Source organism: Flavobacteriaceae bacterium GSB9 (assembly GCA_022749295.1).
GTDB lineage: Bacteria > Bacteroidota > Bacteroidia > Flavobacteriales > Flavobacteriaceae > Flavisericum.
In genome coordinates this window covers 2,249,189-2,364,531 of the sequence record CP062007.1, presented here as the reverse complement: position 1 = coordinate 2,364,531, position 115,343 = coordinate 2,249,189, and the positions used below count along the sequence as shown (strand labels likewise).

Sequence of the window (115,343 nt, the reverse complement as noted above, 5' to 3'; positions counted from 1 at the left end):
AACAACATGGAATCGGTATTTTATCGTGGCTAAAATAGGAGGTAATTTTTAAATTTATAATTTTGAAAAGTTTTTGGTTGAACTTACCCATTTCCATTCCGATTTTCCAAAATTGCCAGAATCTGCAATCACTTTCATACTAGTTTCATTCAGAATTTCAATGGTTATTTTACCATACAATTGGTCTTTGCCAACGGGAATATCAGACCATGACAGTTCTATTTTGTTTCCTTGTATTTTTCCAAAGCCTACATGACACCAGTTTTCTCCTAGTTTTGTTTCGTCATTTTGCTTATTCATTCCCATCCAATAAACAGTATCATCAACAACGTTTATCCAAAAGGGATTCTTGCCACTCGATTCCCAAAATCCTGATTTTATCATAGTTTTATTTATTGTTTTCAAATATATTTTGTTAACGGTTTTCTGTTAGTAGTTGCGTGGTTTAGCGTCAAACAAAGTTTTATTAATTCAATCGAGATTCTAATTCCATTCTAACTTCTTTTGCGGTTGGGTCTTTTGCTAATATTATTCCATTTTGGTCAATTAGGAATATTCCACCGCCACCACCGTCAACTCCATATTTTTGCCAAATATTATTTTGTCTGTCCAGTTCAACTAGATTTATCCATTCCCATTTTTCTTTTTCAAGGAATTTCACAAGTCTATCGGTGTTTTTAAATTCTCCAGCAACACCAATAATTGTAAATCCTTTGTTTTTGTATTCGTTGTAGAGAGGAACCATTGTTCTACTTTTGGCTATACAAGGTCCACACCAAGTAGCCCATAAATCTAATAATGCTACTTTTCCATTAATTTTTTCAGAAAGTTTGATTTCATTTCCATTTAAATCAGGAGCGGAAAAGTCTGCGTATTTTTTTCCAACTTTTATGTTTTCAATAGCTTTTATTAAATTGGTTGCTAGATCATTATAAAGGTGATTTGGATAAATTTTTGAGAGCTTTTTATAGTTGTTTTTGGCTAAATCTAAATTAATATATTCTTTGAAGTATATTAACTGTTCTAAAAAAAGGTAATACGATACTAAATTTGGATTTTGACCAATATAATCTTCTTGCTCCCATTTTAATTGTTTTTCCCAATCTCTAGAATTAAATAAAGACTCCGCTTCTTTTTTATAGTTTTTATATTCAGAGTTTAAATCCCCACCCTTGACTATATTTTTATCAAATTCATCTTCTGGAAAAATGGTCAAATCAATTTTTTCATTTTCAAGAAACAGAGGCATAGGTCTATATATACCTTTTTTTACTGATTGGGTAAATGCTAGGTTCACTACTTCAGGGTTTTTAAGTTCTTTTTTGTAGTAAAATTTACCATTAACAATAGGAATCTCTATGATTGAATCAAACCTAGTGTCTTGGTTAGGCTTTATTAGCATAATCGATTTAGTGTCTGTTCCAATAACCTCCCCGTTCAATTCGAGAATATTCCTTTTGTCAGACGAACAGTTAAATAAAAATATTGTCGATAGGCACACTATTAGTTTGGTAATAAATTTCATTTGAAAATTATTCTTTATTTATTGGGATTGGGCAGGAAATGTTATTGTAGAAACCCTCTCCTAAAATACTTTTCGCTCTTTCTGCACTAATTCTCTCAGCAAAGAAAAGGATTAACATGTCATAACTATTTATGAGCTTATCGTTAGATTTTCCTGTAGGACAAGATAACCACCCTCCATTTTCCTTCAATTTGGCACTATTGTTATACAAAGCATAATAAAAAAGAATCTCTCTTTTGTTTGTAAGAGAGACATCAACATTAGTTCTTGCAGCAAAATCTGAAATTGCAACTTTTGAAATATCTATTTTTTGAAACGTTGTAAATCCAGGAAGAACTTGTTTCATTTTTAAAGAGTCTCTTTCTTTAATAAAGTACAATCTATGGAATGTCGTAGAATCTTTTCTACTATGATGGTGATTAAATTGTAAATCATTCTCTTTTTGAAAATCTTCAATAACATTTCTTTGCTCAATTAACTTTCCATATTCATATATTTTGTAGCTTATGGAAATGTACTCTCCTTTTTCAAGTTCAAAGGGAAACTTAAAAAAGTTAATTCCTTGTTCTTTAAAGATATTTATTAAATCTTCTGAATCAATGTTATGGTCGTTACTAAATTCTTGGCCGAATGTTAACAAAGATGAAAGCATTAACAAAAAAATAATTTTTAGCTGGTTCATTATTTGATAATTTTAGTTAACCTAAACTTTCCTCTTTAAATATAATACACTTGAAACTAAAGGTCTAAAAAAGTAATAATAAAACGTCATTACGAGAAATATATATATCGAAGTAATCTCAAAATCAGCAAATTAATTTTTAAAGATTCCTTCACGTTATTCGGAATAACGGTTTTTTAGACAGCCTATTTACATATGTTGAATATTGAAGGTTAAGCCATTATCTATAAACTCGATAATTTGAGTTAATGATATATATACACAGAATTTTTATTTTGTTGCGTTGGTTCAATATTAAATTCTTGTCTTAAAAAATGCTCAACATTGTGAGCTTCAAAATTGTTATACACCGTTTCACCATCTTTTTTTACTAAAACATCATGTGCTGAAGCGTTAAACTTGAATAACTGTCTCATGTAGTTGTAATCATCTTGTGGTATTCTAAGAGAGTTTTTAAAGCCGTTTTTTTCAACAGCAGATTTATAGTATTCTGGGGTTGAACGGGATTCGTTAGTTATGTTTAAAAACACAACATCTTTGTTATTCTCGTATAGTTTGCGTCTTTTTTTAATGTCTTCTAAGTCTTTTCCTTGGTAGTATGAATGTGGATTCCAAAATTCAATCACAACAATTTTACCTTTATAAGGCGCAATAAGTTTATTAAAAATGGCTGTGCCTGGTTCGTGTTCAGGTAAAGGATAGGTTTCTGGTTCGGATACTTTATCGTTAAATAAATTATCACAAACTTGAATTAAATACGGACTTGTAATACCTTTTTTTAATTCAGACCAATACCATGCTTTGTCTTTGTACATGCCATCAGATTCCATCATAAATTTTAATGTTCTGGTTTTTATAATCTCGTAAACTAAATTGTTTTTTATACCCAAACTGCTAGCTATTGAGTCTTGTTCTTGCCACTTTTTTATAAAGTATTTCTTCCAAGCATTCTCTCTTCTTTCTTCAATAAAATTATAATATTCTTTTCTAAAAGGCTCATATTTTTTGTTCAAAGCCCTTATTTTATTTGTTAAATCTTTTGGTAATTCTGGCTTCTTATGCCCGTTTTGTTTTACCCAATTAGATAGTTCTTTTTGAAAGGTTTTATAAAGTTCTTTTTCTTTTAAACTTATCTTTACATTTTTAGTTTCCAAAAACTTTAAAAAATCATCTGAGGAAATACTTGTACTTACACTCATGTTTTTTGATTGTGGCTGTAGAGGATCTGCATACTCTAACCTGTTTATAAACACTCCAAAATTTTGATTAACTAAAATTGATTGTTTATGCAAAGGGAGCTTTGGAATAAAATCATAGTAATCTTCTGGATGGGTATCATCTATATTATTTGCCTTTCTTTTTCCTTGCCCATATCTAGGAGAATGAGTAGGTAAATAGTAATCAAATAAAAAGCGATATGTTTCTAATACAATGTCGTTTGTTAAAAGTTCGCTTGTTTTTTTGTCGATTTCCCCACTCTGCTCGTACGCCTTAATTTCATTTAAAGCATTGGTTTTAAATTCAAGCATATACTTTTTAAAAGCATCAGGTTGCATTACGGCTTCTTTTTCTTGAAAATGCCCAGAGTTATATTCTGGTTTATAGTGCAACAAATCGGTATTTATTTTTTTTAAAGGCCCTTGATACCTAGCTTTTTTAAAATATCGGGAAGTGCGTTTGGCTTTTAAATCTTCCCAATTTAAGATAATAGATAGGTTTTGTCCTGGTTCAATATAAAATGAGATGGGATATTTTTCGATTACAAAATAGTTTTGCATCGGATAATCTAAAGGTAATTCCAACTCAAAACGACCATCTTCATGAATTTCTAAAACGCGAGGTTTATTTTCTCTTGTTAGTTGATTAGTATAATAAAATATACCTGTTTTTGCTCCTAATGTTTGGTCGTAACCTTTAATATAACCAATAATTTTCGCATTCTTTTTTGTGAAAAAAGCTGGTGTTTCAAAGTTTTCCAATACGGTAGTTGTTGTGTTTGCTAGTTCTGCTTTTAACCATGCTTTTACATCTTCTGGTATCTGTTTATCGATAGTAGTCGTTGATGTTTCACTGGGTGTAATAGGGTTGCTTGCGTTACAAACCGAAGTCGTTAAGGCAATAAGCAGTATGAACAAAATCGTTTTCATAATTCTAATTTTATTGATTTATATAAGTTTTTATGGCGTCTTTATAAGTTCTACCGGAGGTTATCGTTGTTTTTTTATGATCTAAAAGATTAATGATATACCGGTTGTTAAAATACTTTTGAAAGTCTTTTACGTAATTCGTATTGATTAAAAAACTTCTGTGAATTCTTAAAAAATTTTGAGGCAGTTTTTCTTCTAATTTGGTTAAAGATTGCTCAACAAGTTCAATGCCTTTATTGGTATGTATAGCGACATATTTTTCTGTGGCTTCAAAATAACAGATGTCTTCAAGCTTCACGAAAACGATTTTATCTTTCTTTTTTACGGTAATAGAAGTTATTCTATTTTTTTCCTTGGCCTCAGAAATTGTATTAATGGCCCTAAAAACATTCTCTTTAGAAAAACTTGCCTTTAGCTGCTCAATCTTTAACGCCGTTTGTTGCAAGCGTTCCTTCTTTACAGGTTTGATTAAATAATCTACACTATTGGTTTGAAATGCCTGAAGGGAGTAATCTTCGTAGGCTGTACAAAAAATGACCATAGGCACTAGTTTTAATTTTTTTAACAATTCAAAACCTGTTAAACCGGGCATTTCTATATCTAGAAAAATGATATCAGGTTGTAGGTCCAGAATCATTTGTTCTGCTTCGTATCCATTTTCTGCCTCTCCAATTATTCTGAACAAGTTTGAAAACTCTTCAATTAACTTTTTAAGACGCAACCTCGCTAAGCGTTCATCATCAATAATTAAAACGGAATATGGTTTTTTCATAGTTATTATTGCAGCGGTGTTGAAATTATAATTTTCTTTTTAGGAGTGTTTGTCCAATTTAAGCTTGCTTTATCTCCATAGCTTAATCTTAGTAAATCGTTTACAGATTGTAGCCCAAAACCACTATATAAGTCTTCAGGAAAATCTTTGCCGTTATCACTAATGAATATTAATAGATTATTTTTGTTTTGTTTTATTTCTAGCTTTATTTCTCCGATGTGCTCTACTTTTGAAACACCATGTTTTACTGCGTTTTCAACAAGTGGTTGTAAAATATACATAGGAATTTCTTTTTCAAGCAGACCCTCATCTACATCAATGATAAAATTTAGACGTTTGCCAAATCTAATTTTTTCAATTTTCAAGTAATTTTTTACCATGGTAACTTCATCCTTAACAGTACTCATGTTCTTTTCTTTTCTGTTAATGGAATATCGAAACAAATCTGATAACGAAATAATCATCTCCTCAGCTTTGCTCGTGCTTTCATGCATTAAACTTGCTATAGAATTCAGCGCATTGTATAAAAAGTGTGGGTTAATGTGGGCATGCAGTGATTTCAGTTCGTTTTTAGCGTTTAATTCTTTTAATCTACTTAGTTCTACTTCTTTTTGATTTATCAAAGAGTCTGAAAAGTGATTTAAGTAGATTAATAAACCTCGCCCTAAGGTTAAGGTTAAAAACACGAAAAAAACAGAGCCATAAGCTGTTAAGTTTTCATTTGTGTTGTCTAATAAAAAATAACCCAAAATGATAGGAATATGCAAAGCGCTAAACGTTAGCACCAGTTTCATTATAAATTGGTATGTAAAACCCAAGTAATTATTTATTAGTTTTTGCTCTAAAAACCATAATAAAAATGAGACTACAACTAAAGAAACCAATACATACACGAGCACAACTATGATGTGGTTCAATGAACCCGTGGGGAGCTCAATTTCAATAAAATAACGATATAACCAGTGTGAGTTCATCAATCCTATAAAAACCACACACATAGGGAAAAAATAATTCCAATATGTTGTTTTTCTACTATTAAAAAGGCTAAATGAAGTAAAAAACAATAAGAGCCCTATAACCACTATTAAAGTATAAACCTTGATGTACGCTAAATTTTTATTTACAAAAAGGTTGGCATACCGCCATGGATAGGTTTGGTACATATAGTCTGAAAACTGCTCCTCAAAATCATCTGAATATAATTTTAGAACTAAATATTTATCGAGTTCTGTAAATTCTTTATCTAAAACATTATAAGTTGGATCATTAAATATAGCTTCGGTTGGGTAGTTGAGGTTAAGAAAAATGGTCTCGTTGTTTTTATCATCTATAAAACAAATGGTTCTTAATATGTCGTATTGAATATATTTTTTTCGGCTATATAGAGGAGTTTCATTTTTAAAACTAAAGTATAACGATTTTGTACTTTTATTGGCGCCTCGTTTATTTTGGTATTTATTGACTTCAAAATTTATTGTTATGGTAGATGCTATAATATCACGATAGGAATATCCTTTGATATCCCCATTGCTTTTATTGTTGACAAACTCTGAAAACCCAATGTTTGTAAACTTTGAAAAGTAATCTGTCGTTTTGTTAGGAATAACTTTTTTTAAATCTTCAATAACCGTTTTTACCGCTAAACTATCTTGTTTTGTTGCATTATTGAGTGTAAATAAAATAATGGGGCCAGAAATCTTTTTGGCTTTTTCATGGCTTCTATACACCTTCCCTTCAAAGAGTTTATCTTTAATATACTCCCACTTTATATTCTTAGTTTCTTTTGAATAGCCGTCACCTTCAATTTTGTAGAGCAACGAATCTTCAGAAGAATTCATCATTATAAATATCAATGGCGTTAATAATAGAAGTAGTAAAAGGAGTATTTTTTTCATTTTTTAGCTTATGGCTCTACAAAGAAACCTTAATAGGTGGGTTTTTAAAATATTTTTCCGACGAACGGCATTCTTGACTTTTTTAAGAGTCACGAACAAAGACAAAAAAAGCCCCACTTCAAAAAGTGGGGCTCTAAAAATTAATTTATGATGCGCTTAAGCCATAATGTGCAACTCTGTAAACTCTTTAATAAGTGTTAAAGTGTTGTCCCCATTAAGCTTTAGTTCTTTAAACGGAATTTCAACATTATCTACCTCAATTTTTGAAATTTTGAAAGGTAGGCCGTGTAATTTTAATTTAAAGGTTTTGTATGTGGTTACATACTTTCCAGATTTATGTTGTTGAATTATCAACTCATCTTTCTTGCCATGAAGTTTAAAATCTCTTAAACTATAGCGGCCTTTTATGTAATCGTAACCATCATTAGCATCTTCATAAACCATTGAGTTTTCTTTGCCTTGTTTGTAATACACATCTAGCGTTAATTCTTCAATCGTTTTTTCACCTACATATTGTTGGATAGGATATTTAGGAATAATTGCACCTTCTTTAACAAAAAGAGGCATACTATCAAGATCAGCATCAACCCATAGTTCTTGCCCGCCTTTTACAACCTCGTCAGTCCAAAAGTTATACCATTTCCCGCGAGGAATGTACATGCGCCTTCCTTTTTGATTGGGTCCATTTACAGGGCAAACCAGTATTTTTTCACCAAAAATAAACTCGTCGTTTCTATAGTGCGTTTGTTGATCTTCTTGATCGTAAAGTACTAACGATTTTAAGATAGGAATACCTTCATCGGCATATCTCCAAAACGCCGTGTATAAGTACGGTAATAATTGATAACGAAGTTCAATGAACTTTCTAACGACATCAGTTATGGTTTTGTCAAATGCCCATGGTTCTTGGTCTCCGTGGTCTCCAGAAGAGTGCGTTCTACAAAAAGGGTGGAAAATACCCAATTGTATCCAACGGGCATAAAGTTCACCATTGGGTTGTTCGGCAAACCCTCCAATATCTGAACCAATGAATGAAAAACCAGACATAGCCATACGTTGGGCTTGCAGGTTGGCAATGTTTAGATGATCCCAAGAGGCCACGTTATCGCCCGTCCAGCTTGACGTATAGCGTTGTGTACCCGAATAAGCCGCTCTGGTAATAACAAAAGGACGTTTAGGATATGAAAATTTCTTTAAGCCTTGATAGGTGGCACGTGCCATTTGCATGCCGTAAATGTTATGCGCTTTTCGGTGACTGCAAGCGTTGCCATCGTAATCGTGTCGCACATCGTCTGGAAAAGTTTTTCCAGGAACATCCATAACGGCAGGTTCGTTCATATCGTTCCAAACACCTTTTACGCCTATATCTTCTACTAATTCCTTAAATAAATTGGACCACCAATCTCTTACTTCTGGTTTGGTAAAGTCTGGAAAATAACATTCTCCAGGCCATACTTTCCCTTTCATATATGGCCCATCGGCACGTTTGCAGAAATAGTCTTTTTCAAGGCCTTCTTTAAACACAGAATAATCCATGTCTATTTTAATTCCTGGATCTATAATAACAATGGTTTTAAAGCCATCGTCAGCGAGTTCCTTTACCATACGTTTAGGATCTGGAAAATATTCTTTACTCCATGTAAAGCACCTAAATCCTTCCATATAATCAATATCCAAATAAATGGCATCACAAGGAATTTTCAGTTCTCTAAACTTAGCAGCAATTTCTTTAACATTAGATTCTGGGTAGTAGCTCCACTTGCATTGGTGGTAACCAAGTGCCCACAGCGCGGGCATTTCGTGTGGTTTACCTGTTAAATCGGTGTAGTTGGCAACTACTTCAGACATCTCTGGGCCATAGATAAAATAATAGTTCATCTCACCACCATGTGCCCAAAAGCTGGTAATGTTACGTCGTTCACTGCAAAAATCGAAATAAGAACGGAACGTGTTATCGAAAAATATACCGTAAGATTTTTTGTTCTGTAAGGCCGTGTAAAACGGAATGGCTTTATAAATGGGATCCGTATCTCTTCCGTAAGCATAAGAATCGGTCACCCAATTTTCAAAACGCTTCCCTTTTAAGTTGTTGTCTACGGGTTTGTCGCCAAGACCATAGTAGCTTTCGCCGGGCTGTGCTGTTTTAGACATTTTAACGACATCGCCGCCAAATTGGTAGCTTTCTTCCCAGTGGAAGCCTAATTCGTCTTCACATATCAGGCTATTATCTTTAGCGTCGTAAATAGATGATCTTAAATCTATTTTTGAAATGTAGCAAATCAATTTTGATGTGGTAATGATGTAATGTTCATTATCTTCGGTAACTTCTAGGTGGTTATAACCACGGCTAGCGTATTTTGTAATAGCATACGAAAAATCGTTATCAAATATACCTGTTGTTGTAAACCTAAACCTTAAGATACTATCGCGGCGTACAGTAACCTCTAATTTTACACCATTCTCGGTAGTAAAAGACAGTACATTTAGGTTTTTTTCATATTTTATTATTTTGGAAGGAAATAAATTTCCTTTGTATTCAAGTTCTGTATTTAATATCATAGAGTTATGCGTGTATAATAAATGCCGAAAATACTAATTTTTAAATTTAAGTCGTGTCAAATTTTATTAAAAAATAACTAAGAAATTTGTGTAATGCTCAAATATTCAAACACATAGTTGTGGATCTTACAAAAAAGTATTTTCAGATGTATTTTTATGGAGATTAATAGCAAATTAATTTGAAAATCAGTAGTGATTTTTAGTGTTAAGTACTAGATTAAAGTCTTTTGCCCCGTAATTGTGAGAGCAGGGCAAGAGACTTTTTATTTTAAGATTTAAATTGAAACACCGTTACAGCTAAAGGCGGTAAGGTTACTTCTGCTGAATAATCTTTGCCGTTCCAAGGTGTTTTTTTAATGGTTATTTGTTTTGTATTTGAAACGCCACTACCACCAAATTCCTCTAAATCGCTGTTAAAGATTTCTTTTAGTTTGCCCTTAACCGGAACACCAATACGGTAGTTTTCTCTAATGCTAGGGGTTAGGTTGCAAATTACAGCAACGTTTTCTTCAGGGTTGTAGCCCTTTCGGATATAGGAAATCACACAATTTTCATGGTCGTCATAACTTATCCATTCAAAACCTTCGCCAGAAAATGGTTTTTCGTAAAGCGCTGGTGTTGTTTTATAGAATTTGTTTAGTGCTTTATAGAAATTTTGTGTGTCTTTATGTGGTTTAAAATCTAGTAGGTTCCAATCTAAACTTTCTTGAAAATCCCATTCATTGTATTGTCCAAATTCACCGCCCATAAACAATAACTTGGTTCCTGGGTGTGTAAACATATAGCCATAGAGCAACCTGAGGTTAGCAAAACGTTGCCACTCATCGCCGGGCATTCTTCCTACTATTGAGTTTTTGCCATAAACCACTTCGTCGTGCGACAAAGGCAACATGAAGTTTTCGGTAAAGGCATATGCTAAACTAAAGGTAATCTCGTTGTGATGGTATTTTCTGTAAACAGGATCTTTTGCAAAGTACTCAAGCGTGTCGTGCATCCAGCCCATCATCCATTTCATGCCAAAACCTAATCCGCCAACAAAAGTGGGTTTTGAAACCATAGGGAAGGCTGTCGATTCTTCGGCAATGGTCTGCACATCGGGAAAGGATGCATAAATTTCTTCATTCAATTCTTTAAGAAAACTTATAACAGCCAAGTTTTCTCTGCCACCGTAAATATTAGGCTCCCATTCGCCGTCTTCACGTGAATAATCTAAAAATAACATGGATGCTACGGCATCTACACGCAGCCCGTCGGCATGGTATTGGTCCATCCAGAAAATGGCATTACTTATTAAGAACGAACGCACTTCGTTTCTTTCGTAATTAAATATTAAACTTTTCCAGTCTTGGTGGTAGCCTTTACGTTTATCTGGGTGTTCGTATAGGTGAGAACCATCGAAAAAGCCCAAACCGTGAGCATCTTCAGGGAAATGCGACGGTACCCAATCTAAAATAATACCAATATCGTTTTGGTGGAGTTTATCAATCAGATACTTAAACTCTTCGGGATAACCAAAGCGCGATGTGGGCGCAAAATACCCCGTAAGTTGGTAGCCCCAAGAGGGGTCGTAAGGATACTCCATAATAGGCATAAGCTCTACATGGGTAAAGTTCATGTCTTTTACATAATTTACCAAATCGTCTGCCAGCTCATAATACGACATGAACCTATTCTCTTCTACATTTTTCTTCCAAGAGCCTAAATGGACTTCGTAAACAGAGTATGGTGCATCTAGCGCATTATTCTTTTTACGGGTTTTCATCCAGTTTTTGTCCTTCCACTTGTAGTCATCGTCCCAAACTATAGATGCGGTGCTTGGTGGGTGTTCGTAGCGTCTTGCATAGGGGTCGGCCTTTTCGGTTTTTATATCATTGTTATGGCTTTGTATTTTGTATTTATATTTTGCCCCCTTTTCAACAAGAGGAATAAAACCTTCCCAAATACCGCTGGAATCCCAACGTACGTTTAGCTGGTGTTCGCCTTCCATCCAATAATTAAAATCACCAATTACAGAAACTTGCTTAGCGCTGGGCGCCCATACGGCAAAATAGACGCCTTCTATACCATCAACGGTAACTAGGTGTGAACCAAATTTTTCGTAAAGCCTGTAATGCTTACCGGCTTTAAAAAGGTTGATGTCGAATTCTGTAAATAAACTGTAAACTTTTACTTGTGCCATATATTTTAATGATTTATTATATTAGATATTCCCTTTAGTGGGATGATTGCCCATTCTGGGCGTGAGTTGAGTTCGTACCCCAACTCGTAAACTGCTTTTTCAAGCAGACAGTATTTTAGTATAAAAATACGCTCTTGGTTATATCCTAGATTTAAGTTTGCATTTTGTGTTTCGTAAACGTAAGTGCCTAAAAACAGACCGGTAATGTAGCGGTATAGAATTTCTGAAGCTTTAAATAATTCTTCTAAAGAGGCTTTGTAATGTTGCTTATGGTTGTTAAATACATTGGCGTAAATAGCATAATGAAACGACCTGAACAACCCTGCAACATCTTTTAGAGGAGGCTGCTTTACCTTTCGGTCACGTATGGTGCTTTCGGGCTCGCCTTCAAAATCGAGAATATAAAAATCGTTGTCTTTAACCAGTATTTGGCCTAAATGGTAATCGCCATGAATTCTTATGCGTTCGCCTTTTAGCTTGGTCCAATTAAAATCAACAAAGCGTTTCCTGATTATGTTTTTTTTATCCAGAAATTCGTTGGCCAATTTTAAAGCCATGCCCTCTAGTTTGTTGAGGTTGTTTTCAACGGTATTGAGCCTGTTTTGGAATTGATAAAGCATTTTATTCTTTAACCAAACTGTATAATCGCCGTTATAATGAGTTGGTGTAAATGCAGTTTCTTCAAACTCAGAGCCTAATGCGATGTGCATTTCGGCTGTTCGCTTGGCTAAGGTTTGTACTTGGTTAAATATATTTAAACCGGCCCAATCTATAATTTCTGGAGGAATACTTTGAATGTTTAAGCGTTGGTACAAATCTGTATTGGGAAGCTGGTCAATAGCAATGGTTTTGTATTCTATGTTACAAAAAACTTTGTGCAATTCTTTCAGCATATAATCCCAAGCATCACCTTGGTTAGGAATCATTTGTTGCATTAAGCCAATAGTAATGTTCACATTATTGGAATCGACCAAATTGATGCTGCCCAAATAGGCCGGAGTGTTTTTAAATTCCTTTTTTTCAGAAAGAAAACGACTCATCTCGTAGTCTGGATTTTTATCTGCGAAAATCCGTCTGAAAAACTTTAAAACATATTTTTCATTATAAACCAACGAGGTGTTGCTTTGTTCTAAGCCAATAAACCTTGAAGACTCGTATTTAAGGTGGCCGAACATATGGCTTTTGTGATACTGAACCTTGGTGGTGTCTTTCGGCTCTGCCTTGGCAATACGCTCGAAGACTAATTTCCTAAAAGCTTCTAAATTTGTGGCATCAATAATATACCCAAATTGATTATTTATTTCTATAGGAAGAATTTGGTCTTTTTTTGCAAAATCCTCATCGGTTACAAAGGCTATGGGTAAAAAATAATGTTGGTAAAATGCTTCAACAAAATTGACTTCTAAAATAAGCCCATAGTAAATTTCGCCGTTTTGTTGGATTTTAAAAAATTCAGATAGTTCAATGTATTTGAGTTGACTTGATTTTCCGCCGTACCAACGTTGATTGACAATGTATTTTTCTAGTACATCTGATAAGAACGTTTCAACAAAATCAGGGTAATCCAATAAGTCTTCCCATGGCTTGGCGCTCACGAAAACAGGTTGGGCTGATTTTGTTGAAACATTATTGCTCATATTTATTTGTTGATTTTAAAGATATGGAACGGTAAAGTTGGGTGCAACTCCACATAGCACCACTCGCTATTCCAGTTATAACGACTATCGGTTATTAAGTCGTGCATTTCAAGGTTATGCCCATGATGAACACCGATTTCATGTAAAGGAACCTGTACGGTACCTTGTTGCGAATTATGTGAATCTAAACTGATGACTACAAAAATTTCATTGGATTTGTCTTCGTTCCATTTGTAAAATGCCAATAAATTGTCGTTTTGAATGTGGCAAAACTTAATATTATTGGTTTGCTGAAGCGCTTCGTTGAGGTTTCTGATGTAGTTTATCTTAGCAATAATGGTAATCAACTTGTTTTTTATTCCCCAATCGTAATGTGTAAATTGAAATTTTTCAGAATTCAGGTATTCCTCTTTTCCAAGCAACGGGTCGGAAAGCATATATTCAAAAACAGGTCCATAAATGCCTATACATGAGCTAAGGGTTGCTGCCAAAGTGTAACGAATAATATGCATCGCTTCGTTAGCACCCTGCAGGTGATACGGGTTTATATCGGGCGTATTGGGCCAAAAGTTGGGCTGCATATATTCTTTGAGCTCCGATTTAGTTAACTCCTCAATATACTGAATAAGGTCATGTTTGCTTTCTCGCCAAGTAAAATAGGTATAAGATTGTGTATAACCCTGTTTGGCGAGTTGTTGCATAACTTTGGGTGCGGTAAACGCTTCGGCTAAAAAGATAACATCGGGATGTTTTTCTTTTACTTTTGAAATAATCCAACTCCAAAAATAAAATGGTTTGGTGTGTGGGTTATCTACCCTAAAAATTTTGATGCCGCAATCGATCCAAAACATTAAAATATCCAAGCATTCGTTCCATAGGTTTTTGTAATCTTCACTTTCCCAATAAATAGGTAGAATATCTTGATATTTTTTGGGTGGGTTTTCGGCATATTGTACTGTGCCGTCTGGCCGCCATTTAAACCACTTTGGGTGGTCTTTTACCCAAGGATGATCAGGAGCTGCTTGCAAAGCGTAGTCCATGGCAATCTCTAAGTTGTTGTCTTTAGCAGCTTGGATTAAAGCCTTAAAATCATCCAGATTCCCAAGTTGTGGATGTATGTCTTTGTGGCCGCCATATTGCGAGCCAATACCCCAGCACGACCCTACATCGCCAGGTTTGGCTTCTGTAGTGTTATTTTTGCCTTTACGATTAACCTCTCCAATGGGATGGATGGGAGGTAGGTAAACCACATCAAACCCCATGCTTTTAATTCTAGGTAATAAACGCACACAATCGTTAAATGTACCATGAACGCCTTCGTGCTCTGAGGCCGATCGAGGAAAAAACTCGTACCAAGTGCTAAACCTTGCGCGTTTTCTGTCTACATAAACTTGATACGCTTTTGATGTATTAGCAAGGGTTTTTATGGGGTTGTTAAAGAATATATAGTAGAGCCTGTCTTTGGCTGCTTCGGTTATGGCTTCACCGTAATTGTTTTCATTCTTAAAAATGCGGTGTAAGTATTCTAAATATGCTTTGTCGTCACCTAAAGCGGTTTTAATGAGCGGTTCAATAAATTCGGCACCTTCAAGTAATTCAGATGATACGTGTTGTCCATCGTTAATTTTTCTTATTAGGCCATATCGCCAATTTAGGGCATAATCAACCCAAGCTTCAACTTTGTAGGTATAAAAACCTTGCTTTTCTACTTTAAAAGATGTTTGCCACTCGTCGTTAGAGCGCAAAATCATTCGCGACTCTTTCCAATTTTGTTCATCTTCGTGTTTGTAAAGAACAGAAGCCCCTAAAACATCGTGGCCATCGGCCAAAATATGGGCTTCTACATTAACAACTTCGTTAACGACACGTTTGATGTAAAATTCGCCACAATTAATACTTGGTGATACATAATCAATGACTACTCTTTTCTGGTTTTGCATTGTTTGGTTAGATATTTAATAGGGTCAATAAATTTTAGTGCTTTAGAGAATAAATCCTTTTGGAATAGTAGCCCCGTTTTTAATAACGACAATGCCTTCTTTTACACAGTATGTATCGGTCTCAGTATCTTCTAAGTGGGTGCCACCATTAATTCTCACATCATCACCTATACGGCAATTTTTATCAATAATACAGTTTTTTATAAAGCAGCGCTCACCAATACCCATTAAGATTTCAATTTTATTATTTTGCATTTCCTCTAAGGTTTCGTAGTAATCGCTACCCATCATGTACGTGTTGATAACGGTTGATTCTTTACCTATTCTTGACCGAATGCCTATTACTGATTTTTCGATTTTGGCAGCGCTTATAATGCAGCCTTCCGAAATCACGGCTTTGTCAAGAGATGTCCCTGCTACTTTTGTAGTTGGGAGCATACGGGCGTGGGTATAGATACGTTTGTCTCTATCGTATAAATCGAATTTTGGAATATCGTCTGTTAGCCCGAGGTTGGCTTCAAAGAATGATTCTACAGTTCCAATATCGGTCCAGTAGCCTTCGTACTGATAGCTGAGAGTTTTATGGGAGTCGATGGATTGCGGTATAATTTCCTTTCCAAAATCGTTGGTGTCTGGGTTTTCCGTGAGTTTGATTAGCAAATCTCTGTTAAACACATAAATACCCATTGAGGCTAAGTAGTCTCTGCCTTGGGATTTCATTTCGTCACTAACATCCGATTTCCAGTCAGGTAGTAAACTAGCATCTGGTTTTTCAACAAAAGAGGTTATAATATTGTCTTCGTTGGCTTTGAGTATGCCAAATCCAGTAGCATCTTTTGCATTTACAGGAATGGTGGCAATAGAGATTTCCGCTCCACTTTCTTCATGGGCTTCGATCATTTTATCGTAATCCATTTGGTACAATTGGTCTCCAGATAAGATTAAGGCATATTCAAAATTGTGGTTTAAGAAGTGGTGCATGCTTTGCCTAACGGCATCGGCGGTTCCCTGAAACCAAGTTTTGTTGTGTGGTGTTTGTTCGGCAGCTAGTACATCTACAAAGGCACTACTAAAAAAACTAAAATGATATGTGTTTTTAATATGTTTGTTTAAGCCAGCAGAATTAAACTGAGTTAAAACAAAAATACGTTTAATGTCTGCGTTGATGCAGTTGGATATGGGAATGTCTACCAGCCTATATTTGCCAGCTATGGGAACAGCGGGTTTAGATCTTTTGTCGGTTAATGGATAAAGTCTAGATCCTTGGCCACCTCCTAAAACAATGGCTAATACTTTATTGTTAATCATATCTTATGGTTTTTTTTTAGTGCTTAGTTTCATTTATAATTATATCAAAGATTTGTAAAGGTCCTCAACCTGTTTAGAAATAGCCACCCAATCGAAATAGTCTTCTACACGTTTTCGGCCTTTTTTGGCCATACTTTCTCTTAAGGCTTTGTCTCTAATTACCTTATTTATACCTTCAGCTAAATCTCTAGAAAATGTGTCTGGATTTATAGGTTCGAAAGGCGCTTCGGTTTGTTGTTCCAGTGGAATTAAAAGTCCGGTTTCACCATCAACAACAACTTCTTTTATACCTCCAACCGCACTGGCTACTACGGCTGTTTCGCATGCCATGGCTTCTATGTTTATAATTCCGAAAGGCTCGTAAATAGATGGGCAACAAAATACATCGGCATGCGAGTACAGTTGGATGATTTCTTCTTTGGAAACCATCTTGTCAATCCAAATAACATTTTCTCTGGTTTTTTTAACCTCGTTAACGGCATCTTCCATTTCCTTGCCAATTTCTTTGGTGTCAGGAGCACCAGCGCATAATACAATTTGTGTATCGGGGTCTATGTATTTTATGGCGTTCACCAAATGAATAATTCCTTTTTGGCGGGTAATGCGTCCTACAAAAAGTACGTAGGGCTTAGATTTATCTACACCGTATTCATCTAAAGTTGAAGTGTCTGATGTAACTTTATATTGTTTCAGGTTTATACCGTTGTAGATAACTTTTACTTTTTCTTCGTCGACATTAAAATGTTTTATAACATCCTCTTTCGTTTCTTCTGAAACGGCAATTAAAGCATCGGCCATTTCAATAGCTGTTTTTTCTACCCAAGACGATGCATCGTAACCCCTACCCAACTGTTCGCGTTTCCATGGCCTAAGCGGTTCTAGCGAATGTGTTGTTATAACAAGCGGTGTACCATAGCATAGTTTAGAGACAATGCCGGCAAAATGTGCATACCAAGTATGGCAATGTACCACGTCAGCATCAATTGGTTCGGCGTTCATATGTAGACAGGTACTTAATGTTTTAAAAACAGATTTGAGTTTGTCGTCTGAGTTTTCAAAAACACCATCATCAAACGGGAAGCCTTTAACATTAAGTTTTCCTGATTTTTCATCTTGGTCACCAAAGCACCTTACATCTACTTCCATAAGTTTTGACAACTCATCGGCTAGGTATTCAACATGAACTCCGGCTCCGCCATAGACATATGGAGGAAATTCTCTAGTGTAAAAAAGTGCTTTCATATAATGTTATCTCATAAAATTGGTTAATAGCATGTCAAAAAAAAAGAAAATTAACAAACAAAGAACTTATTTGGTGTTACTAAAAGTTAAAATTACGATTGTTAAACACTAATAGCCCTTGTTTGTAAACGAGGCCAATACAAGTTGTTAAATCGTAAAATTGTTAATAACAATTGCCCTGTTGAGTTTTAAATTAACCAAAGGCATGTACCACTTAAGCTAGGGTATTTAAGGGGTAGGTGTAGTTTGTTAATTTATTTTAGTTACTATGTTATAAACATACAAAATAATTATTAACAATTTAAACGAATTTTGTTTTTTGAAGAAATTAAGGCAAAAACGTGAATAGAGAAAATTATCAATAAAAAAAAAGAGAGAAAAGGCGGTTTTGGTTTTAATCATTCATTGTTTTTTTATTGAAAAGTAAAAAATCATGTGTTTTTCGATAAAACGCTTTCCAGTCACCCAAAAAAATATAAAGCTTAGATGTAACAAAAACCCCAATGCTAAATTAACATTTGGGTTTATCTTTTAAATTAATACCGAAGTATTTAAAATTTTGATTGAATCAAATGGGTTAAAATTCGCAATTAATCGTTAAGCTTCAATACCGCCATAAATGCTTGCTGTGGAATTTCTACGTTACCCACTTGGCGCATACGTTTTTTACCCTTTTTCTGTTTTTCCAAAAGTTTACGTTTACGCGAAATATCGCCACCGTAACATTTTGCTGTAACGTCTTTACGCAATGCTTTTATAGTTTCGCGCGATATAATTTTAGCGCCAACAGCAGCCTGGATAGGAATATCGAATTGCTGACGTGGAATAAGTTCCTTAAGTTTTTCGCACATCTTTCTTCCAACTGATTGTGCATTGTCGGCATGGATTAATGCCGAAAGCGCATCAACGGGTTGAGCGTTCAATAAAATATCCAATCGAACCAATTTTGAAGGTTTCATGCCTATGGGGTGGTAATCGAAAGACGCATAACCTTTTGAAACGGTTTTCAACCTATCATAAAAATCGAATACAATTTCCGCCAAGGGCATTTCAAAAGTTAATTCCACACGTTCGGTAGTCAAATAGGTTTGATTGGTAATAATACCGCGTTTTTCAATACAAAGCGACATAACATTTCCAATAAAATCGGCTTTGGTAATGATGGTGGCTTTTATATAGGGTTCTTCAACACGATTTAAAGTTGAAGGATCGGGTAAATCTGAAGGGTTGTTAACAATAACAATGTCGTCGGGTTCTTTGTTGGTGTAGGCGTGGTACGATACGTTAGGAACGGTGGTGATTACCGTCATATCGAATTCGCGCTCCAAACGTTCTTGTATAATTTCCATGTGGAGCATGCCTAAAAATCCGCAACGGAACCCGAAGCCTAAAGCTGCAGAACTTTCGGGTTGGAAAACCAACGAAGCATCGTTAAGCTGTAATTTTTCCATCGAGGCACGAAGTTCTTCGAAATCTTCCGTGTCAACGGGATAAATACCTGCAAATACCATAGGTTTAACGTCTTCAAACCCTGAAACCACATTTTTGGTAGGGTTGGTAAAACTGGTAATAGTATCACCTACTTTTACTTCCTTAGCCGTTTTAATACCTGTAATCAAGTAACCCACATCGCCTGTTTTGATATCTTTTTTTGCAACTTGAGTGAGTTTTAGTGTGCCCACTTCATCGGCATAATAATCTTTATTGGTAGCGGCAAATTTAATATGCTGGCCTTTTTTTATTTCGCCATCAAACACCCTAAAATAAGTTTCAACGCCTCTAAATGTGTTGTAAACCGAATCGAAAATCAATGCACGTAAAGGTGCATTGGGGTCTCCTTTTGGTGCTGGAATGCGCTCAATAATGGCTTTTAAAATATTATCTACTCCGAAACCTGTTTTTCCACTGGCGTGAATGACTTCTTCGGGATCGCAGCCCAATAAATCGACGATATCGTCGGTTACCTCTTCGGGATTGGCACTGGGCAAATCAACCTTATTTAACACAGGAATAATTTCCAAATCGTTTTCTAAGGCCAAATAAAGATTAGAAATGGTTTGCGCTTGTATGCTTTGGGCCGCATCAACAATAAGCAAAGCGCCCTCGCAAGCTGCGATGGATCGCGATACTTCGTAACTAAAATCTACATGGCCGGGTGTGTCAATTAGGTTTAATACAAAGTGTTCGTCGTTGTAAATATAGTCCATTTGTATGGCGTGCGATTTTATGGTAATACCACGCTCGCGCTCCAAATCCATGTTATCAAGCAACTGGTCTTGCTTTTCACGTGCTGTTACCGACCCTGTGTAATCGAGCAAACGGTCTGCCAATGTACTTTTTCCGTGATCTATATGTGCAATGATGCAAAAATTCCTGATATTTTTCATACAAACAATATACTACAACTCCTTTTTTAAGTAATTAAACCTAGTAGGTATTCTTGCTTAACTGCCAACCGCCCTTTAAGGGTTTCATAAAGCAATCTATACCAAGATTCAATTTGCAAATATAGATGTTTTAAGGTGGAATATTTGCAAATTATTTTATCTGTTGGCATTATAAACATAAAAATAGTTTTATGACAAAAAAAACTTACTTTTGTATATCTTTGAGATTCAATATTCAGAAATATAAATGACTCACCATTCTACCAAAGTTAAAAAAGGCCTTTTGCTTTGCCTTATATGCTTGCTTTCTACGTTCAATATTTTAAGCGCCCAAGAAAAAAAATCAATCACAGACATTGAAAAAATATATGTCCACACCGACAGAGATTATTATGTTTTGGGTGAAGATTTATGGTACAAGGCCTATGTAGTGAATGCGTACAGCCACCAGCTTTTCGATTACAGCAATGTGCTTTATGTGGAGCTGATTTCACCAGAATCTAAAATATTGGCAAGAAACAAAACCTTAATTCAAGAAGGTTTGGGCCATGGCGATTTTAAGCTCAACGATTCCATTGGTGCTAAGCCCGGGCGTTATCAACTTAGGGCTTACACGAATTATAGCAGAAACTTTGGTGACGATTTTATTTTTGAAAAGGATTTTGAAATTATTGATGTTTATCAGCAGTTTAAAACCGAAGAGACGGATTTAAATGCTGACCAGGCCAAAGCGGCCAAAACTATAGAAGCTAAAGAAAATCAAATTGACATTCAGTTTTTTCCTGAAGGAGGATCTTTGGTGCATAATGTGCCTTCGGCCGTGGCGTTTAAGGCCACAGATAGTTATGGTAATCCTGTTGAGGTAAAAGGCGAGATTTACGATTCCAATAACCAATTGGTTTCGTTGTTTTTGGGTGTGCACAATGGCATGGGCAAGTTTCAGCTCAAACCCCAATTAGGATCAAATTATTATGCAAAGATAACAACATCCAGCGGATTAACGTTTGAAAAGCAGTTGCCGGAAGTTATTGAAACTGGTTATCTCTTGTCATATAAAAAATACCAAAACAGAGATATAGTAAGCATTAGAACAAATGCAAAAACCATGGCAGAACAAGGTGGCCAAGTAAGCATTTCTTGTAATACTAGAGGCATTAATTACCTAGAAGGTACCCAACAACTAAATAAAACCGTACTGTCTTTTGAATTGCCCACCCAGCGTTTTACCGAGGGCATTTCGCAAATTACGTTGTACGATAGTAAAGGTCTCCCGCAAAGTGAACGCTTGGTATATATTGAAAAGTCACAAGATTTGCAAGTAGAGCTTAGTACAGACAAAAACGAATATGTAATAGGAGAGCATGTACATTTAAACCTTAAAAGCCAGACAAAAAGCGGTGATGGCGTTTTAGCTAGTTTCTCGCTAAGTGTGGCTGATACCAATGGTTCAAATCTAACAAACGATTACAGTTCCAACATCTGTTCGCATTTTTTGTTGGAATCTGATATTCGAGGAAAAATTATAGACCCAGGTTACTATTTTGATAAGCGTAATAAGCAAAGACTGGCACATCTTGATTTACTGTTGCTAACACAAGGCTGGCGCAATTTCCTTTGGAAAACTATGCCGAAACCATCAGCCGATCGTTATTATGAGGTTGAAAAGGGATTTGAAATTACAGGAAATGTCAAACAACTTTTTGGGCAAAAACCCAAAGTAGGGCTCAATCTTACATTAGCTTTGATGGGTGAAAAAGGCATGAATATTTTAAACGCGGAAACCGATTCGCTTGGCCATTTTAAATTCGATGAGTTGATGTTTGTTGGAAAAACCAATATGTTTTTAAATTCTAGAAACGACCGAGGAAAATTTAGAGGAGAGATTGTAATGAACCCTTTTGAAACGAAACCGATGCCAGCAAACTTTAGTGTTAAAGACAGCATTTTTCTCGAACCAGTAACGACTTCAGAAAAAATTATTGAAAACGTTTACAGGAAATACGCCTCGTTTGGCATTGCTGCTGAAAACGTGTTGGATGCCGTAGAAATTACGGCCACCAAGAAAAGGGAATCAACGAGTTTACACGGCATAGCCGATTTTACTTATGAAGTTGACGAAAACTCACCTGTGGTGAATGATATTTATCAGTTTATTCAGCTTACTATACCTGGAACAATTGTTACTAACGATACTGTACGTTTTATGCGATTTAGTGGCCCTGCACATATTATATTGGACGGTTTTCCGTTGTTCACCCAAGCCGATTTAGATTTTGTGCTGCCAGAAAATGTTGAAAGAATAGAAGCTATTAAAGGGCCTTCGGCGGCTATTTACGGTGCCGAGGGTGCCAATGGCGTTATTGCAATTTACACTAAGGAAGGAACGACTAATACAACTGAAAAGAAAGTGTTCCACAGTATAAAAAAGGAAATCGAAGGCTTTTATGCAGAGCGTACTTTTTATACGCCTAACCCAGAAGAACCCGATTTTGAAAAGGACAATAAGGCTGCTGTGCGAAATACTATTTTCTGGAGTCCTTATGTGCATCCCGATGCCACAGGTACGGCAAAAGTTAGCTTTAAAAATACTAAGGTAGAAACCCAAGCTAAAGTGACTTTAGAAGGTATTACGGCGTCCGGTATTCCGGTGGTTAAACACGCTTTTTATTCCATAAAAAAATAAATTAAGAATTTCTTTGAAGAATATTCCTGAGGAAAAGTGTCAATGATTTTTTTTGATTAGAATCCTAAAATTTTAGCATCTACATTAAAAACGGTGTCAATCAGCACATCAATTTGTTGTGATGTGGTTTCATCGGCTGTGCCATTTACACGTAATGTAATGGTTTCTTCTTTAAGGTAAGCCTCCAGTTCTTTGTCTAAAACATCGAGCTCTAAGGTGCTGGAATTTAGGTTTTCAATATCGGTTAGTTTAGCTATTTCAACTTCCTCAACATTGTCAGACTTTATGTAAATATGGATGTCTTTAAGAAAATTGAAATTGGCATCATCTGGAGATGTAATATTGATTGTTATCCGCTTCAGTTTGATGCTTTCAATAGAATTTTTATCGGTTTTATTATTGCTAAAGGTAGTTTCGCTATTAGTATCGATTTCTGAAGATGATAAGCTAACCGGTACATTAACGATAGGAACAGGAGGAATGGAATAGGTGGCTTGGTAATCCATTTCAAACTTGGTCAACTCGTCGAGCTTATCAACTACATCGCAGTTAAACAAGATCAAAAACGTAGTGCAGAATAGTAAAATTTGTGTTCTCATAGGTTAAGTTTTGGGCTTTAAAGTTAGAGTTTTTATCATAAAGTTCATAAAACGTGAGTGTTTTTGTATTTAAATTAATGGTTTTTGTTTGATATTAAGTTCATGAAAATGAATTAATTTTGTTAAGCATTTTAAAAATTGATTATGAAAAATCTTTCGTTGCTAGTTTCGTTCGCTTTTATTTCGTTCAGTATCCAAGCACAAATTGAAAATGTTGATGAAAAATTTACATTGCCTGAAACTGTAGCTGAATCTTCTGGGGCTATTTTCTTTAATGGAAAGCTTATTACGCACAACGATTCGGGGAATGAAAATAGGCTTTACGAGGTGGATACTATTTCTGGAGCAATTACGCGGACTGTAACCATAACCAATGCAGAAAACAAAGATTGGGAGGATATCGCACAGGATGAGGAATACATTTATATAGGCGATTTTGGTAATAATAATGGGAATAGGACAGACTTGAAAATTTACAAAATAATTAAATCTGATTATCTAAACGATACAAACGTAACGGCCGAGGTTATAAGTTTTAGCTATAAAGACCAAACCGATTTTACTTCAAATACAAATAATACACCCTGGGATGCAGAAGCTTTAATTTCGTTTAACGAGAATAATTTGGTGCTTTTCAGTAAGAACTGGGTTGATAATATTACTCTTGCCTATAGTATTCCTAAAGCCGTTGGAGATTACCAAATCACAGCTTTGCCCAATAGTTTAAACAGTAACGGCCTTATAACTGGTGCTACATACAATACTTACACCAACAAACTTTATTTGGTGGGATATTCATCAAATTTGCAACCATTCGTTTGGGTGGTCGAAGGATTTACAGACTCAGGTTTTTCAAATTTAAATACCCAAACCCAGCTAACCTCTTTGGCTTTAGAACAGGTTGAGGGTATAACGTTTGTAAATGAAAATCGGTTTTTTATCACATCGGAATCTTTTAATGTATCGGTTGGCGGATTTACGTTGAGCGATACCGCCAAGCTAATTTCTTTTTCTACCAACGATACCAGTTTGAATAATAATGATGAGACGCTTCAAAATAAGTATAATGTTACGGTTTACCCTAATCCTGTGAAACATTCTTTAAATATAGATACTGTAGGGTTCGATTATATCGAGTTGTTTGGAATGCATTCTAAACGACTTTTAATATCACAGGATAAACAATTGGACATGCAGAAATACCACCAAGGCGTTTATTTGTTAAAAATTCATTTAGATCAAGGGCAAACAGTGTTCAAAAGGCTAGTAAAAATTTAAAATACGCCGTGTTTTTTAAAAAAGCTTAAATTTGCCAAAAAAAGTTTTGGTAAAGATAGACAATATAGAACTTCCTGATTTTCCGTTGCTTCTGGCACCCATGGAAGATGTGAGCGACCCACCATTCCGTGCGCTTTGCAAAGAGCAAGGTGCCGATGTGGTTTACACCGAGTTTGTATCTAGCGAAGGACTAATTCGTAATGCGGCCAAAAGCGTTATGAAATTGGATATTTATGAAAAGGAGCGTCCCGTGGGGATTCAAATTTTTGGATCTAATCTAGATAGCATGCTGCAAACTATAGATATTGTTGCAGAGTCGAAACCAGATATTATTGATATTAATTTTGGCTGCCCCGTTAAAAAGGTGGTGAGCAAAGGTGCTGGAGCTGGTATTTTAAAGGATGTTTGTTTAATGGAGCAACTCACTGCCGAAATGGTTAAGCGTACCAACATCCCTATTACCGTGAAAACCCGTTTGGGTTGGGACCACGACTCCATTCGCATTGTTGAGGTGGCCGAACGCTTGCAGGATGTTGGTTGTAAGGCCATAGCCATCCATGGTCGTACCCGAGCGCAAATGTATAAAGGCCATGCCGATTGGAAGCCTATTGCCCAGGTGAAAAACAACCCAAGAATGCATATTCCGGTATTCGGAAATGGCGATGTTGATACTCCCGAACGTGCTATGGAAATGCGTGACCAATATGGTTTAGATGGTTGTATGATTGGCCGTGCCAGTATTGGTAACCCCTGGTTTTTTAAGCAAGTAAAACACTTTTTTCATACAGGTGAACACCTAGAGCCCATTTCGTTAAAAGAACGCGTTGAAGCAGCTAGGCGACACCTGCAAATGTCTATCGATTGGAAAGGTGAAACGTTGGGCGTATTTGAAACGCGCCGCCATTACACCAATTACTTTAAGGGGATTCCGCACTTTAAGGAATACCGTATGAAAATGGTAACAAGCGACCATGCTGAAGATGTTTTCGCTGCCTTTGATGAGGTTGAAGAAAAATTTGCCAATTATCAGTTTGCTGAGTAACTTGCTGTTAATTTCAAGAGTAGGGTAAATTATCATAATGAGCAGAGTGGAAGCAAATTAAGTCCATTTTTGTTTGCAAGCCCAAACCTTAACGTCTCGAGAAAAGCTAAAAGTTAAAGATGAAAAATCAAGTTAAAATTATATACTGCACCCAATGTCGATGGTTACTAAGGGCAACATGGATGGCCCAAGAATTATTAACAACTTTTAGCGAAGACATTCAAGCATTAACACTCGTACCCGGAACGGGCGGCATTTTTGAAATCTATGCTAATGGCGAAAAAATTTGGTCGCGCAAAGCCATGAATGGCTTTCCTGAGATAACAACCTTAAAAATAAAGGTTAGGGATGTTATAAATCCTGATAAAGATTTAGGCCATATTGATAGAAAAAAGTAAATCAAATATGTTGTACCAAAGCCTTGGTAATGCGGGCCGATGCAATTTTTGAAGCCACAATGCCCAATACCGAAATGGTTAAAAATACAATAATGAAGTTTTCAAGTTTTACGGTAACGGGATAAGGTAATGTTGGTGTTATCATTACCCAACCAAAGGTTTTTTGTAATGTAGTAACAACCAGTGCTACAATTAGCCCGATAAGTCCACCTACAACACTCATCAGGCTGCCTTGGTAAAAGAATATTTTCCGAATATCTTTTACCGTTGTGCCCATATTAAAAATAGTATTCAAGCTTTGTTTTTTATCCAACATCATCATAATCAACGAGCCAATAACGTTAAAAAATGCAATAATTAGTACTAAAGTAAAAATGAGATAAACCGCTAAGTTTTCGGTATTCAACATTTTATATATGGCATCGTTAAGTTGTGCACGATTTTTTAAAATCGCTTTATCGCCTAAAATAGATTGGATGTTAGCTTTTGCATGGGTTTCATCAATATCGTCCTTGAGTTTAAATTCTAACGCAGTATATTGATTGGTGTTATAGTTCAAGAGGTTTTTAGCTAAATCAATTGGGGCATAAATGTAGCTGTCGTTTAAAGTTTCATTTATAAAAAACACCCCAACATTTATGGCTCTAACACTGTTAAAAGCATTTTTTGTAGAGGTTATTTGACCTTTTCCAGGTTTGGGCACAAAAACGTTTATGGGTTTGGTAAAATCTAAAACGCCCAAAGACAAACTGTTCGAAATACCCCAACCAACCACAAGCTGATTGGTTTTTTGTTCAACCCAACTACCATACTCAATCACAGAATCGATATTTACTACATTTTGAAAATGTTGGTCAACACCTTTTAGCGTAGCTAAGGTGTTTTTATTGTCGGAAGTAATAAAAACCCGTTCTTCAATAATTTTTGAATATTGGGCAATGTCATCAAGATTATTCAACTTGTTGATTTCGTCATCCGAAAGCACAAACGATTTTCCAGTAGAAGGTTCGGCCTTTAAATCGGGGTCTACAATAGTTGAAAATTGTAGGGTAAAATCCTTGAGTCCGGCAAAACCAGAAAGGACGATAAATAGCGAAGCGGCCCCTAAGATAACACCAACAAGTGCTATGTTGGTTATAAAATTAATAGCATTGTTACTGCTTTTACTGCGCAGGTAACGTTTAGCTATATAGAGGGGAAAATTCAATTTACGATTTTTTTCTTTTGTCTAAAGCATCTGGGTTCTTTATAGGGTTGTCTTCGCCCTTTAGCGACTGTTCAATCTTTTCGATATACTCTAAAGAATCGTCAATAAAAAATTCCAAATTTGGCATACGACGCAATTGGTTTTTTGTGCGTTGTGCCAATTCATGACGAATCAAAGGCGTGTTGGAGCGAATACCTTCCAGAAGTTCTTTGGCTTTATTGTTTGGAAAAATACTCAAATAGACCTTGGCAATCGATAGGTCTACTGTTACTTTTACTTTCGAGACCGAAATCAATACACCGCGCATGCCGCCCTGCGTTGCCGCACCTTGTAAAACTTCAACCAAATCTTGTTGTAAAACAGACCCTATTTTTTTTTGTCTTTGACTTTCTTCCACAGTATAAATTTTTTAAAACCTTAAGGTTAGAGTGCAAAAATAACGGATATTTAAGGATTATGTTACATTTAGAATACGATTTTCGTATTTTGAGATGAAATAAAGTTACAAGTTAAAAAATCAAAGATGAACAAAATTGAACACATAGGGATAGCCGTTAAAAGCCTAAAAGATTCAAACGATTTATTTTCAAAGCTGTTCGGCCAACGGTGTTATAAAACTGAAGAAGTGGATACTGAGGGTGTTAACACTTCTTTTTTTAAAGTGGGCGATAATAAAATAGAGCTTTTAGAAGCCACAGAAAACGATAGCCCCATTGCCAAATTTATTGAAAAAAAAGGCGAGGGCATTCACCACATTGCTTTTGCTGTTGATGATATTAAGGTCGAAATTGAACGACTTCAAAAAGAAGGTTTTGTGGTACTTAACGATACCCCAAGGCGAGGTGCCGATAATAAAATGGTAGCGTTTTTGCATCCTAAAACAACAAACGGTGTGTTAATTGAATTGTGCCAAGATATAAAATGAGTTTAGAAGTGTATAATTCAAGATTATCGCGTAAAATTTCTTGTAGAGTTATAAAATATGTAGTAATATTGCACTCTCTTTTAAAAGAGTGAAGTTAGTGAAAACTAATAGGTCCTATAACTCAGTTGGTTAGAGTATCTGACTCATAATCAGAAAGTCCCTGGTTCGAGCCCAGGTGGGACCACTTTTAAAAGTTAAGAGCTTGTTACAAATGTAACAAGCTCTTTTGGTTTAAACCAGTCAGATACTCTAACCAACTGAGTTATAGGACCTGATTGAATTCGTATAAAAAGGCACGGCAATACAATATACTCAACTCCTTTTTACTTCCAACTTGCATATAACTTGCATTTAATGTTTAAGTATTAGCGCTAACAGAGCAAATGGCGACACTTAAATTAACATTAGACAAGCGTAGAAAATATAAAGACGGCAGAAGTCCGTTAATATTTAGATTAACCCATAAAGGGCGTAGTACATCAATACATATTGGAATAAAGCTTCTGGAAAGGGAATGGAATGCTAATAAATTGAGGATAAAAAATAGCCACCCATTTTGTAAAGAGTTAAATATTGAATTAAAAAATAAACAAACAGAATTAGAAATATTAGCTTTTAGAAACGCAGAAAAAATTATGTTGATGGACCAGGTCAAAAAAGTAAAACAACTTCTTATTGAAAAGCCTCAAAACACCGCTGTTTACTTTTCAGCTTTTGCAAAAGAAAAAATGAAAGTTTTAAAAGAACAGGAAAGATATGGTAATGCTCAATCTTATAAAACAGCTTCTGACAGAATTCTACGTTTTAAAGGGATGCAACTAGAGTTAAATCAAATAGATTATAACCTTATTCTGTCTTTTGAGAATTATTTGTTAATAGATGGAGTAAGCCGAAATAGTGTAGCTGTTTATATGAGGACCTTAAGAGCAATTCTTAATCTAGCCGCTAAAGAAGACAAGTATAATTTAAAGAATTACCCATTTAAAAAATACAAGATTAGAACGGAAAAAACTATTTCAAGAGCTATTGGCTTATTAGAGATTAGAAAGATTTACCAATTAGATGACTTAACAAACAAAGAAGAACAAGCAAAGGATATTTTTTTGTTAATATTATCTTTAATAGGTATTTCGTTTATGGACCTTATTTTATTGAAGAAGTCAAATATAGATAGAGATAGGATTATTTACAAAAGAAGAAAAACAGGTAAAGTATATAGCATAAAATTAAGTTCCTTTTCAATTAGGATAATTAAGAAGTATTGTCATAAATCTTCTGACTTTATTCTGCCTCAATTTCAACAGGATAATTTTAAAAAAAGTCAATATAGACATTGTGTAAGTCTCGGCTTAAATAAAACCAACAAATATCTTAAAAAGATAGGTAAGAGGTTAGACTTACCCATAACCTTAACCACCTATGTAGCCAGATATAGTTGGGCCAATATTGCAAAAAGTACAGGATGTTCTAAAGAGCTTATAGCTGAAGCACTCGGTCATACCTATGGAAACCATGTTACGGGTATTTATTTAGATACTTATGGGAATGATTTAATAGATGGGGCCAATAAACAAATAATTAAAAAGTGTTTTTATGAATTATAATGATATTTATATATAAAGGCATATGAATATTCAAGACATTAATGACCAATTGAGATTGAAACAGGTAGAGCTACAAATTGCAAAAGATTATAAAGAAAGAATACGTGTTCAAAATCAAATTAAAAAACTACAATTTGAAAAGGAAATTGAAATTATAAAAGATAAAATAAAAAGAATTAGTAATATTTAGGAAGTAGACATCTTATTGAACTTGACGTATTCTCTATTAACGAGCTTTCTTCCATCAGAATTTTGCTGAATTAGCCATAAATACTTATCTATAATTCTTAGTTTAAAAGCTGAGTCATTATTTATAAAAAAATGATAAGCTGTAGTATTTTTAAATTCATTAAGAATAACATATGATTGTTTAAATAATAAATCAGCATTAGCTTGTTCTCGAAGTTTCTCAGTTTGTTCTATGAAACCAATATATTTTTCTAATTCATTTTTCTTAAACTGTTTTTTACTTTTATTCAACTCCCATAAAGAGTCTTTAGCCAGCGTATCGTATAGCGAAAATTTGTTCGGGTTTACCAAAAAAGCGATTTTGCTCAACAATGAGATAGTTTTGCGATTGGTAGAATTGTTATTCTTTTTTAATATGTCACTAGTTGTATCAATTACCGAAACATCTCCCTTTATTACATTCTCTATAAAACCAACCTCAAACAATTCATTAATAAATGAATCTACATTCTGATAGCCTGATGAAATATTTCTACGGATAGAATACTCTCTAAGAAACACTTCGAAAACCTTTCCAGTAAAAAATTCAAGAAGAGGTTTGTCTTTATGAATTTCTATTAATTTTGAAAAATAAGAATGGTAATAATCTTCATTTCTGTTCCACCAATAAATAGCTTCAAGAGTAGCGTTTTCTATTTCGTGTTTAGTCATTTATAAATATTTGAATAAGAATAATTGAAGTCATTCAGTTGAAAAAGCTTAAGAAGACATTTGTTTACCCCATGACTTTATTTGTCCTGAAAACTGTGCCTCTATAACCTTTTTAGCAGCTTGATTTGATGTTGCACTGGCGCTTACATTAATAAAGTGCCCTCCTGATTTTAATCTGATTTTTCCTTTGTACATTTTTGTTGTCATAATTAAAGTTTTTATGTCCCATTTTATAATCAATAAAATGGGACAGCATTTATACCATTAATTTTTCTAATTTATTTTTTGTCTCTTTCCAGTTAGGATATATCTTTTCCATAAGCTCAAAAAAAGCTTTACTGTGGTTTAAATGGGCCAAGTGACATAGCTCATGCACAATCACGTATTCAATGCAGCTTTTAGGAGCCTTGATAAGTTCTAAGTTGAGGTGTATTTGACCATTTACGTCACAACTTCCCCACCTTTTTTTCATCCACCGATACTTTAACACGGGTGTCCCATTATAGAATCCTTTGGAGTATGGGACAGTTTCTTTGAATAGCTTATTAAAATGTAACGATGCTTTTTCTTTATACCACTTTTTCAATAAGAACTCAATACGAGGGGTGTCATTATTTAAAGCCACTTGTATGAGAATATAACCATCTTTCATTTTGACAGATTCATTTTCTGATTCAATGATTTTTAAGCGATACTGTTTTCCAAGGTATAGGTGTGTCTCTCCACTGACAAATTTTCTCGGTGGAGTAATTGGGTCAAATGATAAGAAGAATTCCTGTTGTTTTAAAATCCAACTAGCCTTTTGCTTAACTCTTGCTTTTATAACGTCTATATTACTATCACTAGGAGCATTTACCTCAACAGTCTTATCGGGATGAACTTTTATTCCTAAAGTTTTACGTTCAGAAAATTCGAGCTCGTAGTCAATTATTGTAGTCCCGTACTGTATTTGGTCCTTAATCATTATTTGTATTTTAAAATAGCGATTTTCAGACATTCTTCTATAATGTGGTCAATCTTGTCCCAATCAGTGTCTAAATCAAATTTCTGATGAATATCATAAATTATGTCGCCTAGCGCAATATTTATTTTGCTCGTGACATCCTCATTTTTGTGCCAATCAATTATTTTATTATCGTTTAAATAAATACGTTCTTTTACAGTATTGTCAATAGCTAAACTAATTTCAATATGAAAAGGAGTTTTTATTAATTCAACGTCATCAAAAACTGATTTACTATAATTATAAAACGCTAATGCCACTTCATTATTAACTAATTCCTTTGGGGCATCATCGGAACGCCCAGAGAAAAATTTATTTTCATGCGCTTTTACCTTTTTTAAAAATTCTGCTTCATTTATTCGTCTTTGGTAATATTCTGCAATAGTTTCTTTTATTAGGTCTGCAAGTTTTTTATAGTAAATTGGGTCCTCTTGCATTTTTACGTTTATAGCCTTAATTGTTCTACTTGCAATATGGTCAGCTTGTGCTGCTTTTCCAGTAATTTTTTCGACTTCAGCCTCTCGCTCTTCTTTATTAAAAACATTTACTAATTCTGTTACTTTTAATATCTCACCTTCTGTTGATATATGTTTATTAATTAGCTTTTGAATTTGAGGCTCAAACTCTTGATAAGATAAGTCATCATTATATCTGCGTTTTACATCAACACGCAGTTTTAAAAAGAACAACGCATCCTTCTTATAAGATTTTATTTTTTTCTCATCCGTATTGGTAACAAAATCTACTGATGATAAAGCCATTTTTAACAGTCTTGAGAAGTGACTTAATTTTTCATAGAACTTATTTCTAATGTCTTCTTGCGACAATAACTCTTCGTATGCAGTTGGTTCAACATTTTTGTCTTTTAAAGTTTTAAAGATGTCCCATAATTCCGAGTGCGATTGTGGAAGCTTTTTAACCTCATCTGTTAACTTTGTAAGCGTTCCTTCCAATTCATCTTCATTGAAATCTTGTAGTCCAGAATAAGTGCTTATAGCATTGTCTAGGTTTTCTAAATTACCGTAATAATCTATAACATATCCATAATCTTTTCCAGGGAATACCCGATTTACTCTTGCAATTGCTTGTAAAAGGGTGTGCTCTTTTAGTGACCTACATAAGTATAATATGGTATTATTAGGAGCATCGAAACCAGTTAATAATTTCGCTACAACAATCAATATTTCTGGGTGCTCTCGCTTCTTAAACTTTGCAATGACGCTTTTTTCGAATCGTTTTAAGTCACCATACTTGTCAATCATTGCGTTGAAATAATTGTCCTCTCTATCTTTTTCTTCATCTACATTATAGAAACCATCTGTATATCCTTCACGCTGGTCAGATTGCGTTACAATAACTTCTGATGAGACCATACCAATTTCATCTAAATACTGCTTGTAAAGAAGAGCTGTTTTAATTGATGGCGCAACTAATTGACCTTTCGGCTTATACTTATCTTTTTCTGTTTGAAAGAAATTAACGTAGTGTTCACTTATATCCCATGCTCTGGCATAAATGACCTGTTCAGCCTTGTTTAGCTGATTAATAGAGTTAAACTTCCTTTTAAGCGATGCCTTACCATAATCCGTAAAAGGTTCGGAAACTTTCTCAAAATAGCGATTAATGGGGTCCTCGTTTAAGGTCATAATATTATGCCTCCCCTCATACAATAATGGTACAACAGCTCCATCTTCAACAGCATCTTTTACAGTATAAGGAAGCCCAATATAGCCGCCAAACTTATTAGCAGTACTTCTTTCCTTCTTCATTAAAGGAGTTCCTGTAAACGCTAGAAAACAGGCATTTGGAAACACTCTTTGCATACTAACATTAAAAGACCCGTATTGTGTCCTGTGACCTTCATCAATCATTACAAATATATCTGATGAGGTAAACGGTCTTTTACATTGATTAACTGCGGCTTCAAATTTATTAATGATTGTAGTTATAATCGCATCACTACTATCATTTAACAATTCTGTTAGATGTGAACCTGTTTTGGCTTGTTTAACCTCTTTATCGCATTTTTTGAATGTTTCAGAAATCTGGTCATCAAGGTCTATTCGGTCAGTTACTAATAAAATTTTTGGATTATTAATATGTTCACTTGATGCTATTAACTGTGCAAGCATAACCATTGTAAGACTCTTTCCCGAGCCCTGAGTATGCCATATGACACCACCTTTTCTTCTGCCAGTATTATCAAAATGAACTATACGATTTAAGGTCTCCTTAACAGCAAAATATTGCTGATATCTGGCTACTTTTTTAATTCCTTCATCATATAAAGTAAAGTTCCTGATGAGGTCTAAAATCCGTTCTGGGCGACATAAACTATATAGCAATTCATCTTGTTTTGTTAATACTCGCTCTTCATTTTCCAATCCATCAAAGTAGTTTTTCACATACTTAAATCTATCTGAAAATAAATTACTTTTTTGATTAGCGTCAAGAGGATGATTTTTTAATTTTTTTAATGTTGACCAATATTCTTTTTCGGAATCGCTTGTGCTAAACTGTTCTTTCCATTTTGCCCAGAACTCTTTACTGGTTCCAGTGGTGGCATAACTACCATCATTAGTTGCAATACTTAATAATAGATTTGAGTAAACATACAGAGACCGTATACCATCTTTACTGAAATTTCTAATATGTTGTTCTATCGCTAATTCAGTTGGTGATTTTGTCCCCTTTAATGAAGGTGATTTACATTCAATAATTACTGTTGGTATTCCATTTATAAAAAGCAACACATCTGGTCTATACGTATCAGTTCGAGCAGTTCTTAAAACACTAAATTCCTCGGTAACATGAAAAACATTATTTTCAGGACTCTCCCAGTCTATATAGTGAAGTGTGTGGCTTTTTTTGTCGCCCTCAATACTTTGTTCATAGGCTTTTCCTAAAGTTAGCAAATCATATAAAGCTGCATTTGCGTTGATAAAACCGTCTTGAAAAGGAAGGTCTTTAATGGCAACTACTGCTGAATGAATATTAGCATCTGAAAATTTATATTCTTTCCCTTTACGAATAATCGTATTAATTTTCATTAACTGTTCTCGCAATACATCTTCAAATAAAACATGAGAGCCTTTGCCTCCTCGCCATTCATTTGCTTTTTCTGGAGTTATGTATTTGTAGCCCATATTCATGAGCAACTGAATAGCTGGAATTTGTGAAATATGGTCTTCTAAAAAAGATGGTGTACTCATTTTGTTATTTTATTGGCTCTTTAGCTAAATTTTTCTTTTAATTACTATCATCTCCTGATATGCACTCTAATAGTTCTAGTTTTATTTCTTCAGAGTAATCTTCTTGGTAAACAATAGAATCAATTATTCTACCCAAAAACTCTTTGCTTATATTGTTAGCCGCTACATGGTAACTTATAGTCTCCATTTTGTACAAAAAGCGAGTTGCTGCTTCCAAGTATCCGTTTTTCAAGAGAAACATACTTCCCAATGAAATAGCAATTCTCTTATTTCCGTCTTGAAAACAATGGTTTTTATTTGCTGCAAAAAAAAGATGAGTTAATTTTTCAATTAGTGTTGGGTAGTAATCGTCATTTTGAATGTGTTCTAATGCCGCTTCTAGAGCTCCTGTATCAAGAACGCCATCTGCACCGCCTCCACTAATTTCTACAGTTCTTCCATGAATTGAAATCACCTCTTCAATATCAGTTATATATATAACAGGAACCATTAGCTATCTTTTAAACGTTTAAAAACATCCTTTGCCTCCTCTAATTGTTTGTCAAAGTTCACACTTTGTTCTCCCAAAAACCTTTCGAAATCAGCTGGTGAAATAGATTGGACATATTTTTCTAATTTTTGATGAAAAGCATCCCTAAAATGTAAATCTCTGGAAGCCATTTTTATTCGAGCATCTTCAATATGTGGTCTTTGTGATGGATGTTCAGAGAAATTTTTAAAAACCTCATCCACTTCGGATGAAGTTAGTTTTCGTCCTAAAAGCGAATACTTTCTCTCAATATCATGTGCAATACCTGTTTCAAATGAAGCTATTAGATTCAAGATTTCAGCATACATTGTATCTCTTGCACTATCCTTTGCTTCTAATTTTAGTATTTGTTTATACTCTTTTGCATTTTCAATAAATATGGATTGATAGATTTTGTCGGTATACAATGCGTATTTATAATTACCCATGTCAACATATCTACTTAAAGCAGAGGTAAACTCTTTTCGGTATTTACTTTCCCTTATTGCAGTTGGTAAATAATCAGCATCATTTCTGTTTATGAACTTGGTTCCGCTTCCTGTTTTTTCATTTATAACCTCAATTACTATGTCTAAAACTTTAGACCTTAATAGTTTAGCGTTTTCACTTTCAGAAAGCAACATCCCTAAATTGATAAACGACCTAAAATTGAATAATCCTAAAATAGTAGTTTTGGTCGCCTCATTCATAAGGTGACCAAACGCTAATTTGAACTCTTTCAAGGCCTTACCCCGTATTAAAATGTATCCATTATGTTTTAATTCCTCCTCATGATTTGATAAATACCTATCAATCGTTGAAGTGTCTACATTATAAAAATCAGCCACCATTTTTTTAGTAAAACGGTATTCGCCTTTAAACTCCATCCCAGGAATACCTATGTATTCTTGAATACGACTTATGGCAAACCTATTGTTTAAAATGTTCTGCCTGTCAACGTTTGATGTTGTTAAGTTTTTCGCTGCCATAATATTTTAATTAAGTTTTACTCGAATTTGTCCAGTTAACAACTGCTGCATCAAGCCTTTTTTCTGTTCCTGTAGCTGCATTAAATAGTTTTCAGTCTGCATTATTTCTTCATCAATTTTATCAAAAAAAACAGCAATTGCATTTTGTTCTTGTAAAGGCGGAATACTCACATCTATGGTTTCAAAAACATTCCACCTTAAACCACCCCTTCTTGCAATAGAGCCAGACATATTGCTTTGATAGTTATATATCATTCTATCGGTTTTAAGTAGTCTGTACATAAATGAATCATTAATAGTATTATCAGTTTTGAAAACGGTATACATTGGGCTTACTAAACCTCTTTCCATCAAATCTTGATAACCAATAGAACCTTCTTCAATGTGATTGGTAGCATAAGCAAAATAGTCTCTTGGTACTATTTTGTATTTAGACAAATCATCACCAAAAACTTTTCTTCCGAAATAATCTAATGACCTTACTAAACCATCATATTTAGTGCATGAAAGCACCTCAATGTTTTCATCTTTTTTATTCTTATCTGTAAACTGTGTTGCAATTTCACCTATGCTAACTTTTCTCCATTTGTCAGTAAACCCAGCTAAACGAGTTTTTCCAGTTAACAACTGTTGCATTAATCCTTTTTTACGAAGCTCTAATTTTTCAACAAGAGTTTGTGTATTTTCAATGGCTTCGTCCCAATCAGATAAGATAAAGGCTATTTTAGCTCTTTCCTTTTCGGGTGGCATTGGCATTAGAAAGCGTTTAAAATCCTTTCCATTTATTGAATTGATAGTTGCGCCTAGGTTTCTATGAACTTCCCTATTATATATATCAGTGTCAAATAGTTGAAATAAAAATTTATTTAATGGACTTCTATAAACGGCCATGAATGCTCCAAACGCATAACCTTCGCTTTCTTTATTGATTAATGCGTTTTTTCCAATTAAAGAACGACTTCCATTACGTACACAAATTAAAATATCATTTTCTTTTACAGGATTATATTTTCCTTCTTCAACATCAACGTATACATTGTCCTCGAATTCTAATTGACGATTTTGCACATTTGAAGAGCGGAGCACCAATGTTCCATTTTCATTAATGTCTTTCGGACTATAGGTTAAACCATTTAACAGTTCACCCAAATCACCTAAATTGAAAACCTCCCAATCATTGGGAATGAATCCAATTTTCGTCATCTTAAAGCCCTCTTTTACCTCAACTCCCTCTTCAAATGTTCTTGACAGTTCGTTCATTGTTAATCAAATTTTAATTTTATTATAGCCATTAACTGACTGAAATCAGACTCTTTAAAATCTAATTCTGGGGAGTTGTCTTCAAAACCCTGTGCTAATGCATCAATAGAGAAGCCAACATCAAAAACTCCAGCATTGTTTAAAGTAACCGTTAAGCTGTGTTTTTTGTTATCGTTATTCAACTCAAAGAAATATCGAATATGATTTATCTCTTCATACGGGTTTTGAGACTTATAATCCTTATAAGATTTATATAGCGGCCTTGATGTGAAAGTTCCAGTTAAATTGTTGTTGTCGATATAGTACCCCAGAAATTCAACGTTTAAATTTTTATATCCAGCCATAGACTGTACTAGTCTCTTAATTTGCTCGTCCTTATTTAAAAAATACTCTTTTAATGTTTTCATAATCCTAACTCTGCTAAATGTTGTTCAAGTTTGTGCTCGACTTCTTCAATCTGCTGCTTTATAGCCTTAATCTCTTCTTGAGTGGCTTTAATGTCAACAGGCTCTTCCTCTTCAAAGGTGTCAACATAACGAGGGATGTTTAAATTATAATCATTATCTTTTATTTCTTCTAACGTTGCAACATAGCTGTATTTATCAACAGTCTCCCATTTTTTATAAGTGCGTATAATATCTTTAATATTGTCATCACTTAATTTATTCTGGTTTTTGCCATTTTCAAAATCGTTGCTCGCATCAATAAACAATACCTCTGTGTTATCACCTTTGTTCTTATCAAACACTAAAATCGTTGCTGGTATACCTGTGCCAAAAAACAGATTAGGCGGTAACCCTATAACGGCCTTCAAAAGATTCTCATCAATAATTTGCTTACGTATTTTTCCTTCAGAGCTACCTCTAAATAGAACACCATGCGGCAGTACCACACCAGCTCTACCATGTTCGTTTAAGGTCTCTATCATATGTGTGATAAAGGCATAATCACCTTTACTTTTTGGTGGCGTGCCTCTATGAAACCTATTATACCTGTCAGCACTAGCATCTTCCGCTCCCCATTTATCGAGAGAAAAAGGCGGATTAGCAACCACAATATCAAATTTCATTAGCGCATCGTTCTCGGTAAGTTTTGGGCTATTTATAGTGTCTCCCCATTCTATTCTGGCATTGTCCATTTCGTGAAGAAACATGTTCATCCTAGCCAGTGCCCACGTACTTCCATTAATTTCTTGACCATTTAATGAGACATTTTTACTTCCTATTTCATCAGCCACTTTTAATAATAAGGAACCTGAACCACAAGTGGGGTCACAGACCTTATCGGCTGCTTTAGGTTCTACCAATTTGGCCAGCAATGTTGATACTTCTGCTGGTGTATAAAACTCACCAGCTTTTTTACCAGCACCAGCTGCAAAATTAGCGATGAGATATTCGTAGGCATCACCAATTACATCATTCCCAGAAAGATTTGATGGTCTTAAGTCTAAATCAGAGAAATCAGTTAATAGGTTTTTAAGTATTCTATTCCTGTCTTTAGTTTGACCAAGATTACCTTCAGAATTATAGTCTATATTTCTGAATACACCTTCGAGCTTAGAACGATTGGCATCTTCAATTTTTTCAAGGGAGATATTAATTAGCTCTCCAAGATTGGATTCATTTCTGCTGTTGTATAGAAAATCGAAGCTGCTATTTTCAGGAATCTTGAAGCGCTCTAAACTCATAGCTCTTTCCACCCTTACTAAGTCACCATTATATTTTTTAGTGTATTCCGCTCTTTTTTCTTTTTGCACATCGGTGATGTATTTAATAAAGAGCATAGTAAGAATGTAGTCTTTATAGTCGCTTGCGCTGATTGTACCTCTAAATGAATCACAAGCCTTCCAAACCTTTTGATTTATTACTTGCTGTGTTAATTTACTTTCCATATCTATATTTATTTCTTTGTATTGTTAATCATTCTGTTAATGAGCCCCCTCTTTAGTGTTGCCTTAAGTTCAATTAATTTCTCAGACAACTCTAACTCTTTTTGCATTAAGTCCGTAAGTTTTGAAATATCATTTTGTTGCTTAATTGAAGGGATAACAACTTCTATCTGTTCCAGCTCTTTTTTGGGTATAGAGGTAATACTTGCACCAGCACCAATATTCATTAGTCTGTATTGAACACTATCAGAGTTTAAATACTCCGCAAGATATTGTCCCAGTATCTCTTTTGGATTTGTCCTAATTATAAAAAACAAAGAAGACGGGACAGTTGGGCCAAAAGAGGGGTCATAAGCCCAAGCAAAAATTCTGTTCCCTTTTCCAGCTAGAATCACATCGTTAGGCCCTAAAAGAAACTTACTCATATCATCTGCTATATCAACATAGCTATCATCAAAATCTGATGGCTGAAAATTATCATCAAAATGACTACTTAATAAATACTTCTGCTTACCTTTAGATTTAGCCTTCTTATACAAGCCAAATTGAATGTCTGCTATTTCATATATTCTCTTTATCATTTTAAAAATACTATTGTATGAGGTTTCAAATATACGAATAATAATTTTATTGTACAAGCTTTCAAAGTAAAAAAAATATTGTACAAGTTTTCAAATTATTATTTTATATCTTATTGATGTGAAAAAAATTCTGAAAAATTTTTGGTGACAGGTCCGTTGTTAGGTTTTTAAAGGAACCACCTTAATACATAAGAGAGGATACGGCAGCGAGAAATATTTTTTATCAACAGGAGGGGGAGGGGTCCGATAGGTATGCAGTTTTTTCAGGGTCTTTAAGGGCTTTTTTGAAAAAGAGGCATAGCGAATACGTGCTACAGTTATGCAATATAGAAGAATTAAAGACCGTAAATGTCCCGTTTTGGGATGGTAAAAACGGGACATATAGTGAATTAAAATGTAAAAACCAAATATTTTAACACAAAATATTCAATTTTACTTGTTTTTTGGATTTTTATGTAGTATATTTGCACTAATTATGGCGAATTACATTTGCCCAAGAATAACAAAAAGTCCTATATTAAAACATTTCCGTAGGCAATTTTCAATTTATTATGAAAAAAACAATAACAAGCTCAGGTGCTTTGTCACTGAGGGTAAAAAGTAATGTGAAAATTCACAAAGAATTATTGGCAGCATTCAATAGTTTCTTAAATAACGTAGTCGCAATAGTTGCGGTGGTATTTGTAAAACCTCTTAATTATTATGCAGTATGATGAATTAAAGACAAACGCTAGTTTTCATTCAAATTGTTTTGACTATGAAAACAATACTAAAGAACAGGTTCTGCCAAATGGTGAGTTTAGTATTTATAAAGAACCTATTACTTCAATAACCCCAATTGGGGAAACAACACTTCCAGAATTATATAAATTTATTAGCACCAGCGAAGACTTAAATAATAAAATATTTAGGCTCAGGGAGATGCTTTTCCAAAAAGGTAGTGCCGTATATAAAAAGGAGAAGGCAAATGTACTTCCATCTGTAACGCCATCTGGGAAATTTAAAATCAGAAAGGCTAATGGGCTTATTCGTCATAGCGGTATAATCTGTATAGATATAGATGACGTTCAGTCAAACGATTTTGTCGGACTTAAAAGAAGGCTTGCTGCTGACATCCAAATAAAGCCTATTTTGATATTTACTTCACCATGTGGATTTGGTTTAAAAGTATTTCTTAAGATAGATGTTGACCAGAGCACCCACTTTAACTATTTTGAAGCATTGGAATCCTATTTTAAGCTGGAATATGATTTAGAAATTGATAAAGCCTGTAAAGATGTTTCTCGTGCATGCTTTTTGTCTTATGACCCCGATGCTATTTATAACGATATTTTTTTAAATGAAAAGGGATTAGACGCCAACTTTATAAATCATTGGGCTTCCAATCAAGGAGTAGTATACGATAATGAGCTTGATATCAATACAATTGAAAAGCTTTATAAAATTGGAAATGGTTTAAAATCTAAAGGTGTTTGCATATCTGATGATTATCATGATTGGGTTAGAGTGGGACATTCATTTTGCCAATTAGGAGAACAGGGACGGGAATTATTTCATTTGTTTAGCGAAGTGAGCACTAAGTACGACACAAATAGTACAAACTCTAAATATGATGCCTTACTGGAATCCTATGATGGTAGATTGGGTATTGGTACAATTTTCCATATGGTTTCACAAATGGAGTCAATAAAAATGGTGGAAAGCATAGGGAATACAATTAGAACAGCTTCTCAACGCATGCAAGATGCGCAGAAAATGCCTGAAATTAAACCATTGATTGGAGTGGTATGGCAAATGGGAGAATTACACATTCTATTTGGAGACACTGGTTCTGGTAAAAGTGTGTTAGCTATACAAATAGCAAATAGTCTATCTAGGGGAATTAATGTTCTGAATATTCTTACTAATGGTGTTGGACCACAGAAAGTTCTAGTCTACGATTTTGAACTATCAGACAGACAGTTTTTGAAACGTTATTCAGATGACACAAATAATATGTACGATTTTCATGAGGATTTTATTTTAAGTGATATCGATTTTAAGCAATTAATGATTGACTACCCGAATGAGAGTCTTGACAAATGTATGTTTAGGAAAATAAGACAGGACATCAAGGAGACTAGAGCGAATGTCGTGATTATTGATAATATAACATTTTTAACTACTCAAGCTGCACAGGAAACTTCAGTGGCTTTAGATTTAATGAAAGAGTTGGATTCAATGAAAAAAGAGTTTGGAATATCGATACTTGTTTTAGCACATACACCTAAAGTTAAGAACGGGACATTTCTGACACTAAACGAACTTGGTGGCAGCAAGCATTTATCTAATTTTGCCGATAGCGTTTCATGCTTAGGTAAAAGCTCTCAAGAAAAAGATGTTAGATACCTAAAACAGGTTAAACCATCGAGGTCGGCTGAAATCATATTCGATATTGAAAATGTTATTGGACTCACACTTAATAAGCGAAATAAATTCCTTGGGTTCGATTATTTAGATTGTACACATGAATCCGAGCACTTGGATTTCTCATCACCAAAAGAAAGGCGTAACCAAAAATTGGATATGGTAATAGAACTCCATGAGAATGGTGCGTCTTATAGAGCCATTGAGTCCACAACTGGTGTTCCAAAATCAACAGTAGAGCGATGGGTTAATAAACATAATAATAATGAAGGTCAATTATAATTGACCTTCATACTTTAATTAATAAAAAAAATGATTGATTTAAAAAAAGAAAAACTGCAACGAATGATAGTAGATGCATTTAACGGTAATAAAGTTAATTTCATTGATGAAATTAACAATAAGATATATGATAATGAGTATCCAGTAAACCAAAGAACAGAAGTTGTTGTTAAGGGATACTTTAATTGGGATGATTGTTGTCCATATGTTCAGTTTCAAATAAAAATGGATGATTACCAGCTAGACACAGAGTTCTATAAAAATGATTTCAATGTGATGTCAAACGATGTTAGAATTGATGAAACAGAAGTTGATGGCGAAGTTGTTATTGGATTGATTTTATATCAAGATGATTTAGTATAAGAATAAATTTTATTATTGCTATATTTGAGACAATAAGTTCTTTAATAACTGCTAAAACTTGCATATAACTTGCACGTTAAAAAGCAATATTGGATAAAGTCAATAATAACAAGCCATATAAAGCTAAGAGTATCTGACTCATAATCAGAAAGTCCCTGGTTCGAGCCCAGGTGGGACCACATAAAATATCCGTAATAACTTAACAATTAAGTAGTTACGGATTTTTTTATTTAATAATTGTACGATTTATGTACGGTAAGTTTATTTTATTCTTTTAAAAACTGGAATAAATATTCAAGTAAATGGATAATTGATATTACGAATTAATTCAAAGAAAAACAAAAAAAAACCGCCCCCGTATCACTTGACGCTCCTGCCGCACGTACACATCTTTCTTAATTTCAAGGTATATACCAATAATTAAAAACTTAACGAAACTTATAAATCTTTTAAGTTTAGATTGAAGATTCCGTACTCGTCCATTATTGATTTAAAAAATACTTTCTTAGAGTCTTTTCTTATTATATGGCATACTCCATAATGCTTATGGTAAAAGTATTTTGTTTTGTCATTAACTTCATTCATTAAATTTTCAATTCTTGATTTCAATTTAGATACAGCATAAGCATCATATTTTTTTTCTGCTATGGGTTTAAAGGAATTTTCGATATACTCTTTAAAACCATCATTATCGGGAAGCCCCAATTTGTAAAGTATGTTTAAACAAGCTAAATCTGAAATTTCTGAATGTGGACTTTCCACATTTCTATTAATGAAATAATGATATAAAAAAATAAAAGTAAGAACTTCTTGTTTGTATGAATTTAAATTTCGGGCTCTATGGTCATCCTCTGGTGTAGTTATGGATAAATTTATAATTGTTTTAGCAAAGGTTACCAATATGTCTTGCATTAAGCCATGATACTTGTCCTGTAAAATTTTCTTCCACTCTTCAGGAGTGTAAAACTTGTACATTTTTCTTTTTTCATCATATGGCAAATCATAAGACTTGAATATATGAACCGCTGTGATGATTTGTGATATTAAGAGAAATTGACATAGTAATACCTCATTTATTTCAATTTCACTATCTCGGGAAATAATGTTTAGTGACTTGATAAAGTAATTAGCTTGTGTTTCTGTAGATTCGGGGATTCTTTTTAATTCTGCTTTTTGACTAATGGAAATATCTTTTTCTTTATCATCAGCAACTTTCCTTTCATTACTTTCGGTGGCATCAGCCTCTTCTTCCTCATCGTTCAACTCTTCTTGTTCTATTTCCAGTTTTTCTTTATAAAACATTGAAATAGTTTGCCAAAACTGAACGGTATAATGTTTTGTAGATAGTTGTTGATTTTTATCCTTGTGTTTTGAAGCCATCATGGCTTCCTCAAAAGTCATTTCACTATGGGCTTCTAATTTTTCTTCTTGAGAAACAGAATATGTATTAGTTTTATCTTTATGGTAATTGTTTCCTGCGCTTAATTCATTTAAATATCCCAATAGGCTATATTCATTTAATTTCCCCATTTCCAAGGCACTTCTCATACTTCTAATTGCTCTATTTTCTTTAGATGGGTCAGTATTGAAAAGCTTTGCAATGTTATTTATTACTTGTTTGTTGGAGATAATCCTTTCGTTTTGGTCCTTTAACAAAACATAGGCAGGACTATATAACAGAAAGTCTTTTGCTACTCTTATTTGTAATTTTTCTGTTAAAGTTATTATTTGATTGAATTTTGAAAGCTCTTCTCCTATATCATTATAAAAGCATATGTAGAGATTATCAATATTACTGGAAAAAGTAAAAAAGCATTTTAAAGTTAATCCATCTAAATCGCAGCTTTCAATTTTAACGGATTTTTGATATTTTTCAGTTATTGGAGCGGTATTGACTAAATATTTGTCTCTTGTTAAAGTACTCGGGTCTAGAACTTCTTTTTTTCCTGTTATCCCAAGATTATTTAAATAATTAGTTTTTGAGGATTTATATAGCATGCCAAACTCTTCATTTATGCCTCTTATATCCCTTGTGCCAAAGGCTGCCTTTGTTGCATTTGCACTGCCAACCAAACAGTAATTATAATTTTTCCCTTTAAAGAAGAAAAGCTTGCTATGCAATTTTCTAATATACCCCTCAGATGCATTGATGGTTTTTTCCCCCCTATTTGTATTTTCCCATTGATAAAATTTTATTCTTTTATCCTCAGTCATTTTAGTAGGAGGTAACCCATTTTCTTTTGGTAAATACACATCTACTCTGCTTTTTGAATATTCCTCAAGTATCGATTTAAGGAATGTCCCGTCTTCATCATAATAAGGAGACACTATGGTAATATTATCTATTTCATTGGCTGGTATTAATGCAAGTAATTGATTTAATATTGAAGAATCTTCGTTATAAAGTAACGCCAATTCTGTGTCTTCATCAACCTTATGAAATTTGTGCTTTTCAGATTGAAAAGGTTTAATTAAGGTGCAGTTTCTGGGGATTACCTTTTTAATTCGCAAACCCGAGTAACCCTCCAAATTATCTGCGAGCTTGATGAGATATTCCCAGCCTTCATTTAAAATTGGCAAAAGAGGACTCTCTGATGAATCTGCAAATAGAGCAGAAAACGTTTCATGGTTTTTTCCATGTCCGCCAGCCGTAATGTTTCCGGAACCAAAAACCATCATTAAATGATTATCGCCAATAAAGAAATTAATTTTGGGATGAAATGCACCTCTGGCATAAACGCCATTAATAGAATACGTTTCTGTTAGTTGTTTTAATCCAGCAGAAGATGCCCCCAAAACATTATCGAGCATTGTAGAGTCTACTAAGACACCAATGTTATATATTGATTTATGTTTTAGGGTTTTTAATACTTGATATTCAAAATGATGGAAATTGAATGAGTAGGTCGTTAAGATTGCAGAATGAAATTTATTTCGACCCCCTGGAATTTCATGATATAGCTTTAGCTCAACCATTTAATTCGAAAGAATTTTTAGTTGTTTTTTTCCGAGTGATGTTAATTTATTTTCTTGATTTACAAGAGATAAATCATGTAAAAAATTGGTAATTGAATTCAATCTTGGTGACGTGTGTTGAGGTTTCATGGTTTGGATATGTGAGATGATTCCATCCTCAATAATAAATTTTAACAGATTGCTCTCGCCATTACCCATTTTGCGATAGGCTGTATTTATATGGCCATTTATAATTTGTTGAATACTCTTCTTAATGAATTCATTAAATTCATTTGAAAGACAAACCTCAACAAAAATCTTTAGATTTTCAGAAATTCTTCCTTTTTGGCCAAGAATGCTGTATTGCTTTTCGAATTCTAGTATGCTTTCCTTCTCTTCAGAAGGGATAGATTTATAAATTGCTAAAATAAATACAAAAGCCTTGAACATTGATTTTGGCGCATGGCTTGAGTTTTTAGATAATTCAAGTAATTCCTGTAAGTGGCTGCTAATTTGAGTGGAATTACTAAAAGGAATTTTTTCAATGATTTCTTTTAATTTTTCATCCTTGTTAATTCCAAGTTCTTGATGGCACAAATCAATTGTTTTCATTGTAATTTCGTCTATAAAACTTTCAATCTCCCTTGGACGACCATCAAGTTGTACTAAAATTGACCAGAAAATTGATTCTAACGCTATATGGAAAGCTTCATTTAAATAATAATAATACCATCCAAATGACGCATCTACCTTATCAATTTTCTTATGAGATATAAATTGATAAAGAATAAAACTCCGCTCATCATATTCATCAATTTCTGAATTGAAATAATTCAGCAATAATTTTATACTTTCTCTTCGCATATAAGACTTATTGCCTTTTATGTCTTCTATTCCTTCACCATCGTCTTTTAACAGAATATGTAAGTAATAATTCCATTCTTTTGTTTCAGGAACTATTTTGTCTATTCTAAAATCTTCAAGATTATCTATGTCGTTTAAATACAGCCTTCCACTTTCTATTACATCTAAAAACCTTTTTTGCTGTAATTTATCTATTGAATTGGCATAATCATCTGCGAGTAATTTTCCTTTCTTTTCCAAATGAAAAAATTGGCCTTCAGTATTGATTAGATTGAGTGTGGACAAAGCCCCTGCATAATACTGACCCAGCGCACCGGACCTAAAATCCCAATAAACAGACCCTTTTTTTGTGTCTTTTAGCTTATCGGCGCCTAAGTGAATGTCATAATACCCCTTTTCAACTATTTCGGATTCATTTTCTCCTGTAAATTTGCTTCCTATTACACTTTTTACCTCAGGAGCCTTATTTCGCATTATAAAAGCTATAATTAGCTCTCCTCTTCGAATAAAGTTATAATGTTCTCTATGGGTGAAATCTGTTCTACCTTCATTGGCTTTATAAAATTCTCGAATAATCCACATATAGAAACCATAGTATCTCAATCGTTGCGTTAAGTTGGTTAACCCCGGGAGTAATCTTCCATAAGTAGTAATGGAACTATTTTGTATTCCCAAGGCATCACGGCCTGTCATGAAACCGCTATTTTCTGCCCAGAAAGGGATTTTATAGGAAGCGATGCTATACATAATTATCTAAAATAAAAGTCTGCTATTAAATATTTGGAATTATTGATTTATAAATTCGTCTAACAAATTTCTTAGTTCTATGGCCTTATCTCTATCAAATTGAATGTTTTGTTTGGCACCCCGGCTTCTATCAAGGTCTCCGAAGGCATAGGTTCTTAACTGCATCCAGTGTTTTTCTATAATTACATCTGCAACTACATCTCCTTGTCTGATACTAATTCTATCAATTTTTTCTTTAATAATTTTACCGAGTACTGCCATGATATTTTTATTTTAATAATTCGAGTTATATGTTGTTATACTTCATGTTCTCATTTCTTATTTTGAACTTAATCTTCTAAAACCTTTAATAATTTGATAAATAAATATACCCAGTATAACACGGTGGAAAAGGTCTAAAAACTGCAACCAACTACTATCAATTTCTCCATACGTGGAAGAAAATTTTCTCGCTGGATTAAACATTTGCCAGAATACATTAAAATTATTCCATACCTCAGACAATGTTAGTGAAATATCATCCATACTTTTAGCCATTGTATAATTTATTTGGTCTGAAAATATGGGAAGCATTATAACATAAAAACCAAGTGTAATTAAAGAAATAATCCAAAGTGGTTTCCACCAACTCAACCCGTAATTATTAGTACGGCTAACCGTCATTATGACCTTGTCAGTCCATTTATAATTTTCTCCATATTCTTTAAGTTCGTTTCGGTAGGCTTGCATCTCCCTTGCCTTAAATAAAAGACTGTCAATTTCATTGCCTGATTTGGATAAAGCGGATTTTAATTGTTTAGAAATTTCACGAATTCCTCTTTGTTTATCTTCTTCTGAAACATTAGATATTATTTCAAGTTTATCATTATCAAACCATTTAACATTTGAAGCTTTTATGCTATCTAACTGTACATTATCAATTCTAATAACACCGAATGAGCCTAAATCAAATTCATTAAATCTTGCTGAACCGAAATCGGAATTACTGAAATTCAACGAGCTATTTTCCGTTGCAGAACATTTTACAAAACTCAAGTCAGCATAATTTGTGAAATTATTGAAGAGAACCAACCTAAATACCATTCTGTTAAACAGCAATTTGAGGTTCTGATTTATGCCTGACACCTGTAAATCATCAACTCTCCAATTATCAAAATTAAGGACACCTTCAAAACTAGGTGATAACCTTAAAGTAATTTTATCAATAGGATAACCCAAACCATTAAAATCTGCTCCTTCAATAAACTTTGCTTCAGTAATAAATATTTCATCACAATTTGCTTTGTTTGTACCAACTAAATCTCTGTTTTCGAGTTTTAATTTTTTATTAAATACATCCCTGTGGATGAAAACGCCTTTAATTCTAGATGCCTCTATATTAAATGTTCCATTGAAAACATTATCATTAAAAGTAAAGTTATTTGGACATTCAACGTTCCAAAATCTACACCATTCTTTTATCTCACACCTTATAATTGAAACATCTCCTTTTAGAGTTTCTACCCTTAAATTACCACCTATATTGGTATTACGAAGTTCAAGTTCGAAATCACCCCTTGTAATATCCAATATAGATTTAATATTACTATCCTTGATTTTGAGACCTCCCTCAATTACTGCTGTATCAATTTTTATTCGTTCAAATTCTGAATTAGAATCTACAACAAAAGACCTTTCCAATCTATTTTTGTAAGCGACGAATATATGCTCTCCCTTACAATCAGAAATTAGAATGGAACAGTTATAAGGATTGGTTGTCTGTGAATAGTCTGAAGTTGAAACCTCATTAAAAACAATTCCGGATTTAAATGTGCAATTTTTGAATACTAAACCATGGTTTATGTGAACATGGTTAACTTTCACAAGTCTATTAAAAACCAGACCTTCGATTATTCTAAAATTCCAATTTACGACTGAAGAATCAATAGTTACTTCGAAATTAATAGTTGTTCCTCTCTCATGAATGTGAGACGATATTAATCTTTGATTGAAACTGGCTTGATTATTAATAGGCATTAGTATAGTTATTTAAAATCTTCTCATTCCTCCGCATCCAGAATAGCTGCTCTTAGAGCGGTAATACGTTGTTGCCCATCGATTAGAATCTTTTTGCCTTCTGACATAGACTCATCCTTTAATTTTACATTATGGTTACGCCATGAAATGATGTAGCCTATGGGATAGCCTTTATAAAGGGAATCCATTAAATCTCTTACCTTACTTGATTTCCAAACAAAAGGGCGCTGTATTTCGGGTATGGCTATTTCGCCCGATTTTACCCAAGATAATAGGGTTTCTATGGGATGTTGATTGACCGAATATTTTTGTGTTTGCATAATATTTATGTTTTTTAATGAACCACTAAACCAACCTTTCTTAATTTAGATTGCAAATTTTCGTCTAAGTTTTCAAGGTCGGAATCATCCAGTTCTACTAAAATAAAATTATACTTACTGTATAATTCGAGTTTTCTCTTTTTTCGTTCTAAATATTTAGGGTCGGACATACCCCAAAACTCTACATAAATTTTATTTTCTGGCAAATAAAAGTCACAGTACATGTCCTCATCAATATTTAGCTTTTTTTCATAGGCATGAACGATTCCATTGTTATAGAAGAAGTTATCTATTAAAAGTTCAGCTCTACTTCTAACATAATGGCCATCAGAGGTTCTTTTTTCTGCCTTAATTTTTAAGCGGAAATCCATTTCTTCATCACCTGTTTGGGAATACTCAGAAATTTGTTCAACCTCATGACCTTCTCCAATTTTTATTGTTCTGACCAAGTGCTTATTATTCAAAATGCTTTCATCCCAAAGCGCATAGGGCACTCCGTTTTTTGACTCCATTTGATGACCTCCATTTTTTTCTCCAGCTTTTGTTACATTCCAACCATCTAAATTCTTGTTTATCCAACCTATTTCGGAGAGGTACAAATTGACTCTTCTATTAGAAATTTTAAAGTGCTCTCCAATTTTAGTTGGATTCAAAAGTTCTTTGGCGCTGATTGATTGGTCTAAGTCTAAATTTGATGGCCATACGACATATTCCCCGTATTTAGGAGTGTATTTGGTATCGCCTCCAGCTACTCTGCCATCTTGTGTTAATTGCCACTTATCGTCTTTTTTATAAATCCATCCATTATTGGCTAGTTGATTAAATAAATCTTTGGTTTCTATACTTTTAATTTTAGCTAATTGAGTTGTAGATATTAATTTCATATGATTTGGTTTTATTTTATTATTTGGCTTGATTTTACCCAAGATAAAAGCGTTTCTATTGGGTGTTGATTGACGGAATATTTTTGTGTTTGCATATTTAATTTTTAATTGAAAGCAATTCTTTAATTATATCATTTTTGAACTTACTAAAAACACGTTTGTGATATTTATCTTCTTCTAATTCAATTCCAAAGATTAACCTATATATTTCTTCTTTTGGGACATCAAGATGACCAAAGGTTTTTTCTAAAAGTATGTTTAGATAATTATCTGAGTACTTAAATCGCAAATCAATTAAGTCTTGTAACTCTTTACTAGAATGACCTCTATATATTAAAGGCAAATTAAGAGCTCTAACTGTATCAATTCCCTTTGTGTTAAATAAGGAACTATTCTTAAATACTATTTTGTTTTCTGAAATAGAAATAGGTGAATAACTAAAATTATATGTGCTTGAAATATTAGAATCTAGATATGGGTGCAAATGATCCTTTAGATTTAACTCAGTTGATGATTTAATAGTATTACATGTAGAACATGAAGGTATTAGATTATAAAAAGAAATACCAAGTAATGGAAAATCTGTCTTAGCAAACCAATGATCAAATTGCGGGACCATACTTTTTCCACTGCCAGACGGATTTCTATAAACAAAAATATACTCTCTATTACAATATGTACAAGTGTGTTTATCTAACAATCGGGCTAATCGATAATTCCACTTTTCTCCTGTATTTTCATCTTTTGAAAACCAACTTGTAAAACCTGAATTAACGAATAGTTTTTTTGCATTTTCTTTAAAATCAGCAACAGTGTTGCCTGTGACAGCAATAAATTTTGCTTGTAGATCATTATTTATATCAAGAAGTCTTTGAGGTTTTGCTTTATCAATACTATCCTTTAACTTTTGGTACTCCAACACCATGGCGGTTGGATTTAAAGTTATCCAATTTGAAAGGGCATCTTCTACAAACGATGGGCTATTTAGTTTTTTTGCAGCCTCATAGGCTTTTTTTGCATAATGGTTAGCAGTGTTCTTGTCGTCTTTTGCCTTGAAGTAGGTCGATAGGTTTTTATAGCTTGAATAAAGGCCTTTCGAGTCGTCAATTTTTAGCCTTATTTGCAAGGCATCCTGTAAATTGTGCAGCGCTTCTTGCTTGTTTAGTTTGAGCTGGGCAAGCCCTAAATTATCTAAAGCCCGAGCAGTTTGTTTTTTGTCTTTAAGCGGGATACTATTTTTATAAACTTCTAAAAATTCGCTTTCAGCTCTAGTGTAATTTGATTGGTCTAAATAAATTAAACCTATATTATTTCTAATAATATTGATATAGCCTTGGTTAGTGGTGTGTTTTAACGCTTTTTTGTAATATTTGATGGCTTCATTGTATTCCATCAACATATTATATATTCTTCCAAGTTGATTGTAGAGCCCTACTTTGCTTTGTGATAAAATTTTTTTATCTGAAATACTACTTAATAGTTTCAACGCTTCAACGGCACTCGTTTCACTACCATAATAGTCTCCAAGGCCAAATTGTATTATTGATAATTGTCTTAGACTGTTAATTGCCGAAATAGTATCCTTTGAACGAATATTTTTTTCGAAAGCTTTATTAAAAAAGACATAAGATTGAACTAAACTTGTACTAGTTTTGGGGTTATTGGCTAAATTTGAGTAGTATGATGTGCTATCAATTTGTTGTTTTGTCAAGTTGATATTTGTGCAGAACCCAAAATTGAACATCGTAAAAAAGAGGAATGATACCGAAAGTTGTTTCATTTCTCAAATGTAATAACTTATTTAAATATCCATTTAGAATCAAGGCTCCATAAACCTCGTAATTGCTTCATCCGAGATCTTGGGATTGGCTCCTTCGTTTCCGGCTACCAAAGCACCAACCGCACAGGCAAAATCGATAGCTTTCTGAGGGGTGGTTTCATTTAAAAGTTGACTAATTAACGACCCTAAAAACGAGTCGCCAGCCCCAACAGTGTCTACAACTTTAGTAATGTAGCCGCTATTGTAATAAAGTTTGCCGTTGTACAATAAAACGGCGCCGTGTTCGCCTTTGGTAACACAAATATGCTTGGTATTGGTTTTTTCGGCTATTAAATAGAGGTTTTGTTCCAAAGATTTGTATTTTGAGCCCATAAGCTGGCTAACCTCGTAAAGTTCGTCATCATTAAACTTAATAAAATCGGCATTATCCATTAAATGAAAAAGCACATCTCTGGTGTAATGCGGAGGCCTTAAATTAAGGTCGAAAATTTTGTATTTAGCCAATTCTATTAAGCTGTACAGCGTTTCTCTGGATGTTTCATCTCGCGCTGCTAAACTCCCAAAAACAAAGGCATCAGCATTTTTAACTATGTTTTGTGCTTCGTCTGTTAACAGTATTTTATCCCAAGCTCGGGGTTGTTTTATATCGTAGGTTGCCGAGCCTTTTTCGCTCAGCTTTACTTTAACTTTACCGGTTTTATACTTGTAAAGCACTTGAATGTTATCTGTATTTATGTTGTTTTCATTGAGATATTGTAATAATTTCTCTCCCCAAACATCTGCGCCTATGGCGCTAACCATCGATATGTCGTGGCCAAATGCGCTCAATCTACTTGCAACGTTTAATGGGGCTCCGCCAATATTTCTATGCTCAGGAAATACATCCCATAAAATTTCACCAAAACAGACTATTTTACTCATGGATACACTTTTGGTTCAAAGTGGTGAAAAAATCTATAATACACAAATGAAATGGCGCGAAATACAGGTTTTTTTCAATATTAAGGTGGCTTTTGATGATTTAAAAGAACCACTAAAACCCATGGAATGCTTTGGCAATACGGCAATCGATTAAATATTGAAGGCGGAGTTGTAAGTTCATAGGTTGTTCGTTGAGGTGTTTTGTGTAATAAATTATTCCGGCCGATTTTTTATCCAATTCTGGAATGGTGTTTTTTCCAAAAGATTGGGCGTGCCTTATGCTGTAATCGTACGCTTCAAGCTCATGCCGCGTTAAGCCATGATGTTTCAGGTGTCCAATCAATTTGCTTCGGTTAACACTGGTAATTTTTACTGATTTAATATCGTTGCGGTCAGTCAGCTTTGTTTTACCTGTTTTTAAAATAATGGCGGTAATTAAAAAGTAATAATGTGTCTTTTTAGACGTGTCCAACAGCCACCCTTCTTTAATTTCGTGGTTTTTATTAAGGTATGATAGTTCGAATGTAAATGTGGGTAAATCTTGGTTAAGATAATGCAATTGGGCTTTTTCATCAATAAAGTAATCGTTCGAGTTGTGATGAAATATAATGTCGATGCCTTGATGTTGCTTGTTAAAATCTGTAATGCGTGAAAATTTTAATTTTTTCGATTCATAAACGTCGTCTAAATAAGTATTCAGAATGTGCTCTTGTTCTAAGTCGAATTTAAAATTAGACACTATTTATATGCTTTGGTTACTTGGTTGTAAAGCGCCTTACCTATTTTTTCAACCACGCCCACAACGAGTGCGTTGCCCATAAAAAAGGCTCGTTTGGTATCGGTAATGCCTTCGAGTTTGGTGTGGTTATCGGGGAACATATTGAGTCGCTCCAGTTCTACGGGCGTTAACCGTCTAAGGCCGCTTTTCGTGGCCACAACATGTTTAAAACGCGAGGGCGATTTGCCGCCCTCGCCTGTAATTATGGTACGTGAGGCATTGTCTAAGGGGTCTGGGTAAATCATGGCGCCTTCACTATAATTGTATTCAAATCCCGCTTTGGTTTTTCGCTTTTCTTTTTTGGCACCTTTTAGGTATTCCCATTTAGGTTTGTCGGTTTCGCTTAAAAAAAACTCGGGGGTAACTTCGCCATTTTGTAAAACATCGGCCAAAACCGTTTTTTTTCCTTCGTAAGAAGGGGTGGTTTTTGTGGTATAAACTTTATCGTTAATTAAAAGGCCGGAATTTTGAAAAGGTGATAGTTTGCCATTTTTATTAAAGTTATTGGTGATGTCAACCAAATTACCTTTTAGTTCAATTTCTTGTATTGAATTATTTTTTTCAACAGGAAACGCTTTGGCTATGGTGCCGTCTTCAATAAGCCAGTTTATTTTGTTGGTGTTTTCGATACGTTTATAAATGGGCGATGTTTTATGGTAACCAATAAAAAATACGCGTCGGCGGCGCTGGGGCATGCCGTAATCGGCAGCATTTATAACGCGCCATTCTACGGCGTATCCTAACAGGTTTAGGCTTTGTAGCATTACAGCGAAATCGCGACCACGTTGCGTTGATGGCGATTTTAAAAGCCGATCTACGTTTTCTAAAAAAAGGTATTTGGGTCTGTTTTTCTTTTCCTCCAAAATTCGGTGGATAGACCACCAAAGCACACCTTTTTTGCCTTTTAAGCCTTTAGAGTTATGCAGGGTGGTGGCCACGGAATAATCCTGACACGGAAAACCGCCTACCAACACATCATGGTCAGGAATATCTTTTGTTGCCACGGTGGCGATATCGGCATCACTGTGGTTGTCTTTGCCAAATCGTGCCTCGTAAACCATAGACGCATGTTGTGTTTTTGTTGAAGGTTCCCATTGGTTGCTCCAAATCACCTTGTAGTTGTTGACTTCTAGCCCTAACCTAAAACCGCCAACTCCAGCAAAAAGCTCTACTACTTTTAGTTTGTTGTTTTGCATTTTAAAAATAAGAAAGTACAGAACACAAAAATATATAATGAAATAAAGTGCTTTTTATACAAACGAAAACTTTTATAAAGTTCTTATTAACGACGAACTCATGTAAAATTTAAATTAAATAATACATATATTTGTTGGAAATAAAGAAATGAAATTGTTTTGTTTCTTAGTTTTTGAAAGCTTACAAAGTGTGTTTCGTCGAGTATTTTTACGTTTCACAGATGATTTTTGTGCGTAAAAATTACAAAAATTTTTTAAAATCGCTTTTTTTCATACATTTGTAACCCAGATGACAATACAAATTAAAAGAATATTTGCCTCAATCTTATTTGTATTAATAAGTATTGTATGTGCTGCTCAAGTTGGGCCAACGCCTCCGCCACCTGGCGCTCCTCCTCCTCCGGTAGGCACTCCTATTGATGGCGGTGTTCTTTTTGGTGTGGTTTTTGCGCTATTTTATGGTGTTAAAAAGTTACTGTTCAATAAAAATAATGATTAACTATTTTTGTTAAGTTCTGTAAGTCTTGCCACGTATTTCCCTAAAACATCAAATTCTAAATTAACAATAGTTCCTTCTTTAAAAGTATTAAAGTTTGTGTGCTCATAAGTGTACGGAATTATCGCTACACTGAAGCTATCTTGCTTGGAGTTTACAACAGTTAGACTTGTGCCGTTAACAGTAATCGAACCTTTTTCAATAGTCATGTTGCTAAGTGAAGTGTCGTAACTAAAAGTAAACACCCAGCTTCCACTTTCTTCTTTTATCGAAGTGCAAACGGCAGTTTGGTCAACATGTCCCTGTACGATATGCCCATCCAAACGGTTGCCCAATTTCATAGCGCGCTCCAGATTTACTTTATCGTTAATCTGTAATGTTGCTAGATTGGTTTTTTCTAAAGTTTCCTTAATAGCTGTTACTGTATATTCATCACCATTAATAGCAACAACGGTTAGGCAAACACCATTGTGCGCTACACTTTGGTCTATTTTTAATTCAGGAGTTAAGAGGCTCTTTATGGATATATGAAGATTATCCAACTCCGTTTTTAAGTTTGAAACTGTGCCAATATCTTCAATAATTCCTGTAAACATATTATTCTCTGTTTATTTAGTTAAATTTGCCAATCAAAAAGAATTTCAAAACTACGAACAAAAGTTGTCATTTTTAAATGAAGCATGCAGAAAATATAATAGTAGGAATATCGATAGGAGATTTAAATGGTATTGGGGGCGAAATTGTTTTAAAAACTTTTGAAGACTCGCGAATGTTGGACTTTTGTACGCCTGTGATTTTTGCTTCCATAAAGGTGGTGTCGTTTTTAAAATCACATTTCAATTCCGAAATCAATTTCCAAAGTATAAATAACCTTGCGGAAGTGGTTCATGGAAAGGTAAATGTTTTTAATTGTTGGAAAGAACCCGTTAATATTGAATTTGGAAAAGAAGACCTTAAAATAGGCGAATATGCCATAAAATCATTGGAGGAAGCAACCAAAGCCTTAAAAAATGGTGATATCGATGTGTTGGTTACGGCTCCAATAAATAAGCATAATATCCAATCTGAAAAATTTAAATTCCCGGGACACACCGATTATCTAGCTCAAGAGTTGGAGGGGGAAAGCCTAATGTTTATGATAACCGACACATTGCGGGTAGGGCTCTTAACAGACCATGTGCCGGTTAAGGATATAGCCAACCATATTACGCCCGAATTAATCGAGAAAAAAATAGAAACTGTTTACGATTCGCTAAAACGTGATTTTAAAATACAAAAACCTAAAATTGCTGTACTGGGGATTAATCCGCATACCGGCGATAATGGTGTAATTGGTAGCGAAGACGATGATGTGTTAAGGCCAACACTAAAAAAAATAAAAGAAGATGGCAAACTGGTTTTTGGCCCCTATGCCGCAGATAGCTTTTTTGGTTCCAACAATTACAAAAATTTCGATGCCATAATAGCCTCGTACCACGATCAAGGCTTGGTGCCTTTTAAAACGCTGTCGTTTGGGCAAGGCGTAAATTTTACTGCGGGTTTAAATAAAGTAAGGACCTCTCCAGATCACGGTACCGCTTTTGAAATTGCAGGAAAAGGCAAGGCTGATGAAAACTCGTTCAAAGAAGCTGTTTTTAGTGCTATTCAAATTTTTAGAAATAGAAGGAGTTACAAAAAATTAACCAAAAACCCACTCAAAAAAGCGCCAAGAAAGGAGCGACGTTAAGTGCTCATAATTAGTAAATAAACTTTAAAATCAATAGATTAAAAGATATAAACAAAAAAATGTTTATAAGTCATGTGGCGTAAATAAAAATTTATATATTTGCAGGCTCAAAATAGATGTTGAAAATGAAGCTATTAAAAGAATTTACAATTCCATTTGTTGGGTTGAAAATAGGGAAGCATCATTTTGACTACAAAATTGAGCAAACGTTCTTTGAGCATTTTGAGTATGAGGATTTTAATGATGTAAACGTATTAGTTGATGTTGAGCTTGAAAAAAAATCGACATTTTTAGAGTTGCATTTTAAAATCTCTGGATGGGTAAACATTAATTGCGACCTCACTAACGAGCCTTATAACCAAACTATTGAAAATGAATTCAATTTGGTTGTAAAATTTGGGGAGGAGTACAATGATGAATTTGTTGATATTTTGATTGTTCCTCATGGTACCTTCGAAATAAACATACAACAATATATTTACGAAATGATAATCTTGGCCGTTCCATTAAAAAGAACACACCCAGGAATTGAAGATGGCTCTCTAGATTCAGACATACTTAAAAGATTAGAAGAATTAAGACCCAAGCAAAAAGAAGAAAAAGAAGAGGAAGAGGAAATTGATCCTCGATGGAATAAATTAAAGAAATTATTAACGGATAAATAATATATAAAATGGCACATCCTAAAAGAAAAATCTCGAAAACAAGAAGAGATAAAAGAAGAACGCACTATAAAGCAACTGCGCCACAGATTGCAACATGTCCAACAACTGGTGAAGCGCACCTTTACCACAGAGCACACTGGCATGAAGGAAAATTATACTACAGAGGTCAAGTATTAATTGACAATTCAGAAGAAGTAGAGAACTTAGCATAAAAACAATTATGCAAGCATATATTAAAACGCTCATTGTTGAGCGTTTTTTTTATGAAATACTTTTTCTAAATCACAAAAACACGTAATTTGCAAATTATTACGTCAAAATTTAGTAGTTTTCGTAAAATATTGAGCGTTTTCCCCTATTTTTAACGATTTTTTAATCGAAATAATTTAAAAGGTATGAGTAAAATCTCAGCGGCAATTACAGCTGTAGGTGCATATGTGCCAGAATATGTATTGACCAACCAGATGCTTGAAAACATGGTTGAGACCAATGATGAATGGATTACAACCAGAACAGGAATCAAAGAGCGTCGAATTCTAAGAGATGAAGGAAAAGGTACATCGTTTCTTGCCATTAAAGCAGCCCAAGACCTTATAAACAAGAAGGGCATCGATCCAAAAGATATAGAACTTGTTATCGTTGCAACAGCAACTCCAGATATGAAAGCGGCTTCAACGGCATCGTTTACTGCATCAGAAATTGGGGCAACCAATGCCTTTTCATTCGATATGGATGCCGCTTGTTCGAGTTTTTTGTATGGCATGTCAGTAGCAGCCAGTTACATAGAATCTGGACGCTATAAAAATGTATTGTTGATAGGTGCCGATAAAATGTCGTCAATCATAAACTATAAAGACCGTGCTACCTGTATTATTTTTGGTGATGGTGCCGGAGCGGTGTTATTCGAGCCTAATGAAGAAAATTTAGGGCTTCAAGACGAATACTTAAGAAGTGATGGAACAGGTCGCGAATTTTTACAGGCAACATACGGAGGGTCTTCCTTTCCTATTACCGAAGAGGCTATGGCAAAAGGCGGACAATACGCCTTTCAAGAAGGACGTACCGTTTTTAAAAATGCTGTGTTCAATATGGCTGATGCCACTGTAAAGGTTTTAGAGCGAAATAATTTAACAAAAGACAATGTAGATTGGCTAGCAGCGCACCAAGCCAACAAACGTATTATTGATGCTACGGCGCAACGCATAAATTTAGAAGAAGAGAAGGTAATGGTGAACATCCATAAATATGGAAACACAACCTCGGCTACGCTACCTCTACTTTTAAACGATTACGAATCACAACTTAAAAAAGGCGATAATATTATTTTTGCCGCTTTTGGAGGCGGATTCAATTGGGGCGCCATCTATTTAAAATGGGCCTATAATTCAAAAAACTAACAACCCACTAACAAAAATTAGTAAATTATGGATATAAAAGAGATTCAAAACCTTATCAAATTTGTTGCCAAATCTGGGGCAAGTGAGGTTAAACTAGAGATGGATGATGTAAAAATCACTATCAGAACAGGATCGGATTCAGATAAAAATCCATCGGTACAGTATGCACCGGTTCCAGCCCAAATACCGCAGCAGGTAGTGGCAGCTCCACCAGCAGAGGCAGCAGCCCCTGCAAAAGCAGCCGAACCAGCGGCACCTGCAAAAGCAGACGACGACTCTAAATACATTACAATAAAATCGCCAATTATAGGTACATTCTATAGAAAACCTTCTCCAGATAAGCCATTGTTTGTTGAGGTAGGGCAAACCATAGCCGAAGGCGATGTGCTTTGTATTATTGAAGCAATGAAGCTTTTTAACGAAATAGAATCTGAAGTTTCAGGAAAAATTGTAAAAATATTGGTTGACGATTCTTCACCTGTAGAATTTGATCAACCTTTATTTTTAGTAGATCCATCATAACCAATTTTAAAATTCCAAAAAACAAATCCCAATTTGTTGGAATTTGGAATTTGAGATTTTAATATTTAAAAGTTATGTTTAAAAAAATATTGATTGCCAATAGGGGGGAAATAGCACTTCGTGTTATTAGAACCTGTAAAGAAATGGGCATTAAAACGGTTGCCGTTTACTCGAAAGCAGATGCTGAAAGTTTGCATGTAAAATTTGCCGACGAAGCGGTGTGTATTGGTCCAGCGCCAAGTAGCGAGTCTTACTTGAAAATGTCCAATATTATTTCGGCGGCCGAAATAACCAATGCCGATGCCATTCACCCGGGCTATGGGTTTCTTTCCGAAAATGCCAAATTTTCAAAAATTTGTGAAGAGCACGGTATAAAATTTATTGGTGCCGACCCAGAAATGATTGATCGCATGGGCGATAAAGCTAACGCAAAAGCGACCATGAAAGCTGCAGGAGTGCCTTGTGTGCCGGGTAGTGAAGGGGTTATAAAAGATTTCGAGGAGTGTGAAAAGCTGGCCAAAGAAGTGGGGTATCCTGTAATGCTTAAAGCGTCTGCCGGTGGTGGAGGTAAAGGTATGCGAGGTGTTTTTAAGCCTGAAGATTTAAAAGCGGCATGGGATTCAGCCAGACAAGAAAGTAAGGCTGCCTTTGGAAATGATGATATGTACATGGAAAAGCTTATTGAAGAGCCTAGACATATCGAAATTCAGATTGTTGGCGATTCAAATGGTAAAGCTTGCCATCTATCGGAGCGCGATTGTTCTATACAGCGTCGTCACCAAAAGTTAACCGAAGAGGTGCCTTCGCCATTTATGACAACAGCTTTGCGCAAAAAAATGGGAGAGGCTGCTGTTAAAGCTGCAGAATACATTAAGTACGAAGGAGCAGGAACTATCGAATTTTTGGTCGATAAGCATCGTAATTTCTATTTTATGGAAATGAATACGCGTATCCAAGTAGAGCACCCCATTACAGAACAGGTTATTGATTTTGATTTAATTCGCGAACAAATATTAGTAGCGGCAGGCGTTCCAATTTCTGGAAAGAATTACTTGCCAAATCTACACTCCATAGAATGTAGAATCAACGCAGAAGACCCATATAATGGTTTTAGACCATCACCGGGTGTTATCACCACTTTGCATGCGCCAGGAGGTCATGGTGTACGTTTAGATACCCATGTTTATGCAGGGTATGCTATTCCGCCTAACTACGATTCTATGATTGCAAAGTTGATTACAACAGCGCAAACTCGAGAAGAGGCCATTAGTAAAATGAAGCGTGCTTTAGATGAGTTTGTTATAGAAGGTATAAAAACTACTATTCCGTTCCATAGACAGCTTATGGACCATCCAGATTATGTTGCTGGTAATTATACCACAAAATTCATGGAAGATTTTAAGATGGAAAAACCATCAGAAGAATAAAAAAATAATAACTCCGAAAGCAATTTCGGAGTTTTTTTATGGTGCTACCTCTATATTAACCGAAGGGATTGTATGGTTTAAAGCCTTAAATTAGCATCATGAACCTGTCTTACTGGGAAATAAAATCATGGTTAACCAATATCGATTTTTGTATTGTTGGTAGCGGTATAGTGGGTTTAAATTGCGCCCTCTATTTGAAGCAGCGATTCCCCAAATCTAAAATTCTTGTTTTAGAAAAGGGAATGTTGCCGCAAGGTGCAAGTACCAAAAATGCTGGTTTTGCATGTTTCGGGAGCCTTAGTGAAATTCTTAGCGACCTTGAAACACATACGCTAACGGAGATGTTCGATTTGGTAAAAAAAAGAGTTGATGGCCTTAACTTGTTAAGACAAAATTTGGGTGACACAGCTATTGGTTATAAAAACTACGGTGGGTACGAATTATTTACACCAAATAACGATACACTTTTTAATGAATGCCTTTCAAATCTTGAGGACATAAACCAAATGCTTTTTCCTATTTTTGAAGCTGAAGTGTTTGCTTTGAAGAAGCAGCATTTCAATTTTCAAAATATAAAAGAAGAGACTATTTATAACCCTTTTGAAGGACAGATTGATACTGGGAAAATGATGGCTGCCTTACTCAAAAAAGTGTATTCTGCAGGTGTAAAAATCCTAAATAATGTACAGGTTGAAAGCTTTTCGGAAAATAATAATACTGTGAAAGTAATAACCAATCGATTTGAGTTTTCAACTTCAAAATTATTAATAGCCACAAACGGATTTGCCTCACAATTACTCAATGAAAATGTTAAACCGGGCAGAGCACAAGTAGTAATTACAAAACCCATTAAAAACCTTCAAATAAAAGGAACATTTCATCTCGATAGGGGCTTTTATTATTTCAGGAATATTGATAATAGAATCCTCTTTGGCGGCGGAAGAAATCTTGATTTCAAAACGGAAGAAACAACAGAATTCGCCCTAAATTCCTTAATTCAAAATAAATTAGAAGACATCTTAAGTTCAATTATTTTACCTAATAAAGACTTTGAAATTGAACACAGGTGGAGTGGTATCATGGGGGTAGGCCACCAGAAGAAGGCCATAGTAAAACAAGTATCGAACAATGTATTTTGTGGTGTTAGGCTAGGAGGAATGGGGATTGCCATAGGAGGTTTGATAGGCAAACAACTTGTCGATTTAGTTTAATACTGTTGAGAAGCAACAAAGCAAAATGGAAAAACTGTCAATAAAAGAACAACTTTACAGGCAATGTTTGGCATATACAGAAATGCGGTTTGAAACCATAAACAACACCATTTCTGAAATTCAGGAGTCAATGCTTTCTGAAACTAAAAGTAGTGCTGGAGATAAGCATGAAACCGGTAGGGCTATGTTGCAATTAGAGCGCGAAAAAGCAGGAAGTCAACTTGCAGAAATAGAAAAGACCAAACAAAACTTATCTAAAATAAACATTGAAAATTCAGTGAAAAGTATTGGTTTGGGCAGTGTTGTATTTACTACGCAGTTCAACTATTTTATTGCCATTAGCGCCGGAGAACTGACTGTTGAAGACCAAACATTTTATGCGATTTCGGCGAATACACCCATCGGTAAATTGTTAATAGGGAAATCGGTTGGTGATGTTGTGAATTTTAGAAATATGAAGATAGAGGTTGTTGACATTATCTAATTGATAGATAAACTTTGTCATTTTTTCTCAAAGCTAATTCATGCTCAAAAAATACCGTTTCACCATCTAAATCGGCTTCAATTAAAAAGGAGCTTCCTTTAAAATAGCTGCATATAACAATTGCCATTAATTTAGAATGCTGAACTATTTTTAACTGATGTGCATAAACAATTTGACCATCAATGACATTGAACTCCCCAAAAAAAGAGGCGATTAATGGTGTTTTAGGGTTTTGATATAGATTTTCGGGTGTGTTATAAGCTTCAATATTTTGGTTGTTTAAAACCATTATATTATCTGCAAAACCCAAAACATCGTTTTTATCGTGGGTGGCTACTATGCACGTTATGTTGTTTTCTTTTAAATATTTAAAAACGCTACGCCTTAAGCTCTGCTTTTTAAAGTTGTCTATATGGCTAAAGGGTTCGTCGAGAAGTAAAATTTCAGGTTGTTTGGCCAGTGCTCTAGCCAAGGCCACACGTTGTTTTTGCCCGCCGCTCAAGCGTTTAACTTTAGTTTTTGCAAAGGCTTCAAGTTCTACTACTTTAATTAATTCGTTAACGCGTTTTTGGCTTTCTTCAGGGAAAAAACGTGATAGATGTTTGGCTATATTTTCTTCAACAGATGTAACAGGCATCAAATCGAATTCCTGAGCCACATACTTAATAAAATCGTAACCAACAACCAAATTAAATTTTGGACCTAAAATTTCAATATCTTTCCAAAAAATATGCCCTTCATCCAAATCGTATTCGCCATACAATACTTTTAACAAAGTACTTTTTCCCACGCCACTTTCACCAATAATAGCTAGGTTTTCGCCGGCTTGCGCCTTAAAGGAAACACCTTTTAATACAGGTGTATTTTTATAAGAAAAAGTTAAGTTTTTTACATTTAGCATATGGATGCAAGTTAAAGAAAATCAACCTTTCTTTAGACTTTTAATGTTCATATTGAACAATGTAAAGCCAAAAATATCGGCATATTGTTCTATGGTTTTGTTAACAGGGGTGCCTGCGCCGTGGCCAGCGTTGGTTTCAATTCGTATTAAGGTAGGGTTTTTGCCGTTTTGTTTGCTTTGCAGTTCGGCAGCGAACTTAAAACTGTGTGCCGGTACTACTCGGTCGTCGTGGTCGGCCGTTGTAATTAGCGTTGCTGGATATTCAATACCTTTTTTAATGTTGTGCAATGGTGAATATCCTTTTAGGTATTCAAACATGGCTTTACTGTCTTCGGCTGTGCCATAATCGTAAGCCCAACCTGCACCAGCGGTAAATGTATGATAGCGTAGCATGTCTAAAACTCCAACGGCAGGTAAGGCCACTTTGGCTAAATCAGGCCGCTGGGTCATGGTGGCGCCAACCAATAAGCCGCCGTTAGATCCGCCTCTAATGGCTAAATATTTTGATGCCGTATAGTTATTATCAATTAGGTGTTCCGCAGCCGCGATAAAGTCGTCGAAAACGTTTTGTTTTTTTTGTTGTATACCATCGGTATGCCAGGTTTTGCCGTATTCACCACCGCCGCGCAAGTTGGGAATGGCAAGGATACCCCCTTGCTCCATCCAAACTACATTTGTAATGCTAAAACTTGGGGTAAGACTGATGTTAAATCCACCATAGCCGTAAAGAATAGTTGGGTTTTTGCCGTTTTTTTCTAAGCCTTTTTTGTGCGTTATAATCATTGGGATTTTTGTGCCATCTTTTGATGACACAAATACTTGGTGACTTTCGTAATCAGAGGGATTAAAATTAACCGAAGGCTCCCAAAACAAACTTTTATTTCCTTTTTCAACATCCATTTTATAGATACATAAGGGTGTGTTGTAATTAGTAAAATAAAAGTAAATCTGTTGGTCTTCTTTTTTGCCGCTAAATCCCGATACTGTGCCGAGCCCTGGTAGTTCTATTTCGCGAATAAAAATACCATTATAATCAAATTGTTTTATGTTGGAAACAGCATCAACTAAATAATGCGCAAATAAATATCCGCTGCTTTTTGAAATGGTTAAAGCTTGATGGGTTTCCGGAATGAGGTCTGCCCAATGTTTTGGGGTAGGGTTAGAGGCGCTCACCTTAACTACTTTTTTGTTTGGCGCATTTAAATTCGTCAATAAAAGAAGGTTGTCTCCATCATTGTCGATAAGGATGGTGTCGCTATCGGTATGATTTAAAATGGTTTCAAATTTACTTTTTGGTTTCGATAGGTCTTTAATTAACAATTTATTTCCAGAAGTTGAAATACGAGGGCTTAAAACTAAAAACCGATTATCTTCAGTCACTTTGGCATAGATATATCGGTGTTTTTCTTCTGGCTTTCCGCCGAAAATGAGCACATCATCTTTTTGCGAAGTCCCCATTTTATGATAATATATTTTATGCTGGTCTGTTTTGGCCGAAAGTACGCTCCCTTGCGGTTTATCGTAACTGGAATAATAAAATCCTTCGTCTTTAAACCATGAAATTAGTGAAAACTTTATGTTGGTTAAAGCGGGCTCTATTATGGTTTTTGTCTCTGTATCCATAATAAAAGCTTTTCGCCAATCGCTACCGCCTTCTGAAACGGTGTAAGTCACTATTTTTCCACTTTTTGAAAAGCTAAGAGTATCTAAAGACACTGTTCCGTCTTTTGAAAACGTATTAGGATCCAGAAAAATTTCTTCCTCTCCATTTGTTTTTTTTCTGTAGACCACACTTTGGTTTTGTAGGCCTTGGTTTTTTGAAAAATATATATAATCGCCCTCTTTACATGGGGCGCTTCGCTTTTCGTAATTCCATAGTTTGGAAAGCCTATTTTTTAAATCGTTCCGGTACGGAATTTTTTGCAGGTAGTTGTTGGTTACTTGGTTTTGAGCTTCAACCCAAGCTTTTGTTTCTGCACTTCTGTCGTCCTCAAGCCAACGGTAGGAGTCTTTTACCTCGACACCAAAATAGGTGTCAATAATATTTTCGACTTTGGTTTGAGGGTATTTCAAAAGGTTTGGTTTAATATATGAAATTCAAAAATAAATAAAAAAACTCCTGTAGAAGCATACAGGAGTTTAGAATTATATAATCTAAGATACAGATAATTTACACTAATTTGTTTTCGATTAAATATTCTGCAATTTGAATGGTGTTTGTAGCAGCACCTTTACGAAGGTTGTCGGCCACAATCCACATATTTAATGTGTTAGGTTGTGTTTCGTCACGACGAATTCTTCCAACAAAAACCTCATCCTTTTCATGTGCGTAAATAGGCATTGGATAGGTGTTGGTATCGGTATTGTCTTGAACCACAACACCAGGTGTTTCGCTTAATAATTTACGTACATCGGCCAAATCAAAATCATTTTCAAACTCAACGTTAACAGACTCAGAATGCCCTCCTGCTGTAGGAATACGAACAGCGGTAGCCGAAACAGAGAACGAACGGTCGTTCATGATTTTTTGTGGCTCGCGTGCCAATTTCATTTCTTCTTTTGTATAACCGTTTTCTTCAAAAACATCACAGTGTGGCAAAGCATTTCTTCCAATAGGATAAGGGTACGCCATCTCGCCTTCAACCCCCGCGATTTCGTTTTCTAATTGGCGTACAGCTTTTACACCGGTACCGGAAACAGATTGATACGTAGAAACGACAACACGTTTCATTTTATATTTTTTATGAAGCGGGTTTAACGCCATGACCAACTGAATGGTTGAACAGTTAGGATTGGCGATGATTTTGTCGTCTTTTGTTAATTCGTTGGCATTAATTTCTGGAACTACCAATTTTTTTGAAGCATCCATTCTCCATGCTGAAGAATTATCTACTACAGTGGTGCCAACTTCGGCAAATTTAGGAGCCCACTCTAAAGAGGTACCGCCACCTGCTGAAAACAAAGCAATATCTGGACGCATAGAAACAGCCGTTTCTAAACCAACTACTTTATAATCGTTGCCTTTGTATGTAATGGTTTTACCCACAGAGCGCTCTGAGGCTACTGGGATTAATTCGGTTACTGGAAAATTGCGTTCTGCAAGAACTTTTAGCATCACTTCGCCAACCATACCGGTGGCGCCAACAACAGCTACTTTCATCTTTTCTAACGTTTTAAAATTTTGTGAGGACAAAACTAAGTATTAATTCCATTTTAAAATCTAAAAAAAGCCCCCATTTTTTAAAAACGAGGGCTTTTTAACAACAAATAACAGGTTGTTGTATTATTAACTGTTTGTTATTTTTTTAACAAATCTCTAATTTCACCTAATAACTCTTCTTGAGTTGGACCTTTAGGAGCCTCTGGTGCTGGTTCTTCTTTTTTCTTCATTTTGTTAACGCCTTTTACAATAAGGAACATTACAAATGCTACAATAATAAAGTCGATAACATTGGTTAAGAACGCGCCCCAAAGTACAGAAACTTCACCTACCATTTCTCCTGCGTCGTTTAATGTACCTTCTTTAATCACATATTTTAAATCTTTAAAGTCTGCTTTGAAAATCAATCCAATTAATGGCGAAACAATTCCTCCGGTAAATGAGGAAACAACCTCTTTAAAAGCGGCACCCATTACAAAACCGACTGCAATGTCTACCAGGTTGCCTTTCATGGCAAATTCCTTAAACTCCTTTAGCATAATTATAAATTTTTGATTAGTACCTATCAAAGTAACTAAAAAATTTTAACATTTAGTAATTTATTTTTCGGTAAAAACACGCTTTACGCGCTGTGAGATAGAGGTTATAAGCTCATAAGAAATAGTATTTGCGCTTTCGGCTAGGTTTTCAGCAGTGTTTTTATTGTCGAATACAATAACTTCGTCACCTTCTTTACAATTAATGTTCGATACATCAACCATAATCATATCCATGCAAACATTGCCAATTATTGGTGCTTTTTTGTTGTTTATGGTTACGTAACCTTTACCTTTACCGTATTGCCTGCCAATACCATCGGCATGCCCAATAGGCAACGTTGCTGTTTTAGTGGGTTTAAGGCTTTTAAACGCACGGTTATACCCTACGGTTTCGCCTTCTTTTATGTGGTGAATTTGAGAAATTACCGTTTTTAAGGTGCCAATGGGTTTTAAGTATTGGTTTTCTTTTTCAGAATTTCCAAAGCCATAAAGCCCAATACCACTTCTTACCATATCAAAATGGGCTTCGGTGTAGTTTAAAATTCCTGATGTATTGCACATGTGCATAATAAGCTTGTAGCCCAATCCTTTTGTGAAATTTTTAGCAATAGTTTTAAAGCGTTCAATTTGTTGTATTGAGAATGCTTTTTCGTTTAAATCTTCACTGGCTGCCAAATGTGAAAATATCGATTTTACTGTTACAGAGCTGTTGGTTTTTAGTTTTGAAACATTATCGTTGATGTGTTTTTCATCAAAACCCAATCGGTTTAGCCCTGAATTAAACTTAATGTGAATTGGGTAGTTTTGAAGTTTTTCTGTGGAAGCGACCTCCAAAAATTCATCTAAAATCTTCGTATTATAAAGCGCGGGTTCTAAGCAATGTTCAATGAGCTGATTGAAATTAACTGTTTGCGGGTGCAACACCAAAATGGGCGTTGTTATTCCAGATTTTCTTAGCGCAATACCTTCACTTATGTAAGCAACAGCAAAATAATCTACACCTAGTTTTTGAAGAAAATAAGCTGTTTTATTTGCGTCGCTACCATAGGCATAAGCTTTTACCACGGCCATGAATTTGGTGGTAGGCTGTAGTTTCGATTTGAGGTATTCAAGGTTGTGCTGAAGTGCCTTTAAGTTTATTTCAAGCACCGTTTCTTGCGCTTTAGGCATCGTTGTCTTTGGGTTTATTGATTATTTCTTCAGCATCGTTTACCCGCATGTTTCTAACTTTATCGCGCAACATGGCTTTATAGTAAGCAGCACGACTTAAAGGTTCGTACTCTTCAACTTCACCTAATAATACCAGGTTATCACTTTTAGATTTGCGGTAGCTGTACTGCGCCAAGTTACCAGTACGCGTGCAAACGGCGTGCACTTTGGTAACATATTCGGCCGTAGCCATTAAATTAGGCATAGGGCCAAAGGGATTGCCCTTAAAATCCATATCCAAGCCAGCTACAATTACCCGAACGCCTTTATTGGCCAAATCGTTGCACACCCTAACAATTTCTTCATCAAAAAACTGGGCTTCGTCGATACCTACTACATCGCAGCCATCGGCTAAAATAGGTATGTTAGCTGCTGCCGGTACGGGTGTTGAGCGAATTTCATTGTCGTCATGCGATACAACCATATCCTCATCATAACGTACATCGATTGTGGGTTTAAAAATCTCTACTTTTTGTCTAGCAAACTGTGCGCGTTTTAATCGCCTAATGAGTTCTTCGGTTTTACCAGAAAACATTGAGCCACAGATAACTTCAATCCAACCAAATTGTTCTTTATGATTTACCGTATTTTCGAGAAACATTTTGTAATTTTAGCACTAAAACAAAGCAATTATTCGTTTGTATAAAGGTGGCGTAAATTTATTAAAAAACAAAAGCCTATAGCACAATAATTTTTAAAATTATAAACTATGAAGAAGAAGATAGAAGAACAACTTATAAGTGTCGCCAATAGGATTCTTGAGTTAAAAGGGAAGGAAGACGTGCTTAAAATGCATGCAGAGGTTTCGGTGCTATACGAAAAACTATCGGTATTGAAATTTGCGCACGATAACTTTGAAGGCGAATTGCCAACTATAGGCAACGACACGACTTATTTTGGTATGCGTGACAGAACGTTCAATGATAAAATAAGCCATAACATAGAGATTGAGGACAAAATTTATGTTAACATGGACGATGATGAAGACGAAGCCATTATGGAGCCAGTGATGAACAAAATTAAGGATATGGTTGCGCAAATGCCCGATGCCCTTGATGAAATAGATCATACTTTAAAAGAAGCAAAACCTGAAGAACCCAGCCCCAAACAGTTTAATTTAGACGACATTACCGCTGGATTCGATGAAACCCCTGTTTTTGAGCCTGCTGTTAATAGTAATGGACAGCCTAATGAAAAAAAATCGTTAAATGATAAGCTGAAAATAGGAGGGCTCAATATTGGGCTTAACGATAAAATTGCATTTATAAAACACTTGTTTGATGGCCACAGCGAAGATTACGACCGCGTGATATCGCAGTTAAACACCTTTCAAACCTATGCTAATGCTAAAAACTTTATTGAAACTATGGTGAAACCAGATTATAATGGTTGGGTTGGGAAAGAAGAATTTGAAGAACGTTTCATGCAAATTATAGAAGCTAAGTTTAACTAAAACATGGGGAAACTCTATATTGTGCCTACGCCAATAGGCAATTTAAAAGATATTACTTTTAGAGCCATAGATGTATTAAGGGAAGCCGATTTAATCTTGGCCGAAGACACCCGAACCTCTGGTAAATTGCTAAAACATTTTGAAATTTCAACCCCTATGCAATCGCACCACATGCACAACGAGCATAAAACGGTTGATGTATTGGTACAGAAATTAAAAGCAGGAACCACGTTAGCCTTAATAAGTGATGCGGGAACCCCAGCAATTTCAGATCCCGGATTTTTATTAAGCCGCGCCTGTGTAGAAAACAATATTGAAATTGAGTGTTTGCCAGGTGCTACGGCCTTTGTGCCCGCTTTGGTGAATTCTGGGCTACCAAACGACAAGTTTGTGTTTGAGGGCTTTTTACCCGTTAAAAAAGGCCGCCAAACCCGACTTTTGCTTTTGGCGCAAGAACCTCGAACCATGATTTTTTATGAAAGTCCGCATAAATTAATTAAAACCTTAGGCCACTTTTGCGAGTATTTTGGTGAAGACCGCCAAGTATCGGTATCACGAGAACTCACAAAACTATACGAAGAAACTATCCGCGGCACAGCACGCGACGTCTTGGAGCATTATACTAACAAACCTCCAAAAGGCGAAATAGTGATTGTTGTTGCAGGAACGAATAAGTGAAAGTTTTTCTTAACCTGTTTTTTTAGTGGCTCATCAACTACAATTTTAAAAATTTAAATTTTAAAAATGACTATTACTACATTTAAAAATAAACTAAAGGAAACACCTCAAGCTATCGAATTTTCAGAAACGATGGCTGTAATAGATGAAAATTATGAATTCACTCCCGCAGCTTTTAAAAACGGAACGCTTCAAAATAAAGCAGGAGAAAATTCAGGGTCGTGCAAAATATTAGCTTTTGCCAAGTTACAAGATTTATCTAAAGATGATGCCTTGGCCTGTTTCGGACAGTTTTATTTTAAAGATGTTTTAAAAGACCCCAACGGTGAAGGCCACCAAAATATTCGTAATTTTATGAAAACGGGTTTTGGAGGTTTGTCTTTTGAAGCTGTTCCCTTAAAGAAAAAGTAAAACGTCTGTTCGAGTGTTGCGTTATAACCGTGATGTATCGACAACGTGTTAATCGATGCAACAACTACTTAAAAACATAAAACAATGCACTATTTGTAAAGCCCATTTACCACTTGGGCCACGCCCTGTGGTGTCTGCACATACCAAATCAAAAATTGTAATTGTGGGGCAAGCACCAGGGATTAAGGTGCACGAATCGGGTGTTCCGTGGGATGATGCTAGTGGCAAACAACTTCGAAAATGGTTAGATGTTTCTGCGGAAGAATTTTATAATCCCGAAAATTTTGCCATCATTCCCATGGGGTTTTGTTACCCCGGAAAAGGTAAAAGTGGCGATTTGCCACCACGCCCCGAGTGTGCGCCTGAGTGGCACCAAACTTTATTTGACGAGATGAACCAAGTGGAGTTAGTGCTGTTAATTGGGATGTACGCCCAAAACTACTATTTGGGAAAAGCAGCGAAAAAAACACTCACAGAAACCGTAAAAAACTACAGGGAATATTTGCCAAAATATTTGCCTTTGCCACATCCGTCACCCCGAAACCGGTTTTGGTTGTCTAAAAACCCGTGGTTTGAGGTTGAGGTTTTGCCGGATTTAAGAAAGAGAATAAAAGAATTAAAATAAGCTTACTTTCAGTCATCATCTTTTTTCTTCCAAAAAGGAAAATAGAGATGTGTGGTTTTTGATTTCTTTTCGTAATTACCAATTGATTCGATTTTTGAATTTTTAGTTTTTTTGAATTGAGAAATTCTTTTTGATTTTGCGATTTCTATTATTATTGTCCTTAAAAGAATGAATGTCCCGGATATGATGATATATTCCATAGTAAACCTGTCTTAAAAATTAGCTCTACAATTTAGCTACGAATGTTGCTTACTAAAAGAACAAAGACTTGGTTGTGTAATTTTTTGAAAATCAGGTTTTTTTAGGTCAAGTGAAACTCCGAAAGTGTCAGTGTTTGCGTTGAAATTAAGGGACAATTTTAGACGTTAATTTTTTTGTCCCTTTTTTTATTTGATAAACAGGTTGTTCAAAACCTTACAACATTATGAGATTCTGAATCAAGTTCAGAATGACGATAGCCTAACCATGCTTTCCCCGTTCCCAACCATGTTTACCCAAATATTTCTTACCACTTTCAATCGCTCCAGCTTCAATGGCGGTGGCCATACTGTCGTTCCAACGGTTTAAATAACCAAATAGCGAAATTACACCCATCATTTCAACAATCTCGCCTTCATTCCAATGTTCATAGAGGCGTTTTTTTAAATCCTCATCAATAGCACTGGGCACTTGGCTGGCGGCGAGACTAAAATCTAAAGCAACCCGTTCGGCTTCGTTAAAGGCAGGATGGGTACGGTAGTCCCAAATATTATCCAACTGTTCCTGTTCAGCGCCGTAACGTTCGGCAGCTCGAATAGCATGCGCTTGGCAATACCTGCAGCCTGTAGCGTTACTGCTCACCCAAGCAATCATCCGCTTTAATGCCGAGGTTAGCCGCCCTTCATTGGCCATTACGGCCTTGTTCAAATTAATAAACGCCTTGCTAATGGCGGGGCGATGTTGCATGGTAAGTACCGAATTGGGGCAAAATCCTAAGGTTTCATTGAAAAATCTAGCTAATTTCTTGGTTTCCAAATCATGATCGGCAGATAAAGGCATTACTAAAGGCATAGTTATGAATTTTGTAGTATTTTTGACAACTACAAGTAACGAAAAATAGTTTAAAAACATGGCAGTTAAAGTTTCAACAAAGTGGTTGGGAGACATGAGGTTTGAAAGTACAAACCCTTCTGGGCACAACTTATTTATAGATGCAGGAGAGGAAAACGGAGGTAAAGGCGAAGGTTACAGGCCAAAAGCCTTAATGCTTTCTGGGTTGGCCGGATGTTCTGGGCTCGATGTAGCCGCTTTAATAAAAAAGATGAAATTGGAGGTTGAAAATTTTAATATTGAAATTGAAGCCCATTTAACCGAAGAACACCCTAAATATTACGATAAGGTAAGTATGCATTTTTATTTCTACGGTGAAAATTTAAACGAAAAAAAATTACAACGTGCAGTCGATTTATCCATAGAAAAGTACTGTGGCGTTATGGAAATGTTCCGCCAGTTTTCAGAATTGGATGTACAAACGCATTTTCATTATGATAACGTAGACTTTTTTCCTGTACAGTAGCCTTAAATCGTTTGTATGCGTTGGACTATTAAACCACAGCCAAAGCCAGAAAAGATAAAATCGCTTCAAAAGGCACTCGATGTTGATGAAAATATTGCCACCTTGCTGTTGCAACGGGGTATTGAAACATTCGAGGAGGCTAAACAGTTTTTTAGACCCAAGCTAAAATACCTTCACGATCCTTTCTTGATGAAAGATATGGATAAAGCCGTGGCCCGAATTGAAAAAGCCTTTGCCAATAAAGAAAATATATTGGTTTATGGCGATTACGATGTAGATGGTACAACGGCCGTGGCATTAATGTCTACGTATTTAAAAACAAAACACAATTTAGTCTACACATACATTCCCAATAGGTACGACGAGGGTTATGGTATCTCGTATAAGGGCATTAACTTTGCGCTGGAGAATGATTTTTCACTGATTATTGCACTCGATTGTGGTATAAAATCGGTTGAAAAAGTAGCTCACGCCAAAAAACTCGGCATTGATTTTATTATTTGCGATCACCACCGCCCAGGCGATGAAATACCCCAAGCCGAGGCAGTTTTAGATCCTAAAAGAGAAGATTGCAACTACCCCTACAAAGAACTTTGTGGCTGTGGGGTGGGTTTTAAACTCATTCAGGCATTAGCTTCTAAAGAAGGCAAAACGGCAGCCGATTTAACTGAATATCTCGATTTGGTAGCAACGGCCATTGGTGCCGATATTGTTCCTGTTGATGGAGAAAACCGTGTGTTGGCTTATTTTGGCCTAAAAGTTATAAATAGCAATCCTAGACCAGGCATTAAAGCTATTTTAGATAAGGTTGAAAAAACAGAACTTACGATTACCGATGTGGTTTTTATAGTGGCACCACGTATAAATGCAGCTGGCCGAATGGAGCACGGCAATTATGCGGTAAGCTTGTTGGCTGAAGAAGAACCAAAACTGGCAGAAAAATATGCTGAAGACATAAATAACTACAATTTAGAAAGACGCGAAACCGACAAACAAATTACTGAAGAAGCACTACAGCAAATTGAAGAATTAAATGAGCAAAACAGAATAACCACCGTAGTGTATCACCCTGAGTGGCATAAAGGCGTTATAGGTATTGTGGCATCTCGGTTAACTGAAACGTATTACAGGCCCACTTTGGTTTTTACTAAAAGCGGAAATAAATTAGCGGCTTCAGCACGGTCTGTAAGAGGGTTTGATGTTTACAACGCCTTGGAAGCATGCAAAGAGCACATTGAACAATTTGGTGGGCACAAATACGCTGCTGGATTAACCATGGAAGAAAAAAATTATGATGCTTTTAAACAAGCTTTTGAAGATGTGGTTTCAAAAACTATCGATAGATGTTTACTCACCCCAGAAATTAACATCGACACACGGATTGATTTAGGCAATATTACCCCAAAATTCTACAGAATATTAAAACAGTTTGCCCCTTACGGTCCAAGTAATATGACGCCTGTTTTTATGACCGATAACTTAGTTGATACAGGCTACGGAAAGTGTGTGGGAGCAGATAAAACACATTTAAGGTTAACGGCCACTCAACCTAATTCTTCAAGTAGATTTGTTTGTATTGGTTTCAGCATGGGTGATAAATTTGATACCATTTCAAATGGAAAATTGTTTAAGGCCGTGTATTCCATAGATGAAAATGAATGGCAGGGTAATGTAAGTTTACAATTGAAACTAAGAGATATTAAAGCTTAATGCTATGGCTAAAACAGATCCTTATGCGGCACTCAGGATTAAAGAGTTCAATATTTTTTTACTAGTGCGCTTTGTATTGGTTTTTGGGTGGTCTATGCAATTTATTGTTATAGAATGGGAGGTATATAGTTTAACCAAAGACCCACTGTATTTAGGTCTAATCGGTTTGATGGAAATTATACCTGCTTTTACCATGGCCTTGTTTGCTGGCCATATCGTAGACCAAAAAGAAAAGCGAAATTTGTTGGCTATTTGTATTGCTGCATTTTCGTTAATTAGTTTGGGTCTGTTTTTTTTAACATGGGACAGGCTCATAGCCAATTGGGACACAAACACTATATTGTATGCTATTTATGCATTTGTTTTTTTTGGAGGGTTTTTACGTTCTTTTTTTGGTCCTACTATTTTTTCCTTGGTGGCGTTGATTGTTCCCAAGAAAATTTATCCTAATGCTGCTACATGGAGCACAAGTACCTGGAAAGCAGCCGCTGTTTTAGGGGCGCTTCTGGGTGGTTTTTCAATTCATTGGATTGGGGTTCCAAAAACTTTGTGTATGATTTTTGTTCTTGTGGCCTTATCTTTTGTACTCACTTTTTTTATAAAGAAAAAACCAATTCTAAATCCTAAAATTGGAGAGCCCGTAAAGGAAAGTTTAAAGGTAGGGGTGCGTTTTGTGTTTAGTGATAAAGCCATTTTAGGCGCCTTAACATTGGATATGATAGCTGTTTTATTTGGTGGCACAGTAGCACTTTTGTCAGTTTTTGCCCAAGACATTTTAGAAGTGGGGTCTAAAGGATTTGGAGTATTGAATGCTTCCATTTCGTTGGGAAGCATATTTAGTATGTTTATGACAACATATTTGCCTGTTAGCAAAAATGCTGGAAAAAAATTGTTGGCTACCATTTTCGGGTTCGGTATTTGCATTATTGCCTTTGGTCTTTCCAATATGTTTTGGGTGAGTGTGGCGGCCTTGTTTTTAAGCGGTGCTACCGATGGTGTTTCAATGGTAATCAGACAAACTATTTTACAGTTAAAAACGCCCGATGATATGCGCGGAAGGGTGTCGGCAGTAAACTCGATGTTTGTTGGGTCTTCTAACGAATTAGGTGCTTTTGAAAGTGGATTGGCCGCAAAATTAATAGGTCCTGTAGCTGCTGTGGTCTTTGGTGGTACAATGACATTAATTACTGTCACAGCTATTGGAATTAAAAATCCAACGCTGAGAAATTTAGATTTAACCGATGATATCGAAGCGAGCGAAAGCGCAACTTAATACTCTTTTAATTCCATCTTGTTTCCATCAAAAACGCCGTAGGTATAATAGGAAATCCAGTCGCCTAGATTAATATATTTAGAGTCTTCGTTGAGGTCTATATTTAAAGGTAAATGGCGGTGGCCAAACACAAAATAATCGCGGTGCCTATCCTCTAGTTTGCGTTTGCAATAATGTACAAGCCATTCGTTGTCTTTACCTAGAAATTTGGCGTCTTCATCTCCCGAGATAAGTTTGTTTTTTACCGAGAGGTATTGTGCCATACGAACACCCAAATCGGGGTGCAACCAACGGAACAGCCATTTGCAAAAGGGGTTGGTAAATACCTTTTTCATGCGTTTATAACCTTTGTCGCCTGGCCCTAAACCATCGCCGTGCCCAATAAAAAAGGTTTTGTTATTGAAAGTGAATTCCTTTGGTTTGTGGTAAACGGGAATATTAAGTTCTTCTTCAAAATAGCCATTCATCCAAAGGTCGTGGTTGCCAACAAAATAGTAAATGGGAATGCCAGAATCGCTAATTTCGGCTAGTTTACCAAGGGTACGCGTAAAACCACGAGGCACAACGGTTTTAAATTCCATCCAGAAATCGAACAAATCGCCAAGTAAAAAAATGGCAGCGGCATCGTGCTTAATCTCGTCCAGCCAGGTTACAAATTTTTTTTCACGAGGGCGTGAGGCCTCGGCTGTTGGAGCGCCCAAATGGTTATCGGAAGCAAAGTATATTTTTTTTCCTTCTGGAATTTGCATGTGGTAAATATAAAATAATTCCAGCTAAGGTAGGAATGTGGGGTCTCCTAATTTTTGTGGAGGTTCCGACCATTGGTAAAGCAAAGTACACCGCAAATAAGTGCGTTAGGGATTGCAATGAAAAGCCCGAAAGCGAGGTACGAGTGCGGACTTGTAATGTAAAGCCCGACCTGAAAGGTAACGCTCTAAATGTTATCGTACGAAAACCATTCGGCAAACGAACTTTCGGTTTCTTGAAGTTTTAAGCTGTGGAGGCTAATTTGTGGTGGCAAACGTCGGCTGATTTTTTTTGCAAAATCAATCACCATCATCTCGCTAGTGGGCTGGTAATCGACTAAAAGCACATTGTGTCCGCGGCTTTCAAGTTCGTTGGCCAACTCGATATGGGGGGTGTTTTTATTAAACACGGTGGCGTGGTCAAAAACGTTTACAATTTCTTCTTTTACAATTTTTTTGAGGTCGCCAAAATCGATTACCATACCATATTTTACATTCGATTTGTCGGTTATAGGTTTGCCAATTACGGTAACAAAAAGTTTGTAGCTGTGGCCGTGTACATTTTTGCATTTTCCGTCGTAGCCATAAAGGGCGTGGCCGGTTTCAAAATCGAATTTTTTGGTGATACGGATATTGTTGCCCATAGGGAATTAAAAATTTATACAAAGATATTCATTTTGTTTTACCAATCGATTTTTAGATTACATTTGCGGACTTTTTATTCAATTATAATTTATAGTGTTTTGTTTTTGAATGTATGAACCCGCTTTTTGAATCTGTAGGTTTTGAAGAAAACCCTATTTATGAGCAAATTATTGCAGATATAGGGAGCCAACAGTATAGTATTGTTGAGCATTTCTTAGCTCCCGATGAGGTTGCCCAATTAAGGCAAATGCTACTTTTAAAACATCAAGAAGATGCTTTTAAGAAGGCGGCAATTGGCAACCGTGTTAATGAAACCATTGAAAGATCTATTCGTGGCGACTTTATTTTGTGGATGGACGAGCGTAAGGCCAACACCGTCGAACAGTTGTTTTTTAATAAAATAAATAACTTGATAGACTACTTAAACCGCACTTGCTTTTTGGGTATTTTGCAAAAGGAGTTTCATTATGCACTGTATCCAAAAGGAACGTTTTACAAGCGGCATATCGATACGTTTCAGAATGATGACCGACGAAAATTGTCGTTAGTTTGTTATTTAAACGAGGAGGATTGGCAGCCTGAAAATGGCGGCGAATTGGTACTTTATTTTAATGACAATGGGGAGGAAAGCAAAAAGGAAATTTATCCGTTCCCAGGACGGGTTGTTATCTTTGAGAGCCAAATTATTGAACACGAAGTAAAGCCCGTAAATACCGAACGTTTAAGTATTACTGGTTGGTTAAAAACGCGATAAACTATCTTCTGCGGCCTCTGTAACGGTTGTAAAAGTAGATAATGATTAATACTATGGCCAGGATTAAAAAAAGTCTGTTGCCCATTATTCTTTATTTATTTTGTTCTTGTTGTATCTGTAAATGAGGTAAGCTATCGTCACTAAAACTACAAAAGGCAAAATGGTGCCAATGAAAACGCCAATTTCATAACCTTGGTCGGGTGCGCTGGCTATTTTTTCCTTTATGTCATCGATGTCTTGCACGGCGGTAATTAAATGCACAGTAGTTACGTTTATAAGCAAAGTTATTGTTTTTCGGCTAATGGTAAAAAGGTCTTTCTGAATTTTATGATTAATGGAATACCACGGGCAAGCATCCAAAATGTCATGGCAATAAAAATGGCATGCAGTTTATGTCCCAAACTATCCAAACCAAACAAAATGGGAACAAACACAATAAATGTTGAAAATAGTAAAACGTTTCTGAGATATTTCATTTTTCCGAGGCCTTTAAACATACCATCAAAAATAAATGCCAAGGAACATAGCGGTTGCATGGCTAAAATTATCCAAAAAATATCGTAAAATACGTTTAATACTTCAGGTTCTTTGGTGAAAATACGCCCAATGGGATAGTACAGCACAGCGCCGATTACAGCTAAAATGCATCCGATTAACAATCCGTATTTTATAAGTTTGTTACTTAGCGCCATTAGGGTACCGTAGGCTTCGGCACCGAATAGCTTTCCTGAAAGTATATTGCCAGCGCCCGCATAACCATCAACCACAAATGCGCCAAAAAACCATAAATTAATGGCAATGGTGTATGCTGCAATATAATTGGCACCGTAACTGGTGGTAAAGGAACTTGCAAAATAAAGCGTAACGTTTAGGGCAACGGTTCTAACAAAAAGGTTGAGAATCATTAAAATAAAGCGCCTAATTTCTGTATTGAAGGGTAAACTTACCTTTAGGGGAATTACAGTTTTTTTAAGAAGAAAATAAGCAGACAATCCAGCCATTAGAATTTGGGCAATAACACTGGCATAGGCGGCCCCTTTTAGATTCATAGGTGCAATTAATCCTTCGATGCCATATACCAATACAATATCCATTACAATATTGGTTGTAGCTCCAATAATGGCAATAATCATGGGGTGATAGGTGTTTTGCAAGCCTCGGAAGGCCCCAAAAACCGCAATGGTAAATAACGTAAAAGGAAAACCGAGCACCCTAATTTTATAGTAAACAACAGTGTAATCTAATATTAAATCTGTGGCATTATAAAGTTTAAAGACCTGTTCTGCCAAGGGATAAGTAGCCGCAATAATTAATAAACTTAATGATGTGATTATTAAAATGGCCTGTGCAGGCAAATCTTTAATTAGCTCTAATTTATTGGCGCCAAGGTATTGTGATACAATAGATGAAATGGCGCTTCGGGTTTGCCCCAATACCCAAATAAGCATAGAAAGAAAAGTAGAAACAATGCCAACAGCAGCCAACGATTCGGTGGCATTAATCTTTATATGGCCAACAATAGCAGCGTCGGTCATCGATAAAATGGGCTCGGCTACGCCAGCTATTAATGCAGGAATAGCCAATTTGTTGATATGTTTTAAGCTAATATCAATACTCATAAACAAAGGTTGAAGCCGCAAAGTTATTTTAAATTTGTGTTTTAGATCTTTATGGCTAAGAATATTTTAGTTTATTCAGGGAGGTATAAATAATTTAAGTCCATTTAGTGTGCCTAAATGGATAATTGTATATATTTGTGCCTTAAAATTGTTTAAATCAATTTGGGGCATTAGCTCAGCTGGCTAGAGCGCTACGCTGGCAGCGTAGAGGTCATCGGTTCGACTCCGATATGCTCCACATAAAAAGGCTTACAAGAGATTGTAAGCCTTTTTTCTTTATAGGGTTAGAGTTTTCAAATTTCATACTTCAATAGCCTTAACGCATTTAGAACAACCACCAAAGTAGATCCTTCATGGCCAACAACTGCTGGACCTATTGCAATTGTTCCCATAATGGTTAGGGGTACCAAAAGTGCTACCATGCCTAGACTGATTATTAGGTTTTGTTTTATTACACGTTTGGCTTTACGGCTTAAACCAATAGCAAAAGGAAGGTTGTCGAGTTTGTCGGCCATTAGTGCAATGTCTGCAGTTTCAAGAGCCACATCAGAGCCTGCTGCGCCCATGGCTATGCCTACTGTGCTTTTAGCCATTGCAGGGGCATCGTTTACACCATCACCAACCATGGCCACGCGGTTTTCCTCTTTTTTTAATTGCTCTATAGCATGTACTTTGTCTTCTGGTAGTAAACTGCCCATAGGGTCTGTAATTCCTATATCTTTAGCAATAGCATTTGCTACTTTTTGATTGTCACCAGTAAGCATTATCATTCGATTGATGCCCAATTTTTTGAGATTGGCAAGGGTTAATTTAGCTTCAGCTCTAGCGACATCCATCACAGAAATGATACCCAAATACTCATTACTTTGATGGACGATCATGGCGGTGTGACCATGCGATTCGAGTTCTGACATTTTTAAATCAATAGCTTCTGGAATTTTAGTTTTTGTTAATTCTTCAAAAAGTCTTCTGTTACCTATATGAACTGTATTTCCGTTATATTCAGCACGTATTCCTCTTGCGGTTAATGCCGTTAGGTTTTCGGCCTCTTGAATATCGATAGTACCCAATTCTTTTTTGCCGCCTTCCACTATGGCATTTGCCAGTGGATGATCGCTTAATGCTTCTACCGCAATGGCAACCGATAGTAAGTGTGATTTTGTGATGTTTCCAAAGGGTATGGCATGGGTTAGCTTAGGTTTACCTTCCGTAAGGGTTCCTGTTTTATCGAATGCTATAGCGTTAAGTCCGCCTAAATCTTCAAGTGGGCGACCGCCTTTAATCAACACACCTTGTCGTGCGGCACGGGCAATACCGGCTAAAACGGCGCTTGGGGTAGAAATAGCTAAAGCACACGGTGACGCAGCAATTAATACAGACATAGCACGATAAAAACTTTCAGAAAACGTTTCGTCAATTATCAAAAAGGCAAACAATAGTATTATTACCAAGCCCAAAACAAAAGGCACATAATATTTTTCAAAATTATCGGTAAGGTGCTGTGTGGGCGATTTTTGGGTCTCGGCTTCTTTTACTAAAGTTATTAAACGAGAAAGGGTACTGTCTTTTGCTTCTTTCAATACTTTAATTTCCAAAACACCACTGCCATTAATAGTGCCGGCGAAAACCCGATGTTCTGGCAACAGTTTATTTACCTCGTTTTCGTTTTGCCAATTTGGACTAGGGCGTTTGTCAACGGGAAGACTTTCACCTGTTATTGATGCTTGGTTAACAGGGCTATTTCCTTTGGCAACCACACCATCGGCTGCAATTTTAGAATTAGGTTTTACAACTATAATGTCTCCTTTTTTAAGTTGTTCGATATGCACTTCGGTCAATGTGCCGTTCTGTTTCAACATCGCGATAGGAGGAGCCAAATGGGAAAGAGCAGCGATGGACTTTCTCGTGCGCTTCATGGCATAATGCTCTAAGGCATGGCCTAGACTAAATAGAAATAACAAAAGCGCACCTTCTCCCCATTTGCCTAAAATGGCCGCCCCAATGGCCGCAAACAGCATTAAAAAATCGATTTCAAACTTTCCGCGAAGCAAATCTTTTCCAGCCGTATGAAACGTAAAAACACCTCCTAAAACAGCCCCAATAATAAAAAGCCAAGTGGAAATGGTTTCGGGTATGTTAGCAATGAAAGAAAAAACAAAACCTATTCCCCAAAAAACACCACTGGTAACTGCAAAATATAGTTCGGTGTTTTCTCCTAAAAAATAAAGACTGGAATGGCCGTGTTCATGTTCTGAGTGGTTTTCAATGTCGTCGTTATTTTCTATGTGTATAATATTTAGGCCTAATTTTTTAATCTTTTCAAAAATAACGGTCTGGTTGGTTAGGCTGTTATCCCACTCTAAATGTGTTCTTCCCGAAGCCGAAACAGACACGCTATTAATGCCTTTTTCTTTTTTGAGTATTTGCTCAATTCTTCGGGCTTTTCGAGAATGATGGATTTTACTAAGTTCTAAATGCAGTTTGTTCATTTTCTAGCGTAGGCATTTCGAAATTTTAGATGTGTCTTGGGCAATAAATGGGTTGTTTAAAGATATCAATTTTAAACCTATTAAAGGAGAGTGCTAGCCAATTCAGAATTAGTCAAAATAGAGTTAGTCTGTGTGTAAGTAGGTTGTTAAAATTAACCCTATTAAGTTAAAAAAGAAATTATTGTGTTTACAGCTTGTTTTAAATGTTTTGGTAATTTGTCTTTTAGGTAGGGGTGTGAAGCCCCAAAAACATGGTTAGCACCTTCAATGATTTTAAGTGAACTGTTGGGCTGCCAATCATGTAAATTTTTTGCTTCTTCAACCTTAACCGTGGGGTCTTCACTGCCATGAACAATGAGGTAAGGTATTTTTAAATTAGAAACCGCTCGTTTAATGTTAAGTCGGTCTTTATTGGTAATAAAATTCTCGTAAAACTGATAATAATGAGGCATTTGTTGTTTTGTCCGTCCGTTTAAAACGTATTTTACGCCTTCTTTTTTCCAAGTGGCTGCGTTTCCTAAAATAGGTGCTCTGGTGCCAAAATTTGAAACGCCAGCCAAACTTACAACCTGTTTAATTCGATGTTCTTCTTCGGCTTTTATAGTTACGATTCCACCTGCGCGGCTATGGCCAAAAAGGCTGATGTTATTGGTGTCGGCCTCATCTTGAAATTCAAAACTATCAAAAGTCCAATTAATAACAGTTTGTAAATCGTCGAGTTCTTTTGTGTAATTATTGTTTCCGAAGGCTTCTAAATCGGGAAAATCAATGGGTTGTTCTGCAGTGCCTCCATTATGCGAAAAATTGAATTTTATAAAGAAAAACCCTGCTTCAGCAAAGGTTTTCGCCATAATATCCCAAGCACCCCAATCTTTAAACCCTTTGTAGCCGTGGCAGAAAATAATAATGGGTTTTACGGTTTGGGTTTTAGTAAAAAACACATCGGTTAAAATAGGCTTGTTATGTTTTCCTTGTATGATAATGTTTTTTGAAATAGTCATAGTTTAAATTTCTTTTTCAATGAAATCTTCATCCGAATTGCAAATTTCAATAATTAGTTTTTTTAGCTCAAGCTCAAACTTTTCAAGGGTTTCTTGTGTAATGAGAGCGTCTTTTTTCCGACTTCTGGGGGATTCTTTTTTTGCAAATTTTAAAAATCCCGAGCTTAAGTTCTTAAAGGAAACAATACCGGCTTCTATTGGAAAGATTAAACCTTTTGATGCTTGCATCATGTAAGCGTAGGTAAGCACTTGAAAGCTTTTACTATATTTTTTGTAGTCGGTTAATATATCCTCCCAATCAACGATCTCGACTTGACCAGAAGCTACGTTTCCTGTCTTATAATCTATAATTCGTAACAGGCCATTGTATTGATCAACACGATCTACTTTACCTTTTAATTTTACAGGGAAATTGAGTTCAGGAATGTTAATGTCAATTTCGTTATTGGCTTCTATGGCTATTATTTTTATCTCGTTACCGGCTTTAACTTCCTGTAGCTCCAGGTTTATAAAATTGGTTACGTAGCGCTTGGCAATTTCAAAAATAATCAGGTTTTTTCCAGTTGAAAAATCGCCTTGCTTGTACTCGTTTTTAAAATGATGTGTTACGCGTTCTTCAATTTTTGATTTTAAATTCGTTATAATCTTTTCGGTCAAGATTATTCCAACTAAAGGTTTATAGAAATCCTCTAAAGTATTGTGCACAACGGTACCGAGTGTGTTAGCTGCAACGGTTTCTTCTACATCGTTGTGCTCTCTAATTTTTAAAATACTCTGATTGTAAAAATCTATAGGGTTCCTTATGTAATTGGTTAACGACGATGGCGAAAATCCTCTTTTAGCCAGTAGCATGAGTTCCTTTTGTAGTGCGACGGTTTTTTTTATGCGCTTAAGATTTGGAGTTATGATGGGTACTTTTGGCGCAATAATTTTATGGTCGATGTTGTGTGTGTTATCAAGCTCCAATTGCGTGATAAATCTACTTTTTTCGCCACCAGTGAGTACATCGGCCTCTGTGTTATAAAGGATGTAAATGTTTTTAGCACGTTGTAACAGTCTGTAAAAATGGTAGGTATAAACAGCATCTTTTTCTTTGTAAGTGGGCAGTTTGTTCTCAATTTTAACATCGAAAGGGATAAAGGAGTTCTGGGTTTTTCCTGAAGGTAATATACCTTCGTTTACTGAAGAAATAATAACCGTTTCAAAATCTAAAACACGCGATTCTAGCATGCCCATTATTTGTAACCCTTGTAACGGCTCGCCTTGAAAATCTAAGGTTTCTGAGCTTAAAAGTTCTTTGTAAACACTATGTAAAGTTGAAACGTTTTTAATGTATTGATGCTGGGAATTCAACCGATAAATTTCATTGAACAAGGCATTAAATCGATACAAATATTCTAGGGAAAGTAAATTTGATGCTTTGTTTCTATCCAAATTATTTTTAATCTCAAGAATTAATTTTGAACAGTTGTTTACAGTATAATCTGTTGAGTTTTCCCAACTTAAAAACAATAAATTTAGAATATTGGAAAACTGCGGTGTAATTTCTGTTAGTTTAGTTATCGATACATATACAAGGTTGTTGGATTCTATAGTTTCAATAATATGTGAGGCATAATCTTTATCATCATCAAAAAATAAAGGTTTAACATATTGATGTGAAATAATTTTAATAACGTCTTTGTAATAATGTTTTTTTGTACCGTTTTTGTGCAATTGGAATAGTGTTTCAAACAAAGAGGCCAATGGGATGGATTTCAAAGGAAAGCCCATTGTAATATTAAGATTATTGATGTTTGAAGGTATTGAGTTAAGCACCGGTATAAGCAAATTTTCATCTCCCAAAACCACTGCTGTGCTTTGTAACGTAGAGTTGTTGGTCTGTAAGTTTTTTAGAATAGAACCTATGTGTTTAGCCTGTCCGATATTTTTTGGAACGCCAAACATTGAGATGCTCTTTTTGTTTGAATAATTATCGGTAATCCAATGAAACGGATGGTTTTGAAAGTATTTCCAATTGGTTTTATGCTGTCTGATAAATAAGCCGGCATCGTGGTTCTTGTTATTGAAGAAAACACTATCGATATCCCAATATATATGGGCCATATCATTTTGAAGCAATTCTTGGATAATGGAGGATTCAGCAGTATTTAAGGCATTAAACCCTAAAAAAACATGATTCTTTTCAGAATTACTTTGTATATAAGATTCTATGTTTTCAACGGCCTCACGATAAATCAAGCCTTGATAGCCAATCTGTTTTTTAAGCAAGTTTTGGGTAAAGTGTCTGTAATAGTCATGTAGCCTGTGCCAAAATGAAAGATAGTTTTTTACAAAATCAGTTTTTTGAGGTTCTAACGACCAATGGTTCAAATCTTGTATCGCACTCAAATAATCAAATACTTTTTCTTGAGGAATGAGATAGCGGTCAATTTCATTAAAGTCTTGAAGTAAAATTTGAGCCCACTTAGAAAAGGTTTCAAACGTATCGCGCTTAGCGGATTTTGTTAATGCCGAATATGAATTGTAGAACTCGAAAAGCAGTTCGGTATTCGATATGCTTTTTAGTTGCGAAAGTTGTTCAACAAACTCTTTTATGCTTAAAATTGAAGGCGCAAAAGCGGTTTGGTTTACAATCTCAGGTAATTGATGTTTTAGAAATAAGCCCGCACGTTTACTGGGGACAATAAAGGTTAATTCAGATAGGTTAGAATATTTGTCTTTTAAGTCTTTTAAAACATCAAAAATGAATGTCGTCATGTTATAAAAATAAAAAACGCTTCGGATTTCCGAAGCGTTTTTTAACTAATTGTTTAAAAATTAATCCAAGCTTATTTAGCTAAGTTAATTTCAACACGTCTGTTATTAGCTCTACCAGCTCTAGTTTTGTTGGTGTCTATTGGTTTAGATTCTCCATAACCAAGAGCAGAAAGTCTAAATGCATCAACTCCGTTTTCAACTAAGTATTCTTTTACAGAAAGGGCTCTTTTTTCAGAAAGACCTTGGTTTAGTTTTTCACTACCAACACTGTCAGTGTGTCCTTCAACTGTAAACTTAGAGTTTGGATATTCGTTTAATATTTTGATAATATCAGCTAAAACTTCTTCTGATTGTTTTTTGATAGTTGCTTTACCAGTATCGAACAAGATAGTTTTAGCGTACTCATTAAGTGTTTTTTGTACTTCAACAGTAACTTCAGGACAACCGTCGTTAGCAACAGTGCCTTTTACTTCAGGACATTTATCATCTTTATCTAAAACGCTGTCTCCATCAGTATCTGGCCATGGGCATCCGTCGTTAGCAGAAGGACCAGCTTCGTTAGGACATTTATCGTCAGCATCAGTTACACCATCGCCGTCAGCATCTGGGCAACCAGCTAAAGCAGCTAAACCAGCAACTGTTGGACAGTTATCTTTGTTGTCAGCAACACCATCGCCGTCAGCATCTGGGCAACCATTAAGCTCAGCTAAACCAGCTTCGTTAGGACAGTCGTCTTTGCTATCTTCAATACCGTCACCGTCAGAATCTGGGCAACCATTGAAAGCTTCTAAACCAGCAACATCTGGACAAGCATCATCTTTGTCGTAAATACCATCACCATCTGTATCGGTTCCTCCAAATTTAATAGAGATACCTGCAGTATGTTGAAAATGTGTTTGTAGGTAATCTTCAAACGCATGTTTGTAAGCAGTTTGCAGAGTTAAACCTACGTTGTCGCTAAACCAAACGTTTAAACCTAAGGTTCCGTTTAAAGTTCCAGCTCCAATTTCGTCAACCCAAGTGTAACCACCACCAACACCTAAGTAAGGGTCAAGGGTAGTGCCTTGTAAAAAGTTATATTTAATAGTACCATCTACACCGTAGTAAGACCAGTCATCAACTTTGTTTACTTCTTCTGGAGCGCTTCCAGGTATTCCAGCTTTGTCTCCCCAGTTTTCAATTTTATTTAATGAACCGGTAATGCCAAAAGAAAAACCACTGTTCAAGTACTTTGAAACAGAAATAGTCGATAATGAAGGCAAAATATTCCAGTGGTCACTGGCGTTAAAAAATTCATCACCTAACCCACTACCTAAGTAAGCATCGCCTACAACACCATCTCCAGAAGGGAAGGCATCTACCGCATTAGCTCCTATGGTGATTTGCCAAGGATTGTTTTCGTCTTGCGCATTTACGTTGCTAAAACCAAGTACAAGCAACATAGCGAACAATAATCTGCTAAGATTTTTCATATTCAAAAGTTTAATTTTTAAGTGTTAATTGTGAACAAAAGTAAGTTGTTAAATATTATTAACAAAGACAAATATATAAAAAAATACTACAATTAGCCCATTCATCGATAGTTCAAAAATGAATTTATATAATTTTTAGAGCTTTACCTACTTTATTAAATGCATCAATAGCCTTATCTAAATGGGATTTGGTATGCGACGCAGAGAGTTGCACTCGAATTCTTGCTTTTTCTTTGGGAACTACGGGGAAAAAGAAACCTATAACATAAATACCTTCGTTTAAAAGCATATTTGCCATGGTTTGGGATAGTTTAGCGTCGTAAAGCATTACAGGAACAATGGCCGAATCGCCATCAATGATATCAAAACCAGCTTCTTTTAAGCCTTTCTTGAAATAACTTGTATTCCATTGTAAAGTATCGCGAAGTTCTGTGTTGTTGGAGAGCATATCAAAGACCTTTATTGAAGCTCCAACTATGGCCGGTGCTAACGAGTTAGAAAACAGATAGGGCCTTGAGCGCTGACGAAGCATGTCGATAATTTCTTTTTTTCCAGTGGTGTAGCCCCCCATAGCGCCACCAAGAGCTTTTCCAAGGGTTCCCGTGATGATATCGACACGGTTTAAAACATTTTTTTCTTCGAGTGTACCGCGGCCGGATTTTCCAATGAATCCTGCGGCATGGCACTCGTCTACCATTACCAAAGCCTCGTGTTTTTCAGCTAAGTCGCAAATTTTGTCTAATGGTGCTAATAGGCCATCCATTGAAAATACGCCATCGGTAACAACAATTTTAAAACGTGCTCCATCTTTATTAGCTTGTATAAGCTGTTGCTCTAAACCTTCCATATTGCCATTTTGATAGCGATAGCGTGCAGCTTTGCACAAACGTACGCCGTCTATAATAGAAGCATGGTTTAGCGAATCGGATATAATGGCATCTTCTTTACCTAAAAGCGGTTCAAAAACGCCGCCATTGGCATCAAAGGCTGCAGCATATAATATGGTATCTTCGGTTTGATAAAAATCGGCTATTTTCTGTTCTAGAGTTTTGTGAATATCCTGTGTGCCACAAATAAACCTAACCGAACTCATTCCAAAGCCGTGGGTGTCCATCGTATCTTTTGCTGCTTGGATAACTTCGGGATGCGACGAAAGCCCTAAGTAATTGTTTGCGCAAAAGTTTAAAACCGTTTCGCCCGTGCTCAGGGTTATTTCGGCACCTTGTGCCGATGCGATAATCCGTTCCTCTTTGTAAAGTCCATTATTTTTAATGTCTTTGAGTTCTGATTTTAGATGATTTTTCAGTTTTCCGTACATTTTGTTGCGTTTTGTGCAAATTTAAACATCTTTTACATTTAAATCCTCATTTATGTACACTAAGATTTTCTTATTGACCTTGAAGCCCATATCTTCTAAAACGTCTTGATAAAGTTGAAGTTGCTGAGTATGTTTCTTGTCTTCAGCTCCCGTTTTGTAATCAATAATAATACTTTCGTTTTTTGAATTTATGGCTACTTTATCGGGTCTAAGGATAATGCCATTTTGTGTAATAATATCGCGCTCATTATAGGTTTTGTAGGCTGTTGTGAAATACTCTGAAAGTTTAGGGTGTTCAATAATCCCGCTAATGGTTTCTTTTAGGTGTCTTGCTTGTTCGCTGTTTATAACCGATGTGCTAAAAAAGTCGTTAATCACAAAATCAACATCGGCTATGGTTTTGATTTGAGCCATGATATCGTGAATAAGGTTTCCTTTTTCAATAGCTTCTTTTTGAGCGGTGTCCCAAAGGAAACTTGATTTGGTAACCACTTTAATATTGTGATCATCTCTTGCAGATGAAATAAAATCCTCTTGGTAGTTTGTGCTCTTTTGGATTTTTTTGGTAGTGGTTTCAGTTTTTTTAGGGCTTCCGAACGTATATGAGGTTTTGGAATCTTGCCAGATACCCAAGTGTTGCAGGTAGCTTATTAGAAATTCGGAATATTTTTTCAGTTTTGCACCCTCTTTTTTTATAGTTTCTTTTTGTGAAATAATAAAGAGTTGTTCTTCGGCACGCGTTAAGGCAACGTACAATAGGTTGATATTGTCGAGCTCCAGTTCGGCTTGGTGTTTGTTGTACAGGCGCAGTCCTTCTTCGTTAAAAAACTCAAAATCTTGATTATAGTTTAACAGCGTGTAGTTAAAACCGTTGTATTTTTCTGGGTTTATTGCAAACCATTCTTTAGCCTCTTTTTCGCGGTAAATTTCTAAATCGGCATACGGGAAAATCACGACAGGAAACTCCAGGCCCTTAGATTTATGAATAGTCATAATTTGAACGGCATCTTGTCCCAAAGGCGAAACAATACTTAGGTCGTCTTTCTTTTTTTCAAAATAGATTAGAAAATCAGATATATCTGAACCTTTTTTCTGTGAAAATTCTAGAACCACATCTAAATAAAACTGCACATAGGCATTTGCGGTTTTAGCTAGGCCAAAGGTTCTAACGATGGTTTCTGCCAAATCGTAAATGGGCAATTGCAATAAATTTTTGGGGTTTGCGCGAATCTGGAAGGCTTCTAGTTGCTTGAATAATTCTGAAATCGATAAATTGAGGTGCTGCGAAAAGAAATCGTGCTTTTCTTCAATATTAAAATGAGTAGCCAAAAAGTATAAAACCCTAATTTTTATTTCGTTGTTTTTGGGTTGCATCAAAAGCCCTAAAACATCATTAATAAAGGCAACCTCGGGGGCATTATTTAAAAGCAATGTTTCAGAAGAAATAATAGGGATATTGTTTTGGCTAAGGTGGTTCGCTATTGAAACACCATCTTTTTTGTTTCTAACCAAAACACAGATGTCGTTAAGGGCGAAGCCGTTTTCAAGGCATTTTTTTATTGTTTTTAGTGTATGTGACGTGAAAATTTCATTTCTATCATCGTCTTTGCCGATATCCAAAAACGATAATTCTACATAACCTTCGTGTTTTTTGGTAATGTCCTGTTGGGCGTTATTGTATAAGTCACTGTAGGCTTCGTTATCAAAAACTTGCTTGGCTAAGTATTTAAAAAGGCCGTTATTGAAGTTAACAACCTCTTTAAAACTCCGGTAATTGGCCGGAAGATTCTTAACGTCTTTTTTCACATAAAACGGATTGTTTTTACCATCTTCGTCAAATAACCCGATAAACTGTTCTGCCTTTCCACCGCGCCAACGGTAAATGGCCTGTTTGGCATCGCCAACCAACATGGCGCTCCCATTTTCTGAAGACAAAGAATTGTTTAACAGCGGAACTAAGTTTTCCCATTGCACTATCGAAGTATCTTGAAATTCATCGATAAAATAATGTTTGAATTTTTCTCCAATCCTTTCGTAAATAAATGGTGTGGGTTGTTCTTTAATTTCGTTGTTAATAATGGAATTGAATTCTGAAATAAGCATTTTGTTTTGTACTTCCTTTAGGGTAATCAACTCTTTGTTTATAGCATTTAAAACCGAAAGCGGCGTAATGTTTTTGTAAAACGATTTTAAAAATTTATGGTGGAATACCAGTTTTTTTAATGTTTTAAACGCTATTTCAATATTAGGAAGAAGGGCATCAATTGTGCTCGCTAAATTCTCGTTTAATGTTTTGTTGTAAATATCTTTTCTTTCAGAAATGTTTTCTTCTAGTTTGTTGTCGTATAATCTGTTAAAGTCAAGTTTTTTTGCTTTTACAAAATGATTCGGTAAAGTACTTCTTTTAAAGTCTTTAAACTCCAAACCAGCTTCTTCAATTAAAGTCAATACCTTTTTTGCTTCGTTGACAATAGCACTTTCGGTGTCAACAATATCCTTTTGCAATTGCGTTTTTAGAGCTTTAAAATCAGCTAAGGTTTTATCCTGAAGTGTTTCTATAAACGGTCTGTCGTTTTCGTTGACTAATAACTTGGCTATGTTGTTGAAATCTAGCGATACGTCCCAACTTTTGTCGTCGTCAGCTTTTTCAATGGCAAAATCTACCAAAACCTTTGTGAGGTCGCTATTCGTGCCAGCCCTAGCAATTAAGCTGTCTACCGCTTCTATAAGTAAAGCGTTTTGGTCTAGTTCAACCTCAAAATTTAAAGGTAGTTTCAGGTCGTGGGCAAAGGTTCGGATGATTTTATGGGTAAAACCATCGATTGTAGAGATATCGAATGCGGCATAGTTATGCAAAATGGTATTTAATAATTTTCCAGATTTTTTATGTAGTACTTGGGGTTCTGTTTTCAACTCCTTGCATAAGGTTTCAAACATGCTGTTATTGGTCGTTAAAATCTTTTCTTCAGAAAACGTCTTTAAGGTTTCAACAACGCGCTCCTTCATTTCGGCAACCGCCTTGTTGGTAAAGGTTATGGCCAAAATTCTTCTAAACTCAAAAGGACTGTTCGAGGCCAATAAAATCTTCAAATATTCCTTTACCAGCGTATAGGTTTTGCCGCTTCCGGCCGAGGCATTATATATTGTGAACGGGAATTCTTTTGGCATTCGTTTTTGTTTGTTTTACAAGATAAAAACTATCAATGGTTTCATAACAATTTATTATTTTTTATTGAGCCGTTTTATGTGTAAATTTGAAAGAAATTAAATATTAATAACATAAAACAAAAAATTATGGCTTTCGAATTACCGAAATTAGGATACAATTATGATGCTTTAGAGCCGCATATTGATGCGCGCACTATGGAAATACACCATACAAAACACCATCAAGGATACACCAATAACCTTAATGCTGCTATTGAAGGCACCGGATTAGAAGGAAAATCTATTGAAGATCTCCTTACAAACTTAGATATGAACAATGGTGCTGTTAGAAATAATGGTGGTGGCTTTTACAACCACTCGTTGTTTTGGACTGTAATGAACCCAGAAGATAGAGGTTACTTGTCTGGAGAATTAAAAGATGCTATTGAAGCGGCTTATGGCTCTAAAGACGCTTTTATCGAGGCGTTCAGTAAGGCAGCAGCCACGCGTTTCGGTTCTGGTTGGGCTTGGTTGTGCGTACACAAAGGTGGAAAAGTTGAAGTTTGTTCTTCACCAAACCAAGATAACCCACTAATGCCAGGTGTTGGTTGTGGAGGAACTCCAATTTTAGGACTTGATGTTTGGGAACATGCTTATTATTTAAACTACCAAAACCGTCGTCCAGACTACATAAAGGCATTTTTTAACGTAATTAACTGGAATGAAGTTGAAAAACGTTACGCTGAAGCGAAGTAAGTAGATTCAAATTTAAACATTTTAAAAAAGCTCGGGGAAGATTTCTCTGGGCTTTTTTATTTCAGGACCAGATAAAGGAAATTGTATAAAATGAAAAAGGTGAACGAATGTTCACCTTTTTGCCCCAAATCTACCATAAACTTAACCTACTTATGTTATGGTGATTCAAATATATGTCGATTGTTGTGTTTGTTGAAATATATTAGTTAAACGACGTAAATATTGGCTTAAACGAAATGTAGTTGTTTTTGGGGGGGTGGATGTGCATTAGGAGAGAAATGCTTTAGTTTAGGAAAAACGCATAAAAAAAGGCGAACAAGATGTTCACCTTTTTTTGCCCCAAATCTACCATGAACTTAACCTACTTATGTTATGGTGATACGAATTTATGTGTATTTTCGATAACGTGAACATTTTTTAGACGAAATACATATTTTTAAGATTAAATGCATAATCTGTGGTTTATCCACAGTAAAATTATTGATATCGTAATTAATAGGCACGTTCTTTGTTACCTTCGTAAAAGTTAATGAATGCACGGTTAACGACTCTATTGCCGCCTACAGTTGGGTAATTGCCTGTAAAATACCAGTCTCCCAAATGCTCAGGGCAGGCTTTATGAAGGTTTTCAACAGATTGGAAAATAATTTTAACCTCGGCATTTATCGATTCGTCGCTTAATAGTTCCGATATTTTATTCGATATTTCCTCAGCGGTAAAAGGATCGTAAATTTCTTTTACAAAGTTTTGAACGTGTTTATCGTCCAGATCGGTTTGTTCGATGCATTTTTTATATACATCCTTAACAATATGGTATTTTCCTGATTCTTCAAGCAGTTCTAAAGCCGCCCTAAACGCAATTAAATCTTCCAGTCGCGCCATGTCAATACCATAACAGTCGGGATATCTAATTTGAGGGGCCGAAGAAACCACAATTATTTTTTTAGGGTTAAGGCGGTCCAACATTTTCAGGATACTCTTCTTCAAAGTAGTTCCGCGAACAATACTGTCGTCAATAATTACAAGGTTATCGTTTGGTTTAATTACTCCATAAGTGATGTCGTAAACGTGAGCTACCAAATCATCACGACTACTGTCTTCGGTAATGAAGGTTCTTAATTTTACATCCTTAATGGCTATTTTTTCAATTCTTGTACGTTCGGAGAGTATCTCGGTAACCTTTTCTGCAGAAAGGGAACGTTGCCCGTTTAAAATCTTTGCCGTTTTGGTTTTGTTTATAAACGCTTCTGCCGTTTCAATCATGCCAAAAAATGATGTTTCGGCAGTATTTGGAATATAGGAAAAAACAGTGTTTTTTGTGTCGTTGTTAATGGCCTCGAGTACTTTTGGCATTAATAACTTACCAAGCATTTTGCGTTCTTGGTAGATTTCGGCATCACTTCCTCTGGAGAAATAAATGCGCTCAAAAGAACAAGATTTTCTTTCTAAAGGTTTTAGAATTTGCTTTAATCTTACCTCGCCCGATTTTTTTGTTATTATGGCTTGACCAGGTTCTAACTCTTTAATATCTTCAAACTTTACGTTGAAAACTGTTTGAATAACAGGGCGCTCTGAAGCCACTACAACCACTTCGTCGTCTTTATAGTAATAAGCTGGACGAATACCTGCTGGGTCTCTCAATACAAAAGAGTCGCCATGCCCAATAAGGCCAGCCATGGCATAACCACCATCCCAATTTTTTGCGGCACGTTTTAAAATTTTACCCACTTTTAAGCGTTCGGCAATGAGTGGAGAAGCCTCTCTTTTATTGTAGCCTTCCTTTTTAAGGTCTTTATAAACCTTGCTTACGGCATCGTCCAAGAAATGCCCAATTTTTTCCATTATGGTAATGGTATCGGTATATTCTTTTGGGTGCTGCCCCAATTCAATAAGATTTGAAAACAGTTCTTTAACATTTGTCATGTTAAAGTTTCCAGCCATAATGAGGTTTCTGTGCATCCAGTTGTTTTGTCTTAAAAACGGATGCACACTTTCTACACTGTTCTTTCCGAAGGTACCATAGCGCACGTGCCCAAGTAAAACCTCGCCAATGTAGGGAATGTTTCTTTTTTGGGCTTCAACATCATCTTTATATTCTGGGTGGTCTTCAAATGCTTTGTTTATCCTGTCGTTAATTTGTCCGAATATATCTTGTATAGGCTGTTGCGCTACCGACCGAACTCGGCTTATGTAGCGTTCGCCCGGTTTTGTGTTTAGTTTTATGCTGGCAAAACCAGCGCCATCTTGACCACGATTGTGCTGTTTTTCCATCATGAGGTACATTTTGTTTACCCCATAAAATGCACTACCGTATTTTTCTTTGTAATATTCCAAAGGTTTCAAAAGCCTAATTACGGCAATTCCACACTCGTGTTTTATAGCATCACTCATAGTTGATAAATATTTTCGCTTTGCTCAAAAAATTTATTTCAATCCGTCGAACCCTTTGGTTATTGTGGTTTCGCCGAACTGCTTTTATTTATTTCCCTTGGCAAAACTAAAGGGAAATAGTATTCAATTAAAAACGCACCCTGTTTTTGGGCGCGTTGGGTTATGTTAATTCAATTTCAAATTGTGTTAATTGCTTAAACTGCAACAGTCGTTTATGGACCTCGCTGTGCGATAAGTTTTGCATGCGTTCAGTGCCAAACTTTTCAACACAAAACGAAGCTAATGTTGATCCATAAATAACTGCATTTTTCATGTTTTCAAAAGACATGTCGTTAGTTTTAGCAATATATCCTGCAAAACCGCCTGCAAAGGTGTCGCCAGCACCAGTGGGATCAAATACTTCTTCGAGCGGGAGCGCAGGTGCGAAAAACACATGCTCGTCATGGAACAACAATGCACCGTGCTCACCTTTTTTGATTACCACGTATTTTGGACCCATTTCATGGATTTTTCTGGCGGCCACAACTAATGAGTATTCTCCAGTTAGCTGTCGAGCTTCTTCATCGTTTATGGTGATAACATCAACACGTTTTATAACATTGAGTAAATCATTTAGCGCACAATCCATCCAGAAATTCATGGTGTCTAAAATGACCATTTTAGGTTTTGACTCCATTTGGTCTAAAACACTAGATTGGACGAGTGGATGCAGGTTTCCTAACATAACCACTTCAGCATCTTTATAATGTTCTGGAACAACGGGGTTAAAATCTGCAAGGGTGTTTAGTTCTGTTGCAAGCGTATCGCGCGAGTTCATATCGTTGTGGTAACGGCCGCTCCAAAAGAAGGTTTTACCATCCTTTATAATTTCTACGCCCGAAATGTTGATGTTTTTATTGGATAATAAATCTAAATATTCTTGTGGAAAATCGCCTCCTACAACCGAAACGGCTGCAGCATCTACATCAAAATGAGAGGCTGCCAAACCAATGTATGTGGCGGCACCGCCTAATATTTTATCTGTCTTTCCGAAAGGTGTTTCAATAGCATCAAAGGCTACCGTACCAACTATAACTAATTTACCCATTAAAGGTCTCGTGGTTTTTTTTGCAAATATAATTCTTTTTAAAGATTATTTTTCTCGACATGTGACTTTTTATAATATCGTGTGTCTTAAGAGTACAAATGCTATTATTAATTCTAAATTGAGGGATTTTGCTTTTTTGCTTCCCTCAATTTTTTTATGAAGTTAGGTTATTAATTACTTCCTGCCAAAATCGGCGGGGATTTCGCCCCAAGCTTTGGTTTCCCATTTAACTATTACGGTATTGTAACTGTTGGTTTTTAGCCAGTCTAAGGCACGGTCTACCAATTCAAATAGAGCTTTGTTTTTATTGTTACGCTCTAATTTGGTGTTGCAGTTTTTCTTTTTTACCCAGCTCATTGCGGTGCGCGAATCGGTATATATAATGCGGTCGCTATTATTTTTTTTCAATAAAGCCAAGCCGTGCACAATAGCCAAAAACTCACCTATGTTATTGGTGCCTTCTTCAAACGGGCCTTGAATAAACAATTGTTTTTTGGTTTTGGTATCTACACCGCGGTATTCCATTTTGCCCGGATTGCCTGAAGAGGCTGCGTCAACCGAGATAGAATTGTAATTGGGTTGGCCAATTTTTTTTAGTTGTTCTGCCGAAAGCTCACTTTTAAAGCTTTTGTTTTTGCCAATATAGTCTTTATAATTGCCTTTTAATGCTGTTTTGGCAGCATCGAAAGTGGGGAAGGATTTGTAAATAGCACCGTCGAAATTGTTTATTTGGGCTTTGCAGTCGGTCCAAGACTCAAACACGCCGGTTTTATGGCCTTTCCAAACGGTATAGTATTTCTTTTTCTTTTTACTCATTATGTCATTCCTGCAAAGGAGGGAATCTCATTAATTTAAGGCTTTTCATTTTACCTTGTTAAAACGCTTCGACTTGCTTTGTAAGGTACTTTCAAAGAAAATATATTTTCTTTTCAACCAATGCTCAGCGTGACAAGCTAATTAATTATTTAGAATTTAGAATTTGGAATTTGCTTGTTTAGTATTTCGTCAACCACCTTTGGAAAATGTTCCATTTCCAATTCATGTATTTTAGCAGCGACATCATCAGCGGTATCGGTAGGAAGCACTTCGCATTTGGCTTGAAAAATAACGGCACCTTCATCATAATTTTCGTTTACATAATGTATGGTAATGCCTGTTTCGGTTTCTTTGTTTTCGACTACAGCCTTGTGAACATGCATCCCGTACATGCCCTTTCCACCAAATTTTGGCAATAAAGCGGGGTGCACGTTAATCACTTTGTTAGGGAACTCATCCAGAATAAACTCAGGAAACTTCCATAAAAAGCCAGCTAAAACAATCAAGTCTGGGTTTGAAGCTCTTAAAATGTTCAGTACATCATCGGTCTTTGAAAGTGCTATTATGTTGAACGACAGCGCACTAACTTTTAGTTTTTTTGCCCGATCTAATACTTTGGCATAAGGATTGTTAGTAAGTATTTGAATAACAGATGCATTATCGCTGTTGTGAAAAAACCTTACTAAATTTTCAGCATTAGATCCACTTCCGGACGCAAAAATTACAATACGTTTCATTTTACAGACTATAGTATTATGATTATTCGAACAAAAAAAAGAATAATTATTAACAATTAGAAAGGAAAATATAAATACTTAAAAGTAATTTTAGTAAATTACGGACACATTTTTAAAGTAAAAGTGTGTTTTAAAATAAAGTTTTTTATTTTTGCCAACTAATTAAAACTTAAAATTAAAAGATTATGTCAGACATTGCATCAAGAGTAAAAGCGATTATCGTGGACAAATTAGGAGTTGATGAAAACGAAGTAGTAACTGAAGCCAGCTTCACTAACGATTTAGGAGCAGACTCATTGGATACTGTAGAATTAATCATGGAGTTCGAAAAAGAATTCGATATCCAAATTCCTGATGACCAAGCAGAAAATATCGCAACAGTTGGTCAAGCTATATCTTATATAGAAGAAGCAAAATAAGCAAAATACTTTTATGGAATTAAAGCGAGTTGTAGTCACAGGATTAGGGGCTTTAACACCTATTGGCAATACCAAAGACGAATATTGGGAAGGCTTGGTTAGTGGTAAAAGCGGTGCTGCGCCTATAACATATTATGACACCGAAAAGTTTAAAACAAAATTCGCTTGCGAATTAAAAAACTTTAATGTTACCGATTTTATTGATAGGAAAGAAGCACGGAAAATGGACAAGTTTGCTCAATATGCCATGGTGGCTGCAGACGAAGCTATTGCCGATGCCAAACTAAATCTAGATGAGGTAAACAAATTACGTGTTGGTGTTATTTGGGGAGCCGGTATTGGAGGATTGGAAACGTTTCAAAATGAGGTGATGAATTTTGCCGCAGGCGACGGTACTCCAAGATTCAACCCTTTCTTTATTCCAAAGATGATTGCTGATATAGCACCCGGAAACATCTCTATAAAACATGGTTTTATGGGGCCAAATTATACAACAGTTTCGGCTTGTGCCTCTTCTGCCAATGCTATGTTCGATGCATTAAACTCAATACGTTTAGGGCACACCGATGTAGTAGTAACAGGAGGGAGTGAAGCGGCGGTTACCATTGCAGGTATGGGTGGTTTTAATGCCATGCACGCGTTATCAACAAGGAACGAAAGTCCAGAAACAGCTTCTCGTCCGTTTGATGCAACCAGAGATGGTTTTGTGTTAGGAGAAGGTGCTGGAGCTTTAGTTCTAGAAGAGTACGAGCATGCCAAAGCCAGAGGGGCAAAAATCTATGCGGAGTTTATTGGAGGCGGTTTGTCTTCTGATGCACACCACATGACAGCACCTCATCCCGATGGAATAGGTGTTATAGCAGTAATGAAAAATTGTTTAGAGAACGCAGGTTTAAACCCAGAAGATGTAGATCATATTAATACACATGGTACATCAACACCTTTAGGTGATGTGGCCGAACTCAAAGCAATTTCAGAAGTATTTGGCAGTCACGCAAAAAATATAAATATAAATTCAACAAAATCAATGACGGGGCACCTACTTGGTGCAGCCGGAGCTATTGAAGCAATCTCTACTATCTTGGCTATGGAAAACGGTGTAGTACCGCCAACCATTAACCATGAACATGTAGATGAAAACATTGACCCAGAATTAAATTTAACCTTAAACAAGGCCCAAAAGCGCGACGTAAAAGTAGCAATGAGCAATACATTTGGATTTGGCGGACATAACGCTTGTGTATTGTTCAAGAAAATAGACTAAATCCCGAATGAAAAACATTCGTAACATATTAAATTCCCGTTTTAAACGCAACGGGAATTTTTTTGTGGATATAAGTAAAGTTTTAGGGTTCAAGCCCAAAAAAATTAGATACTATAAAAAAGCCTTCACCCATCGTTCAATGAACATAAAAGATGAAGAGGGTAACCCCTTTAATTACGAACGGCTTGAATTTTTGGGTGATGCCATGCTTAGTTCGGTAATCGCTTCTCATTTATATGTTGAAGCGCCTAGCGGCGATGAAGGGTATTTAACAAAAATGCGCTCTAAGATAGTTAGCCGGGAGCATTTAAACGAACTGGGTAGAGACCTTAAGCTAATCGATTTAGTAAAAAGTAAAATTCCACCAGGTCAGTTTGGTGACAATATACACGGCAATTTATTTGAAGCTTTGGTAGGTGCCATATTTTTAGATCGTGGGTATAAATATTGTGAAAAATTTATCTATAAACGGGTTATTATTCCATACGTAGATATAGAAAAACTTGAAGGCAAGGTAATAAGCTACAAAAGTTTATTGATAGAATGGTGTCAAAAAGAAAAGAAAACCTTTGGTTACAATGTTTATGAAGATACTGGAAATGATGATGTAAGACACTTTTCGGTTAAATTATCCATAGACGATAAAGTAGTGGCCAAAGCCAGGGCCACATCAAAGAAAAAGGCTGAAGAAAAAGCCTCAAAACGCGCCTTTTTTGCGTTTCAAAGTAAAATGTCTAAAATGATTTAGGTAATTTCTTTCGTCATCTCCCTACTATAACGTTTTAGTTGTTTTTCTTGGTAAGATTAGCGATTACTTAATACAATACAATTTTATAAATATTATATTTACGAAATTTTTAAATGTGTTATGGCTGTTCACAAACTTGTCCTTGATGATGCTTTTGATGATTCGGTATTTACACTTGTTGCCATACATTGCCGGTTAGAAGATTATCGATTGGCCTACCTTTTAAACAAGAACTTAGGAGTTTCGCTTGCTAGAAAACTTAAGGACATTGATATTATAAACGGAAAAGCATCATATTCAATTTATGAATGGGAAGATTTAAAGCAGCTAATAACATGGAGTTTGGTTTCAAACATTTGCAAATTAGAGGAAGTTCAACCAACCAATCAAAAGTCGTTATTCGACAATGAAGAAAATATAATAAAGACCTATCATTTGTTGCCAGAACATAAAACTGTAAATTATTTTTTGAAGATAGATGGTGATTTGGGGTACGGTAAAGAAAAATATATTTTAGATACCATTTTAAAAATACCACAAATTGCTACAGCTTACAGTATCGATTCTGGTCAATTGAAGTCTAAAGACCATTTAATTTTTAACTAATGTCAGCAGCACAGAAAAAAACCAAGATAGTGGCAACCCTAGGCCCAGCTACAAGTACAAAAGAAGTGTTAAAAGGGATGCTCGAAGAGGGCGTAAACGTATTTAGAATTAATTTTTCGCATGCCAATTATGATGATGTAAAGGAGCGTATCGATATGATACGCGAACTTAATGATGAGTACGGATTCACTGCGGCCATTTTGGCCGACTTACAAGGTCCAAAACTTCGTGTGGGTGTTATGAAGGAAGAAGTAGTTGTAAACCCTGGTGACGAAATAACTTTTGCAACAGGAGAACGCTTTGAAGGTACCAAAGAGCGGGTATATATGACTTACGATAGATTTCCACAAGATGCAAAACCTGGAGAGCGTATTCTTTTGGATGATGGTAAACTAATTTTTGAAGTCGTTTCAACAGACAAAAAATCAGAAGTAAAAGCCAAAGTTATTCAAGGTGGCCCATTAAAATCGAAAAAAGGGGTAAACCTTCCAAATACCAATATTTCACAACCGGCATTAACCGAAAAGGATATCGAGGATGCCATTTTTGCAATAAAACAGGATGTTGATTGGATAGCACTTTCTTTTGTTCGTCATGCCGAAGATTTAATGCAATTACGCGATTTAATCAACCAGCACAGTGACCACAAAATACCTATCGTGGCCAAGATTGAAAAACCTGAAGCAGTTGAAAATATTGATAAAATTGTAGCCTACTGTGATGGTTTAATGGTGGCTCGTGGAGATTTAGGAGTTGAGGTGCCAGCACAAGAGGTGCCGCTTATCCAAAAAGAACTTGTATTGCGTGCCAAAAAAGCCAGAATTCCAGTAATTATCGCCACACAAATGATGGAAACCATGATTTCCAGCTTAACACCTACACGTGCCGAGGTAAACGATGTGGCCAATTCGGTAATGGACGGCGCAGATGCCGTAATGCTGTCTGGAGAAACTTCGGTGGGTAAATATCCAGTGCAGGTTATTAAAAAAATGTCTGACATACTAAGAAGTGTGGAAAATTCAGAATTGATTAAAGTGCCACAATTGCCACCGCACATTCGAACCAATCGTTACATTACAAAATCGATTTGTTATCATGCCGCCAATATGGCGAACGAGATTAGTGCTCAGGCTATTTCAACCCTAACAAATAGTGGTTATACAGCATTTCAAATATCGGCATGGAGACCGTCATGTCATATTTTAGTGTTTACTTCAAATAAGCGTATTTTAACAAGATTAAGTTTACTTTGGGGTGTTCGTGCTTTTTATTACGATAAGTTTGTGAGTACCGATGAAACCATTGAAGATGTAAATGCCATTGCATGTAAGCAAGGGTATTTAGATGTAGGCGATATGGTAATAAGTTTAGCGGCCATGCCAATTCAAGCTAAAGGTATGGTAAACACATTACGTGTTACCGAGATAGAAACCTGTAATGTATAGTGCTTTGAAACAATGAAAAACATATTTTAAAACAAAACGCGCTACATATTGTAGTGCGTTTTTATTTTTAGCATTTTTAGAATTCAAGCCGTAATTGAAAAAAATAACTCGAAAGCTTATATTTGCACCTCAAAACAAAAAATTAGGTGAGTAAATCTACCCTCTCGCAAACCTATGCACAGCTTTTGCAAACGCAAAAACTGCAAAAAGCTATTGCCCAAACCGAATCGAAAACTCATTTAAAAAATCTTGTAGGATCATCGCTGTCTTTTGTCATTTCAAACGTTTTTAAAGAAATTGAAAAGCCATTTTTAATGGTGTTTAATGATAAAGAAGAAGCGGCCCATTACTTGAACGATCTCGAGCAACTCTGTGACGAAAAGAATGTGCTTTTTTATCCAGGAAGCTATCGAAGGCCTTATGATATCGAAGAAACCGATAACGCCAATGTGCTACTTCGTGCAGAGGTTTTGAACCGTATAAACTCGCAAAAAAATCCTGCAATAATTGTTACCTACCCCGATGCACTTTTCGAGCAGGTGGTTACGCGAAGAGAGCTTGAGCGAAATACACTAAAAGTTTCTGTAAACGATAAAGTATCCATCGAGTTTGTAAATGAAGTCCTTTTTGAGTATCAGTTTAAGCGTGTCGATTTTGTTACCGAACCCGGGGAGTTTTCAGTGCGTGGGGGTATTGTCGATGTATTTTCATTTTCTAATGATGAGCCTTACCGTATTGAGTTTTTTGGCGATGAGGTGGATAGTATTCGTACTTTTGATGTAGAATCCCAGCTGTCCATTGAGCAGATAAAGAAGATAAACATTATTGCCAATGTAGCCAATAAGTTGATAGAGGAAAAACGACAGAGTTTTTTGAAATATATTGCTCAAAAAACGGTGGTTTGCTTAAAAAATGCCGATTTGTTGTTTTCTCGTATTGATGATTTTTATGAAAAGGCCGAGACGGCTTTTAAGGAACTGTCGTCCGATTTAAAGCATGCCAAACCCAACGAGCTATTTTGCGATTCGGCATTGCTTAAAAAACAGCTTTTGGATTTTTCAATCTTGGAGTTTGGTACGTCTTCTGTTTACAATAAAACACCTAATAGCGTTATTGCATTCAGCACAACGCCACAGCCCACATTCAATAAGCAATTTAATCTGCTAATTGAAGATTTAAACAAAAACCATAACAAAGGTTACACCAATTATATCGCTTGCGTTAGTGAACAACAGGCTAAGCGTTTTCATGATATTTTTGATGATTCTAACCTAGAGGTACGCCCATATAATACTGCTATATTATCATTGCATCAAGGTTTTATAGATCATGATGCCAAAATAGTGTGCTACACCGACCATCAAATTTTTGAGCGTTATCATAAATTTCACCTCAAAAATGGTTATGCTAAAAAGCAAGCTATTACCTTAAAAGAGCTTACCAATCTAGATATCGGCGATTATGTAACCCATATCGATTATGGTATTGGTCGTTTTGGTGGACTTCAGAAAATAGATGTTGAAGGCAAAAAACAGGAAGCCATAAAGTTGATTTATGGCGAGCGTGACGTATTGTATTTAAGCATTCATTCGCTGCACAAAATCACCAAGTTTAATGGTAAGGATGGCAAACCGCCAAAGATTTATAAACTGGGCAGTAAGACGTGGAAAACCCTCAAGCAAAAAACAAAAGCGCGCGTAAAGCATGTGGCTTTTAATCTTATAAAACTTTACGCCAAACGTAAAACCGAAAAAGGGTATCAATACAATCCAGATAGCTATATGCAGCACGAATTGGAGGCTTCTTTTATTTACGAAGACACACCAGACCAAAGTATGGCAACGGCCGATATAAAAGCCGATATGGAAAGCGAACGCCCTATGGACCGGTTAGTATGTGGCGATGTGGGCTTTGGAAAAACCGAAGTCGCTATTCGGGCGGCATTCAAGGCGGTAGATAATGGTAAACAAGTTGCCATTTTAGTTCCGACTACCATTTTAGCTTATCAGCATTACAGAACGTTTAAAGGGCGTTTGAAAGATTTTCCGGTTACAGTCGATTACCTGAACCGTTTTAGGACAGCAAAAGAAAAACGAGAAACATTGGAAGCCTTGGGAGAAGGGAAAGTTGATATTATAATTGGTACACATCAACTCGTTAACAAAAATGTAAAATTTAAGGATTTAGGACTTTTAATTGTTGATGAAGAACAAAAATTTGGCGTAGCCGTAAAGGAAAAATTAAAAACCTTAAAGGAGAATGTCGATGTGTTAACACTTACCGCGACTCCTATTCCCCGAACGCTTCAATTTAGTTTAATGGCAGCGCGAGATTTATCGGTTATTACAACGCCGCCACCTAACCGTTACCCTATTGAGAGCCATGTTATCAGGTTTAATGAAGAGGCTATCCGCGATGCAGTGAGCTACGAAATTGAACGTGGCGGACAAGTTTTCTTTATCCACAACAGGATTGAAAACATAAAAGAAGTTGCCGGAATGATTCAGCGTTTGGTTCCCGATGCTAAAATAGGTATTGGCCATGGCCAAATGGAAGGCAAAAAATTAGAGCAGCTTATGTTGCAATTTATGGACGGTGCTTTTGATGTTCTGGTAAGTACCACCATTGTTGAAAGTGGTTTAGATGTGCCCAACGCCAATACTATTTTTATTAATAATGCCAATAATTTTGGTTTGAGCGATTTGCACCAAATGCGTGGTCGAGTAGGGCGTAGCAACAAAAAAGCGTTTTGTTATTTTATTACGCCCGAATATTCGGCAATGACCGATGATGCCCGAAAACGTATTACCGCACTAGAGCAATTTACCGAATTGGGTAGTGGTTTTAATATTGCTATGAAAGACCTTGAAATCCGTGGTGCTGGCGATTTATTAGGAGGTGAACAAAGTGGATTTATAAATGAAATTGGGTTTGATACCTATCAGAAAATATTAAATGAAGCCATAGAAGAGCTTAAGGAAACTGAGTTTAAAGATCTGTACAACGAACCTGAAGATAACAAGGTTTACGTAAAAGATGTTACTATAGATTCCGATTTCGAACTCTTATTTCCAGATAGCTATATCAATAACATTACCGAACGTTTAAATTTATACACACAGTTAAATAATCTAACAACCGAAGCCGAATTACAAACTTTCGAAAAGGATTTGATAGACCGTTTTGGAGCTTTGCCAGAACAAGTGACCAATTTGTTAAATAGTGTCCAAATAAAGTGGTTGGCCACCAAAATCGGGATTGAAAAAGTGGTTATGAAAAAGGGTAAGCTAATAGGTTATTTTATTAACGACCAACAGAGCAGTTTTTACCAAAGCAAAAATTTTACTAAGGTGTTGCAGTTTGTGCAAACACACTCTAATGTTTGCAAAATGAAAGAGAAGCAAACAAGAAACGGGTTGCGTTTATTGCTTACTTTTGATAACATTAAAACAGTAAAGCAAGTTTTAGAGGCGTTACAGCCTATTGTGGCCTGATTATTGTTTTTTAACAGCATAAATTAATTAATGATTTGAAACGATTATTCTATTTAGCAGTTTTACTTCCATGTTTTATTTGGGGGCAACATACTATTAAAGGCGTGTTTTCTCCTCCAGGAGATTATGAAGTTGCCCTTTTGTACAAGGTAACACCTACCGTTTCAGAGTATATTGGCAATTCGGAAATTAAAGAAGAAGGTTGGTTTGAGTTCAAATTGGATTCTACGGCTAAAAAAGGTGTTTACCGCTTGGTTTATGCCATTCCTCAAGAAGACTATAATTTTGATATTATCTATAACGGAAAAGAAAATATTGAACTTACCTTTAATGCCGAAACAGGAGTAGATTTCATAAAATCTACAGAAAACAAACTGCTGTCTTCCTACACTAACAGCATGTCTTTGGTAACGCAAAGTATTGGTAATTATTACGGTCAGCATAGCAAAGATACAATGGCGCTAAAGGCCATATTTAAAACTCAAAAGGAAACCCAACTAAATTATGAAAAAGCGGCCAAAGGAACTATTGCACTAGAGTTTATAAAGGCGAACAAGCCTTTTATCCCTAAAAAGGCATTGGATGTAGAAACCTATATAAATAAGTTGGAAACCCATTATTTTGACCATATAGATTTTACAAATAAAACGTTACAAAGTTCAAGTTTGTTGCTAGAAAAAATGTTGAATTTCGTTTTTGGGATGTCTTCTAATACCAAAGATGATGTTGAAACCTACAAGGACAACATTGATGTGTTTTGCAGCAAAATGAAAGCGGCTCCAATAAAAGTAAAGCGTATTTTGTTGGTCGATTTATGGCAGCAAATGGCCGATTTAGGGCATGAAGAAGTCGCCAACCATATTGCTGAAAACTATTTGATGGATATTGCTGTAGAATTGAACGATCAAAAACTATTGCACACCTTAATTCTGTTCAGGGACATATCTATTGGAAGCCCAGCACCCGATTTCAATGTTAAAGTAAAAGAAAATGGAACTTTGGTGAGCAAGAAATTGAGTGAATTAAAGTTAGCCAAAAACTATATTATTGTATTCTGGAATAGCACATGTCCACATTGTTTAGAAGAAATTCCACAATTGTCAGATTTTGTTAAATCGAAAGAAAAAGGCTTGGTAAAAGTAGTTGCCGTGGCTTTGGAAGACGACCCAACAAAGTGGAAAGAAATAATCTTAAAGCTCCCTAATTTTATTCATGTTTATGGCGGCGGAAAATGGGATAACGAAATAGGAAATCAATACGGTGTAACGGCAACCCCAACCTACTTTATATTGAATGAAAAAAAGGAAATCGCTGAAAAACCGTTGACATTTGAAGATTTAAAAGCGTTTTTTGAAAGTGAAGATTAGATTTTTCGTCATTCTGAACTTGTTTCAGTATCTCGCACTCATTTTCAAAAATGGTAAAAAGCGTTCTCCAAATGCTCAATGTAGAAGCTTTTACCTTGCTTTACGATGGCAATAATATCAAACCGTACTTCCACATCCAATGCCTTAACAGTAACATATTCGTTAACGGCCTTAACTAACCGTTGAATTTGTTTAGGTTTTACAAAATCTTGAGGATTTCCAAAATCGGTAGTTGAACGGGTTTTCACTTCAATAATGGCCAAAGTTTCATTTTTTCGGGCGATAATATCCACCTCGGCTTTGTCAAAACGGTAATTGCGTTCTATAATATCATAATCGTTTTTCAATAGAAAATCTACTGCCAGTTGTTCGCCTTTTTTACCGAGTTGGTTGTGTTGTGCCATTAATAATTAGCCGTTTATATTGGTTCGAACACAAGAACTAGTTTGTTAAAATCAGCGGCGCTATTTATTACGGTTCTATAGTCTTCGTAATGCTCTTTTTCTATTATGTTTTCTCTGTAATGCTCGTCTGCAGTAATGGTTAGTAGATTATCGTTAAGTTTGAAATATGAATGGAAAATAAGCGTTTCCTCTTCATTTTCTGTAAATGAATTTTTAATGTTAATATCATCTAGATTAGCAACTTTGTAGCCCTCAGGTATTTTTATGTTAATTTTTCTGTAGTAACTCTTTGTAAATTCATTCTCTACAGGAAGAACTCGTTCTTTTTCTTGATATAGTTGCATTTGCCTACCAATTAAATCACCAACTTTTACCAGATATTTTTTTCCTGCCTTTTCAACCAATGCTTCGGTGTTAAAATCTATTATAAACTCAATAGGTTTGATGCCAAATAATTCAGGGTCATCGTTTATAACTTCATGGTGTGTAACGTTAATATTTTCGTTGATGTTTTTTGCAAAGCCCTCTATTAATTTTTGCTTTTCTTCTTCTTTTGCTAAATGAATATAGGGTTGAAAATACATGGCGTAATAGCCGGCCATAGATCGGTGTAGTTTTACCGAACAATTAGAAATGTTATTTTTTTCAAAATTTACATCAATAACCATTTTATCTACAGTTTTGTCTGCTTTTATTGGGTTTATGTATTTAACTTCGCCTACACCAGACACAAAATCACCTACCTTAATCTCTTTAATGAATAGGCCATAATTATCGGTTAAATAAGCGGGAGGGAAACCATATCTTGAATTTAACTCGGTTGGAGATAGAAATTTTTTTGATTTGTTGAAGTAAATTAAAAAGTCGGTTAAAAAATTGTTTGCTTCAAAGTTTTTATCAAATTTTAAATCTTTTCTATTACTGGTAATAACTATTTCGTGTTTTATATTCAGGGTTCTAAATAATGCAATGTATAGCTTTAGCAAACCTACTTCGTTTGCGATTTTTTTGCTTAAAACTTCATCCAAATCTTTAAAGTTGCTGCTGCCATCTTCAGTAAGATATACGTTCGATTTTATAAAGAACTCAAGTTTTCTTATGAGTGTTTCTTCGTTTGGTTCTTTCCCTTTTGTTGCTTCTTTGATGAATTTTTTGAGTAGATTCTCTGTTTTTCCTTTTAATCCCCCATAATAAAAAGCATGAATGTTTTGTGCAACATTGCCGTAAGAAGATATGTCTTTAGAATTATCGGCGGTATTTCTGTCTAGCTTATAAATAACAGCTTTTTTAGATGCATTGTAGGCAGACATTTCCTCATTTTCCAGTGGTTCTATTTGGTCGATTTTTAAGTTCCAGTGCCGTTTATTTTTAGTAAGGGTGTCCCTTGTTATTTCTGGGGTGTTGTTTAGGGTCTTAAAATCAAATATTAAATTGTTTGGTGCAAATAAATCGAACTCAACATTGTTTTTTGTGTAATCTGATTGCAGCGTTATTTTATTGCCTTTATATCTTGGATAGCGCCTAACGACATAATAATACTCTATAAAACTTCCTTTTTCAATACCTTCAAAGGCAAAGTACTTATAGTTGCGACCGGTCTCTTCGTCTTGAGCTGTTAGGATTTTACTATCATCCAATTCAATAATTTTTCCATCTTCTTTAATTACTCGGGCTTTGTTGACTTTAAGTTCAGAATTTGATGTGTATGGTAAATACACTTTATTATAGTCTTCTATTTTATCATCAGAGTTTAACCATAAAACGCGATGTTCTAAAAAGTACTCTACTAAGCCTTCTTCTTGAAAGAAAAATTCTGTAATTATTTTGTCTTTAATGGCGATTAACGGTACCTGTGTTTTGTTGGCTATTTCGTAGGTGGGATTTTCGCTCCATGTGTAATCTAGATAAAACGGTTTGTTTTGAGATAAGCCGATGTTTACTAGGAATAAAAGAGCGAAAGTTAGTTTTGATGTTGGCATGTGAATTATAATTTTTTTAAGACGATAACTTCTTTAAAGGCATTTTCTATTTTTTTAATGAGTTTATTGACTTCTTTCTGTTGGTTAGTATTTAAGCTAATAGTATTTAAGCTATAGGTGTGACTGTATTTAATTCTGTTATTTTTCACCTCGTAATTAATGCTAGCATTTAAATATTCGTTGGAGAGATTAATATTTTCTGGTAAATAATTTAGTTTGTAACCATTGGGTATATTTAAGTAAGTAGTGTAGTTAAAATAGTTAGTGTGTTCATATTCAATGGCATTTTTTCTGTCTTCTTCGGTTTTGTGTGAGGATAAATCTTTGTTAAGATTTAGATTAACATAAATTTCATCTCCCATTTTTTTAGCATAATCATTAATTGTAAAATCGTAATTTATGATTAAGTTTTTTTCGTAATCGAATTTATTGGTTTCTGTGAAAAAATGGATTAAAAATTTGTTGTTCCCTTTTTGCAATCTGGTATTATAAAAGGCCTTTGTTTTTTCTTCAGAGGTTTTTTCTTCTAAGAAATGAAAGGTGTCGATCTTGTTGTATCCAGCAATTTCTGTTTTAGATTGCCCTACTAAATTTTCATTTAGCAGGTTTACGGTTGTAGTATCGATAACCGCATTTTTTATTGCTGGCAGAACGGGTACTTTTTTTATAACGAACTTAGATTCTCCATTGGCAATTAATGCTTCCTTACCCTGAATAAACGAAGTTGGGTAATCTATGGACTGATACCTTCCAGTAGCGTCTAAAAAGTATGTTTGGCCATCTTTGTTTGTGTATGATAAAATCATGTGGTTGTCGACCATAGGGGTAGGTAGTTCTTCGTAGCTGTATGGTATACTTCGGGTCCCTATCCAGGTTAAGTCTCCTTTTATGCCAGCAATCTTTAGCATGCTATATAAAATACTGGAGTTGTCTTTACAATCGCCGTATTTTTTTTGGAAAACATCGTTAGCTTCTCTAGGAATAAATCCGCCTAAGGCATATTCAAAGGCAATATATTTTATATTTTTTTGGGTCCAGTAGTATATCGATTTTACTTTTTCTAAATCAGTCGTTTTATTGGCTGTAAGTTCTTTTACAAGCCTTATAAGTTCTTCGTTTGGCTTATCATTGTTTATATTTTTTACCAATGAATAATACCAATCGTATAAATCTGATACGTTTTTGGCCAAACGGATGTTTGTGTCATCTGATTTATATGAGGTTATGATAGGTACAATATGCGGAAGAATTTTTTTGTACGTAGGAGTGCTAGGCTCATATTTGTATTGATCTGTGTTTTTTAGTTCCCATGTATAAATGTTAGTGCGGCGTTTTTCAACCTTATTGAAATCAATATTTAAAGAATCTATATTAAATGCTTTAAAAGTTAGGTCGATTTCTTTATCGGCTATTATTGTAACTTTATTATTAACTATTGGTGAAAAGTCTCCAAAATAAAAGGGACTCAAAAAGCGTGGGTTTTTAACGTTCTCGGAATATTTTAATACAGATTTCGACCCTTTTTTTAGATTAGGGAAAATGAAAGTTAATGATTTCGTGTCATCGTAAAAAGAGTGGTCTAACTCATCTTTTTCCTTAAAATCGGTTACTTCAAATTCTTTGTATTTACCATCTGAATAAGTAAAAGAAGACGCTTCTACCTTATCTAGCTCAAAAAATGAAGAGAAATTCAATGCTTTTTTGGCATTGTAGCTCGCTCCCTCGTCCAAGTATAGGTCTTCCTCAAAAAATTCTTGGGTGATATCTAATTTACCATAATTAAGCTTGATAGTAACCATGGTGTTTTGATTAACTCTTACCGATTTTGCATTGGGATAGAGTTTTTTATAAAGATTGAATTCTGCAGATTCTTGAGCAAAACTGCCTAAGTGCGATAAACAAATAAAAATAAAAATAAAGCGCATTCCTAGTAGGTTTTAGATCTGTATAGTTCGCCGTTAAAGTAAAATTCTTTTTTTACCAGTTTTTGGTTTTCATTGTAATAATGGGTTTCTCCAGATCTTTTATCATTTTTATAGTTAATAAGCTCTTTTAGTTTGCCACTTTTATGGTATTTTTTTACCAAGCCTTCTAAAACCCCCATATTGTAATTGCTTTCGGTTTTTATTTTGCCATTTTCATAATACTCAATGTTAAGGCCATCGTATTCATCATCAATAAAATGCATTTGTTCTTTTAGTTGCCCTGAATAGAAATATATCTTGTAAGAATTAATTAAATTACCATTTTTATATTCCAGTTCCCTGGCAATATTTCCGTTGTTATAATAGCTCGTTATTTTTGTCGTTTCATTTGTTATAGGAATCATGGGCAATTCTTTGGAGTTTTTATCTAAATAACTGTATCCAATAAGCGTACCATGGTTGTAATACCTTGTAAGTTGAAGGTTTCCGGATGGGCAGTAAAAAACAGTTTTTCCATGTAAAACGTCGTCAACATAATCTGTGGTTCTGGCTTTCTTACCGTTTTCATGATACCTAACCCAAGTGTTTACCCTTTTACCATATTCGTAAAATAATTGAGCTTCAACAGCCCCATCTTCGTAATAGTTCAGGCTTTCTCCGTTTAGGTTGCCGTTTTTGTAGTTCATGGCACTCTCTGTTTTGCCATTATCGTAATACCAAATCCATTTACCATCTTGAGCACCATTCCAATAGTTTCCTTCGGTTGATTTATTTCCGTAGAAATCATAACCTAAGTATTTGCCATGTTTTATACCGTTAACATAGTCAATAACTACATTAGGTGTTTTATTCTGGTGTAAAATTTTTATTGTAAAGTTGCTGGCGTTTGGTTCGTAATTAACGGTATTGATAAGGTTACCCTGGATGTCAAAATACGTTTCTTCCAAAAGTTCACCATAGCGGTATTTGCTTGTGTGCTCTAGTTTGCCATCAACACTGTAAAATTCCTGGACACCATGTAATTTATCCTTGTGATAAAAATTTATAACCTGTAACGTACCATCAATATAATAAGATTGCCATTCACCGTGACCAAGATTATTTTTATACCAACCTTGTCTTTTTAGTTGTCCGTTTTTAAAATAATTTGAATAATATCCAGATAGAGAATCGTTTACATAATTACTGATAGATTCCACTTTCCCGTTATTGTGGTACAGAATGTATTCTCCAGTAGCTTTGTTTTTAGAGTAGTTGCCTTTTTCTATTAAGACACCATTCTTCGAAAAAAACTCCCAATATCCTTCTTTTCCTCCTGTAATGTCATAAAGTCCTTTCGATAAAATATTACCATTAGGGTGGTGCCCTTTAAATTGAAACTCTCCACCTTTCTTCTTGCCTTCACTTAAAACATTGCCCTTTTTGTCGTAGTATTTGTATTCTATTATTTCGCCTTTTCTGTATAGGTAGTCATAGTAAGGTTTACCGTCGGTGTCGAAGTATTTATATTCGCCATCTAAGCTTCCTTGGTTATATGAAAAACTTGCTTGTAAGGTGCCATCGCGATAATAAGATTTCCATGGTCCGTTATAGTAGTTTTCTGAAGCATGACCTTCTTCAAGTGTGTTTCCGTTCGTATAGTAACTTTTGTAGCTACCGTTTAGTTCCCCATCAATATAATTTGTTTCACTAGACACTTTTTTATTTAAAAAGTATTTTTTTTCTACACCCTGCCTTGTGCCTTCTCTAAACGGCATTTCAGCATATACTGTTCCGTCGGCGTAGTATTCATGTGCCAAATTACTGATTGATCCGTTTTTGTAAGGAATGTTAAATTCAAGCAAATCCTTGCCCACTGGAAAGTATGATTGATATAAACCGTCTAATTCACCATTTTTGAAGAACTTTTTCTGAATGAGCGCTCCCTTATCGTTATAGTATAGGTATTCTCCATTTAATTCATTATTTAAATAATTGGCGTAGATATAAGGCTTTCCGTTTTTATGAAATAAACGATTTTCTCCCTCCAAAAAGCCGTTTTTATAATTGGCAGTCTCTTTGGTTTTTCCGTTGTTGTGAAACCAGGTCCACGTACTTGTCCTTTCTCCTTTATCATTATATGAGCCGACCGATATCAATTGGCCATTTTGGTTATAAAAATTCCATTTGCCAATGCTTACAGTATTGTTCATTTTTCCAATGGCTTGAACGTATCCGTTGTAATAATTAAAAGAAACTTCCTGTTTTTTTTCTTGGAACACCAAGGTATTATCTTTTAAAACATCATGCCATTTAGGGTAGAATAGATCTACAAATTCCTTGATTTCCTTTTCTTTTTGCTTAATAATCTTCGCATATTTTTCGTTTTGAATTGAATACGATAGTGTATATGTGAAATTGTCGAATAGGTTGTTCTTCTTTATCCATTGAAAAAAGGGAATGTATTTTTTATCCCAAAACCCATTGCCACCTTCAAAATCTTCAAGTTGGGTTATTAGTGCATGATTCTGTCTTGTTAGAGCAATATCAATTTTGTTACCTGTTTCATAATTTTCGTTTAGGGCTATTTTATTACTCAAAACTAAATCGATATTTTCAAAATGCTTATCATCATCAGAGATTTGCAATTCAGGGTTCGCGATGTTTTCAT

97 protein-coding genes and 2 tRNA genes (1 of these 99 cut by a window edge) are annotated in these 115,343 nt (G+C 35.5%); 37 read left to right on the top strand and 62 right to left on the bottom strand.

Translation table 11 applies throughout. The features are described from left to right. Nucleotides 1-54: 54 nt before the first annotated feature. The 13 genes from GSB9_02075 to lepA all read right to left on the bottom strand — a co-directional run bounded on the left by GSB9_02075 (nucleotide 55) and on the right by lepA (nucleotide 20,273). Complete coding sequence (locus GSB9_02075; protein ID UKM65505.1) at nucleotides 55-384, bottom strand: hypothetical protein; 330 nt, start codon at nucleotides 382-384, stop codon at nucleotides 55-57. 82 nt (nucleotides 385-466) lie between these two features. After that, nucleotides 467-1,441, bottom strand: coding sequence for an AhpC/TSA family protein (locus tag GSB9_02074; protein ID UKM65504.2), 975 nt, complete (start codon nucleotides 1,439-1,441; stop codon nucleotides 467-469). Nucleotides 1,442-1,532: 91 nt separating this feature from the next. Then, nucleotides 1,533-2,207 (bottom strand): hypothetical protein, encoded by a 675-nt coding sequence (locus GSB9_02073; protein UKM65503.1) that lies wholly within the window; start codon nucleotides 2,205-2,207, stop codon nucleotides 1,533-1,535. A gap of 245 nt (nucleotides 2,208-2,452) precedes the next feature. Then, the gene (locus GSB9_02072; protein ID UKM65502.1) at nucleotides 2,453-4,354 is read right to left on the bottom strand and encodes a hypothetical protein; all 1,902 of its coding nucleotides are present in this window, start codon (nucleotides 4,352-4,354) and stop codon (nucleotides 2,453-2,455) included. Between the two features lie 10 nt (nucleotides 4,355-4,364). Beyond that, on the bottom strand, nucleotides 4,365-5,126 hold the full coding sequence (locus tag GSB9_02071; protein UKM65501.1) for a LytTR family DNA-binding domain-containing protein: 762 nt from the start codon (nucleotides 5,124-5,126) through the stop codon (nucleotides 4,365-4,367). Between the two features lie 5 nt (nucleotides 5,127-5,131). Then, the gene (locus tag GSB9_02070) at nucleotides 5,132-7,021 is read right to left on the bottom strand and encodes a histidine kinase (protein UKM65500.1); all 1,890 of its coding nucleotides are present in this window, start codon (nucleotides 7,019-7,021) and stop codon (nucleotides 5,132-5,134) included. Nucleotides 7,022-7,177: 156 nt separating this feature from the next. Beyond that, entirely contained in the window at nucleotides 7,178-9,580 is a 2,403-nt protein-coding gene (locus GSB9_02069) for a glycoside hydrolase family 31 protein (GenBank protein UKM65499.1), read from the bottom strand. A 268-nt stretch (nucleotides 9,581-9,848) separates the two neighbouring features. Continuing rightward, the gene (gene glgB, locus GSB9_02068) at nucleotides 9,849-11,759 is read right to left on the bottom strand and encodes a 1,4-alpha-glucan branching protein GlgB (GenBank protein ID UKM65498.1); all 1,911 of its coding nucleotides are present in this window, start codon (nucleotides 11,757-11,759) and stop codon (nucleotides 9,849-9,851) included. A gap of 5 nt (nucleotides 11,760-11,764) precedes the next feature. Beyond that, entirely contained in the window at nucleotides 11,765-13,396 is a 1,632-nt protein-coding gene (locus tag GSB9_02067) for a trehalose synthase (protein UKM65497.1), read from the bottom strand. Between the two features lie 2 nt (nucleotides 13,397-13,398). Further along, nucleotides 13,399-15,336: an alpha-1,4-glucan--maltose-1-phosphate maltosyltransferase gene (locus tag GSB9_02066; protein ID UKM65496.1), complete on the bottom strand. Its 1,938-nt coding sequence runs from the start codon at nucleotides 15,334-15,336 to the stop codon at nucleotides 13,399-13,401. Nucleotides 15,337-15,378: 42 nt separating this feature from the next. Next, on the bottom strand, nucleotides 15,379-16,644 hold the full coding sequence (locus tag GSB9_02065; protein ID UKM65495.1) for a glucose-1-phosphate adenylyltransferase: 1,266 nt from the start codon (nucleotides 16,642-16,644) through the stop codon (nucleotides 15,379-15,381). A gap of 39 nt (nucleotides 16,645-16,683) precedes the next feature. Beyond that, entirely contained in the window at nucleotides 16,684-17,886 is a 1,203-nt protein-coding gene (glgA, locus tag GSB9_02064; protein ID UKM65494.1) for a glycogen synthase, read from the bottom strand. 590 nt (nucleotides 17,887-18,476) lie between these two features. Next, nucleotides 18,477-20,273 carry a translation elongation factor 4 gene (gene lepA / locus GSB9_02063; GenBank protein ID UKM65493.1) on the bottom strand — a complete coding sequence of 599 codons (1,797 nt, stop codon included), beginning with the start codon at nucleotides 20,271-20,273 and terminating at the stop codon, nucleotides 18,477-18,479. A gap of 247 nt (nucleotides 20,274-20,520) precedes the next feature. Here lepA and GSB9_02061 point away from each other — a divergent pair, with 247 nt between their 5' ends. After that, nucleotides 20,521-22,956 carry a TonB-dependent receptor plug domain-containing protein gene (locus GSB9_02061; protein UKM65491.1) on the top strand — a complete coding sequence of 812 codons (2,436 nt, stop codon included), beginning with the start codon at nucleotides 20,521-20,523 and terminating at the stop codon, nucleotides 22,954-22,956. Nucleotides 22,957-23,012: 56 nt separating this feature from the next. Here the strand turns inward: GSB9_02061 and GSB9_02060 are convergent, their stop codons facing one another. Next, nucleotides 23,013-23,555 carry a hypothetical protein gene (locus GSB9_02060; protein ID UKM65490.1) on the bottom strand — a complete coding sequence of 181 codons (543 nt, stop codon included), beginning with the start codon at nucleotides 23,553-23,555 and terminating at the stop codon, nucleotides 23,013-23,015. 144 nt (nucleotides 23,556-23,699) lie between these two features. On the opposite strand from GSB9_02060, the gene GSB9_02059 reads away from it, so the two are divergent. The 3 genes from GSB9_02059 (at nucleotide 23,700) to GSB9_02057 (ending at nucleotide 26,273) form a co-directional block, all read left to right on the top strand. Then, on the top strand, nucleotides 23,700-24,833 hold the full coding sequence (locus GSB9_02059) for a T9SS C-terminal target domain-containing protein (GenBank protein ID UKM65489.1): 1,134 nt from the start codon (nucleotides 23,700-23,702) through the stop codon (nucleotides 24,831-24,833). 46 nt (nucleotides 24,834-24,879) lie between these two features. Then, a complete protein-coding gene (gene dusB / locus GSB9_02058; GenBank protein UKM65488.2) occupies nucleotides 24,880-25,875 on the top strand; it encodes a tRNA dihydrouridine synthase DusB in 996 nt (331 codons plus the stop codon). Nucleotides 25,876-25,994: 119 nt separating this feature from the next. Then, complete coding sequence (locus GSB9_02057) at nucleotides 25,995-26,273, top strand: SelT/SelW/SelH family protein (GenBank protein UKM65487.1); 279 nt, start codon at nucleotides 25,995-25,997, stop codon at nucleotides 26,271-26,273. 1 nt (nucleotide 26,274) lies between these two features. On the opposite strand, the gene GSB9_02056 is transcribed toward GSB9_02057, so the two are convergent. Both GSB9_02056 and rbfA read right to left on the bottom strand, forming a co-directional pair. Beyond that, a complete protein-coding gene (locus tag GSB9_02056) occupies nucleotides 26,275-27,480 on the bottom strand; it encodes an ABC transporter permease (protein ID UKM65486.1) in 1,206 nt (401 codons plus the stop codon). A 1-nt stretch (nucleotide 27,481) separates the two neighbouring features. Then, nucleotides 27,482-27,877 (bottom strand): 30S ribosome-binding factor RbfA, encoded by a 396-nt coding sequence (gene rbfA / locus GSB9_02055; GenBank protein ID UKM65485.1) that lies wholly within the window; start codon nucleotides 27,875-27,877, stop codon nucleotides 27,482-27,484. Between the two features lie 126 nt (nucleotides 27,878-28,003). On the opposite strand from rbfA, the gene mce reads away from it, so the two are divergent. From mce to GSB9_02051, 4 genes are all read left to right on the top strand, one after another. Continuing rightward, entirely contained in the window at nucleotides 28,004-28,405 is a 402-nt protein-coding gene (gene mce, locus GSB9_02054; GenBank protein ID UKM65484.1) for a methylmalonyl-CoA epimerase, read from the top strand. Between the two features lie 110 nt (nucleotides 28,406-28,515). Further along, nucleotides 28,516-28,589 (top strand) — tRNA-Ile (locus GSB9_02053). A gap of 199 nt (nucleotides 28,590-28,788) precedes the next feature. Further along, nucleotides 28,789-30,009, top strand: coding sequence for a site-specific integrase (locus tag GSB9_02052; protein UKM65483.1), 1,221 nt, complete (start codon nucleotides 28,789-28,791; stop codon nucleotides 30,007-30,009). A 22-nt stretch (nucleotides 30,010-30,031) separates the two neighbouring features. Continuing rightward, nucleotides 30,032-30,199, top strand: a complete 168-nt coding sequence (locus GSB9_02051; protein UKM65482.1) for a hypothetical protein — start codon at nucleotides 30,032-30,034, stop codon at nucleotides 30,197-30,199. Here GSB9_02051 and GSB9_02050 read toward each other — a convergent pair. Genes GSB9_02050 through GSB9_02041 form a run of 10 tightly spaced genes read right to left on the bottom strand, consistent with a single transcriptional unit; the run spans nucleotide 30,196 to nucleotide 40,350 of the window. After that, nucleotides 30,196-30,909: a hypothetical protein gene (locus GSB9_02050; GenBank protein ID UKM65481.1), complete on the bottom strand. Its 714-nt coding sequence runs from the start codon at nucleotides 30,907-30,909 to the stop codon at nucleotides 30,196-30,198. The two genes, GSB9_02051 and GSB9_02050, sit on opposite strands and share 4 nt — an antisense overlap. Nucleotides 30,910-30,957: 48 nt before the next feature. Further along, complete coding sequence (locus tag GSB9_02049) at nucleotides 30,958-31,116, bottom strand: hypothetical protein (GenBank protein ID UKM65480.1); 159 nt, start codon at nucleotides 31,114-31,116, stop codon at nucleotides 30,958-30,960. A 49-nt stretch (nucleotides 31,117-31,165) separates the two neighbouring features. Continuing rightward, nucleotides 31,166-31,873, bottom strand: a complete 708-nt coding sequence (locus GSB9_02048) for a M48 family metallopeptidase (protein UKM65479.1) — start codon at nucleotides 31,871-31,873, stop codon at nucleotides 31,166-31,168. Then, nucleotides 31,873-35,124 carry an HsdR family type I site-specific deoxyribonuclease gene (locus tag GSB9_02047; GenBank protein UKM65478.1) on the bottom strand — a complete coding sequence of 1,084 codons (3,252 nt, stop codon included), beginning with the start codon at nucleotides 35,122-35,124 and terminating at the stop codon, nucleotides 31,873-31,875. Before GSB9_02047 ends, GSB9_02048 begins: the two co-directional genes overlap by 1 nt. A 37-nt stretch (nucleotides 35,125-35,161) precedes the next feature. After that, nucleotides 35,162-35,614, bottom strand: coding sequence for a type II toxin-antitoxin system death-on-curing family toxin (locus tag GSB9_02046; GenBank protein UKM65477.1), 453 nt, complete (start codon nucleotides 35,612-35,614; stop codon nucleotides 35,162-35,164). Further along, complete coding sequence (locus tag GSB9_02045) at nucleotides 35,614-36,621, bottom strand: DNA-binding protein (GenBank protein UKM65476.1); 1,008 nt, start codon at nucleotides 36,619-36,621, stop codon at nucleotides 35,614-35,616. Before GSB9_02045 ends, GSB9_02046 begins: the two co-directional genes overlap by 1 nt. Nucleotides 36,622-36,627: 6 nt before the next feature. After that, nucleotides 36,628-37,881, bottom strand: coding sequence for a restriction endonuclease subunit S (locus GSB9_02044; protein UKM65475.1), 1,254 nt, complete (start codon nucleotides 37,879-37,881; stop codon nucleotides 36,628-36,630). 2 nt (nucleotides 37,882-37,883) lie between these two features. Then, nucleotides 37,884-38,288: a hypothetical protein gene (locus GSB9_02043; GenBank protein UKM65474.1), complete on the bottom strand. Its 405-nt coding sequence runs from the start codon at nucleotides 38,286-38,288 to the stop codon at nucleotides 37,884-37,886. After that, nucleotides 38,285-39,772: a type I restriction-modification system subunit M gene (locus tag GSB9_02042; protein UKM65473.1), complete on the bottom strand. Its 1,488-nt coding sequence runs from the start codon at nucleotides 39,770-39,772 to the stop codon at nucleotides 38,285-38,287. Before GSB9_02042 ends, GSB9_02043 begins: the two co-directional genes overlap by 4 nt. Before the next feature lie 8 nt (nucleotides 39,773-39,780). Further along, complete coding sequence (locus GSB9_02041) at nucleotides 39,781-40,350, bottom strand: restriction endonuclease subunit S (protein UKM65472.1); 570 nt, start codon at nucleotides 40,348-40,350, stop codon at nucleotides 39,781-39,783. Between the two features lie 702 nt (nucleotides 40,351-41,052). Here GSB9_02041 and GSB9_02040 point away from each other — a divergent pair. Beyond that, complete coding sequence (locus tag GSB9_02040; GenBank protein ID UKM65471.1) at nucleotides 41,053-43,038, top strand: AAA family ATPase; 1,986 nt, start codon at nucleotides 41,053-41,055, stop codon at nucleotides 43,036-43,038. Between the two features lie 30 nt (nucleotides 43,039-43,068). Continuing rightward, nucleotides 43,069-43,401: a hypothetical protein gene (locus tag GSB9_02039; protein ID UKM65470.1), complete on the top strand. Its 333-nt coding sequence runs from the start codon at nucleotides 43,069-43,071 to the stop codon at nucleotides 43,399-43,401. A 438-nt stretch (nucleotides 43,402-43,839) separates the two neighbouring features. Here GSB9_02039 and GSB9_02038 read toward each other — a convergent pair whose 3' ends face one another. The 8 genes from GSB9_02038 to GSB9_02031 all read right to left on the bottom strand — a co-directional run bounded on the left by GSB9_02038 (nucleotide 43,840) and on the right by GSB9_02031 (nucleotide 53,888). After that, on the bottom strand, nucleotides 43,840-46,377 hold the full coding sequence (locus GSB9_02038) for a hypothetical protein (GenBank protein UKM65469.1): 2,538 nt from the start codon (nucleotides 46,375-46,377) through the stop codon (nucleotides 43,840-43,842). Beyond that, entirely contained in the window at nucleotides 46,378-47,913 is a 1,536-nt protein-coding gene (locus tag GSB9_02037) for a hypothetical protein (protein ID UKM65468.1), read from the bottom strand. 93 nt (nucleotides 47,914-48,006) lie between these two features. Then, nucleotides 48,007-48,228 (bottom strand): hypothetical protein, encoded by a 222-nt coding sequence (locus GSB9_02036; GenBank protein UKM65467.1) that lies wholly within the window; start codon nucleotides 48,226-48,228, stop codon nucleotides 48,007-48,009. A gap of 57 nt (nucleotides 48,229-48,285) precedes the next feature. Then, entirely contained in the window at nucleotides 48,286-49,983 is a 1,698-nt protein-coding gene (locus GSB9_02035; GenBank protein ID UKM65466.1) for a hypothetical protein, read from the bottom strand. A gap of 23 nt (nucleotides 49,984-50,006) precedes the next feature. Further along, nucleotides 50,007-50,303 carry a DUF262 domain-containing protein gene (locus tag GSB9_02034; protein ID UKM65465.1) on the bottom strand — a complete coding sequence of 99 codons (297 nt, stop codon included), beginning with the start codon at nucleotides 50,301-50,303 and terminating at the stop codon, nucleotides 50,007-50,009. 14 nt (nucleotides 50,304-50,317) lie between these two features. Continuing rightward, entirely contained in the window at nucleotides 50,318-51,187 is an 870-nt protein-coding gene (locus GSB9_02033) for a phage antirepressor KilAC domain-containing protein (protein ID UKM65464.1), read from the bottom strand. Between the two features lie 97 nt (nucleotides 51,188-51,284). Next, nucleotides 51,285-52,898 (bottom strand): tetratricopeptide repeat protein, encoded by a 1,614-nt coding sequence (locus GSB9_02032; protein UKM65463.2) that lies wholly within the window; start codon nucleotides 52,896-52,898, stop codon nucleotides 51,285-51,287. A 108-nt stretch (nucleotides 52,899-53,006) separates the two neighbouring features. Continuing rightward, nucleotides 53,007-53,888 (bottom strand): carbohydrate kinase, encoded by an 882-nt coding sequence (locus GSB9_02031; protein ID UKM65462.1) that lies wholly within the window; start codon nucleotides 53,886-53,888, stop codon nucleotides 53,007-53,009. On the opposite strand from GSB9_02031, the gene GSB9_03325 reads away from it, so the two are divergent. Continuing rightward, nucleotides 53,887-54,042 (top strand): hypothetical protein, encoded by a 156-nt coding sequence (locus tag GSB9_03325; GenBank protein ID UOR30049.1) that lies wholly within the window; start codon nucleotides 53,887-53,889, stop codon nucleotides 54,040-54,042. The genes GSB9_02031 and GSB9_03325 overlap by 2 nt on opposite strands. Here the strand turns inward: GSB9_03325 and GSB9_02030 are convergent. Beyond that, nucleotides 54,001-54,627 (bottom strand): hypothetical protein, encoded by a 627-nt coding sequence (locus GSB9_02030; protein UKM65461.1) that lies wholly within the window; start codon nucleotides 54,625-54,627, stop codon nucleotides 54,001-54,003. The two genes, GSB9_03325 and GSB9_02030, sit on opposite strands and share 42 nt — an antisense overlap. Then, the gene (gene dcm / locus GSB9_02029; protein ID UKM65460.1) at nucleotides 54,627-55,862 is read right to left on the bottom strand and encodes a DNA (cytosine-5-)-methyltransferase; all 1,236 of its coding nucleotides are present in this window, start codon (nucleotides 55,860-55,862) and stop codon (nucleotides 54,627-54,629) included. The genes GSB9_02030 and dcm overlap by 1 nt, the downstream gene beginning before the upstream one ends. A 289-nt stretch (nucleotides 55,863-56,151) precedes the next feature. On the opposite strand from dcm, the gene GSB9_02028 reads away from it, so the two are divergent. Beyond that, nucleotides 56,152-56,361, top strand: coding sequence for a hypothetical protein (locus tag GSB9_02028; GenBank protein UKM65459.1), 210 nt, complete (start codon nucleotides 56,152-56,154; stop codon nucleotides 56,359-56,361). On the opposite strand, the gene GSB9_02027 is transcribed toward GSB9_02028, so the two are convergent. Next, complete coding sequence (locus GSB9_02027) at nucleotides 56,358-56,954, bottom strand: riboflavin synthase (GenBank protein UKM65458.1); 597 nt, start codon at nucleotides 56,952-56,954, stop codon at nucleotides 56,358-56,360. The genes GSB9_02028 and GSB9_02027 overlap by 4 nt on opposite strands. Nucleotides 56,955-57,031: 77 nt before the next feature. Here GSB9_02027 and pdxA point away from each other — a divergent pair, with 77 nt between their 5' ends. The 8 genes from pdxA (at nucleotide 57,032) to GSB9_02019 (ending at nucleotide 63,790) form a co-directional block, all read left to right on the top strand. Continuing rightward, complete coding sequence (gene pdxA / locus GSB9_02026) at nucleotides 57,032-58,084, top strand: 4-hydroxythreonine-4-phosphate dehydrogenase PdxA (protein ID UKM65457.1); 1,053 nt, start codon at nucleotides 57,032-57,034, stop codon at nucleotides 58,082-58,084. A 125-nt stretch (nucleotides 58,085-58,209) separates the two neighbouring features. After that, nucleotides 58,210-58,749 (top strand): DUF177 domain-containing protein, encoded by a 540-nt coding sequence (locus tag GSB9_02025; protein UKM65456.1) that lies wholly within the window; start codon nucleotides 58,210-58,212, stop codon nucleotides 58,747-58,749. A gap of 8 nt (nucleotides 58,750-58,757) precedes the next feature. Continuing rightward, nucleotides 58,758-58,961, top strand: a complete 204-nt coding sequence (rpmF, locus tag GSB9_02024; protein ID UKM65455.1) for a 50S ribosomal protein L32 — start codon at nucleotides 58,758-58,760, stop codon at nucleotides 58,959-58,961. A 183-nt stretch (nucleotides 58,962-59,144) separates the two neighbouring features. Next, entirely contained in the window at nucleotides 59,145-60,146 is a 1,002-nt protein-coding gene (locus tag GSB9_02023; protein UKM65454.1) for a ketoacyl-ACP synthase III, read from the top strand. A gap of 27 nt (nucleotides 60,147-60,173) precedes the next feature. Next, entirely contained in the window at nucleotides 60,174-60,668 is a 495-nt protein-coding gene (gene accB / locus GSB9_02022) for an acetyl-CoA carboxylase biotin carboxyl carrier protein (GenBank protein UKM65453.1), read from the top strand. A gap of 74 nt (nucleotides 60,669-60,742) precedes the next feature. After that, the gene (gene accC, locus GSB9_02021) at nucleotides 60,743-62,095 is read left to right on the top strand and encodes an acetyl-CoA carboxylase biotin carboxylase subunit (protein UKM65452.1); all 1,353 of its coding nucleotides are present in this window, start codon (nucleotides 60,743-60,745) and stop codon (nucleotides 62,093-62,095) included. 98 nt (nucleotides 62,096-62,193) lie between these two features. After that, nucleotides 62,194-63,306: an FAD-binding oxidoreductase gene (locus GSB9_02020; GenBank protein ID UKM65451.1), complete on the top strand. Its 1,113-nt coding sequence runs from the start codon at nucleotides 62,194-62,196 to the stop codon at nucleotides 63,304-63,306. Nucleotides 63,307-63,340: 34 nt separating this feature from the next. Next, nucleotides 63,341-63,790 (top strand): GreA/GreB family elongation factor, encoded by a 450-nt coding sequence (locus GSB9_02019; protein ID UKM65450.2) that lies wholly within the window; start codon nucleotides 63,341-63,343, stop codon nucleotides 63,788-63,790. Here GSB9_02019 and GSB9_02018 read toward each other — a convergent pair. From GSB9_02018 to GSB9_02013, 6 genes are all read right to left on the bottom strand, one after another. Further along, nucleotides 63,783-64,691, bottom strand: a complete 909-nt coding sequence (locus GSB9_02018; GenBank protein UKM65449.1) for an ABC transporter ATP-binding protein — start codon at nucleotides 64,689-64,691, stop codon at nucleotides 63,783-63,785. The genes GSB9_02019 and GSB9_02018 overlap by 8 nt on opposite strands. Before the next feature lie 21 nt (nucleotides 64,692-64,712). Continuing rightward, nucleotides 64,713-66,764, bottom strand: coding sequence for a prolyl oligopeptidase family serine peptidase (locus tag GSB9_02017; protein UKM65448.1), 2,052 nt, complete (start codon nucleotides 66,762-66,764; stop codon nucleotides 64,713-64,715). Between the two features lie 97 nt (nucleotides 66,765-66,861). Further along, nucleotides 66,862-67,851: an aspartate-semialdehyde dehydrogenase gene (locus GSB9_02016; GenBank protein UKM65447.1), complete on the bottom strand. Its 990-nt coding sequence runs from the start codon at nucleotides 67,849-67,851 to the stop codon at nucleotides 66,862-66,864. Between the two features lie 137 nt (nucleotides 67,852-67,988). Next, nucleotides 67,989-68,390: a large-conductance mechanosensitive channel protein MscL gene (mscL, locus tag GSB9_02015; protein UKM65446.1), complete on the bottom strand. Its 402-nt coding sequence runs from the start codon at nucleotides 68,388-68,390 to the stop codon at nucleotides 67,989-67,991. Between the two features lie 60 nt (nucleotides 68,391-68,450). Next, complete coding sequence (alr, locus tag GSB9_02014) at nucleotides 68,451-69,560, bottom strand: alanine racemase (protein UKM65445.1); 1,110 nt, start codon at nucleotides 69,558-69,560, stop codon at nucleotides 68,451-68,453. Next, nucleotides 69,553-70,200: a thymidine kinase gene (locus GSB9_02013; GenBank protein UKM65444.1), complete on the bottom strand. Its 648-nt coding sequence runs from the start codon at nucleotides 70,198-70,200 to the stop codon at nucleotides 69,553-69,555. The genes alr and GSB9_02013 overlap by 8 nt, the downstream gene beginning before the upstream one ends. Nucleotides 70,201-70,308: 108 nt before the next feature. Here GSB9_02013 and GSB9_02012 point away from each other — a divergent pair, with 108 nt between their 5' ends. The 4 genes from GSB9_02012 (at nucleotide 70,309) to GSB9_02009 (ending at nucleotide 72,766) form a co-directional block, all read left to right on the top strand. Continuing rightward, nucleotides 70,309-71,052: a hypothetical protein gene (locus GSB9_02012; GenBank protein ID UKM65443.1), complete on the top strand. Its 744-nt coding sequence runs from the start codon at nucleotides 70,309-70,311 to the stop codon at nucleotides 71,050-71,052. A 3-nt stretch (nucleotides 71,053-71,055) separates the two neighbouring features. Then, on the top strand, nucleotides 71,056-71,730 hold the full coding sequence (gene rsmI, locus GSB9_02011) for a 16S rRNA (cytidine(1402)-2'-O)-methyltransferase (protein ID UKM65442.1): 675 nt from the start codon (nucleotides 71,056-71,058) through the stop codon (nucleotides 71,728-71,730). A 66-nt stretch (nucleotides 71,731-71,796) separates the two neighbouring features. Continuing rightward, nucleotides 71,797-72,141, top strand: a complete 345-nt coding sequence (locus GSB9_02010) for a HopJ type III effector protein (protein UKM65441.1) — start codon at nucleotides 71,797-71,799, stop codon at nucleotides 72,139-72,141. A gap of 55 nt (nucleotides 72,142-72,196) precedes the next feature. Beyond that, a complete protein-coding gene (locus GSB9_02009; protein ID UKM65440.1) occupies nucleotides 72,197-72,766 on the top strand; it encodes a uracil-DNA glycosylase family protein in 570 nt (189 codons plus the stop codon). Between the two features lie 459 nt (nucleotides 72,767-73,225). Here GSB9_02009 and GSB9_02007 read toward each other — a convergent pair whose 3' ends face one another. Further along, nucleotides 73,226-73,816, bottom strand: a complete 591-nt coding sequence (locus GSB9_02007) for a carboxymuconolactone decarboxylase family protein (protein ID UKM65438.1) — start codon at nucleotides 73,814-73,816, stop codon at nucleotides 73,226-73,228. A 58-nt stretch (nucleotides 73,817-73,874) separates the two neighbouring features. On the opposite strand from GSB9_02007, the gene GSB9_02006 reads away from it, so the two are divergent. Genes GSB9_02006 through GSB9_02004 form a run of 3 tightly spaced genes read left to right on the top strand, consistent with a single transcriptional unit; the run spans nucleotide 73,875 to nucleotide 77,304 of the window. Then, nucleotides 73,875-74,321 carry an OsmC family protein gene (locus GSB9_02006; GenBank protein ID UKM65437.1) on the top strand — a complete coding sequence of 149 codons (447 nt, stop codon included), beginning with the start codon at nucleotides 73,875-73,877 and terminating at the stop codon, nucleotides 74,319-74,321. A gap of 15 nt (nucleotides 74,322-74,336) precedes the next feature. Further along, complete coding sequence (gene recJ, locus GSB9_02005) at nucleotides 74,337-76,031, top strand: single-stranded-DNA-specific exonuclease RecJ (GenBank protein ID UKM65436.1); 1,695 nt, start codon at nucleotides 74,337-74,339, stop codon at nucleotides 76,029-76,031. A 4-nt stretch (nucleotides 76,032-76,035) separates the two neighbouring features. Further along, nucleotides 76,036-77,304 carry an MFS transporter gene (locus tag GSB9_02004; GenBank protein UKM65435.1) on the top strand — a complete coding sequence of 423 codons (1,269 nt, stop codon included), beginning with the start codon at nucleotides 76,036-76,038 and terminating at the stop codon, nucleotides 77,302-77,304. Here the strand turns inward: GSB9_02004 and GSB9_02003 are convergent. Both GSB9_02003 and GSB9_02002 read right to left on the bottom strand, forming a co-directional pair. Beyond that, entirely contained in the window at nucleotides 77,301-78,053 is a 753-nt protein-coding gene (locus tag GSB9_02003; protein ID UKM65434.1) for a UDP-2,3-diacylglucosamine diphosphatase, read from the bottom strand. The genes GSB9_02004 and GSB9_02003 overlap by 4 nt on opposite strands. Nucleotides 78,054-78,238: 185 nt before the next feature. Next, nucleotides 78,239-78,694 carry a 6-carboxytetrahydropterin synthase gene (locus GSB9_02002; GenBank protein UKM65433.1) on the bottom strand — a complete coding sequence of 152 codons (456 nt, stop codon included), beginning with the start codon at nucleotides 78,692-78,694 and terminating at the stop codon, nucleotides 78,239-78,241. A 113-nt stretch (nucleotides 78,695-78,807) separates the two neighbouring features. Between GSB9_02002 and GSB9_02001 the strand changes: the two genes are divergently transcribed. After that, nucleotides 78,808-79,449 (top strand): 2OG-Fe(II) oxygenase, encoded by a 642-nt coding sequence (locus tag GSB9_02001; protein UKM65432.1) that lies wholly within the window; start codon nucleotides 78,808-78,810, stop codon nucleotides 79,447-79,449. Between the two features lie 84 nt (nucleotides 79,450-79,533). Here the strand turns inward: GSB9_02001 and GSB9_02000 are convergent, their stop codons facing one another. Further along, complete coding sequence (locus GSB9_02000; GenBank protein UKM65431.2) at nucleotides 79,534-79,710, bottom strand: hypothetical protein; 177 nt, start codon at nucleotides 79,708-79,710, stop codon at nucleotides 79,534-79,536. Nucleotides 79,711-79,733: 23 nt separating this feature from the next. Continuing rightward, nucleotides 79,734-81,068, bottom strand: coding sequence for an MATE family efflux transporter (locus tag GSB9_01999; GenBank protein UKM65430.1), 1,335 nt, complete (start codon nucleotides 81,066-81,068; stop codon nucleotides 79,734-79,736). Nucleotides 81,069-81,232: 164 nt separating this feature from the next. Between GSB9_01999 and GSB9_01998 the strand changes: the two genes are divergently transcribed. After that, nucleotides 81,233-81,306, top strand: a tRNA-Ala gene (locus GSB9_01998). A gap of 55 nt (nucleotides 81,307-81,361) precedes the next feature. Here GSB9_01998 and GSB9_01997 read toward each other — a convergent pair. The 6 genes from GSB9_01997 to GSB9_01992 all read right to left on the bottom strand — a co-directional run bounded on the left by GSB9_01997 (nucleotide 81,362) and on the right by GSB9_01992 (nucleotide 93,276). Beyond that, the gene (locus GSB9_01997; protein UKM65429.1) at nucleotides 81,362-83,557 is read right to left on the bottom strand and encodes a heavy metal translocating P-type ATPase; all 2,196 of its coding nucleotides are present in this window, start codon (nucleotides 83,555-83,557) and stop codon (nucleotides 81,362-81,364) included. 161 nt (nucleotides 83,558-83,718) lie between these two features. Then, a complete protein-coding gene (locus tag GSB9_01996) occupies nucleotides 83,719-84,558 on the bottom strand; it encodes an alpha/beta hydrolase (protein UKM65428.1) in 840 nt (279 codons plus the stop codon). 3 nt (nucleotides 84,559-84,561) lie between these two features. Then, nucleotides 84,562-87,318: a PD-(D/E)XK nuclease family protein gene (locus GSB9_01995; GenBank protein ID UKM65427.1), complete on the bottom strand. Its 2,757-nt coding sequence runs from the start codon at nucleotides 87,316-87,318 to the stop codon at nucleotides 84,562-84,564. Nucleotides 87,319-87,389: 71 nt separating this feature from the next. Further along, nucleotides 87,390-88,790, bottom strand: coding sequence for an OmpA family protein (locus tag GSB9_01994; protein UKM65426.1), 1,401 nt, complete (start codon nucleotides 88,788-88,790; stop codon nucleotides 87,390-87,392). Between the two features lie 124 nt (nucleotides 88,791-88,914). Beyond that, nucleotides 88,915-90,108, bottom strand: a complete 1,194-nt coding sequence (gene kbl, locus GSB9_01993) for a glycine C-acetyltransferase (protein ID UKM65425.1) — start codon at nucleotides 90,106-90,108, stop codon at nucleotides 88,915-88,917. A gap of 21 nt (nucleotides 90,109-90,129) precedes the next feature. After that, nucleotides 90,130-93,276, bottom strand: coding sequence for a UvrD-helicase domain-containing protein (locus GSB9_01992; GenBank protein UKM65424.1), 3,147 nt, complete (start codon nucleotides 93,274-93,276; stop codon nucleotides 90,130-90,132). 126 nt (nucleotides 93,277-93,402) lie between these two features. Here GSB9_01992 and GSB9_01991 point away from each other — a divergent pair, with 126 nt between their 5' ends. Further along, nucleotides 93,403-94,011: a superoxide dismutase gene (locus tag GSB9_01991; protein UKM65423.1), complete on the top strand. Its 609-nt coding sequence runs from the start codon at nucleotides 93,403-93,405 to the stop codon at nucleotides 94,009-94,011. Between the two features lie 492 nt (nucleotides 94,012-94,503). Here GSB9_01991 and GSB9_01990 read toward each other — a convergent pair whose 3' ends face one another. The 4 genes from GSB9_01990 to GSB9_01987 all read right to left on the bottom strand — a co-directional run bounded on the left by GSB9_01990 (nucleotide 94,504) and on the right by GSB9_01987 (nucleotide 99,042). After that, the gene (locus GSB9_01990; protein ID UKM65422.1) at nucleotides 94,504-96,402 is read right to left on the bottom strand and encodes an amidophosphoribosyltransferase; all 1,899 of its coding nucleotides are present in this window, start codon (nucleotides 96,400-96,402) and stop codon (nucleotides 94,504-94,506) included. A 160-nt stretch (nucleotides 96,403-96,562) separates the two neighbouring features. Next, nucleotides 96,563-97,489 carry a PfkB family carbohydrate kinase gene (locus tag GSB9_01989; protein UKM65421.1) on the bottom strand — a complete coding sequence of 309 codons (927 nt, stop codon included), beginning with the start codon at nucleotides 97,487-97,489 and terminating at the stop codon, nucleotides 96,563-96,565. A gap of 174 nt (nucleotides 97,490-97,663) precedes the next feature. Beyond that, a complete protein-coding gene (locus GSB9_01988; protein UKM65420.1) occupies nucleotides 97,664-98,305 on the bottom strand; it encodes a ribonuclease H family protein in 642 nt (213 codons plus the stop codon). A 149-nt stretch (nucleotides 98,306-98,454) separates the two neighbouring features. Continuing rightward, a complete protein-coding gene (locus GSB9_01987; GenBank protein ID UKM65419.1) occupies nucleotides 98,455-99,042 on the bottom strand; it encodes a phosphoribosylglycinamide formyltransferase in 588 nt (195 codons plus the stop codon). A 185-nt stretch (nucleotides 99,043-99,227) separates the two neighbouring features. Here GSB9_01987 and GSB9_01986 point away from each other — a divergent pair, with 185 nt between their 5' ends. The 7 genes from GSB9_01986 to GSB9_01980 all read left to right on the top strand — a co-directional run bounded on the left by GSB9_01986 (nucleotide 99,228) and on the right by GSB9_01980 (nucleotide 108,385). Then, on the top strand, nucleotides 99,228-99,461 hold the full coding sequence (locus tag GSB9_01986; GenBank protein UKM65418.1) for an acyl carrier protein: 234 nt from the start codon (nucleotides 99,228-99,230) through the stop codon (nucleotides 99,459-99,461). A gap of 13 nt (nucleotides 99,462-99,474) precedes the next feature. Then, on the top strand, nucleotides 99,475-100,725 hold the full coding sequence (gene fabF / locus GSB9_01985) for a beta-ketoacyl-ACP synthase II (protein ID UKM65417.1): 1,251 nt from the start codon (nucleotides 99,475-99,477) through the stop codon (nucleotides 100,723-100,725). A gap of 7 nt (nucleotides 100,726-100,732) precedes the next feature. After that, nucleotides 100,733-101,473 carry a ribonuclease III gene (rnc, locus tag GSB9_01984; protein UKM65416.1) on the top strand — a complete coding sequence of 247 codons (741 nt, stop codon included), beginning with the start codon at nucleotides 100,733-100,735 and terminating at the stop codon, nucleotides 101,471-101,473. Nucleotides 101,474-101,593: 120 nt separating this feature from the next. Continuing rightward, nucleotides 101,594-102,079, top strand: coding sequence for an IPExxxVDY family protein (locus GSB9_01983; GenBank protein ID UKM65415.1), 486 nt, complete (start codon nucleotides 101,594-101,596; stop codon nucleotides 102,077-102,079). Beyond that, nucleotides 102,079-103,524 carry a pyruvate kinase gene (gene pyk / locus GSB9_01982; protein ID UKM65414.1) on the top strand — a complete coding sequence of 482 codons (1,446 nt, stop codon included), beginning with the start codon at nucleotides 102,079-102,081 and terminating at the stop codon, nucleotides 103,522-103,524. Before GSB9_01983 ends, pyk begins: the two co-directional genes overlap by 1 nt. A 146-nt stretch (nucleotides 103,525-103,670) precedes the next feature. Continuing rightward, nucleotides 103,671-107,018: a transcription-repair coupling factor gene (gene mfd / locus GSB9_01981; protein UKM65413.1), complete on the top strand. Its 3,348-nt coding sequence runs from the start codon at nucleotides 103,671-103,673 to the stop codon at nucleotides 107,016-107,018. A gap of 35 nt (nucleotides 107,019-107,053) precedes the next feature. Continuing rightward, a complete protein-coding gene (locus GSB9_01980) occupies nucleotides 107,054-108,385 on the top strand; it encodes a TlpA family protein disulfide reductase (GenBank protein UKM65412.1) in 1,332 nt (443 codons plus the stop codon). Between the two features lie 44 nt (nucleotides 108,386-108,429). Here the strand turns inward: GSB9_01980 and GSB9_01979 are convergent, their stop codons facing one another. The 4 genes in view from GSB9_01979 to GSB9_01976 are tightly spaced (at most 14 nt apart) and all read right to left on the bottom strand, a layout consistent with a single transcriptional unit that may run on beyond the window. Continuing rightward, nucleotides 108,430-108,789 carry a YraN family protein gene (locus GSB9_01979; GenBank protein ID UKM65411.1) on the bottom strand — a complete coding sequence of 120 codons (360 nt, stop codon included), beginning with the start codon at nucleotides 108,787-108,789 and terminating at the stop codon, nucleotides 108,430-108,432. A gap of 14 nt (nucleotides 108,790-108,803) precedes the next feature. Continuing rightward, on the bottom strand, nucleotides 108,804-110,768 hold the full coding sequence (locus tag GSB9_01978; GenBank protein UKM65410.1) for a DUF3857 domain-containing protein: 1,965 nt from the start codon (nucleotides 110,766-110,768) through the stop codon (nucleotides 108,804-108,806). Between the two features lie 5 nt (nucleotides 110,769-110,773). Further along, on the bottom strand, nucleotides 110,774-112,693 hold the full coding sequence (locus tag GSB9_01977; GenBank protein ID UKM65409.1) for a DUF3857 and transglutaminase domain-containing protein: 1,920 nt from the start codon (nucleotides 112,691-112,693) through the stop codon (nucleotides 110,774-110,776). A 2-nt stretch (nucleotides 112,694-112,695) separates the two neighbouring features. Next, on the bottom strand, nucleotides 112,696-115,343 hold the 3' portion of the coding sequence (locus GSB9_01976; protein ID UKM65408.1) for a tetratricopeptide repeat protein. The gene runs 649 nt beyond the window's last position; only the last 2,648 of its 3,297 coding nucleotides appear in the window; its start codon lies beyond the right edge, outside the window — the gene reads right to left on this strand; the stop codon is at nucleotides 112,696-112,698.

What these genes read in the sequence shown, in the direction of transcription:
- GSB9_02047 (UKM65478.1), bottom strand. Translation starts at nt 35,124, where the DNA reads ATGAGTACACCATCTTTTTTAGAAGACCATATTTCACAAATTCCAGCT.
- accB (UKM65453.1), top strand. Translation starts at nt 60,174, where the DNA reads ATGGATATAAAAGAGATTCAAAACCTTATCAAATTTGTTGCCAAATCT.
- GSB9_01989 (UKM65421.1), bottom strand. Translation starts at nt 97,489, where the DNA reads ATGGGTAAATTAGTTATAGTTGGTACGGTAGCCTTTGATGCTATTGAA.
- GSB9_02013 (UKM65444.1), bottom strand. Translation starts at nt 70,200, where the DNA reads ATGTTTCTCGAAAATACGGTAAATCATAAAGAACAATTTGGTTGGATT.
- GSB9_02012 (UKM65443.1), top strand. Translation starts at nt 70,309, where the DNA reads ATGAAGAAGAAGATAGAAGAACAACTTATAAGTGTCGCCAATAGGATT.
- GSB9_02034 (UKM65465.1), bottom strand. Translation starts at nt 50,303, where the DNA reads ATGCAAACACAAAAATATTCGGTCAATCAACATCCCATAGAAACCCTA.
- GSB9_01986 (UKM65418.1), top strand. Translation starts at nt 99,228, where the DNA reads ATGTCAGACATTGCATCAAGAGTAAAAGCGATTATCGTGGACAAATTA.
- rnc (UKM65416.1), top strand. Translation starts at nt 100,733, where the DNA reads ATGAAAAACATTCGTAACATATTAAATTCCCGTTTTAAACGCAACGGG.
- GSB9_01994 (UKM65426.1), bottom strand. Translation starts at nt 88,790, where the DNA reads ATGAAAAATCTTAGCAGATTATTGTTCGCTATGTTGCTTGTACTTGGT.
- GSB9_02072 (UKM65502.1), bottom strand. Translation starts at nt 4,354, where the DNA reads ATGAAAACGATTTTGTTCATACTGCTTATTGCCTTAACGACTTCGGTT.
- GSB9_01992 (UKM65424.1), bottom strand. Translation starts at nt 93,276, where the DNA reads ATGCCAAAAGAATTCCCGTTCACAATATATAATGCCTCGGCCGGAAGC.
- GSB9_02031 (UKM65462.1), bottom strand. Translation starts at nt 53,888, where the DNA reads ATGAGTAAAATAGTCTGTTTTGGTGAAATTTTATGGGATGTATTTCCT.
- GSB9_02043 (UKM65474.1), bottom strand. Translation starts at nt 38,288, where the DNA reads ATGAAAACATTAAAAGAGTATTTTTTAAATAAGGACGAGCAAATTAAG.
- GSB9_02049 (UKM65480.1), bottom strand. Translation starts at nt 31,116, where the DNA reads ATGACAACAAAAATGTACAAAGGAAAAATCAGATTAAAATCAGGAGGG.
- GSB9_02050 (UKM65481.1), bottom strand. Translation starts at nt 30,909, where the DNA reads ATGACTAAACACGAAATAGAAAACGCTACTCTTGAAGCTATTTATTGG.
- GSB9_03325 (UOR30049.1), top strand. Translation starts at nt 53,887, where the DNA reads ATGGATACACTTTTGGTTCAAAGTGGTGAAAAAATCTATAATACACAA.
- GSB9_02061 (UKM65491.1), top strand. Translation starts at nt 20,521, where the DNA reads ATGACTCACCATTCTACCAAAGTTAAAAAAGGCCTTTTGCTTTGCCTT.
- pyk (UKM65414.1), top strand. Translation starts at nt 102,079, where the DNA reads ATGTCAGCAGCACAGAAAAAAACCAAGATAGTGGCAACCCTAGGCCCA.
- GSB9_02051 (UKM65482.1), top strand. Translation starts at nt 30,032, where the DNA reads ATGAATATTCAAGACATTAATGACCAATTGAGATTGAAACAGGTAGAG.
- GSB9_02036 (UKM65467.1), bottom strand. Translation starts at nt 48,228, where the DNA reads ATGGCAGTACTCGGTAAAATTATTAAAGAAAAAATTGATAGAATTAGT.
- rsmI (UKM65442.1), top strand. Translation starts at nt 71,056, where the DNA reads ATGGGGAAACTCTATATTGTGCCTACGCCAATAGGCAATTTAAAAGAT.
- GSB9_02039 (UKM65470.1), top strand. Translation starts at nt 43,069, where the DNA reads ATGATTGATTTAAAAAAAGAAAAACTGCAACGAATGATAGTAGATGCA.
- glgB (UKM65498.1), bottom strand. Translation starts at nt 11,759, where the DNA reads ATGGCACAAGTAAAAGTTTACAGTTTATTTACAGAATTCGACATCAAC.
- GSB9_01979 (UKM65411.1), bottom strand. Translation starts at nt 108,789, where the DNA reads ATGGCACAACACAACCAACTCGGTAAAAAAGGCGAACAACTGGCAGTA.
- GSB9_02044 (UKM65475.1), bottom strand. Translation starts at nt 37,881, where the DNA reads ATGAACGAACTGTCAAGAACATTTGAAGAGGGAGTTGAGGTAAAAGAG.
- GSB9_01978 (UKM65410.1), bottom strand. Translation starts at nt 110,768, where the DNA reads ATGCCAACATCAAAACTAACTTTCGCTCTTTTATTCCTAGTAAACATC.
- GSB9_02067 (UKM65497.1), bottom strand. Translation starts at nt 13,396, where the DNA reads ATGAGCAATAATGTTTCAACAAAATCAGCCCAACCTGTTTTCGTGAGC.
- rpmF (UKM65455.1), top strand. Translation starts at nt 58,758, where the DNA reads ATGGCACATCCTAAAAGAAAAATCTCGAAAACAAGAAGAGATAAAAGA.
- alr (UKM65445.1), bottom strand. Translation starts at nt 69,560, where the DNA reads ATGCCTAAAGCGCAAGAAACGGTGCTTGAAATAAACTTAAAGGCACTT.
- GSB9_01990 (UKM65422.1), bottom strand. Translation starts at nt 96,402, where the DNA reads ATGAGTGATGCTATAAAACACGAGTGTGGAATTGCCGTAATTAGGCTT.
- GSB9_02069 (UKM65499.1), bottom strand. Translation starts at nt 9,580, where the DNA reads ATGATATTAAATACAGAACTTGAATACAAAGGAAATTTATTTCCTTCC.
- GSB9_02028 (UKM65459.1), top strand. Translation starts at nt 56,152, where the DNA reads ATGACAATACAAATTAAAAGAATATTTGCCTCAATCTTATTTGTATTA.
- GSB9_02007 (UKM65438.1), bottom strand. Translation starts at nt 73,816, where the DNA reads ATGCCTTTAGTAATGCCTTTATCTGCCGATCATGATTTGGAAACCAAG.
- GSB9_02035 (UKM65466.1), bottom strand. Translation starts at nt 49,983, where the DNA reads ATGCCTATTAATAATCAAGCCAGTTTCAATCAAAGATTAATATCGTCT.
- GSB9_01996 (UKM65428.1), bottom strand. Translation starts at nt 84,558, where the DNA reads ATGACTATTTCAAAAAACATTATCATACAAGGAAAACATAACAAGCCT.
- GSB9_02006 (UKM65437.1), top strand. Translation starts at nt 73,875, where the DNA reads ATGGCAGTTAAAGTTTCAACAAAGTGGTTGGGAGACATGAGGTTTGAA.
- mce (UKM65484.1), top strand. Translation starts at nt 28,004, where the DNA reads ATGAACAAAATTGAACACATAGGGATAGCCGTTAAAAGCCTAAAAGAT.
- GSB9_02059 (UKM65489.1), top strand. Translation starts at nt 23,700, where the DNA reads ATGAAAAATCTTTCGTTGCTAGTTTCGTTCGCTTTTATTTCGTTCAGT.
- GSB9_02048 (UKM65479.1), bottom strand. Translation starts at nt 31,873, where the DNA reads ATGATTAAGGACCAAATACAGTACGGGACTACAATAATTGACTACGAG.
- GSB9_02009 (UKM65440.1), top strand. Translation starts at nt 72,197, where the DNA reads ATGCAACAACTACTTAAAAACATAAAACAATGCACTATTTGTAAAGCC.
- GSB9_02042 (UKM65473.1), bottom strand. Translation starts at nt 39,772, where the DNA reads ATGGAAAGTAAATTAACACAGCAAGTAATAAATCAAAAGGTTTGGAAG.
- pdxA (UKM65457.1), top strand. Translation starts at nt 57,032, where the DNA reads ATGAAGCATGCAGAAAATATAATAGTAGGAATATCGATAGGAGATTTA.
- GSB9_01999 (UKM65430.1), bottom strand. Translation starts at nt 81,068, where the DNA reads ATGAGTATTGATATTAGCTTAAAACATATCAACAAATTGGCTATTCCT.
- GSB9_01977 (UKM65409.1), bottom strand. Translation starts at nt 112,693, where the DNA reads ATGCGCTTTATTTTTATTTTTATTTGTTTATCGCACTTAGGCAGTTTT.
- GSB9_02027 (UKM65458.1), bottom strand. Translation starts at nt 56,954, where the DNA reads ATGTTTACAGGAATTATTGAAGATATTGGCACAGTTTCAAACTTAAAA.
- GSB9_02010 (UKM65441.1), top strand. Translation starts at nt 71,797, where the DNA reads ATGACTATTACTACATTTAAAAATAAACTAAAGGAAACACCTCAAGCT.
- GSB9_02070 (UKM65500.1), bottom strand. Translation starts at nt 7,021, where the DNA reads ATGAAAAAAATACTCCTTTTACTACTTCTATTATTAACGCCATTGATA.
- GSB9_02004 (UKM65435.1), top strand. Translation starts at nt 76,036, where the DNA reads ATGGCTAAAACAGATCCTTATGCGGCACTCAGGATTAAAGAGTTCAAT.
- GSB9_02045 (UKM65476.1), bottom strand. Translation starts at nt 36,621, where the DNA reads ATGGCAGCGAAAAACTTAACAACATCAAACGTTGACAGGCAGAACATT.
- glgA (UKM65494.1), bottom strand. Translation starts at nt 17,886, where the DNA reads ATGAAAGCACTTTTTTACACTAGAGAATTTCCTCCATATGTCTATGGC.
- GSB9_02057 (UKM65487.1), top strand. Translation starts at nt 25,995, where the DNA reads ATGAAAAATCAAGTTAAAATTATATACTGCACCCAATGTCGATGGTTA.
- GSB9_02073 (UKM65503.1), bottom strand. Translation starts at nt 2,207, where the DNA reads ATGAACCAGCTAAAAATTATTTTTTTGTTAATGCTTTCATCTTTGTTA.
- GSB9_02060 (UKM65490.1), bottom strand. Translation starts at nt 23,555, where the DNA reads ATGAGAACACAAATTTTACTATTCTGCACTACGTTTTTGATCTTGTTT.
- dcm (UKM65460.1), bottom strand. Translation starts at nt 55,862, where the DNA reads ATGCAAAACAACAAACTAAAAGTAGTAGAGCTTTTTGCTGGAGTTGGC.
- lepA (UKM65493.1), bottom strand. Translation starts at nt 20,273, where the DNA reads ATGAAAAATATCAGGAATTTTTGCATCATTGCACATATAGATCACGGA.
- GSB9_02052 (UKM65483.1), top strand. Translation starts at nt 28,789, where the DNA reads ATGGCGACACTTAAATTAACATTAGACAAGCGTAGAAAATATAAAGAC.
- GSB9_02071 (UKM65501.1), bottom strand. Translation starts at nt 5,126, where the DNA reads ATGAAAAAACCATATTCCGTTTTAATTATTGATGATGAACGCTTAGCG.
- GSB9_02018 (UKM65449.1), bottom strand. Translation starts at nt 64,691, where the DNA reads ATGCTAAATGTAAAAAACTTAACTTTTTCTTATAAAAATACACCTGTA.
- GSB9_02025 (UKM65456.1), top strand. Translation starts at nt 58,210, where the DNA reads ATGAAGCTATTAAAAGAATTTACAATTCCATTTGTTGGGTTGAAAATA.
- GSB9_02001 (UKM65432.1), top strand. Translation starts at nt 78,808, where the DNA reads ATGAACCCGCTTTTTGAATCTGTAGGTTTTGAAGAAAACCCTATTTAT.
- GSB9_02020 (UKM65451.1), top strand. Translation starts at nt 62,194, where the DNA reads ATGAACCTGTCTTACTGGGAAATAAAATCATGGTTAACCAATATCGAT.
- GSB9_01987 (UKM65419.1), bottom strand. Translation starts at nt 99,042, where the DNA reads ATGAAACGTATTGTAATTTTTGCGTCCGGAAGTGGATCTAATGCTGAA.
- GSB9_02002 (UKM65433.1), bottom strand. Translation starts at nt 78,694, where the DNA reads ATGGGCAACAATATCCGTATCACCAAAAAATTCGATTTTGAAACCGGC.
- GSB9_02075 (UKM65505.1), bottom strand. Translation starts at nt 384, where the DNA reads ATGATAAAATCAGGATTTTGGGAATCGAGTGGCAAGAATCCCTTTTGG.
- GSB9_02023 (UKM65454.1), top strand. Translation starts at nt 59,145, where the DNA reads ATGAGTAAAATCTCAGCGGCAATTACAGCTGTAGGTGCATATGTGCCA.
- GSB9_02038 (UKM65469.1), bottom strand. Translation starts at nt 46,377, where the DNA reads ATGGTTGAGCTAAAGCTATATCATGAAATTCCAGGGGGTCGAAATAAA.
- recJ (UKM65436.1), top strand. Translation starts at nt 74,337, where the DNA reads ATGCGTTGGACTATTAAACCACAGCCAAAGCCAGAAAAGATAAAATCG.
- accC (UKM65452.1), top strand. Translation starts at nt 60,743, where the DNA reads ATGTTTAAAAAAATATTGATTGCCAATAGGGGGGAAATAGCACTTCGT.
- GSB9_01983 (UKM65415.1), top strand. Translation starts at nt 101,594, where the DNA reads ATGGCTGTTCACAAACTTGTCCTTGATGATGCTTTTGATGATTCGGTA.
- GSB9_02046 (UKM65477.1), bottom strand. Translation starts at nt 35,614, where the DNA reads ATGGTTCCTGTTATATATATAACTGATATTGAAGAGGTGATTTCAATT.
- GSB9_01991 (UKM65423.1), top strand. Translation starts at nt 93,403, where the DNA reads ATGGCTTTCGAATTACCGAAATTAGGATACAATTATGATGCTTTAGAG.
- GSB9_02041 (UKM65472.1), bottom strand. Translation starts at nt 40,350, where the DNA reads ATGATAAAGAGAATATATGAAATAGCAGACATTCAATTTGGCTTGTAT.
- fabF (UKM65417.1), top strand. Translation starts at nt 99,475, where the DNA reads ATGGAATTAAAGCGAGTTGTAGTCACAGGATTAGGGGCTTTAACACCT.
- GSB9_02040 (UKM65471.1), top strand. Translation starts at nt 41,053, where the DNA reads ATGCAGTATGATGAATTAAAGACAAACGCTAGTTTTCATTCAAATTGT.
- GSB9_01988 (UKM65420.1), bottom strand. Translation starts at nt 98,305, where the DNA reads ATGAGTAAAAAGAAAAAGAAATACTATACCGTTTGGAAAGGCCATAAA.
- GSB9_02016 (UKM65447.1), bottom strand. Translation starts at nt 67,851, where the DNA reads ATGAAAGTAGCTGTTGTTGGCGCCACCGGTATGGTTGGCGAAGTGATG.
- GSB9_01997 (UKM65429.1), bottom strand. Translation starts at nt 83,557, where the DNA reads ATGAACAAACTGCATTTAGAACTTAGTAAAATCCATCATTCTCGAAAA.
- GSB9_02065 (UKM65495.1), bottom strand. Translation starts at nt 16,644, where the DNA reads ATGATTAACAATAAAGTATTAGCCATTGTTTTAGGAGGTGGCCAAGGA.
- kbl (UKM65425.1), bottom strand. Translation starts at nt 90,108, where the DNA reads ATGTACGGAAAACTGAAAAATCATCTAAAATCAGAACTCAAAGACATT.
- GSB9_02003 (UKM65434.1), bottom strand. Translation starts at nt 78,053, where the DNA reads ATGCAAATTCCAGAAGGAAAAAAAATATACTTTGCTTCCGATAACCAT.
- GSB9_02033 (UKM65464.1), bottom strand. Translation starts at nt 51,187, where the DNA reads ATGAAATTAATATCTACAACTCAATTAGCTAAAATTAAAAGTATAGAA.
- GSB9_01995 (UKM65427.1), bottom strand. Translation starts at nt 87,318, where the DNA reads ATGACGACATTCATTTTTGATGTTTTAAAAGACTTAAAAGACAAATAT.
- GSB9_02066 (UKM65496.1), bottom strand. Translation starts at nt 15,336, where the DNA reads ATGCAAAACCAGAAAAGAGTAGTCATTGATTATGTATCACCAAGTATT.
- mscL (UKM65446.1), bottom strand. Translation starts at nt 68,390, where the DNA reads ATGCTAAAGGAGTTTAAGGAATTTGCCATGAAAGGCAACCTGGTAGAC.
- GSB9_02037 (UKM65468.1), bottom strand. Translation starts at nt 47,913, where the DNA reads ATGACAGGCCGTGATGCCTTGGGAATACAAAATAGTTCCATTACTACT.